Annotated in this window: 108 protein-coding genes and 2 pseudogenes (1 of these 110 cut by a window edge); 76 read left to right on the top strand and 34 right to left on the bottom strand. The window is 70.5% G+C overall.

Annotated features, from left to right (window positions below):
• Positions 1-882 carry the 3' portion of a MarP family serine protease gene (locus MYF83_RS21550; protein ID WP_248962389.1) on the top strand. It extends 309 nt beyond the left edge of the window, so the window shows 882 of its 1,191 coding nt (coding positions 310-1,191); its start codon lies off the left edge, out of view; its stop codon occupies positions 880-882.
• Between the two features lie 97 nt (positions 883-979).
• Here MYF83_RS21550 and MYF83_RS21545 read toward each other — a convergent pair whose 3' ends face one another.
• The 4 genes from MYF83_RS21545 to acs form a co-directional block, all read right to left on the bottom strand.
• Positions 980-1,531, bottom strand: coding sequence for a DUF309 domain-containing protein (locus MYF83_RS21545; RefSeq protein ID WP_248962388.1), 552 nt, complete (start codon positions 1,529-1,531; stop codon positions 980-982).
• 107 nt (positions 1,532-1,638) lie between these two features.
• Complete coding sequence (locus MYF83_RS21540; protein WP_248962387.1) at positions 1,639-2,565, bottom strand: alpha/beta fold hydrolase; 927 nt, start codon at positions 2,563-2,565, stop codon at positions 1,639-1,641.
• 8 nt (positions 2,566-2,573) lie between these two features.
• Positions 2,574-3,140: a phage holin family protein gene (locus MYF83_RS21535; RefSeq protein WP_248962386.1), complete on the bottom strand. Its 567-nt coding sequence runs from the start codon at positions 3,138-3,140 to the stop codon at positions 2,574-2,576.
• 458 nt (positions 3,141-3,598) lie between these two features.
• Positions 3,599-5,575: an acetate--CoA ligase gene (acs, locus tag MYF83_RS21530; protein ID WP_248962385.1), complete on the bottom strand. Its 1,977-nt coding sequence runs from the start codon at positions 5,573-5,575 to the stop codon at positions 3,599-3,601.
• A gap of 409 nt (positions 5,576-5,984) precedes the next feature.
• Here acs and MYF83_RS21525 point away from each other — a divergent pair, with 409 nt between their 5' ends.
• The 9 genes from MYF83_RS21525 (at position 5,985) to MYF83_RS21485 (ending at position 14,652) form a co-directional block, all read left to right on the top strand.
• Positions 5,985-6,971 (top strand): Fic family protein, encoded by a 987-nt coding sequence (locus tag MYF83_RS21525; protein WP_248962383.1) that lies wholly within the window; start codon positions 5,985-5,987, stop codon positions 6,969-6,971.
• Between the two features lie 1,148 nt (positions 6,972-8,119).
• Complete coding sequence (gene ssd, locus MYF83_RS21520; RefSeq protein ID WP_248962380.1) at positions 8,120-9,160, top strand: septum site-determining protein Ssd; 1,041 nt, start codon at positions 8,120-8,122, stop codon at positions 9,158-9,160.
• Positions 9,157-10,320 (top strand): TadA family conjugal transfer-associated ATPase, encoded by a 1,164-nt coding sequence (locus MYF83_RS21515; protein ID WP_248962378.1) that lies wholly within the window; start codon positions 9,157-9,159, stop codon positions 10,318-10,320. The genes ssd and MYF83_RS21515 overlap by 4 nt, the downstream gene beginning before the upstream one ends.
• Before the next feature lie 273 nt (positions 10,321-10,593).
• Entirely contained in the window at positions 10,594-11,676 is a 1,083-nt protein-coding gene (locus tag MYF83_RS21510) for a type II secretion system F family protein (RefSeq protein ID WP_248962377.1), read from the top strand.
• A gap of 25 nt (positions 11,677-11,701) precedes the next feature.
• Entirely contained in the window at positions 11,702-12,436 is a 735-nt protein-coding gene (locus MYF83_RS21505) for a type II secretion system F family protein (protein WP_248962375.1), read from the top strand.
• A gap of 309 nt (positions 12,437-12,745) precedes the next feature.
• Positions 12,746-12,940, top strand: coding sequence for a DUF4244 domain-containing protein (locus MYF83_RS21500; protein ID WP_248962370.1), 195 nt, complete (start codon positions 12,746-12,748; stop codon positions 12,938-12,940).
• A 338-nt stretch (positions 12,941-13,278) separates the two neighbouring features.
• Positions 13,279-13,659, top strand: coding sequence for a TadE family type IV pilus minor pilin (locus MYF83_RS21495; RefSeq protein ID WP_248962364.1), 381 nt, complete (start codon positions 13,279-13,281; stop codon positions 13,657-13,659).
• A gap of 108 nt (positions 13,660-13,767) precedes the next feature.
• Positions 13,768-14,187 (top strand): Rv3654c family TadE-like protein, encoded by a 420-nt coding sequence (locus tag MYF83_RS21490; RefSeq protein WP_308201483.1) that lies wholly within the window; start codon positions 13,768-13,770, stop codon positions 14,185-14,187.
• A gap of 141 nt (positions 14,188-14,328) precedes the next feature.
• Positions 14,329-14,652, top strand: coding sequence for a GNAT family N-acetyltransferase (locus MYF83_RS21485; protein WP_248962362.1), 324 nt, complete (start codon positions 14,329-14,331; stop codon positions 14,650-14,652).
• A gap of 63 nt (positions 14,653-14,715) precedes the next feature.
• Here MYF83_RS21485 and sftH read toward each other — a convergent pair whose 3' ends face one another.
• Positions 14,716-17,037 (bottom strand): DEAD/DEAH box helicase, encoded by a 2,322-nt coding sequence (gene sftH, locus MYF83_RS21480; protein ID WP_372500207.1) that lies wholly within the window; start codon positions 17,035-17,037, stop codon positions 14,716-14,718.
• A 155-nt stretch (positions 17,038-17,192) separates the two neighbouring features.
• On the opposite strand from sftH, the gene MYF83_RS21475 reads away from it, so the two are divergent.
• From MYF83_RS21475 to MYF83_RS21460, 4 genes are all read left to right on the top strand, one after another.
• The gene (locus MYF83_RS21475; protein WP_114029683.1) at positions 17,193-17,543 is read left to right on the top strand and encodes an STAS domain-containing protein; all 351 of its coding nucleotides are present in this window, start codon (positions 17,193-17,195) and stop codon (positions 17,541-17,543) included.
• A gap of 2 nt (positions 17,544-17,545) precedes the next feature.
• Entirely contained in the window at positions 17,546-18,016 is a 471-nt protein-coding gene (locus MYF83_RS21470; RefSeq protein WP_248962358.1) for an ATP-binding protein, read from the top strand.
• Positions 18,017-18,936: 920 nt separating this feature from the next.
• On the top strand, positions 18,937-21,273 hold the full coding sequence (locus MYF83_RS21465) for a sodium-translocating pyrophosphatase (protein WP_248962357.1): 2,337 nt from the start codon (positions 18,937-18,939) through the stop codon (positions 21,271-21,273).
• A 122-nt stretch (positions 21,274-21,395) separates the two neighbouring features.
• Positions 21,396-21,878 carry a SixA phosphatase family protein gene (locus MYF83_RS21460; protein WP_248962356.1) on the top strand — a complete coding sequence of 161 codons (483 nt, stop codon included), beginning with the start codon at positions 21,396-21,398 and terminating at the stop codon, positions 21,876-21,878.
• Here MYF83_RS21460 and serB read toward each other — a convergent pair whose 3' ends face one another.
• Entirely contained in the window at positions 21,879-23,117 is a 1,239-nt protein-coding gene (gene serB, locus MYF83_RS21455; RefSeq protein WP_248962355.1) for a phosphoserine phosphatase SerB, read from the bottom strand. It abuts the gene before it with no gap.
• 107 nt (positions 23,118-23,224) lie between these two features.
• Between serB and MYF83_RS21450 the strand changes: the two genes are divergently transcribed.
• Both MYF83_RS21450 and MYF83_RS21445 read left to right on the top strand, forming a co-directional pair.
• Complete coding sequence (locus MYF83_RS21450) at positions 23,225-24,028, top strand: GNAT family N-acetyltransferase (RefSeq protein WP_248962354.1); 804 nt, start codon at positions 23,225-23,227, stop codon at positions 24,026-24,028.
• On the top strand, positions 24,025-24,900 hold the full coding sequence (locus MYF83_RS21445) for a lysophospholipid acyltransferase family protein (RefSeq protein ID WP_248962353.1): 876 nt from the start codon (positions 24,025-24,027) through the stop codon (positions 24,898-24,900). Before MYF83_RS21450 ends, MYF83_RS21445 begins: the two co-directional genes overlap by 4 nt.
• 79 nt (positions 24,901-24,979) lie before the next feature.
• Here MYF83_RS21445 and MYF83_RS21440 read toward each other — a convergent pair whose 3' ends face one another.
• The 4 genes from MYF83_RS21440 to MYF83_RS21425 form a co-directional block, all read right to left on the bottom strand.
• A complete protein-coding gene (locus MYF83_RS21440; protein WP_248962352.1) occupies positions 24,980-25,558 on the bottom strand; it encodes a hypothetical protein in 579 nt (192 codons plus the stop codon).
• Between the two features lie 381 nt (positions 25,559-25,939).
• A complete protein-coding gene (locus tag MYF83_RS21435; RefSeq protein ID WP_248962351.1) occupies positions 25,940-26,503 on the bottom strand; it encodes a hypothetical protein in 564 nt (187 codons plus the stop codon).
• A 74-nt stretch (positions 26,504-26,577) separates the two neighbouring features.
• Positions 26,578-27,588: an S-adenosylmethionine:tRNA ribosyltransferase-isomerase gene (locus MYF83_RS21430; protein WP_248962350.1), complete on the bottom strand. Its 1,011-nt coding sequence runs from the start codon at positions 27,586-27,588 to the stop codon at positions 26,578-26,580.
• Positions 27,585-28,295, bottom strand: a complete 711-nt coding sequence (locus MYF83_RS21425) for an SDR family oxidoreductase (protein WP_248962349.1) — start codon at positions 28,293-28,295, stop codon at positions 27,585-27,587. The genes MYF83_RS21430 and MYF83_RS21425 overlap by 4 nt, the downstream gene beginning before the upstream one ends.
• A gap of 386 nt (positions 28,296-28,681) precedes the next feature.
• On the opposite strand from MYF83_RS21425, the gene MYF83_RS21420 reads away from it, so the two are divergent.
• Together MYF83_RS21420 and MYF83_RS21415 are read left to right on the top strand one after the other, a co-directional pair.
• Positions 28,682-29,902: a GAF domain-containing sensor histidine kinase gene (locus MYF83_RS21420; RefSeq protein ID WP_248962347.1), complete on the top strand. Its 1,221-nt coding sequence runs from the start codon at positions 28,682-28,684 to the stop codon at positions 29,900-29,902.
• A gap of 106 nt (positions 29,903-30,008) precedes the next feature.
• The gene (locus MYF83_RS21415; RefSeq protein ID WP_248962345.1) at positions 30,009-30,647 is read left to right on the top strand and encodes a response regulator; all 639 of its coding nucleotides are present in this window, start codon (positions 30,009-30,011) and stop codon (positions 30,645-30,647) included.
• Positions 30,648-30,777: 130 nt separating this feature from the next.
• On the opposite strand, the gene MYF83_RS21410 is transcribed toward MYF83_RS21415, so the two are convergent.
• The gene (locus tag MYF83_RS21410) at positions 30,778-31,524 is read right to left on the bottom strand and encodes an Rv1486c family protein (protein WP_248962343.1); all 747 of its coding nucleotides are present in this window, start codon (positions 31,522-31,524) and stop codon (positions 30,778-30,780) included.
• 133 nt (positions 31,525-31,657) lie between these two features.
• Here MYF83_RS21410 and MYF83_RS21405 point away from each other — a divergent pair, with 133 nt between their 5' ends.
• The 4 genes from MYF83_RS21405 to MYF83_RS21390 all read left to right on the top strand — a co-directional run bounded on the left by MYF83_RS21405 (position 31,658) and on the right by MYF83_RS21390 (position 34,756).
• Positions 31,658-32,452: an ABC transporter ATP-binding protein gene (locus tag MYF83_RS21405; protein WP_248962337.1), complete on the top strand. Its 795-nt coding sequence runs from the start codon at positions 31,658-31,660 to the stop codon at positions 32,450-32,452.
• 132 nt (positions 32,453-32,584) lie between these two features.
• Positions 32,585-33,640 carry an SPFH domain-containing protein gene (locus MYF83_RS21400; RefSeq protein WP_248962336.1) on the top strand — a complete coding sequence of 352 codons (1,056 nt, stop codon included), beginning with the start codon at positions 32,585-32,587 and terminating at the stop codon, positions 33,638-33,640.
• 102 nt (positions 33,641-33,742) lie between these two features.
• Entirely contained in the window at positions 33,743-34,498 is a 756-nt protein-coding gene (locus MYF83_RS21395; protein ID WP_248962335.1) for a sulfite exporter TauE/SafE family protein, read from the top strand.
• Positions 34,499-34,510: 12 nt separating this feature from the next.
• Positions 34,511-34,756 (top strand): DUF8836 family protein, encoded by a 246-nt coding sequence (locus MYF83_RS21390; protein ID WP_248962333.1) that lies wholly within the window; start codon positions 34,511-34,513, stop codon positions 34,754-34,756.
• Between the two features lie 13 nt (positions 34,757-34,769).
• Here the strand turns inward: MYF83_RS21390 and MYF83_RS21385 are convergent, their stop codons facing one another.
• The 4 genes from MYF83_RS21385 to MYF83_RS21370 form a co-directional block, all read right to left on the bottom strand.
• Positions 34,770-35,711 (bottom strand): Rieske (2Fe-2S) protein, encoded by a 942-nt coding sequence (locus MYF83_RS21385; protein WP_248962331.1) that lies wholly within the window; start codon positions 35,709-35,711, stop codon positions 34,770-34,772.
• A 63-nt stretch (positions 35,712-35,774) separates the two neighbouring features.
• Complete coding sequence (locus tag MYF83_RS21380; protein ID WP_248962310.1) at positions 35,775-36,386, bottom strand: HD domain-containing protein; 612 nt, start codon at positions 36,384-36,386, stop codon at positions 35,775-35,777.
• A 63-nt stretch (positions 36,387-36,449) separates the two neighbouring features.
• On the bottom strand, positions 36,450-38,654 hold the full coding sequence (locus MYF83_RS21375) for a molybdopterin-dependent oxidoreductase (protein WP_248962309.1): 2,205 nt from the start codon (positions 38,652-38,654) through the stop codon (positions 36,450-36,452).
• 114 nt (positions 38,655-38,768) lie between these two features.
• Positions 38,769-39,185 (bottom strand): Fur family transcriptional regulator, encoded by a 417-nt coding sequence (locus MYF83_RS21370; protein WP_308201482.1) that lies wholly within the window; start codon positions 39,183-39,185, stop codon positions 38,769-38,771.
• A 209-nt stretch (positions 39,186-39,394) separates the two neighbouring features.
• Here MYF83_RS21370 and MYF83_RS21365 point away from each other — a divergent pair, with 209 nt between their 5' ends.
• The 3 genes from MYF83_RS21365 (at position 39,395) to MYF83_RS21355 (ending at position 43,068) form a co-directional block, all read left to right on the top strand.
• Entirely contained in the window at positions 39,395-40,465 is a 1,071-nt protein-coding gene (locus MYF83_RS21365; protein WP_372500210.1) for a CapA family protein, read from the top strand.
• 74 nt (positions 40,466-40,539) lie between these two features.
• Complete coding sequence (locus tag MYF83_RS21360; protein ID WP_248962304.1) at positions 40,540-42,279, top strand: SDR family oxidoreductase; 1,740 nt, start codon at positions 40,540-40,542, stop codon at positions 42,277-42,279.
• 24 nt (positions 42,280-42,303) lie between these two features.
• The gene (locus MYF83_RS21355; RefSeq protein WP_248962300.1) at positions 42,304-43,068 is read left to right on the top strand and encodes a TetR/AcrR family transcriptional regulator; all 765 of its coding nucleotides are present in this window, start codon (positions 42,304-42,306) and stop codon (positions 43,066-43,068) included.
• A 70-nt stretch (positions 43,069-43,138) separates the two neighbouring features.
• Here MYF83_RS21355 and MYF83_RS21350 read toward each other — a convergent pair whose 3' ends face one another.
• Positions 43,139-43,525: a hypothetical protein gene (locus MYF83_RS21350; RefSeq protein ID WP_248962298.1), complete on the bottom strand. Its 387-nt coding sequence runs from the start codon at positions 43,523-43,525 to the stop codon at positions 43,139-43,141.
• A gap of 170 nt (positions 43,526-43,695) precedes the next feature.
• Here MYF83_RS21350 and MYF83_RS21345 point away from each other — a divergent pair, with 170 nt between their 5' ends.
• Positions 43,696-44,226, top strand: a complete 531-nt coding sequence (locus tag MYF83_RS21345) for a tetratricopeptide repeat protein (RefSeq protein WP_248962297.1) — start codon at positions 43,696-43,698, stop codon at positions 44,224-44,226.
• A gap of 163 nt (positions 44,227-44,389) precedes the next feature.
• Here the strand turns inward: MYF83_RS21345 and MYF83_RS21340 are convergent, their stop codons facing one another.
• The 8 genes and pseudogenes from MYF83_RS21340 to MYF83_RS21305 form a co-directional block, all read right to left on the bottom strand.
• A complete protein-coding gene (locus tag MYF83_RS21340; protein ID WP_248962296.1) occupies positions 44,390-45,043 on the bottom strand; it encodes a hypothetical protein in 654 nt (217 codons plus the stop codon).
• Between the two features lie 98 nt (positions 45,044-45,141).
• Complete coding sequence (gene clpB, locus MYF83_RS21335) at positions 45,142-47,721, bottom strand: ATP-dependent chaperone ClpB (protein WP_248962295.1); 2,580 nt, start codon at positions 47,719-47,721, stop codon at positions 45,142-45,144.
• A gap of 281 nt (positions 47,722-48,002) precedes the next feature.
• A pseudogene (locus tag MYF83_RS21330) lies at positions 48,003-48,255 on the bottom strand (heat shock protein transcriptional repressor HspR); the annotation flags it as partial.
• A gap of 21 nt (positions 48,256-48,276) precedes the next feature.
• Positions 48,277-49,458 (bottom strand): molecular chaperone DnaJ, encoded by a 1,182-nt coding sequence (gene dnaJ, locus MYF83_RS21325; protein ID WP_248962290.1) that lies wholly within the window; start codon positions 49,456-49,458, stop codon positions 48,277-48,279.
• Between the two features lie 35 nt (positions 49,459-49,493).
• Complete coding sequence (gene grpE / locus MYF83_RS21320; protein WP_248962289.1) at positions 49,494-50,147, bottom strand: nucleotide exchange factor GrpE; 654 nt, start codon at positions 50,145-50,147, stop codon at positions 49,494-49,496.
• Positions 50,144-52,018, bottom strand: a complete 1,875-nt coding sequence (gene dnaK / locus MYF83_RS21315) for a molecular chaperone DnaK (protein WP_248962287.1) — start codon at positions 52,016-52,018, stop codon at positions 50,144-50,146. The genes grpE and dnaK overlap by 4 nt, the downstream gene beginning before the upstream one ends.
• A 225-nt stretch (positions 52,019-52,243) precedes the next feature.
• Positions 52,244-52,702: a hypothetical protein gene (locus MYF83_RS21310; protein WP_248962285.1), complete on the bottom strand. Its 459-nt coding sequence runs from the start codon at positions 52,700-52,702 to the stop codon at positions 52,244-52,246.
• Positions 52,703-52,829: 127 nt separating this feature from the next.
• Positions 52,830-54,389 carry an alpha/beta hydrolase gene (locus MYF83_RS21305; protein WP_248962283.1) on the bottom strand — a complete coding sequence of 520 codons (1,560 nt, stop codon included), beginning with the start codon at positions 54,387-54,389 and terminating at the stop codon, positions 52,830-52,832.
• A 262-nt stretch (positions 54,390-54,651) separates the two neighbouring features.
• On the opposite strand from MYF83_RS21305, the gene MYF83_RS21300 reads away from it, so the two are divergent.
• Together MYF83_RS21300 and proC are read left to right on the top strand one after the other, a co-directional pair.
• On the top strand, positions 54,652-55,524 hold the full coding sequence (locus MYF83_RS21300) for a proline dehydrogenase family protein (protein ID WP_248962281.1): 873 nt from the start codon (positions 54,652-54,654) through the stop codon (positions 55,522-55,524).
• 134 nt (positions 55,525-55,658) lie between these two features.
• Entirely contained in the window at positions 55,659-56,453 is a 795-nt protein-coding gene (gene proC / locus MYF83_RS21295) for a pyrroline-5-carboxylate reductase (RefSeq protein ID WP_248962280.1), read from the top strand.
• A 64-nt stretch (positions 56,454-56,517) separates the two neighbouring features.
• Here proC and MYF83_RS21290 read toward each other — a convergent pair whose 3' ends face one another.
• Positions 56,518-56,739, bottom strand: a complete 222-nt coding sequence (locus MYF83_RS21290) for an EF-hand domain-containing protein (protein ID WP_248962277.1) — start codon at positions 56,737-56,739, stop codon at positions 56,518-56,520.
• A gap of 186 nt (positions 56,740-56,925) precedes the next feature.
• On the opposite strand from MYF83_RS21290, the gene MYF83_RS21285 reads away from it, so the two are divergent.
• The 10 genes from MYF83_RS21285 (at position 56,926) to MYF83_RS21240 (ending at position 67,152) form a co-directional block, all read left to right on the top strand.
• The gene (locus MYF83_RS21285) at positions 56,926-58,194 is read left to right on the top strand and encodes an MFS transporter (RefSeq protein ID WP_248962275.1); all 1,269 of its coding nucleotides are present in this window, start codon (positions 56,926-56,928) and stop codon (positions 58,192-58,194) included.
• Positions 58,195-58,247: 53 nt separating this feature from the next.
• The gene (locus tag MYF83_RS21280; protein ID WP_248962274.1) at positions 58,248-59,663 is read left to right on the top strand and encodes an efflux RND transporter periplasmic adaptor subunit; all 1,416 of its coding nucleotides are present in this window, start codon (positions 58,248-58,250) and stop codon (positions 59,661-59,663) included.
• A 155-nt stretch (positions 59,664-59,818) separates the two neighbouring features.
• On the top strand, positions 59,819-60,532 hold the full coding sequence (locus tag MYF83_RS21275) for an ABC transporter ATP-binding protein (RefSeq protein ID WP_248962269.1): 714 nt from the start codon (positions 59,819-59,821) through the stop codon (positions 60,530-60,532).
• The gene (locus MYF83_RS21270) at positions 60,529-61,713 is read left to right on the top strand and encodes an ABC transporter permease (RefSeq protein ID WP_248962268.1); all 1,185 of its coding nucleotides are present in this window, start codon (positions 60,529-60,531) and stop codon (positions 61,711-61,713) included. The genes MYF83_RS21275 and MYF83_RS21270 overlap by 4 nt, the downstream gene beginning before the upstream one ends.
• Positions 61,714-61,858: 145 nt before the next feature.
• On the top strand, positions 61,859-62,953 hold the full coding sequence (locus MYF83_RS21265) for an acetoin utilization protein AcuC (RefSeq protein ID WP_279339857.1): 1,095 nt from the start codon (positions 61,859-61,861) through the stop codon (positions 62,951-62,953).
• 278 nt (positions 62,954-63,231) lie between these two features.
• The gene (locus tag MYF83_RS21260) at positions 63,232-64,029 is read left to right on the top strand and encodes a phosphatase (RefSeq protein WP_248962265.1); all 798 of its coding nucleotides are present in this window, start codon (positions 63,232-63,234) and stop codon (positions 64,027-64,029) included.
• Between the two features lie 321 nt (positions 64,030-64,350).
• Positions 64,351-64,554 carry a helix-turn-helix domain-containing protein gene (locus MYF83_RS21255; RefSeq protein ID WP_030456159.1) on the top strand — a complete coding sequence of 68 codons (204 nt, stop codon included), beginning with the start codon at positions 64,351-64,353 and terminating at the stop codon, positions 64,552-64,554.
• A 403-nt stretch (positions 64,555-64,957) separates the two neighbouring features.
• A complete protein-coding gene (locus tag MYF83_RS21250) occupies positions 64,958-65,056 on the top strand; it encodes a 30S ribosomal protein bS22 (RefSeq protein WP_018654693.1) in 99 nt (32 codons plus the stop codon).
• Between the two features lie 105 nt (positions 65,057-65,161).
• Complete coding sequence (locus tag MYF83_RS21245) at positions 65,162-66,202, top strand: NAD-dependent epimerase/dehydratase family protein (protein ID WP_248962262.1); 1,041 nt, start codon at positions 65,162-65,164, stop codon at positions 66,200-66,202.
• An 11-nt stretch (positions 66,203-66,213) separates the two neighbouring features.
• Positions 66,214-67,152 carry a lysophospholipid acyltransferase family protein gene (locus tag MYF83_RS21240; RefSeq protein WP_248962261.1) on the top strand — a complete coding sequence of 313 codons (939 nt, stop codon included), beginning with the start codon at positions 66,214-66,216 and terminating at the stop codon, positions 67,150-67,152.
• A gap of 133 nt (positions 67,153-67,285) precedes the next feature.
• Here MYF83_RS21240 and MYF83_RS21235 read toward each other — a convergent pair whose 3' ends face one another.
• The 3 genes from MYF83_RS21235 to MYF83_RS21225 all read right to left on the bottom strand — a co-directional run bounded on the left by MYF83_RS21235 (position 67,286) and on the right by MYF83_RS21225 (position 69,709).
• Entirely contained in the window at positions 67,286-68,152 is an 867-nt protein-coding gene (locus tag MYF83_RS21235; RefSeq protein WP_248962260.1) for an HAD family hydrolase, read from the bottom strand.
• Between the two features lie 93 nt (positions 68,153-68,245).
• Positions 68,246-68,938, bottom strand: a complete 693-nt coding sequence (locus tag MYF83_RS21230) for a DUF5667 domain-containing protein (RefSeq protein WP_248962259.1) — start codon at positions 68,936-68,938, stop codon at positions 68,246-68,248.
• Between the two features lie 117 nt (positions 68,939-69,055).
• Positions 69,056-69,709 carry a sigma-70 family RNA polymerase sigma factor gene (locus MYF83_RS21225; protein WP_248962258.1) on the bottom strand — a complete coding sequence of 218 codons (654 nt, stop codon included), beginning with the start codon at positions 69,707-69,709 and terminating at the stop codon, positions 69,056-69,058.
• A 175-nt stretch (positions 69,710-69,884) separates the two neighbouring features.
• On the opposite strand from MYF83_RS21225, the gene MYF83_RS21220 reads away from it, so the two are divergent.
• On the top strand, positions 69,885-71,546 hold the full coding sequence (locus MYF83_RS21220; protein WP_248962257.1) for an antibiotic biosynthesis monooxygenase: 1,662 nt from the start codon (positions 69,885-69,887) through the stop codon (positions 71,544-71,546).
• A gap of 18 nt (positions 71,547-71,564) precedes the next feature.
• Here MYF83_RS21220 and MYF83_RS21215 read toward each other — a convergent pair whose 3' ends face one another.
• On the bottom strand, positions 71,565-71,813 hold the full coding sequence (locus tag MYF83_RS21215) for a glutaredoxin family protein (RefSeq protein ID WP_248962256.1): 249 nt from the start codon (positions 71,811-71,813) through the stop codon (positions 71,565-71,567).
• 312 nt (positions 71,814-72,125) lie between these two features.
• Here MYF83_RS21215 and MYF83_RS21210 point away from each other — a divergent pair, with 312 nt between their 5' ends.
• The 13 genes from MYF83_RS21210 (at position 72,126) to ccsB (ending at position 85,760) form a co-directional block, all read left to right on the top strand.
• On the top strand, positions 72,126-72,821 hold the full coding sequence (locus MYF83_RS21210; protein WP_248962255.1) for a redox-sensing transcriptional repressor Rex: 696 nt from the start codon (positions 72,126-72,128) through the stop codon (positions 72,819-72,821).
• Positions 72,818-74,173, top strand: a complete 1,356-nt coding sequence (locus MYF83_RS21205) for a glutamyl-tRNA reductase (RefSeq protein WP_248962254.1) — start codon at positions 72,818-72,820, stop codon at positions 74,171-74,173. Before MYF83_RS21210 ends, MYF83_RS21205 begins: the two co-directional genes overlap by 4 nt.
• Entirely contained in the window at positions 74,170-75,108 is a 939-nt protein-coding gene (gene hemC / locus MYF83_RS21200) for a hydroxymethylbilane synthase (RefSeq protein ID WP_248962253.1), read from the top strand. The genes MYF83_RS21205 and hemC overlap by 4 nt, the downstream gene beginning before the upstream one ends.
• A 164-nt stretch (positions 75,109-75,272) precedes the next feature.
• A complete protein-coding gene (locus MYF83_RS21195; protein ID WP_248962435.1) occupies positions 75,273-76,856 on the top strand; it encodes a bifunctional uroporphyrinogen-III C-methyltransferase/uroporphyrinogen-III synthase in 1,584 nt (527 codons plus the stop codon).
• Positions 76,857-76,928: 72 nt separating this feature from the next.
• The gene (hemB, locus tag MYF83_RS21190) at positions 76,929-77,921 is read left to right on the top strand and encodes a porphobilinogen synthase (protein WP_248962252.1); all 993 of its coding nucleotides are present in this window, start codon (positions 76,929-76,931) and stop codon (positions 77,919-77,921) included.
• 83 nt (positions 77,922-78,004) lie between these two features.
• A complete protein-coding gene (locus MYF83_RS21185; protein WP_248962251.1) occupies positions 78,005-78,658 on the top strand; it encodes a bifunctional DNA primase/polymerase in 654 nt (217 codons plus the stop codon).
• Between the two features lie 70 nt (positions 78,659-78,728).
• Positions 78,729-80,030, top strand: coding sequence for a glutamate-1-semialdehyde 2,1-aminomutase (gene hemL / locus MYF83_RS21180; protein ID WP_248962250.1), 1,302 nt, complete (start codon positions 78,729-78,731; stop codon positions 80,028-80,030).
• 105 nt (positions 80,031-80,135) lie between these two features.
• Complete coding sequence (locus MYF83_RS21175) at positions 80,136-81,029, top strand: LysR family transcriptional regulator (protein ID WP_248962249.1); 894 nt, start codon at positions 80,136-80,138, stop codon at positions 81,027-81,029.
• Positions 81,030-81,042: 13 nt separating this feature from the next.
• Positions 81,043-81,678 (top strand): histidine phosphatase family protein, encoded by a 636-nt coding sequence (locus tag MYF83_RS21170; protein ID WP_248962248.1) that lies wholly within the window; start codon positions 81,043-81,045, stop codon positions 81,676-81,678.
• A gap of 107 nt (positions 81,679-81,785) precedes the next feature.
• Positions 81,786-82,364, top strand: a complete 579-nt coding sequence (locus tag MYF83_RS21165) for a TlpA family protein disulfide reductase (protein ID WP_248962247.1) — start codon at positions 81,786-81,788, stop codon at positions 82,362-82,364.
• Positions 82,365-82,403: 39 nt separating this feature from the next.
• Positions 82,404-83,135 (top strand): cytochrome c biogenesis CcdA family protein, encoded by a 732-nt coding sequence (locus MYF83_RS21160; protein ID WP_248962246.1) that lies wholly within the window; start codon positions 82,404-82,406, stop codon positions 83,133-83,135.
• Positions 83,135-84,721 (top strand): cytochrome c biogenesis protein ResB, encoded by a 1,587-nt coding sequence (gene resB, locus MYF83_RS21155; protein ID WP_248962245.1) that lies wholly within the window; start codon positions 83,135-83,137, stop codon positions 84,719-84,721. Before MYF83_RS21160 ends, resB begins: the two co-directional genes overlap by 1 nt.
• Positions 84,711-85,760 carry a c-type cytochrome biogenesis protein CcsB gene (ccsB, locus tag MYF83_RS21150; protein WP_248962244.1) on the top strand — a complete coding sequence of 350 codons (1,050 nt, stop codon included), beginning with the start codon at positions 84,711-84,713 and terminating at the stop codon, positions 85,758-85,760. The genes resB and ccsB overlap by 11 nt, the downstream gene beginning before the upstream one ends.
• A gap of 201 nt (positions 85,761-85,961) precedes the next feature.
• On the opposite strand, the gene MYF83_RS21145 is transcribed toward ccsB, so the two are convergent.
• Positions 85,962-86,267, bottom strand: coding sequence for a PLDc N-terminal domain-containing protein (locus MYF83_RS21145; protein ID WP_248962243.1), 306 nt, complete (start codon positions 86,265-86,267; stop codon positions 85,962-85,964).
• Positions 86,268-86,457: 190 nt separating this feature from the next.
• Here MYF83_RS21145 and MYF83_RS21140 point away from each other — a divergent pair, with 190 nt between their 5' ends.
• Both MYF83_RS21140 and MYF83_RS21135 read left to right on the top strand, forming a co-directional pair.
• Positions 86,458-87,519, top strand: coding sequence for a hypothetical protein (locus MYF83_RS21140; protein ID WP_248962242.1), 1,062 nt, complete (start codon positions 86,458-86,460; stop codon positions 87,517-87,519).
• Between the two features lie 10 nt (positions 87,520-87,529).
• Complete coding sequence (locus tag MYF83_RS21135; protein ID WP_248962241.1) at positions 87,530-87,778, top strand: hypothetical protein; 249 nt, start codon at positions 87,530-87,532, stop codon at positions 87,776-87,778.
• A 170-nt stretch (positions 87,779-87,948) separates the two neighbouring features.
• Here MYF83_RS21135 and MYF83_RS21130 read toward each other — a convergent pair whose 3' ends face one another.
• Positions 87,949-88,188 carry a BldC family transcriptional regulator gene (locus MYF83_RS21130; protein ID WP_189165217.1) on the bottom strand — a complete coding sequence of 80 codons (240 nt, stop codon included), beginning with the start codon at positions 88,186-88,188 and terminating at the stop codon, positions 87,949-87,951.
• Positions 88,189-88,483: 295 nt separating this feature from the next.
• Here MYF83_RS21130 and MYF83_RS21125 point away from each other — a divergent pair, with 295 nt between their 5' ends.
• Positions 88,484-88,684, top strand: coding sequence for a DUF4229 domain-containing protein (locus tag MYF83_RS21125; protein WP_248962240.1), 201 nt, complete (start codon positions 88,484-88,486; stop codon positions 88,682-88,684).
• On the opposite strand, the gene MYF83_RS21120 is transcribed toward MYF83_RS21125, so the two are convergent.
• Entirely contained in the window at positions 88,681-89,961 is a 1,281-nt protein-coding gene (locus tag MYF83_RS21120; protein WP_248962239.1) for an NHL repeat-containing protein, read from the bottom strand. The two genes, MYF83_RS21125 and MYF83_RS21120, sit on opposite strands and share 4 nt — an antisense overlap.
• Before the next feature lie 78 nt (positions 89,962-90,039).
• On the opposite strand from MYF83_RS21120, the gene MYF83_RS21115 reads away from it, so the two are divergent.
• The 17 genes from MYF83_RS21115 (at position 90,040) to MYF83_RS21035 (ending at position 108,710) form a co-directional block, all read left to right on the top strand.
• Positions 90,040-90,774 carry a demethylmenaquinone methyltransferase gene (locus MYF83_RS21115; RefSeq protein ID WP_248962238.1) on the top strand — a complete coding sequence of 245 codons (735 nt, stop codon included), beginning with the start codon at positions 90,040-90,042 and terminating at the stop codon, positions 90,772-90,774.
• A 128-nt stretch (positions 90,775-90,902) separates the two neighbouring features.
• Positions 90,903-92,177 carry a geranylgeranyl reductase family protein gene (locus tag MYF83_RS21110; protein ID WP_248962237.1) on the top strand — a complete coding sequence of 425 codons (1,275 nt, stop codon included), beginning with the start codon at positions 90,903-90,905 and terminating at the stop codon, positions 92,175-92,177.
• Between the two features lie 92 nt (positions 92,178-92,269).
• On the top strand, positions 92,270-92,629 hold the full coding sequence (locus tag MYF83_RS21105) for an NADH-quinone oxidoreductase subunit A (RefSeq protein WP_036325316.1): 360 nt from the start codon (positions 92,270-92,272) through the stop codon (positions 92,627-92,629).
• Between the two features lie 39 nt (positions 92,630-92,668).
• Complete coding sequence (locus tag MYF83_RS21100) at positions 92,669-93,220, top strand: NuoB/complex I 20 kDa subunit family protein (protein ID WP_248962236.1); 552 nt, start codon at positions 92,669-92,671, stop codon at positions 93,218-93,220.
• The gene (locus MYF83_RS21095) at positions 93,217-93,894 is read left to right on the top strand and encodes an NADH-quinone oxidoreductase subunit C (RefSeq protein ID WP_248962235.1); all 678 of its coding nucleotides are present in this window, start codon (positions 93,217-93,219) and stop codon (positions 93,892-93,894) included. The genes MYF83_RS21100 and MYF83_RS21095 overlap by 4 nt, the downstream gene beginning before the upstream one ends.
• Complete coding sequence (locus MYF83_RS21090; RefSeq protein WP_248962234.1) at positions 93,891-95,243, top strand: NADH-quinone oxidoreductase subunit D; 1,353 nt, start codon at positions 93,891-93,893, stop codon at positions 95,241-95,243. Before MYF83_RS21095 ends, MYF83_RS21090 begins: the two co-directional genes overlap by 4 nt.
• The gene (nuoE, locus tag MYF83_RS21085; RefSeq protein WP_248962233.1) at positions 95,240-95,908 is read left to right on the top strand and encodes an NADH-quinone oxidoreductase subunit NuoE; all 669 of its coding nucleotides are present in this window, start codon (positions 95,240-95,242) and stop codon (positions 95,906-95,908) included. The genes MYF83_RS21090 and nuoE overlap by 4 nt, the downstream gene beginning before the upstream one ends.
• Positions 95,905-97,191, top strand: coding sequence for an NADH-quinone oxidoreductase subunit NuoF (nuoF, locus tag MYF83_RS21080; protein WP_248962232.1), 1,287 nt, complete (start codon positions 95,905-95,907; stop codon positions 97,189-97,191). Before nuoE ends, nuoF begins: the two co-directional genes overlap by 4 nt.
• Positions 97,188-99,617 (top strand): NADH-quinone oxidoreductase subunit G, encoded by a 2,430-nt coding sequence (locus MYF83_RS21075; RefSeq protein ID WP_248962231.1) that lies wholly within the window; start codon positions 97,188-97,190, stop codon positions 99,615-99,617. The genes nuoF and MYF83_RS21075 overlap by 4 nt, the downstream gene beginning before the upstream one ends.
• Positions 99,618-99,663: 46 nt before the next feature.
• Positions 99,664-101,022 (top strand): NADH-quinone oxidoreductase subunit NuoH, encoded by a 1,359-nt coding sequence (gene nuoH, locus MYF83_RS21070; protein ID WP_248962230.1) that lies wholly within the window; start codon positions 99,664-99,666, stop codon positions 101,020-101,022.
• Positions 101,009-101,524 (top strand): NADH-quinone oxidoreductase subunit NuoI, encoded by a 516-nt coding sequence (gene nuoI, locus MYF83_RS21065; protein WP_248962229.1) that lies wholly within the window; start codon positions 101,009-101,011, stop codon positions 101,522-101,524. The genes nuoH and nuoI overlap by 14 nt, the downstream gene beginning before the upstream one ends.
• Positions 101,517-102,407, top strand: coding sequence for an NADH-quinone oxidoreductase subunit J (locus MYF83_RS21060; RefSeq protein ID WP_248962228.1), 891 nt, complete (start codon positions 101,517-101,519; stop codon positions 102,405-102,407). The genes nuoI and MYF83_RS21060 overlap by 8 nt, the downstream gene beginning before the upstream one ends.
• Complete coding sequence (nuoK, locus tag MYF83_RS21055; RefSeq protein ID WP_189165194.1) at positions 102,404-102,700, top strand: NADH-quinone oxidoreductase subunit NuoK; 297 nt, start codon at positions 102,404-102,406, stop codon at positions 102,698-102,700. Before MYF83_RS21060 ends, nuoK begins: the two co-directional genes overlap by 4 nt.
• 9 nt (positions 102,701-102,709) lie before the next feature.
• On the top strand, positions 102,710-104,620 hold the full coding sequence (nuoL, locus tag MYF83_RS21050; protein WP_248962227.1) for an NADH-quinone oxidoreductase subunit L: 1,911 nt from the start codon (positions 102,710-102,712) through the stop codon (positions 104,618-104,620).
• Positions 104,620-106,149, top strand: a complete 1,530-nt coding sequence (locus tag MYF83_RS21045) for an NADH-quinone oxidoreductase subunit M (protein ID WP_248962226.1) — start codon at positions 104,620-104,622, stop codon at positions 106,147-106,149. The genes nuoL and MYF83_RS21045 overlap by 1 nt, the downstream gene beginning before the upstream one ends.
• Positions 106,146-107,702: an NADH-quinone oxidoreductase subunit NuoN gene (gene nuoN / locus MYF83_RS21040; protein ID WP_308201481.1), complete on the top strand. Its 1,557-nt coding sequence runs from the start codon at positions 106,146-106,148 to the stop codon at positions 107,700-107,702. Before MYF83_RS21045 ends, nuoN begins: the two co-directional genes overlap by 4 nt.
• Positions 107,703-107,714: 12 nt before the next feature.
• On the top strand, positions 107,715-108,710 hold the full coding sequence (locus MYF83_RS21035; RefSeq protein ID WP_248962225.1) for a polyprenyl synthetase family protein: 996 nt from the start codon (positions 107,715-107,717) through the stop codon (positions 108,708-108,710).
• Between the two features lie 80 nt (positions 108,711-108,790).
• On the opposite strand, the gene MYF83_RS21030 is transcribed toward MYF83_RS21035, so the two are convergent.
• Both MYF83_RS21030 and rarD read right to left on the bottom strand, forming a co-directional pair.
• A complete protein-coding gene (locus tag MYF83_RS21030; RefSeq protein WP_248962224.1) occupies positions 108,791-109,606 on the bottom strand; it encodes an LLM class flavin-dependent oxidoreductase in 816 nt (271 codons plus the stop codon).
• A gap of 126 nt (positions 109,607-109,732) precedes the next feature.
• On the bottom strand, positions 109,733-110,650 hold the full coding sequence (rarD, locus tag MYF83_RS21025; protein ID WP_248962223.1) for an EamA family transporter RarD: 918 nt from the start codon (positions 110,648-110,650) through the stop codon (positions 109,733-109,735).
• A gap of 138 nt (positions 110,651-110,788) precedes the next feature.
• Between rarD and msrA the strand changes: the two genes are divergently transcribed.
• From msrA to MYF83_RS21010, 4 genes and pseudogenes are all read left to right on the top strand, one after another.
• Positions 110,789-111,451 (top strand): peptide-methionine (S)-S-oxide reductase MsrA, encoded by a 663-nt coding sequence (gene msrA, locus MYF83_RS21020; protein WP_248962222.1) that lies wholly within the window; start codon positions 110,789-110,791, stop codon positions 111,449-111,451.
• Between the two features lie 250 nt (positions 111,452-111,701).
• A pseudogene (locus tag MYF83_RS44375) lies at positions 111,702-111,989 on the top strand (dihydrofolate reductase family protein); the annotation flags it as partial.
• A 154-nt stretch (positions 111,990-112,143) separates the two neighbouring features.
• On the top strand, positions 112,144-112,272 hold the full coding sequence (locus MYF83_RS42930) for a hypothetical protein (RefSeq protein WP_279339882.1): 129 nt from the start codon (positions 112,144-112,146) through the stop codon (positions 112,270-112,272).
• A gap of 249 nt (positions 112,273-112,521) precedes the next feature.
• Positions 112,522-112,729 (top strand): transposase (locus MYF83_RS21010; protein WP_248959841.1); only part of this gene is annotated, 208 nt, incomplete at its 3' end.

Here is a 112,729-nt window from a genome sequence, read left to right as displayed (position 1 = left end):
GGCACGTTCACCAGCGCACTGTCCGTCCTGGTCATCGCCTGGCTGATCGGCTCGCTGCTGTCCGTCGCCCCCTTTCCCTGGCTGCGCCAGCAGACCAACGGCTCGCTGCTGCTGCAGACCGTCGACGCGGCGATGCCCGACAAGGCCAAAGACTGGCGGCTCTCCTTCAAGAAGTTCGTGGACACCTCGGAGTTCCCGCAGGTGTTCAACGCCATCGGCGGCGGCCAGGTCGTCGAGGTGCCGCCGCCCGACGCCAGCGTGGTCACGGGTCCCCAGCTCCAGCGGGCCCGCCGGGCGATCGTCAAGGTCCAGGGCACCGCGCCCGCCTGCCGCAAGCGCATCGAGGGCACCGGCTTCGTCTTCGCCCCGCACCGCATCATGACCAACGCGCACGTGGTCGCCGGGGTCACCGAGGACCTGCGGGTGACCGACGAGAACCGCGTCGGGCATGACGCTCAGGTCGTGCTCTACAACCCCGACAGGGACATCGCGGTCCTGTACGTCCCCGACATGAACGTGACGCCGCTGAAGTTCGACTACACCGCCGAGGGCCGGGACGACGCGATCATCGCCGGGTTCCCCAAGGGCAAGGGCTTCACGACCAGGCCGGCCAGGATCCGCGTCAAGCAGAACGCCAAGGCGTCGGACATCTACTCCCGCAAGACGGTCACCCGCGAGGTGTACGCCATCCGGGGGCTCGTGCAGCCGGGCAACTCCGGCGGGCCGCTGCTCACCCCGACGGGCCAGGTGTTCGGCGTGATCTTCGCCGCGGCGACCGACCAGGCGGACACCGGGTTCGCGCTCACCGCCGCGGAGGTACGGCCCGACGCCGACGACGGCAGCGGCGCCCTCGCCCGCGTCGACACCCAGGACTGCGACTGACCCCGCCCCGCACCGTCCTGACCTGCTGCTGCTCGACATCCGCATGCCGGTCATGGACGGCATCGAGACGGCCCGCGTCGTGTGCGCGGACAGCGACTCAGCTCTGCTGTGAGGCCCTGAAGACGTCGGCCAGCCGCGTGATCGCGGCGGTGGCGTCGGCCGGCGGGTGCTCGGCGAGGTCGCGCGCCAGGCGCACCGCCTCCGCGAGATCGAGGGAACCCGCCCCGCTCACGGCGTGGCCGGCGGGACCTGGCCCGCTCGTCTCCAGGTCGGTGCTCGTGCCGCTTTCGTACCGGACGATCCGGTCCGCGCCGCGGTCCAGCAGCGTGGCCGCGCCCCGGGTGTTGCCGCGCTGGAGGTGGGTCAGCCCGACGCAGATCTGCGCGAGACCCTGCCAGAGCTCGCGTTCTTCCGGCGGGCCGGTCTTCCAGCGGGCCTCCAGGACCTCATGGGCGTGGAACGGGCGTTCCTCGGCGAGGTAGCCGATCGCGTCGGCGATCGCACACCGCGCGTCCGGCGCGTAGTCGTCCGGGACGCGTTCCACGCCGGGCGCGCCCTTCGGCAGGGGGCGGCCCAGCGCGTCGCGCGGCCGGGCGTTGCGCGGCCGTCCGGCCGGATCCCTGTCTCGGCTCGCCTGTTGCGCGTTCACTGTTCCTCCCGATGCCCGAGGTGTCAGCCGGTCCGGACTCGCCGCCTGCTCGATCGTCCGGTCTGCTCGTGCTTCCCGTCCATTGTCGCCGCCGGTCCGACCGGTGGTCACCGGTCGGGTTCGGGGTCGCCCAGCCAGCCGAGCAGTTCCGCGTCGAACTGCTCGGGACGCTCCTCGTGCGGGAAGTGCCCGACGCCCTCGATGAGCCGCCAGCGGTACGGCGCGGCGACGTACCTGCTGGACCCCTGGGCCGTACGCGGCAGCGTGCAGGTGTCGAGCGAACCGTGCAGCTGCAGCGTCGGCATCTCGATCTCGGTGCGCATGAGCCTGCGGTATCGCAGGCCGTCCGGACGGAGCTGCGAGCGCACGAACCAGCGGTCGTACTCCAGGGCGCAGTGGGCGACGGTGGGAATGCGGAAGACGTCGCGGTAGGTGGCGGACACGTCCTCCTCCGGCCAGCCGGGGCCGGACCACGCGTCCAGGAGCCTGCCGATCCGCGAGGCCCCGTCCTTGGTCAGGCTGCGCTCGGGCAGCAAGGGAAGCTGGAAGCCGAACAGATGCGCGCTGGCCTTGAGCTGCCCGAACGGCTCGGTCAGCATGGCCTGGCGGAGCCGCAGGGGATGCGGAGCCGACACGGTGACCAGGCGCTGCACGACCTTCGGGTCCGTCGCCCCCATGGTCCAGCCCACCAGGCCGCCCCAGTCGTGGCCGACCACGACCGCGCATGTCTCGCCGAGCGCGCGGATCAGCCCCGCCATGCTGCCCGCGAGCGCCGGCAGGTCGTACCCGCGTGGCGGCTTGTCGCTCGCCCCGTAGCCCCGCAGGTCCACCGCGACGGCGCGATAGCCGGCCTGCGCCAGCGACACGAGCTGGTGGCGCCACGTCCACCAGAACTGCGGGAAGCCGTGCAGCAGCAGCACCAAGGGCCCATCGCCGGCCTCCACAATGTGGAACATGCCGTTCCCCGCGTGGACGGAGCGGTGGGTCCAGGGCCCGGGAATCCGGGCCAGCGACTCGTCGGGACGGGCGCTCATGGCGCGGCTCACGGGTGCGGGCTCGTATGCCCGGGGTCGGGATCGCCTGCCGCCGTCCCCGCCGCCGACCCGGTCGATGACCCGGCGGCCATGGGCACGCGATGGTGGCCGACCTGCCCCGCCGTCGGGCCGCGGTACGGCTCCGGCGCGGAAAGGGAGGAGGCGGCGGCGAGCGCGGCGGCCTCGTCCTTGTCGTGCCCGGCGACGTCCTTGAGGTTCTTCAGGCTCCGGGTGGTCCGCTTCATCCCGGCGAGTCCCTTCAGCCGGCGGTAGCCGACCAGAGCCAGCAGCAGTGCCATGACGAAGTAGAAGGCCGTCACGATCGTGAAGGCGAGCCACGGCATCATTCCGAGCTGGACCAGGCCGTAGGCGATCGCGAACGAGGCGAGGATCAGGCACAGATGGAGCATGAAGGCGGCGACGCCGAAGAGCCCGGCGGCCGTGCCGACCCGTTTCGCGTCGAACTTCAGCTCGGCCTTCGCCAGCTCGATCTCCGAGCGGACCAGGGTTGAGATGTGGTGGCTCGCCTGGGCGACGAGCGCGCCGAGCGATTCCTCCTCGGGCGGAGCGGCCATGTCTGCTCTCCTATCGGCTATTCCGGACTCGTTCTCGTGCGTGGTGATGTTCATCGTCTCGTCTCGCCGCTCGGGCCGCAGGCCCGGACCCGCGAAAGGAGCGAAACGGCGGCCGGCTCCTCCGACAGTCTGGCCAGGCCGGGCCGTACGGACAACCACGCGCCGCCGAATATGCCCAGGAACTTCCCGATCAGGAGGCGACTATCCCGCATACCGGGTCCGGCTTGCCTGCATGCCCGGGTCCGGGCTGTGTTCCCCCTCGGCTCACCGTCATCCTGCCCCGCCCGCCCCGATGGTGCGGCAAGGCCACGGGCGCGGATCCGTCGCCGGATCCGCGCCCGCAGTGACCGATCTTGGTGCCTGTCGCCCGTCGGACGTGCCCGCAGGGTGAGCCCGTCAGATGAGCTCGCCGTCGGGATCGTCCGATTCGCGGAGTGTCCCCGCGCTCGCCGCCCCGGTCAGTCTTCGCTCGCGGTCGCGGGAAGCTTCTCGGAGATCAGGTTCATCACGGAGCTGTCGGCCAGAGTCGTGACGTCGCCGATGCTGCGGTTCTCGGCGACGTCGCGGAGCAGACGGCGCATGATCTTCCCGGAGCGGGTCTTGGGCAGCTCGGGAACGACCAGGATCTGGCGCGGCTTGGCGATCGGGCCGAGCGCCTTGGCCACGTGGTCGCGCAGTTCCTTGGCGATGTCCGTACCCTCCTCGGCGCTGCCGCGGAGGATGGCGAACGCCACGATGGCCTGGCCGGTGATCGGGTCGGTCGCGCCCACGACCGCGGCCTCGGCGACCTTGGGGTGCGACACCAGTGCCGACTCCACCTCGGTGGTCGAGATGTTGTGGCCGGACACGAGCATGACGTCGTCGACGCGGCCGAGCAGCCACAGGTCGCCGTCCTCGTCGCGCTTGGCGCCGTCCCCGGGGAAGTACATGCCGTCGAAGCGCGACCAGTAGGTGTCGGCGTAGCGCTTGTCGTCCCCCCAGATGCCGCGGAGCATCGACGGCCACGGCTCGCGGACCACGAGGAAGCCGCCGCCGCCGTTCGGCACCGACCGGCCCTGGTCGTCCACGACGTCGGCGACGATGCCGGGCAGCGGCCGCATCGCGGCGCCGGGCTTGCCGGAGGTCACTCCCGGCAGCGGGCTGATCATGATGGCGCCGGTCTCGGTCTGCCACCACGTGTCCACGACCGGGCAGCGGTCCCCGCCGATGTGCTCGCGGTACCAGACGTACGCCTCGGGGTTGATCGGCTCGCCGACGGATCCGAGAACGCGCAGCGAGGACATGTCGTACTTGGCGGGGATGTCGTCGCCCCACTTCATGAACGTGCGGATCGCGGTGGGCGCGGTGTACAGGAGCGTCACGGCGTACTTCTGCACGATCTCCCAGAAGCGTCCCTTGTGCGGGGTGTCGGGCGTGCCCTCGTAGATCACACTCGTCGCCCCGTTGGCCAGCGGGCCGTACACGATGTAGGAGTGCCCGGTCACCCAGCCGATGTCGGCGGTGCACCAGTAGATGTCCGACTCCGGCTTGAGGTCGAAGACCGCGTCATGGGTCCAGGCGACCTGGGTGAGGTAGCCGCCGGTCGTGTGCAGGATGCCCTTCGGCCGGCCCGTCGTGCCGCTGGTGTACAGGATGTAGAGGGGATCCTCGGCGTCGTGCTGAGCGGGCTCGTGCTCCTCGCTCTGCCGGTCCACGATGTCGTGCCACCAGATGTCCTTGTCGGTCGACTGGACGTCCTGGCCGGTCCTGCGGACCACGAGCACGTGCTCGATGCCGGGGCACTCGGCGACGGCCTCGTCCACGGTCGGCTTGAGCGCGCTCGGCGCCCCCCTGCGGTAGCCGCCGTCGGCCGTGATGACCAGCTTGGCGTCGGCGTCCTGGATGCGCCCGCTCAGCGCGGTCGCGGAGAACCCGCCGAAGACCACCGAGTGGATCGCGCCAAGGCGGGCGCACGCCAGCATGGCGATCGGCAGCTCGGGGATCATCGGCATGTAGATCGCGACCCGGTCGCCCTTGCCCACGCCCAGCTCGGTCAGGGCGTTGGTGGCCTTGTTGACCTCGCGCTGCAGGTCGGCATAGGTGAGCGTGCGGCTGTCGCCCTCGGGCTCGCCCTCCCAGTAGTACGCCACCTTGTCACCGCGTCCGGCCTCGACGTGCCGGTCGACGCAGTTGTAGGCGACGTTCAGCGTGCCGCCGAGGAACCACTTGGCGAAGGGCGGATTCCACTCAAGAGTCGTCTCCCAGCGCCGCCCCCAGCTCAGCCGGTCGGCCGCCCGCTCCCAGAAGCCGAGGCGATCGTCCGCCGCCTCGTCGTAGGCGCCGGCCGTGATGTTCGCGGCCGCCGCGAGGTCTGCCGGTGGCGCGAAGCGCCGGCTCTCGTGCAGCAGGTTCGACAGAGTCTCCTGGGTCTCGCGACCAGGGGTTTCCGGGGCCACAACGTACTCCTTCACATGGCCTGGCTCGATTGGGCTGTGTCCCACTTCACCAGGGTGGGGGCGGCGGGGACAAGGGGGACGGACCGGCGGCCTCGCCTGCCGGTCACGTTCAACTTCGTTCACAACAGGCTTAACAGCAAGTCACAAAAGCTGCGCATTCGTTGCCGGAATGATATCTAACAATAAAAGTGGCACACACACATGAGGCCCATTCAGGAGCCCTCGTTGAACGGCGCCAACCGCGCGCCGAACGGCGCCCCCATTCGCCGGACGGCACAGAGCGGACTCGCCTTTGAAGTCGGCCTGAACCGGCGCCGCCGTGCCTTGCCCTCCGTTGAAGATCCCTTGACCTGCCGTTGACCTCGGCCGCCGTGTGCCCGCATCCTACTCGCGGGTAAGGTCGGGAGGCGTGAGCGACCCACTGGCTGTCATCGCCGGGCTTCCCGGTGTACCCGACGCCGTCCAGAACGCCCGAGCGGCGGTCGACCGGCTTTACGGACATCGCGTGCTGCGCCGCCGGGGGCCCGAGGTGTCCGCCGAGTCCGCGCTACGCGGCGCGCGCGCCTCCGCCGCGCTCGAGGGCGCCGACGTCACGCTGGAGTCGCTACGCGCCGGTGAGGCCCACTCGCCGATCGCCGACGGGGCGCTGCGCGCGTCCTCGGAGGTGGGGCGCCTCCGCCAGACCTGGCGCACGGCCCCGAGGCAGGTCCTCGCCCGCCTCCACGCGCTGGCCGCCGCCGGGCTCGTCCCCGAAGACCTTCTCGGCCGCCCCCGCACCACCCTCGACCTGCCGCCGCTCGGCGGCGACCAGGTCCCCGAGACTCCCGGGGACCACCCGCAGGCCGGCGGCGGCTTCCTGGGCCGCCCGCATGGCGATGGCGCCGGTCTCGCCGGTCTCGTCGGCCAAGATGCTTCAGGGCGTCCGGACGCCGAGGGCGCCGGCTCGGTGGCCGAGGGGCCCATGCGGAGTGGTGGCGCTCGACCGGAAGCCTCCGACATCCTCGGTCTGGGGCCGGCACCCGACGCGGAGGCGGCCGCCGCGCGCATCGCCTCCCTCGTGACCCTGATCACGACCCCGTCGAAGGCCCCCGCGCTGGTGCTCGCGGCGATCGTGCACGCGGAACTGGCCGCGGTCCGCCCCTTCGGGACCGTCGACGGCCTGGTCGCCAGGGCCGCGGAACGGCTGACACTCGTCGAGTTCGGGCTGGACCCCAAGTCCCTGGTCGCCGTGGAGGTGGGCCACAGCGACCTCGGCGACGCGTACGCCGAGAGCCTGCGCGGCTACCTCAAGGGCACCGCCGAGGGCGTCGCCGGCTGGCTACTGCACTGCTCGGCGGCCGTCGAGCTCGGCGTCCGCGAGGCCACCGCCATCTGCGAAGCACTCCAACGAGGCTGACCCGCCCGCCAGCCCCGTCCGTCCTCCCGTGGTCGCCGGCCCTGTCCCGTGGTTTCCCGCCGGGTGTGGTGCCGGCCCATCGGGCGCCGCGACGGTGGGAAGAGGTGCGGCGGGGTCGGCGCCTTCGTAAGTCGTGCGACCTGACCGAAGGGCGGACGTGGCCGCACCAGGACGAACCCTGTGATGTGGGGCACTGAGACTGGAGAGTCAGCCGGCAATCACCTATGCGCAGGAAACTTTCTGTACCCGGATAGGCCGATGAGCCAGATTCTATGGTGCGGGCCGATGGGGCCCCTGCTTCAGACGCAAGCGAACGGCGTCCCTGGTATGGGACGCCGTCGCCAGTACGCCACGCCGGGTTACCAAGCGTGCACCTCAAATCGTCAGAGCGGGTCAAGCCCGTCTCGACGCGCCTCCCGCGGCTGGTCGCGCGTGGGTGCCCGGCGGTCGTACTCCGGACACTAGGTCCGTGCAACCTTTCTACGTCCGATCCCGCCTGATGGGAACCCCTTGGAGCAAGACCTTTACCGACTTCTGGACGGGCGCGAGCGGGAATCCGCGTCCTCCCAGGCCGAGCGCCGGGCCCCGTCGCGGCCGGCCTTGCCGTCGATCCTGACAGCGGATGTGAATCCGTTCCGATCACCGACGGTGATCGGTGCCCATGGGGCGTTTTTCGCATACTTCCAGTAGCCGATCCGCTACGGCAGAAAAAAACTAGCGGAAAACAGAGATTGCTCCTCGACGGAACTTGAGTTCATCGGGCACCATACGTTGGTGTCCACATGACTGTGGCGATCGTGCATGGGTAACGTTTTGCCAGTCCCTTGCCAGGCCGTGGTCAACGATGAAAGCTTTCTTCTGAAACGGGCCCGGCTCTACCCCCCCGGAGCCGGACCGGTTGGCGACCCCCGCTCTCCCCCCCCGGCGGGGGTCGCCCTTTCTCACTCACTGCGTGCATGCCGCCTCGGTCGCCGTACGACGCGAAGGCCGCCGCCGGACGTGGGACCGCGACCCGCAGACGTTCCTGGACACCTCATCCACAGTCGTCGGCGTCGTGCCGCCGGGTTATCCACAGAACACCGTTCGGGACGACGAGGGTGGCGGCAGGTTGTGGAAGGTGGGTCTCCCAACGACAGGGAGGCCACCACGTGCACCGCCCATTGGTGATCACCGAGGACCAGGACCTGCTCGACGATCTTCTACGGGTCGCGGCCGCCGCCGGTGTCGAGATCGATGTCGCCCATGCCGCCACCCATGCCCGGCCTTACTGGCAGCGTGCCCCGCTCGTCGTCGTGGGCGCTGACGCGGCCGACGCGCTGGCCGCGACCGGTCCGCCGCCCCGGCAGGGGGTGCTCCTCGTGACGAGGGCTCCAGATGATCCGGCGGTGTGGCAAAGGTGCGTGGCCGTCGGCGCGCAAGCCGTCCTTGAGCTTCCAGCGGCCGAAAGGCGGCTGGTCGACGAGTTCGCCGAGGCCTCTGAGCCCGTCACCAGGGCTGGAGACACGGTCTGTGTCATCGGAGGCAGCGGCGGAGCGGGCGCCAGCGTGCTCGCGGCCTCCCTCGCGCTAACGGGGTCTCGCCAGGGCCTGCGCACGCTGCTCGTGGACGCCGACCCGCTCGGCGGCGGCATCGACGTCATCCTCGGCCAGGAGCATGCCGTCGGGGCGCGATGGCCCGACATCGTGGAACGAGAGGGCCGGGTGAGTTTCACGGCCCTCCAGGCCGCTCTGCCGACGATGGGCGAGCTCACGGTGCTGTCGTGGCATCGCGGAGAGTCGCCGCCCATCCCCGCCGAGGCGATGCGGGCCGTTCTGGAAGCGGCCCACAGAGGGTGCGATCTCATCGTCGTCGATCTCCCGCGGCACGTCGGTCCCGCCGCGGCCGAGGCGCTCTCACGGGCCGCCTCCACATTGCTGCTCGTGCCCGCGGATGTGAGGGGTGTGCTCTCGGCGTCCCAGATGTCGATCGAGATCGGCCGGCACACCTCGGCCCTCGGGGTGGTGGTCCGCACAGGGGTGCTGCTTCCCGAGGTCATCGCGGGCTCGCTGGGCATGCCGTGTGTCGGGATCGTCGAAGACCAGCGCGGCCTCGCCGACGCCCTGAACCGGGGGGACGCGCCGCCGCTGGGCGACCGCACCCCTCTCGGCCGCTTCTGTGCCGGCTTCCTGAGCACGCTGGAGGCCCGATGAGCCGTCCGGCGGTGTCGCCCGACCTGGTCGAAGCCGTCCGGGTCCGTCTCGCTCGTACGGGCGCGGAGCCCTCGGCCGCCCAGGTGGCCGCCGCGCTCCGCGCCGAGCGGGCGGTCCTCGGAGACGCCGAGGTTCTCGCTGTCGCCCGTGCCCTGCGCGCCGACCTGATCGGCGCCGGTCCGCTGGAGCCGTTGCTCGCGGAGCCCGACGTCACCGATGTGCTCGTCAACGGCGCCCGTGACGTCTGGGTAGACGCCGGGGACGGCCTGCGACGCACTTCGGTCGTCTTCCCCGGTGACGACGACGTCCGGCGGCTCGCCCAGCGGCTCGCCGCGGCCGCGGGCAGACGACTCGACGACGCCTGCCCCTATGTCGACGCCCGGTTGCCTGGGGGTGTGCGGCTGCACGCGATCCTGCCGCCGGTCGCCTCTGAGGGCACATGCCTGTCGTTGAGGCTCCCCCCGCGTCGATCCTTCACTCTGGAGGAACTCGTTCCCGGTCAGGGCGCCGCGGCGATCCGCGCGATGATCGTCTCGAGGCTCGCCTTCCTGGTGACGGGGGGCACAGGCACGGGAAAGACAACGCTGTTGTCGGCGATGCTGTCCCTGGCCAGTCCGCGTGAGCGGCTGCTCCTCGTGGAGGACTCCTCCGAGCTCCGTCCGATCCATCCGCACGTCGTGCGCTTGGAGACCAGGCCGTCCAACCTCGAAGGCGCCGGTGGAGTAGGGTTGCGCGATCTCGTCCGGCAGGCGCTCCGCATGCGCCCGGACCGGCTGGTCGTGGGAGAGGTGCGCGGAGCCGAGGTAGTCGATCTGCTCGCCGCCTTGAACACCGGCCACGACGGTGGGTGCGGCACCCTGCACGCGAACAACCCCGCCGACGTGCCCGCCCGGCTGGAGGCGCTGGCCTGCGCCGCGGGGATGACCAGAGAAGCCGTGCACAGCCAGATCGCGGCGGCGCTCGACGCGGTGATCCACGTGGTCCGCGACCCTGGGGGTGGGCGACGCCGCGTCGCGGAGATATGCCTCCTGGAACGCGAGCCGTCCGGCCTCGTCCGGGTGGTCCCAGCGCTGACCTTCCCCGCCCAGGGCGCCCCCCACCCCGGCCCCGCTCTCGCAACCCTCATCACCCGAGCCCCGAACACCCCCCGACCCCCGTAATGATCAAGACCCCACTGCTCCACACTGACCCAGCGCACCCGCACACCTTCGACATGCCGGCATGGGTTCAGCGCACCGCATGGGTCGGCGTGCCCGCACGGGGTCGGCGTGCCCCCATGGTTCGGCGTGCTCGCATGGGTCGGCGTGCCCGCACGGGGTCGGCGTGCCCCCATGGTTCGGCGTGCTCGCATGGGTCGGCGTGCCCGCACGGGGTCGGCGTGCTCGCATGGTTCGGCGTGCTCGCATGGGTCGGCGTGCCCGCACGGGGTCGGCGTGCTCGCATGGTTCGGCGTGCTCGCATGGGTCGGCGTGCTCGCATGGTTCGGCGTGCTCGCATGGTTCGGCGTGCTCGCATGGGTCGGCGTGCTCGCATGGGTCGGCGTGCTCGCATGGTTCGGCGTGCTCGCATGGTTCGGCGTGCTCGCATGGGTCGGCGTGCCCGCATGGGTCGGCGTGCTCGCATGGGTCGGCGTGCCCCCATGGTTCGGCGTGCTCGCACGGGTTCGGCGTGCTCGCATGGGTTCGTGCCTGCGTGGGTCAGCGTGCCGGCATGGGTTCAGCGTGCCCACATGGGTCGACGTGCCGCATGGGTCCAGCGTTCGCTTTGGATTCAACGTGCCCGAATGGAGGTGTGTGGTGCTGGTGGTCGCTGTGCTGCTGGCCGTTACGGCGGTGTCGGCATGGATGAGTCCGGATGTCGCGACCGTGCGGCTACGGGCTCTGATGCGGTCTTCGGATGAGGCGCGGTGGCGGTTCGTCAGCCGTCTCTCGCGCTTCGCCCGCCGCCCGAGCAGCACACGCCAGGCCGCCGCCTGGCGCAAGGCCTCGATCGAACTGTGCCAGGCCGTCGTCGCCGAGCTGGCGACGGGCCGCACACCCGGGGACGCCCTGGCCCGCGCGGTCGCCTGCCTCGACCTCCCGGATCCCGGGCGGCTCGGCCCGGTCGTGGCCATCGCCCGCGACGGCGGAGATGTGGCCACGGCCCTCGAACGAGCCGCCCCCACTCACGGAGGGGAGGGCTTGTTACGGCTCGCCGCCTGCTGGCGGGTCGGCCTCGCCGCAGGCGGAGGTCTGACCGCGCTGGTGGAGCGGGTCGGCTGCTCTCTGAGGGAGGCGGAGGCACATCGTTGCGAGGTGGCGGCCCAACTGGCCGGCCCACGATCAACGGCCCGGTTGCTCGCGGGTCTGCCCGTGCTCGGAATCCTCCTCGCGGCCGGTCTCGGTCTACGCCCCTTGGCGTTCTTGCTCGGCAGCCCAGCGGGGTTCGCCTGCCTCTGTGCCGGTGTGCTTCTGGATCTGGTGGGTGTGTGGTGGACGAATCGGCTGGTGTCACGCGCCCAACAGGTCGGCACCTGACACCCCGGGCCCTGTTGGAGATTCGATGAGCGTCCTGCTCGCCGCGGGCTTCGCGGCACTCTCGGCCTGGCTCTGGCTGACCCCATGGGATCCCGGCGAACGCCTGGCCCGGCTGCGTGCGCGCCGCCTGCCCCCCGCTCAAGAAGCTCGCCGCCGGTCGCCTGCGGTCCGTGAGGCTCTTCCGGCCATGTTGACCGCGCTCGGCGGCCTTGTGCTCATCGGTGGACTGCCAGGTGTGATCTGCGGTGCGGGCATCGGCGTCGTGGTGCTGGTGATCGGGCGTCGCCGCGAGCCCGGTGAGGTACGTCGAAGGCAGGCGCGGATCACAGCCGACCTTCCTTTCGCGGTGGACCTCATGGTGGCCTGCCTACGAGCGGGCCGGCCCGTCAGCGCCGCGGTGCGGGCCGCCGCAGAGGCCATTGGAGGCCCTCTTGGTGAGCGCTTGGCGTGGGTGAACGGACAGCTGCGGCTCGGCGCGCGGCCTGAGGTCGCCTGGTCGGCGCTGGCGGACGACCGGCCGCTCGCCGCCTTGGCGCGTGGCATGACCCGCGCCGCTCTCGGCGGGGCGCCCGTCGCCGACGTGTTGTCGAGGCTCGCCGATGACGCTCGCCAGGACGTCCGGGTCGCGTCATCGGCGGCGGCACGTCGGGTGGGGGTGCAGGCGGTGGCGCCCTTGGGGCTCTGCTTCCTTCCGGCCTTCGTACTCCTGGGGATCATTCCCGTGGTCGCGGGCCTGGCCGGCCAGGTCTTCGGTGGCTGACGGGTCGAGGCGGCCTGCCGATGGATCGAGCGTTGTCCACAGGTTGGGTCGAACATTGTCCACAGGCTCGCGGCCGGGGCTCGAAACCATCCACAGAACGCCGTTCGGCTCGAGATCGGGCACCTCCTCTCAGCCAAGCTGATCTCGCCTGTCAGGGCCGGTGCGGGTCACCCACACGGCCACGATGACGACTCAAGGGGAGGTCCGATGCGCAGGTGGATCCGTCGGTGGGGCGGCCGCGCGCTTGTAGCGGTGCTCAGAGCAAGGGAGACGGTTCTGGGCCGCCGGCTAGGCCAGTGGCAACTACGCATGCGGGCTTCTGCCCGCAGGTTCGCCGGCGTGGCGCGCACGCGGTCGGAGGCGGGCATGTCCACCGCCGAGTACGCGGTGGGCACGATCGCCGCCTGCGCCTTCGCGGGTCTCCTCTTCAAGATCGTGAGTAGCCCTGAGGTACGGAAGATGCTTTCCGATCTGATCAGCAGGGCCCTCAAACTCGCCGGGTGATCTGACGGCTGATCCACCGGCGAGGTGGTTTCCACTGACCTACGGGGCCGAGGCGGGTTCCATTGATCCACGGACCTGTGGGTTCCATCGATCCATGGCGTGATCCACGGGTCGGTGGGTTCCATCGATCTATGGGGTGATCCACGGGTCGGTGGGTTCCACCGATCTATGGGTGATCCACAGGCCTGTGGGTTCCATCGATCCATGGGGCCGAGGTGGAGTCCCACGGGGCGTGAGGTTCGGTGCTCGGCGGCGAGGCTCAGAGGTACGGCGCTTCGCCGCCGCGCGTCCGGCAGGCGGTTCCTGGCGGAGATTGTTCGGATGCGTGTGGTTGAGACATGTGGTTGAGAAATAGGCGCGATCAGGCGCGATCAGATTCAGGCTCGGTCACGGCTGAGACGGCCGTCGCGCTTCCGTCGCTGGCATTGGTGCTGGGAGCCGCGCTGTGGGCCATCTCGGTGGCGGCCGCTCAGCTGGAATGCGTCGACGCCGCCCGGGCGGGGGCCAGAGCGGCCGCCCGAGGGGAGAGCTTGGAGGCGGTTCGGCAGGCAGCCGGTCGTGCCGCCCCGCTCGGTGCGGCCGTCTCGGTCACCAGGGATTCCAAGTTGAGCAGGGTGACGATCTCCGCCTCGATCCGGCCGAGCTGGGCGATCGCGATACCACCGATCCCGGTGGGGGCTTCGGCCACGTCCGCCACTGAGCTGGGCGTGGACGGCTAACGCAAGCTCCGGCGCGTCCCGCCAAGGCGCCCGAAGAGCTGCTGCCGCATTCGGAGCCATGCCATCTCGGCTTCCCCTGTCAGGACCCGAAGGAGGGGGATCGAGATCGTGGGACAGGCGTCGTGGGGAGCCGATCGTGGGCAGGCGTGGTTTGGGGGGCCGGGAGCGTGGGGCGGGCGTGGTTTGGGGGAGCGGGAGCGTGGGGCGGGCACGGTTTGGGTTGTGGCCGTGATGGCGCTGATCTGGTTCATGGCGGTGGCTCTGTTGCTGATGGGTACGGCGCGCATAGCCCGCCATCGTGCCGAGGCGGCCGCCGATCTCAGCGCTCTGGCGGGGGCCACCCAGGCGCTCGCCGCCCCGGAAACGGCATGCCGGCGAGCCCGCGACCTTGCCGCGGCCAACCATGCCTCGATGACGAGATGCGTGGTTCGGGAAGGAGTGGTGGACGTGCGGGTCAAAGTCCGGCTGGTGCTTCCCTGGCTCGGCGAGCGCTCCACCTTCGCCGACTCCCGCGCCGGACCCAGATAGCCGAACGTCTCTCCCCCGGCACCTCACGTCCAGGCGTGCGATGTTCCTTCCCCATCCCCCCGGCCCAGGCGGAGGTGGTGAGGGGAAGTCGGTGTCTTCGGCTCAGACTCGCGGGTCACCGCCGAGAGTTACTTCCAGGTCATGCGGGCCTGGCCCTACCAGGCAGAGCTGGACTGGCTGGTCGAGGCATCAGACGGCTCGCCGGCGGCGTTCTGCCTCGCCTGGCTGGATGAGCGCAACCGCGCCGTCGCGCTCGAGCCGGTGGGCACCGATCCTGGCCATCGCCGTCTCGGCCTGGCGAGCGCCGCGACGCTCGCCGCCCTGCACGCCGCGCGACGGCGTGGCGCCGAATCGGCGTGCGTCTGCGCTCGCGGTGACGACGGCCATCCCTCGGCCCGTGCGACCTACCAGGCTCTGGGGTTCGAGCCTTTCGCCCGCAGCGTGTCGTTCCTCCGCGACCGCTGAGATCGGCCGTACGCAGCAGGGGCGGCGGAGTGGTGTTCGGTGGCTTCTGGGAATGCCGGTGGGTCAAGGGGTGGGGAGGAGGGTGGCCAGGAGGTGGAGGGCTCCTTGTTTGTCCAGGGGTTCGTTGCCGTTGCCGCACTTGGGGGACTGGATGCACGAGGGGCAGCCTCGCTCGCACTCGCAGGAGGCGATGGCCTCGCGTGTGGCCGTGAGCCAGTCGGAGGCGCGGGCGTAGCCGCGTTCAGCGAACCCGGCTCCTCCCTCGTGCCCGTCGTACACGAAGACCGTGAGAAGGCCCGTGTCGGGATGCAGCTCAGTGGAGACGCCGCCGATGTCCCAGCGATCACAGGTGGCGAACAGCGGGAGCAGTCCGATGGAGGCGTGCTCGGCCGCGTGGGCCGCACCCCCGAGGTCGAGGCCTTGGGCGACGAGGGGCGCCACGGCGGCGGCGGGCAGGGTCCACCACACGGCGCGTGTGCGGAGCGTGCGAGGCGGCAGGTCCAGGGGCTCCTCGCCGAGCACCTCGCCCGTCTGCACGCGGCGCTTCAGGAAGGACACGACCTGCCGGGTGACCTCCACGGTCCCGAAGTGCAGCTCACCTGGTCCGAAGGGGTGGGAGCGCAGGGACTCGAGCACGGAGATGTCGGTGACGTCCCTGGCGAACGTGGAGTAGTCGGGCTCCTCGGCGCGGACGAGGGCGACTCCGGCCTCCAGATCGAGCTCCTCCACGAGGTAGGTGTCGCCTTGGTGGATGTGGACGGCGCCGGTGTGGACGGCGGTGTGCGCGGACGGTTCGTCGACGGTGCCGAGCAGCCTTCCGGTGGAGGACTCCACGACCTCGATGGGAGGCCCGCCGGAGCCTCTGATGTCGGCCAGGTTCGCGGCGCGCTCGCGGCGCGTCCAGAACCATCCCTGGGGACGGCGCCGGAGCATGCCCCGCTGGACGAGGTCGTCCAGCACCTCCTCGGAGGAAGGGCCGAAGATCGGCAGGTCGGCTTCGGTCAGCGGGATCTCGGCCGCGGCCGCGCACAGGTGGGGGCCGAGGACGTAGGGATTGTCCGGATCGAGCACGATGGCCTCCACCGGCTGCCCGAAGAGGGCCTGCGGATGGTGGACGAGGTAGGTGTCCAGGGGGTCATCGCGCGCGATCAGCACGGCGAGGGCGTCCTGGCCGTCTCGTCCGGCTCGCCCGGCCTGTTGCCACAGGGAGGCGCGGGTGCCGGGCCATCCCGCGATGAGCACGGAGTCCAGCCCGGACACGTCGATCCCGAGCTCCAGGGCGTTGGTCGTCGCCAGGCCGGTGATCTCGCCCGACCGCAGCGCCTTCTCCAGGGCGCGCCTGTCCTCGGCCAGGTAGCCGGCCCGGTAGGCGGCGACCCGGGCCGGAAGCTCGGGTGAGACCTCCTCCAGGTGGTTCCGGGCGATCAGCGAGATCGTCTCGGCGGCGCGTCGGGACCTGACGAAGACCAGGGTCCGGACGTCGTCGACGACCAGATCGGTCAGCAGGTCGGCGGCTTCGGCCGTCACGGTGCGCCGGACGGGCGCGCCGCCCTCGCCCCGCAGATCCGTCAGAGGCGGCTCCCACAGCGCGAACGTCGTAGAACCCCGGGGAGAGGCGTCCGTGGTCACCTCGGCCATCTCAAGGCCCGTCAGGCGCATCGCTGCGGTGGCGGGGTCGCTGACGGTGGCGGAGACCAGCATGAATACGGGATGAGAGCCGTACTTGGCGCATATCCGGCGAAGGCGCCGCAAGATCTGGGCCACGTGAGAGCCGAAGACCCCCCGGTACCCGTGGCACTCGTCCACGACCACCACCTTCAGCCGCCGCCAGAAGGACGACCACGACGCGTGGTGGGGCAGCATCGACCGGTGGAGCATGTCGGGGTTGGTCAGCACGTAGTTGGCGTGCCTGCGGACCCACTGGCGCTCCTCGGCGGGAGTGTCGCCGTCGTAGGTCGCGGGGCGCACCTGGGCGATCTTGAGGTCCCGCACCGAGCGCAACTGGTCGGCGGCGAGCGCCTTGGTCGGCGTGAGGTAGAGCACCGAGCCCCCGGACAGGATCTCGGAGACGGCCGGCACCAGGTAGGCCAAAGATTTTCCCGAGGCGGTGCCTGTGGCAATGATCACGTTTTGGCCACGATGTACCAGCTCAGCGGCCGTCGCCTGGTGCTCCCAGAGGCCTTCTACGCCCTGATTTCGCAGACGGCTGACAAGGAGCTCGTCGATCCAGGGGGGCCAGGCCGCCTTACCCGCCTGACGTGCGGGAACGTACTCTACGTGGGTGACACGCTCACGTCGCGCGGGCGCGCCGAGCAGGCGAGCGAGGATCGGGCCCGCCCGCCGTGAGGGTGATGTAGTCGGAGTCACTGGTTTCCAGTTTGGCATCTTGGGGGAGAGTCGCCCGGAGTCGTGATTTCGTATAGACACGAAGGCGGGGCGTGGTTGAATGCCGCGCGTCAGGGTATTGCGCGCTGGGACTTGGGGTCCCAGCATGTCAGACCCCTCGTCGTGGACTCGGCAGGCAAGGCGCTGGAGGATCTGTGGATCTGAAGTTGGACCACCACACTGAAGACCGACTCACCATCGTGGAAGTCGAGGGTGAGATCGATGTCTATACCGCGCCGAGGCTGCGTGAGCTGCTGATCGACCTGGTCAACAAGGGCAACTTCCACCTTCTCGTCAACATGGAGAAGGTGGACTTCCTGGATTCCACAGGACTCGGTGTCCTGGTCGGCGGGCTCAAGCGCGTTCGCGCGCACGACGGCTCCCTGGAGCTCGTGTGCACGCAGGAACGCATCCTGAAGATCTTCCGGATCACCGGCCTTACCAAGGTCTTCGGGATTTACGCCTCGGTCGAAGAGGCCAAGGAAGCTCACGGCCGAGACAAGTAGTCATGGCCACCGTCGAGCTTACGTTCACTGCACTTCCGGCTCACGTGCGTACGGCGCGGCTGGTCGCCACGGCCATCGCCCGCCGCACCGGGGTCGCGGAGGCGCTGCTGGACGAAGTACGGCTCGCTGTGGGTGAGGCCTGCTCGCGGGCAGTGGAGGCGCATCGCGTCCACTGCCCCGGCGAGCCGATCCGCATCGAGCTGTGCGACGACTCAGGGCGCTTCGAGGTCACTGTGACCGACTCGGCACCCAGCGACGACCTCGAACAGGCATACAAGGACGAGGACGAGTTGCCGGCCGCCGTCAACGGCACCGCGTTGGCCAGCTTGCTTCCCGCCGACACGCTGATGTCCGGGTTCGGCATCGCCGTCATCGCCGCACTGGCCGATGACGTCGAGGTGTATCCGAGTGCCAAGGGGTTGCGGATCAGGATGAGCTGGCCCGCCGCCACCACCGGTCTGGCCCCCGCCTGAGTCGTCCGTCCGAAGGGCTGCGCGCGGCGGGCACCGGTCACTGACATTCCCGGTCGCTCGCCGTAACGCGGTATCCGCGTACCCGCACTGCGGTCTCCGCGTACCCATGCCGCCGTAGCGCGGCCTCAGCGTTCCCGCACTGCGGTCTCCGCGTACCCGTGCCGCCGTAGCGCGGCCTCAGCGTTCCCGCACTGCGGTCTCCGCGTACCCGTGCCGCCGTAGCGCGGCCTCAGCGTTCCCGCACTGCGGTCTCCGCGTACCCGTGCCGCCGTAGCGCGGCCTCAGCGTTCCCGTACCGCGGTCCCCGCGTCCCTGCGTCGCCGTGTCCCGATGTCGTGCCGCGGTCCCGCGTCCGCTCGCCGTACCGTCGTATCGACGTGTCCGTAATTGCCGTACCGCTTGTCGCCGTCGCGACGCCGTGCGGCTTTTGTCGTTGTGCCGCAGGAACGCGCGGCCGTCATGCCGGCGCGGGGGAATGGACCGCGAAGGGGTGCTCCCGCGGCGAAGGCGGATAGGCCAGGGCGCGGGTTCCGGCCGGGACCGGCAGGTGCCAGAGGGTAGGTTCCGGCAGGCCCCCCGGGGTTTCGGACATAATAATTCGGCAAGGAATGCCCGTCCGTAATACGGACGTCCATCCGTCTGACCTCCGGAAAACCCTGTTGTTGCAGGGCAAAGCCACCCGGCTTACTGGACTCGTCCCTAATTGGCTGGCGGAAGAGGCTTCATATCTGGCCTGTGCCTGCGTAGACTCCCGGCACCGGCCAAGGTTTTGTCCCCGCAGATCGACGTCGCCCTGCGGGAAGGTCTGCGGACGCTACCGGAAGCGGCACTGCCAATCCAGCTCGGATGCGCGCCGCCCCCCGACTGACTTTCGCAGCGCGGTCTGGGCATGGACCTACCCGTCTGGCCGAGGAGGACGGATGTCTAGGCTCTATCTAGCCGCTGACGACGCCGCAGCGGTATCCCTTAGTGGTTCCCATCTCACCATCGTGATCGTGGTGGCCGCGGTGGCGTTGCTCGCGCTCGCCGTCGCAGGTGGACTCGTAAGAGAAGTGCTCGCCGCCGGTCAAGGAACCGAGCGGATGCAGAACATCGCGCGAGCCGTACAGGAAGGCGCTGCCGCGTATCTGACGCGGCAGTTCAGAACGCTCGCCCTCTTTGTCGTGCTCATCCCCTTCCTGCTGTTCCTGCTTCCCGCCGCGTCGACCGGTGTGGCCATCGGCCGCTCGGTCTTCTTCGTGGTGGGTGCGGCATTCTCCGCATTGACCGGATTCATGGGCATGTGGCTGGCCGTGCGGGGCAATGTCCGCGTGGCCGCCGCCGCCCGCGAGTCGGGTGAGAAGCCCGCGATGCGCATCGCATTCCGTACAGGCGGCGTGGCGGGCATGTTCACCGTCGGGCTCGGCCTGCTGGGCGCCGCGATCGTGGTGTTCATCTACAAGGGCGACGCTCCGAGCGTCCTTGAAGGCTTCGGCTTCGGTGCCGCGCTCCTCGCGATGTTCATGCGAGTCGGCGGCGGCATCTTCACCAAGGCGGCCGACGTGGGCGCCGACCTGGTCGGCAAGGTCGAGCAGGGCATCCCCGAGGACGACCCGCGCAACGCCGCCACCATCGCCGACAACGTGGGCGACAACGTCGGCGACTGCGCCGGCATGGCGGCCGACCTGTTCGAGTCGTACGCGGTCATGCTGGTCGCGAGCCTCATCCTGGGCAAGGTCGCCTTCGGCACCGAGGGCCTGGTCTTCCCGCTGATCGTTCCCATGATCGGTGTGCTCACCGCGATCATCGGCATCTTCACCACCGCGCCCCGCGCCGGCGACCGCAACGGCATGGCGGCGATCAACCGCGGGTTCTTCATCTCGGCCGCGATCTCGGCCGTCCTGGTCGCGGTGGCGGCGTTCCTCTACCTGCCCAGCTCCTTCTCCCAGCTCACCGGCGTCAGCGGCGAGATCGCCGGGCTCGGGTCCGACCCGCGGCTGATCGCCATCGGCGCGGTGCTCATCGGCCTGGTCCTGGCCAGCGCGATCCAGGTGCTCACCGGCTACTTCACCGAGACCAACCGGCGCCCGGTCAAGGACATCGTCGAGAGCTCGCTGACCGGTCCCGCCACCGTCATCCTGTCCGGTATCGCCGTCGGCCTGGAGTCGGCGGTGTACTCTGCGCTGCTCATCGGCGGTGCGGTGTACGGGGCGTTCCTGCTGGGCTTCGGCAACGTCACCGTGGCGCTGTTCGCGGTGGCCCTGGCCGGCACCGGCCTCCTCACGACGGTCGGCGTGATCGTGTCCATGGACACCTTCGGCCCGGTCTCCGACAACGCCCAGGGCATCGCGGAGATGTCCGGCGACGTCGAGGGCGAGGGAGCTCGCATCCTGACCTCCCTGGACGCCGTGGGCAACACCACCAAGGCGATCACCAAGGGCATCGCGATCGCGACGGCCGTGCTCGCGGCCACCGCGCTGTTCGGCGCGTTCCGCACGGCGGTCGAAAGCGAGCTGGTCAAGGCGAGCGCCGGGGTGAAGGACGTGCTCGGCTCGTTCAGTTCGTTCAGCCTGAGCGTCGACGCACCGAACGTGCTCGTCGGCCTGATCATCGGCGCCGCGGTCGTGTTCCTGTTCTCCGGGCTCGCGATCAGTGCGGTGGGCCGTGCGGCGGGCCGGGTGGTGTTCGAGGTGCGCGAGCAGTTCCGCACCAAGCCCGGCATCATGGCGGGCACCGAGCTGCCCGACTACGGCCGCGTCGTCGACATCTGCACCCGCGACTCGCTGCGGGAGCTGGCCACGCCGGGTCTGCTCGCCGTCATGACGCCGATCGCGGTCGGCTTCGCCCTCGGGTACGCGCCCCTCGGCGCCTACCTCGCGGGCGCGATCGCGTGCGGCACGCTGATGGCGGTGTTCCTGGCCAACTCCGGTGGCGCCTGGGACAACGCCAAGAAGCTCGTCGAGGACGGCCACCACGGTGGCAAGGGTTCGCCCGCCCACGAGGCGACCATCATCGGTGACACGGTCGGTGACCCGTTCAAGGACACCGCCGGTCCCGCGATCAACCCGCTGATCAAGGTCATGAACCTCGTGGCCCTGCTCATCGCTCCGGCCGTCGTGACCTACGCCGACAACGCCGCTCTGCGCGTCGGCGTCACGGTGGTCGCGGTCGCGATCGTCGTCGGCGCGATCATCGTCTCCAAGCGGCGCTCGACGAGCATCGCTCCGGCGGGCGGCGAGACGGCCGAGAAGGTCGAGACCGAGAAGGTGTCGAGCTGAGCCACCGGCTGAGCCGGTAACGGCAGAACGGCGGCAGAGGTCACAGGAGCCTTTGCCAAGAATGTACGGCTACCGCCCTCGTGGGGCGGTAGCCGTACGCGCGTAATGGGATAGTTGGCGGAGTGAACACGCTCATCGTCCTGAGACATGCCAAGGCGGCGCACGTGCCCGGGCTGGCCGACAGGGAACGCCCTCTCACCGATCGCGGGGAGCGGGACGCCGAGCGGGCCGGAGAGACGCTCAAACGGCTCGGGCTGTCCCCGGAGCTGGTGCTCTGCTCGCCCTCCGCCAGGACCAGGCGGACCGCCGAACTCGCCCTCGCCGGCCTCTCCTCGGAGGCGCCCATCCACTTCGAGAGCGAGATCTACGAGGCGTATCCGGATGAGCTGCTCGAACTCGTCGGCCGGACCGATGGCGAGGTGTCGACGCTGCTGCTGGTGGGGCACAACCCCGGCGTGCACGAGCTGGTCTTGAACCTCACGCTGTCGCACGACGACGACGGCTTCCCGCCGGGCGCGTTCGCGGTGCTCGAGACGGGCCCGTGGGCCGAGCTGGGCCCTGGTGACGGGCGCATCGTCAGCCGCTGGACCCCCAAGCACGGCTGATCACTGCGGCGGCGGGCCGAGGGGGCGTGGCGCCAGGCCGTCCTCAGCGTCCGCGGCCTCCACCTCGTAGCGCGAGATGCCGAGCAGGTAGAGGATCGCGTCCAGATAGGGAACGTTCACGGCCGCGTCGGCCGCCTGCCGCAGGACGGGCTTGGCGTTGAAGGCGATGCCGAGACCCGCGGCCGTGATCATGTCGAGGTCGTTGGCGCCGTCGCCGATGGCCACGGTCTGGCTGATCGGGATGCCGGCCTGCTGGGCGAACCGCTCCAGGGCGCGTGCCTTGCCGGGACGGTCGACGATCTCGCCGAGCACGCGGCCGGTCAGCTTGCCGTCCACCACCTCGAGGGTGTTGGCGGCGGAGTAGTCGATGCCCAGCTCGGAGACCAGCGAGTCGGTGATCTGGGTGAAGCCGCCGCTGACGATGGCGAAGCGGTAGTCGAGCCGCTTGAGGGTGCGCACGAGGGTGCGGGCTCCCGGGGTGAGGACGACCTCCTCGCGGACCCGCTCGAACACCTCCTCCGGGAGCCCTTCGAGCAGGGCGACGCGTTCGCGCAGGGAGGCGGCGAAGTCGAGCTCGCCGCGCATGGCCGCCGTGGTGATCTTCTCGACCTCGTCCACGCAGCCGGCGTGGGCGGCCAGCAGCTCGATCACCTCACCCTGGATGAGGGTGGAGTCGACGTCCATGACGATCAGCCGCTTGGCCCGGCGGTGCAGGCCGGAGCGCTGCACCGCGACGTCGACCTGCTGGAGCACGGCCTCGGCGGTCAGCGCGGTGCGCAGAGCGTCCGGGTCGGCCCCGGAGATGGCGAGCTCGATGCAGGTGATGGGCAGGTGCGCGAGCCGTTCCATGCGGTCGATGTTGGCCCCCGCCGCGGCGATGCGGCCGGCGATGCCGGCCAGGGCGGCCGGCTGGAGGGGGTTGCCGAGCACGGTGACGTGGAGGCGCCCCCGGCGGCGCTTCTCCTTCAGGTCGGTGCCGGTGGTCAGCTCGACCTCCATGCCGAGGTCGTCCGCGACGCGCTCCACGGCGGCCCACATGGCGCCGAGAGTGCCGCCGGTGCCGGTCGGCGGGCCGCCCGCGTAGGCGACGAGGACGCCGAGGATGAGGCGGCCGCGGATGACGACCTGTTCGACATCGGCGACGGTCACGGGAAAGGAGGCCAGCACCGTGAACAACCGGGACGTCACCCCAGGTCGGTCGGGGCCGGTGAGCGTGATCAAAAGCGTGCGCTGCTTCATCGCGCACAACGCTACCGACCGCTCAGAGTGCGCGTGCAAGCGGTTCACCATACGGACGGCGGATGGCCATCTCCCCATGTCTTCATGGGGGTGCCAGATGAGGAGGCATGCCCATGACCCAGGCCATCGCCGATCAGGTCCCTGATGGGAGCGTCGAGAATCCCCTCGCCCGCCCCCGTCCCGGTGCCGAGCAAGGCGTCCTGACCGACGCCCGCGGCCGTTACACCGTGGAACTCGCCAGGACGGCCGCCGACATGCGGGCGGCCCAGCGGCTCCGCTATGAGGTGTTCGCCGAGGAGATGGGCGCCCGCCTGGACTCCCCGATCTCCGGACTGGACGTGGACCGGCTGGACGCCTACTGCGACCACCTGCTGGTGCGCTCCGGCGACACGGTGGTCGGCACGTACCGAATGCTCGCGCCGGGGCGGGCCGACCGGCTCTACTCCGACGGCGAGTTCGACATGTCCGCGCTGGCCGGCGTCCGCGGCGGCATGGTCGAGGTGGGGCGCACGTGCGTCCACCCCGACCACCGTGGCGGCGCGGTGATCGGGCTCATGTGGGCGGGCATCGCGCGGTACATGGTCGCAGGCGGGTACACCTGGCTCGGCGGGTGCTGCTCGATCCCCCTGGACGACGGAGGGATGGCGGCCGCGGGCGTTCTGGACGGGATCGGGCTCGGCCCCGAGCGGTACCGCGTCACGCCGCACACCCCCTGGACCGGCGAGGGCGTGGAGCGTCCCGACAGGTTCGTGATCCCGTCTCTGCTCCGCGGCTACCTGCGGCTGGGGGCGTGGATCTGCGGGCCGCCCGCCCACGATCCGCTGTTCGGCACGGCGGACTTCTTCGTCCTGCTCTCGCTGGCGAACGTCGACACCCGCTACCTCCGGCACTTTCTCGGGGTGACGCAATGAGCGGCTGGCTGCCCGTCGCGCCGTGTACGACCCGCGCGTGCGTCTCCGGTCCCTCCGAGTCCGCCGGGCTACCGCGGCGCGTCTCGCGCCTGCTGGGGGCCGTCGCGGTGGTGCTGGCGGGTCTGCCGTGGGCCCTGGTCGCGCGCAGGCTCGGCGGAGCGCATGGGACCGTCCTGGCGACGGTGTGGTCTCGCGCCTTCCTGCGGGCCCTCGGTGTACGCGTGGAGGTCCGGCAGGGGTTCACCGTGCTGGGCGGCTCGGCGGTGTCGCCGGCGGCGCCGCAGGAGCCGGGCGGCGCGGGCGTGCTGCTGGTCGCCAACCACGTGTCGTGGCTGGATCCGCTCGTGGTGGCGGCGGCGATGCCGTGCCGGGCTCTGGCGAAGAGCGAGATCGCCAGGTGGCCGGTGATCCGCTCCCTGGTGGTGGGATCCGGCGCGATCTTCATCGACAGGGAGCGGCTCTCGACGCTGCCCGGGACCGTGCGCGCGGTCGCGGACGCGCTGCGCGCCGGTCATTCGGTCGTGGCGTTCCCGGAGGGCACCACCTGGTGCGGCCGGGGCGGCGGGCCGTTCCGCCCCGCGGTGTTCCAGGCGGCGATCGACGCGCGTGCCGCGGTCAGGCCGATCGCGCTGCGGTTCCGTGACCGGAACGGGCGTCTCGCGACCGGCCCGTCGTTCGTCGGCGACGACACTCTGCTCGCCTCCCTGGCCAGGGTGGTCTCGGCCAGGGGGCTCGTCGTCGAGGTGACGGTGTTCCCCGTCCTCGCCCACCCGCGGGCGGGCGAGGTGACCCGGCGCGCGCTCGCGGACATCGCGCGGGCCACGGTGTCGGGGGAGCGTCCGCGGCGCAACCACGTCCCCGCCGCCGCGTGAGGCCGACCTGATCCGGTAGCCGATCTGATCTGACGACCGATCTGATCGACCGGCGGTCACGATCGATCAGAGGATCCGATCAGCCGGCGATCTTGGTCTTGACCTTCTTGGTGTAGTACCAGCTGTTGATCCCCAGCCTCTTCAGCTCGTCCCTGCTGAGGTCCTCAGAGCCGGTCGGCCAGTCCCAGCTGTTCACGCCCAGCTTGGCGGTGACGCTGCCCTTGACGCTCTTCTTGAGCTTGACCTGGATGGTGAGCCAGCTGTCCTCGCCCTTCTCCAGGACGTAGGGCGGCCAGCACCAGAAGCCGTCGGGGAAGAAGTCGCACTTGACGCCCTTCGGGCCGTCGTAATAGACGGTGCCGCTCACGCCCTTGGGCAGGACGCCGCCGAGGTAGAAGTCGTCGGCCGTCCACGGACCCTTGTTGAGCCCCTTGATGTGGTAGGTGATCGTCCCGCCACGCTTGATCTTCTTGGTGCCGGTCACGGTGACCGAGAAGGAGGAGTACGGGTCGTCGGTGGTCTTGACGCTGGTCACCGAGTTGGTGACCGCGCCGGAGGCCGGGGCCGCGGCGGACGCCGGAGTGGCGGCGAACAGCAGAGCGGCCGCGAGGGGGGCGGTCACGACGGTGGTCGCGATCTTGCCATAGGGGTGGCGCATGCACGTCTCCGAAGGGGATCGGGGAAAGGAGAGAACGCGCGGTTCCGAATGGGGACACGCGGTTCGCGGGTGGAGCACCCGGACTTTCCCTGTCCGGGAACAGGGAGGCCAAGTCCACAGGTGAACCGCAGCGTTTCTATCATGATCCACTACTTCGCACCCGCTTATATCCCTCTTATCGCGACATTGTTACTAAAAGTGTGTTTGTGGCAAGAGGGGGCGGATATCCGATGCGCGAATGTCCCCGGAAACGACGAAGCGGCCACCGCTCGCGCGATGACCGCTCCCGGCCGGCCGGCCCGCCGCCGCACCCCGAGCCGCCCCGAGGCTCGGGACGGGAGGCGGGGCCCATCCGGCGAAGGTGAGTGCTCACTCACCTCATCAGCGGACGATCCTGGTCTTGAACGTCTTCCACAGCACTTCGTTCTGCAGGTCGAGCCGCTCCAGCTCGTCCTCGTTCGTGATGTCGACGCCGGGCGGGACGTCGATCGAGTAGCTGCCGATCCGCGCGGAGGCGGTGCCATGGGTGCTCCGCTTCAGCCACACCCGGATCTTCAGAGTGGTCGAGCGGCCCGGGTTCAGCGTGTCGAAGATGCAGAACAGGTCGCGGCCCGAGACCTCGCAGAGCGTCGAGGACGCCTTGCCGACCACGCGGATCTTGCTGGCGCCCTTGGGGAGCCGGGCGAAGATGCCGGCGAGGTCGGTCGCGAACTCGCCCTTGTTGGTGCTCTTCAGCGAGTACGTGATCGTGCCGCCGCGGCGCACGAGCCGGTTCCACCGGATGGAGGTGGACAGCGGCGACTGCGGGGCGGCGGCGACGTGGGTGACGCTCGCGGGCGCGGCCGTGGCGGCCGTGGCGTCCGCCGTCGCGGGAACGGCGAGAGAGGCGCCCGCCAGGGACCCGGCCAGGGTGAGGGCGGCAAGTGCGGAGAGGTGCCGGCGCATGGGTGAACTCCCGTGGAAGTGACTCGAATGACGGGATCCAGCATCGAGCAGTCGACTTGGAACGTCCTTGTATGTCACTTTACGTGGATTTGATCCGGCATGATCATGTGAAGGTCGCCGAACTCGTGCCACAGATAGCCCTCGCGCAGCGCCTCCTCGTAGGACCGGGAGAGCAGGTCCTCACCCGCGATCGCGGACAGCATCATCAGGTGGCTGGAACGGGGCTCGTGCAGGCCGGTGATCAGCCCATCGACGGCGCGCACGCCTCCCGTCGGGGTGACGATGTGCGAGGTCCATCCTTCCGCGGCCCGCACCGTGCCCTCGTGGTCGGCCGCCGTCTCCAGCGCCCGCACGACCGTCGTGCCCACCGCGATGACGCGGCCCTCGGCCTGGTTCACCAGGCGGGCCGTCAGGCCGGGGACGGCGAAACGCTCCGGGTAGGGCGGCTCGTCCTTCTCCGGGGAGGCGACACCGGTGTGCAAGGTGATCGGGGCGATGACGATGCCCCGGCTGACCAGCGCGGTGACCAGGGCATGGCTGAACGGCCGCCCGGCGCTCGGCATCTCCGCGCTCCCGGGCCGCACGGCGAAGACGGTCTGGTAGTCCGACAGCGGCCACTCGCGCTCGACGTAGGAGTAGCGGATCGGCGTCCCGTACTCCCGCAGGTAGCCCGGGACGTCGCGGTCGAGGGTCGCCCGCCACAGCCGGGGCGTCTCGCGCTCCAGCAGGCGCAGGGTGGCGCCTCCGGGAAGCGGCAGCCACTCGCCGGGCTCGCCTCCCGCGTACGGCCCCGTCCTGCCCGGCCCGCGGCGGCGCAACTCCACCAGCCACGAGCCGTCGTCGCGCTCGGTGGAGAAGTGGACGGCGAGCCGGTCCAGGGACACGGCCGCGGGCAGCGTCGCCGAGTCGTTGACCACCAGCACGTCGCCCGGAAGCAGGAGGCCCGGCAGGTCGGTGAAGGTGTGGTGGGTGACCGAGCCCGAATCCTTGCCGCTCACCATGAGGCGTACGGCGTCGCGTGCCAGGCCACGTGCCTCGGGTGGTTCGTGCGCCTCGCGCACGCGGGGGAGGTCGAAGGTGATCACCGGATCACCCGGCCGCTGCCGGGGCGCCGCTTCACCAGGTCGACCAGGAACGGTGCCACGGTGGCCGGATCGGCCGCGGCGGCGGCGCCCTCCTCGCCGACGGCGTCCGCCAGCATGCGGGTGCGCATCTCACCGGGATCCACCCACCAGACGGCGATGTCCGGCTCTTCGACCGCGAGCACGCTGGAGAGCTGGTCGAGCGCCGCCTTGGTCAGGCCGTAGCCGCCCCAGCCCTCGTAGGCGCCGACCGCCGCGTCCGACGAGACGTTGATCACGGCGCCCCTGCGCTCGCGCAGCCCGCGCAGCGTGGCCTGGATCAGCGCCAGCGGCGCGACCACGTTGCTCGCCAGGGCGTCCGAGAGCGCGTCCAGCGGGTAGGCCGCGAGCGGCGGGAGCGGGACGGCCCCGAGCGTGCTGGCGTTGTTGACCAGCAGGTCGAGGCCGCCCAGCTCGTGCGCGGCCTCGGCCAGCCGCGCGCGGTGCTCCGGGTCGCGGATGTCGCCGGCCAGCGCCGTGGCGCCCGTCTCCCGCGCGGCCGCCGCGAGGTCGGCGGCGCCCCGGGCGGTGATGATCAGGCGCCAGCCCTCGGCGGCGAGGGCCCGGGCCAGCGCGAGCCCGAGGCCCCGCGACGCTCCGGTGATGAGGGCCGCAGGTGCGGATCCCGGGTCCGTCCGCGGGTGTGTCGTGGATCCCGTGTCTTCTGTCATGGCCCCGACGCTAGGAGCGCGGCCCGGGCCGGGCATCGGGCCTCGGACCGGTCTCCGTACGGGCTCATGGGCCTAGGACCATCGGCCGAACCGCGCCGGTCGCCGGCGCGCTTCCCCAAGATCCGCAGAAAGCCCTGTCGCCCTTCAGAGCGGGTCCCCGAAGGGGGTGGCCCGCCGAAGGCGGGACAGACCACGCGCGAGGCGCGTAAGCTTTTGGTGTCCGAAAGGATCTACCGCCGGGCTGGCGGGATGTGATGCCTGTGGAGACCTTGTAAGACCGGGTGAGGCAACTCCGATCCCGGCAGTCGTCCGCGAAGCAGGAAGGTCCTTGCCGCCAGGTGGGGAATCTCCGGCCTTCAGGCCGGAGAGGAGGTCAAAGTGTGGGCGTGACGACCGAACAGGTCCCCCAGGACGATGCCGCAGGTGGCGGCGGGCGGCGAGCGGCGGGCGGCGCCGTCGCAGGGGGCGGCCGGAGTCATGTGGACCCGGCCATCGACCGCGACGCCGTGCTGCACGCGGTCAGCTCGGCCGTGCTCGCCGTCACCCGGCACCTCTCGGTCCGCGAGGTGCTCCAGGTGATCGTGCGCTCGGCCCGGACGCTGCTCGACGCCCGCTACGCCGCGCTCGGCGTGCCCGACGACGACGGCTCGTTCGCCGAGTTCGTCGCCGAGGGGGTCAGCGACAAGCAGTGGGAGGCCATCGGCCCGCTCCCGCGCCAGCACGGCATGCTGGCCGCGATGCTCAAGGACGCCTCCCCGGTGCGCCTGCCGGACATCCGCGAGGACCCGCGGTTCGAGTGGTGGCCGAGCGCCCATCCGGTGCTCAAGGACTTCATCGGGGTGCCGATCCGTGACCCCGACCAGGTGCTCGGCATCATCTTCCTGTCCAACAAGCGCTCACCGGGCGGGTTCACCGAGCAGGACCAGGAGTTGCTCACGCTCTTCGCCGCGCACGCGGCGATCGCGATCACCAACGCCCGGCTGTACGAGCGGAGTCGCGAGCTGACGCTCGTCGAGGAGCGCAACCGCATGGCACACGAGCTGCACGACGCCGTGACCCAGAAGCTCTTCTCGCTGCGGCTCACGGCCCAGGCGGCGTCCTCCTTGGTCGCGACCGATCCGGGACGGGCCATGGCCGAGATGGACCGGGTCCAGCGGCTGGCGGGGGAGGCGCTCTCCGAGCTCAGGGCCGTGATCGTCGAGCTGCGCCCGGCGGAGCTCGAGCGGCACGGGCTGGCCGAGACGCTCCGCAAGCACGTGGCCGTGCTGGACCGCCTGTACCCGGTGGCGATCTCGTTCGCGTCGTCCCCGCTCTGCGATCTGCGGCCCGAGGTCGAGGTCACCGTGCTGCGCGTGGCCCAGGAGGCCATCCACAACGCGCTCAGGCACGCAAAAGCCTCATCCGTTCAGGTAAGGGTGGAAATCGCTGGATCATGCCTCACGTTGGACGTCAGGGACGACGGGCAGGGTTTCCAGGTCGAGGCGCCCTCCCCCCGCGGGCTGGGGCTGCTCTCGATGAGAGAGCGCGCCGAGGCGGCCGGCGGGTCACTGCTGCTGCGATCCGCACCCGGCGCCGGGACGACCGTCCGGCTGGAGGTCCCGGTATGAGCCGCACGGCGAACGGGTGCGCCGCGCGGGGACCCAAGATGACCCGACCCGCAGTGAGACGGCCGCTGAGGCGTACGGTGACCCGGGCCGTCGCGGGAGGACCGGCATGATCCGGGTGCTGATCGCCGACGATCACCCCATCGTGCGGCAGGGCCTGCGCACCTTCCTCGACCTGCAAGGCGACCTGGAGGTCGTGGGGGAGGCGGCGGACGGCGCCGAGGCCGTGGCCCTGGTCGGGGCACTCTCCCCCGACGTGCTGCTGCTCGATCTGAAGATGCCGGTGCTCGACGGGCTCGGAGCCCTGCGCGAGCTGTCCGGGCAGGGCCTGCGGATGCGGGTGATCGTGCTCACCTCGGTGAGCGATCGGGACGACGTGGCGCCCGCGATGCGGGCGGGGGCGTCCGGCTTCCTCTACAAGGACGTGGACCCCGCCGCGCTCGTACAGGCCGTCCGCTCGGTGCACGGCGGCCAGATCCTGCTGGCGCCCGAGGCGGCCGAGGCCATGCTGTCCGGGCCGTCGTCCTCCGACCAGGCGGCGGTGCCCGCGCCGTTCGCCGTGCTGACCGACCGCGAACGGGAGGTGCTCGCGCTGATCGCCTCGGGAAGGTCCAACAGGGAGATCGCCAGGCACCTCGTCGTGGCGGAGAAGACCGTCAAGACGCACGTCTCCAACGTGCTCATGAAGCTCGGCGTCCAGGATCGCACCCAGGCGGCGCTGTACGCCGTACGCCACGGCCTCGCCTAGGACCGTCCGCCGGGCCGCCCGCCGCATGCCGGCGCCGGCATCGCCGTACCAACTTCTCGCCGCCGCGGCGCCTGTGCCGGGCACCACACGGGGCGGGGTGCGGGGCCGTTCGGTGGGGGGGGTGTCGGTGTCAGGGTCTGGCTTGGGCGTCTCGGGTGTGGTGGGCCTCGACGATCGCGTTGTGGGCCGCCACGCGGGCGCGCCGTACCGCGCGGTCGAGGTCGCGCAGGGCCTGGTTGCGCACGGAGACCTGACCGGAGGTGAGCCCTCGCTCGTCGGCGACGCGCAGCACCGAGGCGAGCCGCGCCGTGAGGGCGGCCACCCGGTGGGCGCGGGCGGGGTAGCCGGGGGCCAGGCCGTCGTCGGCCGTCCTGATCGAGGGCTGTCCCGTGCCGGGGCCCTCGACCGTCAGCAGCGCGTCGGTGGCCGAGCGCATGGCCGTGGTGAGCGCGTGTTCGGCGTCGGCGAGGCCGGGGACGTCCGGCGGCGTGGCGTCGGCCTCCATCACGGTCCAGCGGATGCCGGAATAGGACGATCCGCGGCGGTCGGGCGACGGCACGAGGCCGAGGCACCTGCCAGGGAAGACCGCGGTGGCGGCCTGCCCGGCGTCGACGGCCGCCATGGTGAACGGGGGAGGCCCGGTCAGGCCGAGCGGATCGCCGGCCGCCGGCAGGGAAAGGCGCAGGGCGCTGATGCCCTCGACGCGCAGGTCGGCGAGGAATCCGCGCAGGGGAACCTCGGTCACCTCGCTCGAGACGACCTGTGGTCCCGCCACGCGCTCCAGCCGGTCGACAGCCTCATCTAGGCCGACATGTCCGGCAAGCCAAGCGTTGCCCCATGCGACCAAGGTGGCGGAGATCGGTGAATCGGGGTGCACCGAACCACGATATGCGCTGATGCTGCAATAGGTTTGGTCCGGAGGAACACTGGGCGAGGTGACTTGCCGGGTGAAGCCGGGGCGGTTCCGACGAACGGGGCGATCCGGACGATCATGTCAGGAGGGATTCGGGATGGGTGGTCAGGTGCTTCGGCTCCAGGACGTCGCCGTCCGCAGAGATGGCGCGGCCCTGCTGCGGGGCATCGACTGGACCGTGGAAGAGGACGAGCGCTGGGTCGTCATCGGCCCCAACGGCGCGGGGAAGACGACGTTGCTGCAGGTGGCGGCGGCTCTTCTGTATCCGAGCGAGGGCTCTGTGGAGATCCTCGGCGAGCGGCTCGGCCAGACCGACGTCTTCGACCTGCGTCCACGCATCGGCTTGGCCAGCGCGGCGCTCGCCGAGCGGGTGCCGCCGGAGGAGAAGGTCATCGACCTTGTGCTCACCGCGTCCTACGCCATACTCGGCCGGTGGAACGAGGAGTACGACTCCGGTGACGTGACCCGCGCGGTGGAGCTCATCGACCAGCTCGGCTGCGCTCACTTGATCAGGCGGAAGTTCGGCACGCTCTCGGAGGGCGAGCGCAAGCGCGTGCAGATCGCGCGGGCGCTCATGCCGGACCCCGAGCTCCTGCTGCTGGACGAGCCCGCCGCCGGCCTCGACCTCGGCGGCAGGGAAGACCTGGTGCGCCGCCTGTCGGCGCTGGCGTACGACGCGACGGCCCCGACCATGGTGCTGGTCACCCACCACGTCGAGGAGGTGCCGAGCGGGTTCACCCACGTGCTGCTGCTCCGGCACGGCTCGGTGGTGGCCCAGGGCCCGATCGAGTACGTCATGACCGCGGACAACCTCTCCCGCACGTTCGGCGTTCCGCTGAGCCTGGAGCGCAGCGCGGACGGCCGCTGGTACGCCCGCGCGCTCCCCGGATGATCGTGAATTGGGCGACGCCACGGGCGATTTGTGATTGATACCGATCGCCCGCGTGGTTAACGAACGCGTAAAGCGAAAACCAAATATCATTCCGGCCGGGGCTCATCGGTTTCGTCGGGTCGGAGTTGACTCATGACACAGCTTGTCGTCGCCATGATCGTGGTGGCCATCGCTGGTTTCGCGTTATACCGGACCATTCGCATCGTGCCGCAGGCCCAGGCCTTCATCATCGAGCGGCTTGGGCGCTACCACCGCACCCTGACCCCCGGGCTGAACATCGTCGTGCCGTTCATCGACGGGGTGAAGACGATGGTCGACCTGCGGGAACAGGTCGTCTCCTTCCCTCCGCAGCCGGTGATCACATCCGACAACCTCGTCGTGTCGATCGACACGGTGATCTACTTCCAGGTGACCGACCCCAAGGCCGCGACCTACGAGATCGCCAACTTCCTCACCGGCGTCGAGCAGCTGACCGTCACCACCCTGCGCAACGTCGTAGGCGGCATGGATCTCGAGCGCACGCTGACCTCCCGCGAGGAGATCAACTCCGAGCTTCGCGGGGTGCTCGACGAGGCCACCGGCAAGTGGGGAATCCGGGTCAACCGCGTCGAGCTGAAGGCCATCGACCCGCCCGCCTCCATCCAGGACTCGATGGAAAAGCAGATGCGCGCCGACCGCGACAAGCGCGCCTCCATCCTGTCGGCCGAGGGGCAGAAGCAGTCCGCGATCCTGACGGCGGAGGGCGAGCGCCAGGCCGCCGTCCTGAAGGCCCGCGGTGAGGCGGAGGCCGCCGTGCTGCGCGCCCAGGCCGACGCGGAGGCCCAGGCCATGCGGGCCAAAGGCCAGGCGGACGCGATCTTGATGGTGTTCCGCGCCATCCACGAGGGCAACCCCGACCAGCGGCTGCTCGCCTACCAGTACCTCCAGACGCTTCCCGAGATCGCCAAGGGCGACGCCAACAAGCTCTGGATCGTGCCGTCCGAGATGGGCAGGGCGCTGGAGAGCCTGGGCGGCCTGTTCACCCAGGCCAAGGACGCCCCGCCCGCCCAGGCCGCGCCCCAGCCTGCCCAGGTGCCGGCCCCACCGGTCCAGACGGCGACCCCACCCGCCGAACCGCACCGGCCCGCGGAACCGCACCGGCCCCCTGAGCCGTACCGGCCGGCCGAGCCGACGCAGCCGACGTACTGAGCCCACCGGCGCACACCCCCGGGGGGCGGGCGATGAGCCCCTTGCGCCCGGTGGGTACGGTGGCCGCCTAACATCGGGCGGAGCCGTACGAAAGGTTGGGTCTTGACACCGTGGGAGGCGGTCGCGGTCCTCGCGGCCGGGGTGGCCGCAGGAGGCATCAACGCCGTCGTCGGCTCGGGTTCGCTGATCACCTTTCCGACGTTGCTGGCACTGGGATACCCGCCGATCGTCGCGAACGTGTCCAACAACGTCGGGCTGGTCGCGGGCGGCGTGGCCGGCGTGCTGGGTTACCGCGCCGAGCTCAGCGGCCAGCGCGCGCGGTTGATGCGGCTCGGCATCGGTTCGGTGCTCGGCTCCCTCGTGGGCGGCCTGCTGCTGCTCTGGCTGCCCGCCGAGGCCTTCCAGGTGATCGTCCCCGTGCTGATCGCGCTCGCCTGCGTGATGGTCGTCGCCCAGCCCAAGGTGAACGCCTGGCTGTCCGCGCGGCAGAGCGTTCCGCACCCGCACGGCGGACCGTGGCTGTGGCTGGGCGTGTGCGCCGCCGGGGTCTATGGCGGCTACTTCGGCGCCGCGCAGGGCGTGGTGCTGATCGGGCTGCTCGGCATCTTTTTCGACGACCACCTGCAGCGGATCAACGCGGCGAAGAACATGCTGTCGCTCCTGGTCAACTCCACGGCGGCCGTCCTGTTCGCGCTGATCGCGCCGGTCGACTGGTGGGTCGTGCTGCTGATCTCGGTGGGCTCCATGGCGGGCGGCTTCCTCGGCGCGCGGGTCGGCCGCCGGCTGCCGGCCCGGGTGCTGCGCGGCCTGGTCGTATGCGTCGGAATCGTGGCGATTATCAAACTGGTGTACGGGTAATCGCCTGGATAAGTGGGTATTTACCAGGGCATGAAGGGTGACCGGGTCGAGATCGTCATAGACGCAGGCGGCACTCCCCGCACGTACGAGGTCGTGGCGACGAAGGCCGGCCGCCGCGTCGACGTCGCGACCCGCAGAGGGCTCGTCGAGGTCAGCGAGGTGACCAGGACCGGCACCCCGGTGCGCACCGCGCGTTTCATGGCGAGCCGCATCCTGGCCCTCGTGGAGTACCCGGCCGCCGACCAGGCGGAGGACTGACCTCTCGCCGGCGTCAGGCCTGGCGCGGCCGCACCTGGACGACCCCGTCGCCGCGGACGTTGACCTCGAACGCGGGCTGCGGCGCGGTCGCCGGGCCGTGGACCACCGCCCCGTCGTCCAGGCGGAACGTGCTGCCGTGCCAGGGGCACACGACGCAGGCCTCGTCGTCCTCCAGGACGAGCCGTCCCTGGTGCAGCGGCCCGGCCAGGTGCGAGCAGCGGTCGGCGAGGACCTTCACGTGCGTCCCGTGGCGCAGGACGAACAGGTGGATGTAGCCGAGGCGGCGGGACACCGGACGGCCGTCGGGCAGGTCCCACAGCCGGCACAGGTCGTGCCAGCCGAGCGGCACCAGGTGGGTGGTCGGCTCGGCGTGCGTCGGCCCGGCAGCCATGCGGTAGGCGAGATGCCCGCCGAGGTACCCGCCCACGCTCGCCGCGCCCAGGCCGGCGAACGCGAGCGCCCGCCCGGCGCGGTGCCTGCCGGACAGCCGGAGCATGAGGGAGCCGGAGTACAGCCCGAGCGCCGTCAGGTTGACCAGCGCGTGGACGAACCCGACGCGCTGCTGCTCAAGGTGCAGCACCGACCAGTCGGTCATCCCGGCGGCGGCGGTCGGGATGGCCATGGCGATGCCGGTGGCGAGCACGGCCTGCGAGGCGCGGGGGTCGACGTCGATGGCGTCCAGCACCGCCGTGGCCGTCCAGCAGCCGAGGCTCACGGTCGCCAGCGGGGGATGGAGAGGATGGCCGGTCGGCACGCCGTGCAGCAGGTCCCTGAGCGGGCTGCCGAGCGGCAGCCTGCGGCGGATGGTCTTCGCCAGCGGGAGGACGACGCGGTCGATGGTCCGTATGTGCTCGATGCGATCGGTGAGCCCCACCGGCAGCGACATGCGTCCAAGGCCCAGGGACTGCCGGAGCGTGCGACGTCGCGAGTTGATGGACTTCGAAGTTTCCTCCACTTTCGCCCCCTCTCGCCCTAAGGGACCTACCCCCCAGAGCCATGGAGAACACCGCGAAGGCGGCTACGCGCGGCTCCGAGCCAGGTGGCCGCGGGCCACCGACAGCTCGATGATCTCGGTGGCATAGTCGCCCAGAGCCGGCGAACCCTCCCGGATGATCTCGACTTTCTCCATCACCTGATCGGCCGTGACCCCGTGGCGCACCCAGCTGCCGCCCTCGTTGTGGTGGTTGGCCATCATGGGGGCGAGCCGGTCGAGCGCCTTGGCGAACCTGGCCTCGGGCGTCTTGCGCGCCTCGAACTCCTCCCACAGGGCGCGCAGGGCGAGGGTCTGGTCCTCGGGGAGCAGCCCGAAGATGCGGTCGGCCGCGGCCCGCTCGGCCTTCTCCTGCACCTCGACCGCCGTCAGGTCGTAGATGAAGGTGTCGCCCGCGTCGATCTCGACGATGTCGTGCACGAGGAGCATGGCCGTGACACGGTCGAGGTCGGTGCCGGGCGGCGCGTGCTCGCCGAGGACCATGGCCAGCATGCCGAGGTACCACGAATGCTCGGCGTCGTTCTCCCTGCGAGAGCCGTCCATCAACATGTTGCGGCGGAGTACCCGCTTCAATTTGTCGATTTCCACGGCGAAACCGACCTGGGCCAGCAGACGTTCCTTATCGGGCACGGTGGTCACGCCGCACAGCCTATTACCACGAGCGCCCCGATTCCGCCCAGGCCCGTGCGGCGCGGCGTCCGCTCAGGCGGGGGACAACGTGACGGGCACGCCGTTGAACACCGCGTTCCCCGAGAGCGGGTCGATGATCGACTCGTCGGTCAGCGTGTTGGCGCTCACCCCGGGATGCTTGGCCGCGACGAGTTGCGAGGTGCCCGCGTGACCCCAGCCGTGCGGCAGGCTCACCACCCCCCGCATGATCGTGTCGGTCGGTTCGAGCCGTACGGTCAGCTCGCCCGCCGCCGACCGGACCACCGCCTGCTCGGCGAGCCCCAGTTCGGCGGCGTCCTCGGGGTTGATCTGGAGGGTGCAGCGGTTGCTGCCACCGACCAGGGGGGCCACGTTGTGCATCCAGCTGTTGTTGGAACGCAGGTGGCGCCGCCCGATGAGCACGAAACCCTCCGCCTGCCTGCCGAGCGCCTCGCGGAGCCGCGCGACGTCGGTGACGATCGCCTCGGGGGCCAGTTCGACGGCGCCGGAGGCCGTGGCGAGGTTGCCGGGGAGGCGGGGCCGGAGCGGGCCGAGGTCGATGCCGTGCGGGCTCCGCAGCAGCCGTGCCAGCGACAGGCCGTCCCCGCCTTCCCCGCCGTTCTCGTAGGGCTCACGCCCGCCCCAGTCGCCGTACGGGCCGAGGCGCAGCATCGCGTCCAGCCGCAGCTCGGCTCCGTTGCCTCCGGTGAGCATCGCGCGCAGCTCGGCCGGGTCGCGTCCCTCGACCGGCGAGCCGGGGGTGTCGGCGGCCTTGCGGAGCATCTGGTCGAGGATCATCTCGTCCAGCAGCGCCGGATCGGCGCCCGCGCCCTGGCCCGAGGCGATCATGGTGAGCCTGGCGAGGATCTCCGCCTCCAAGGGCCGTCCCGGCTCCAGGGGAAGCACCGGCGGGGAGTACCGCGTGTAGTCGCGCACCGCGAGGCCGAGAAGCGCGAAGTCGTAGTGCCCCGCCTGCATGACCCGGGGCGGCGGCAGGATGACGTGCGCGTGCCGCGTCGTCTCGTTGAGGTAGGGATCGACGCAGACCATGAAGTCCAGGGCGGCGAAGGCCCGGTCGAGCCGCGCGCCGTTGGGCGCGGACAGCACGGGGTTGCCCGCGACGGTGACCAGCGCCCTGATCGCGCCCTCGCCGGGCGTCTCGATCTCGTCGGCCAGCGTCGCCACCGGCAGCTCGCCGTTCGCCTCGGGAAGCTCGCGCACGCGGCTGTGCCAGCGCCCGGTGGCGTACGGCTTGCGCCGGCGCGGGCCCTCGGTCGCGGGGTGGGGGAACATCGCGCCCCCGGGCCGGTCGAGGTTGCCGGTCAGCACGTTGGCCACGTCGACCAGCCACTGGGCGAGCGTGCCGAACTCGACCGTGCAGGTGCCGATGCGCCCGTACACGGCGGCGGCGGGGGCGGCGGCCAGCTCGCGCGCCAGCCGGACGATCAGCTCGGACGGCACGCCGCACGCCGCGGCGCACGCCTCGGGGGTGAAGTCGGCGAGCGCAGCCTCCACCTCGGCGAGCCCGCGCACCGGGACACGGACGTCGGTGAGCTTCTCGGCGAACAGCGTGTGGACGATGCCCGCCAGCAGGAAGGCGTCGGTGCCCGGGCGGACGAAGACGTGCTCGTCGGCCAGCGCGGCGGTGCGCGTGCGGCGCGGGTCGACGACCACGAGCTTGCCGCCGCGCCGGCGCAGCGCCTTCAGCCGCCCGGGGAAGTCGGGCGCTGTGCACAGCGAGCCGTTGGACTCCAGCGGGTTGGCGCCGAGCATGAGCAGGTAGCCGGTGCGATCGAGATCGGGCACCGGGATCGTCAGCGGATGGCCGAACATCAGGCCGGCCGCCACGTGCTTGGGCATCTGGTCGGCGGTGCTCGCCGAGTAGACCTGCCGCGTGCCCATGGCGCGGATCAGCGGAGCCGCGTACAGCGCTCCCGCCATCGTGTGCGCGCTCGGGTTGCCCAGGTAGACGGCGCGCGCCGGGCCGGGCACGGCGGCCAGGCCGCGCTCGACGGCCTCGAACGCCTCCTGCCAGCTCGCCTCGCGCCACTCGCCGCCCTCGCGGATCAGCGGCCGGGTGAGCCGGTCGGGGTCCTCGTCGAGCCGGCCGAGGCTCGCGCCCTTCGGGCAGATGAAGCCCTTGCTGAACGGGTCGGCGTCGTCACCCCGGACTCCCGCCACCCGGCCGTCCTCGTCCAGTGTGATCGTGAGACCGCACACGGCCTCGCACAAGGGACAGGTTCGATGCGCCGTACGCACGTTGAGCCTCCTGAGTTCGGGGGACGAACTCATCTTTACCGCTCGCCGGCGTCACAGGGAAGGGATGGGACGAAACGGCCGTTGTTGACTCCCTATGACTGCTGGGTACGGGGGTCAGGCGCTCAGGGAGAGGCAATCGGGGCAGGTGCCCCAATAGATCACGTCGGCCTCGTCGACATGGAAGCCGGCGGCGTTCACGGGATCGAGGCATGGAGCCTCTCCGGTGGCGCAGTCGACGTCGGTGACGGCGCCGCACTTGCGGCAGACGAGGTGGTGATGGTTGTCGCCCACTCTCGCCTCGTAGCGCGCGGGGCTGCCCATGGGCTCGATCTTGTGGAGGATCCCGGCCCCGTACAGCGCGTGAAGTCCGTCGTAGATCGCCTGTAGGGACACGTGGCCGACTCGCTCTCGCACACCCTTGTGGATGGCGTCCACATCAAGGTGGTCGCCCTCCCGCACGGTGTGCAAGATCGCGATCCGGGCCGCGGTCACGCGAAGCCCGGCATCATGAAGCCGCTCGACATCCCCCACGACCTGCACATTAGGCGGTAAACCTGAATCATTCAAGTAAAGGAACCTCCCTGGTCTGGCGATTTTCGATCGTCCGGTGGTGGCAGTGTCCATATCTGGGTGGAAGATGGCATGCTCTTGGAGCGATGAGAACCCAGTCCGTTACCCCCGTCCTGCCCGGATTGCCGGAGATCTCCCCTGCCATTGCCCGCGCCCGGCGCGCCGCCGTGATGCTCCTCACAGCGTCGATCGCGGCCGTGCCGGTGATGGCGTGCTCGGCGGCGGAGTCGTCCTCCCCGGCAGGGAAGGGCGCCGGATCCGCCTCCGCCAAGCCCGACCAGGCGCCGGGCGAGGAGAACTCCGCATCCCAGCGCAAGCCGTTCACGATCTCCTTCGGCGGTGACGTGCACTTCGAAGGCGTGCTCAGGAACCGCCTCGCCACGCCGCTCACCGCCCTTGGCCCGATCTCCTCGGTGCTGCGGCGCGCCGACCTGTCGATGGTCAACCTCGAGACCGCCATCACCCAGGGCGGCACCCCCGCGCCCGGCAAGCAGTTCACCTTCCGGGCGCCCGCGACCGCGCTCACCGCCCTCAAGGCGGCGGGAGTGGACGTGGCGTCCATGGCCAACAACCACGGCATGGACTACATGGAGAGCGGGCTCCGCGACTCCCTGGCGGCGATCCGCCGGTCGAAGTTCCCCGTGGTCGGCATCGGGAAGAACGCCGCCGAGGCCTACAAGCCGTTCCGCAAGACCGTCAACGGCAACCGGGTGGCCATCATCGGCGCGACCCAGGTGCTGGACGAGCAGTTCATCCAGGCGTGGACGGCCACCGCCACCAAGGGCGGCCTCGCCTCGGCCAAGAACGAGCAGCGGCTCATCCAGGCCGTCCGCCAGGCGCGCAAGACGTCCGACACCGTCATCGTCCATCTCCACTGGGGCACCGAGCTGCAGAAGTGCCCGAATCCGGCGCAGCTGTCCCTGGCTCCGAAGCTGATCGCGGCCGGTGCCGACGTGATCGTGGGCGGCCACGCGCACATCCTGCTCGGCAGCGGATATCTGCGCGGGCGCTACGTCAACTACGGCATGGGCAACTTCGTCTTCTACAACTCCGGCCCGCAGACCGGCGCCACCGGCGTGCTCACGCTGACCATCAACGGCCGCAAGGTGCTGAAGGACCAGTGGACTCCGGCGCGCATCAACGGGGGCGTCCCGATCCCGCTCACCGGCGCCGCGAGGACGCAGGCGGTGGCGAGCTGGAAGTCCCTGCGGAGCTGCGCGGGGCTGCGCGCCCAGCCGTGACCTTCCTCCCGGCTCCCGGCCGCCCTATATTTGGACAGATTGTCCAATAGCCTTCCAGGGTATGGAGTGGGCGTATGCGGTTCATCGACGCGGGCGAGGCACGGCTGGCGCTGTACGAGCAGGGCGACGCGGCGAAGCCCGCGCTGGTGCTGCTCCACGGATACCCCGACACCCACCGCGTCTGGGACGAGGTCGCCGGCCTGCTGGAGCCCGGCTTCCGCGTGATCCGGTACGACACGAGGGGGGCGGGGCTCTCGTCGGCCCCGCGCGGCGTCCAGGCCTACGCTCTGGACCGCCTGGTGGACGACCTCCTGGCCGTGCTGGACGCCATCGGCGCGGACCAGGTGCACCTCGCCGGGCATGACTGGGGCTCCATCGTCGGCTGGGAGGCCGTGCGGCGGCACCCCGGGAGGTTCGCCTCCTTCACCTCCCTCGGCGGCCCCGGCCTCGACCAGTGGGTCCACTTCGTCAGGAACGCCGGCAGGCGAGAGGTCGCCGGGCAGGCGCTGCGCTCCTGGTACATGGCCGCGTTCCAGGCGCCGGCGCTGCCGGAGCTGGCCTGGCGCACGGTGATGCCGCGCATGCTCGCCCGCGCCATGCGCCTGTCGGAGGGCATCGAGCCGCGGGACGGACACCCGGCCGGCACGCTGTCCCAGGACGGGGTCAACGGCGTCAACCTCTACCGGGCCAACATGTTCACCGCGCGCGACGTCGCGCATGAGCCGTACGTCCAGGTGCCGGTGCAGCTCATCGAGGCCACGAAGGACGTGTTCGTCTCCGCGCACCTGCTCGCGTCCCTGCACCGGTGGGCGCCGCGCATGTGGCACCGGACGATCCCCGCCGGCCACTGGGCGCAGCGCGGGCGTCCCGGCACGGTCGCCCGCATGATCGGCGAGTTCGCCCGCCACATCGGGGACGGCGCCGCCCCCTCCCGCGAGCTCCGGCGCGCGCGGGTGGCCGGGGAGCCGCAGGACGGCGGGCCGGCCGGGGGCAAGGCGTACGCGGAGCACCTGGTGGTGGTGACCGGCGCGGGAAGCGGCATCGGCCGCGCCACCGCCCGGGCCTTCGCCGCCCACGGCGCCGAGGTGATCTGCGCGGACATCGACCTCGACGCCGCCCGCCGCACCGCCGAGGAGATCGCCGGGCACGGCCGTACCGCGCACGCCCGCCGGGTCGACGTCTCCGACGCGGAGGAGATGGAGCGGTTCGCCTCGGCCGTACGGGATGAGCACGGCACCCCGGACATCGTGGTCAACAACGCGGGCATCGCCGTCACCGGGCCCTTCCTCGACCACGAGGTGGCCGACTGGCAGCGCACCATCGACGTCAACCTGTGGGGCGTCATCCACGGGTGCAGGCTGTTCGGCCGGCAGATGGTCGAGCGCGGCGAGGGCGGGCACATCGTCAACATCGCCTCGCTCGCCGCCTTCGCCCCGTCCCGGCTGCTACCGGCCTACTCGACGTCCAAGGCGGCGGTGAAGATGCTCAGCGACTGCCTGCGGGCCGAGCTCGCAGGGGAGGGCATCGGCGTGAGCGCGATCTGCCCCGGGTTCGTCTCCACGGCGATCGCGAGCAACGCGACCTACCGAGGGGGAGACCGGGCGCTCAGCGAGCGGGCGCTGCGGCGGCGCGGATACCCGCCGGAGCGCGTCGCCGCCCACATCCTGCGCGCCGTCCACCACAAGACCGCCGTCGTCCCGGTGAACGCCGAAGGCAAGATCGGGTACGCGCTGTCGCGCATCTCGCCGGGATTGCTGCGGGGAATCGCCCGTTTTACAAATTCCGATATGGAACGTCTGGCCGGGAAGGAGTGACCGCCGGGCAAAGAAAAGGGCAAGATGAATCGTGTGCCCGGCCTGCCCACTGACCATTACCCCGACGACGACCAGATACCGCTGCGCCGCAAACCGTCGCAACGCCGCAGTGCCCGCCGCGTCGAGCGCATGCTCGACGCCTGCGCCGAACTGCTCGACGAAATCGGCTACGAGGCGCTGTCGACCACCCGCATCGCGGAACGGGCCGATGTCGCCATCGGCTCGGTCTACCAGTTCTTCCCCGACAAGAGGGCGATCACCCAGGCGCTGACCCAGCGCAATGTGGAGCTGTTCATCGCCCGGGTCGGCAGGCGGTTCATGACCGAGGACTACTCCGGCTGGTGGCACGCGGTCGACGCCATCATCGACGAGTACGTCGACATGCACAGGACCGTTCCAGGGTTCCGGTCGCTGCGATTCGGCGACGCGGTCGACCTCAACCTGCTCGACTCGGTGTCGGAGAACAACACGGTGATCGCCGGTCGGCTCCGCGGCCTCCTGCTGGAGGAGTTCGGCATGGCCGACAGCGAGGAGCTCGACCTCAGCCTCACCGTCGCCGTCGAGGCCGGGGGCGCGGTGCTCGCGCTGGCCTTCCGGCGCGACCCCATGGGCTGGCCGCCGCTGGTCGACGAGGCCAAGCGGCTGATCCGCGAGTACCTCTCCAGCCAGCTGCGGTCCCAGGGGGCCGACCTGCTCCGGTCGCGCGAAGGCGCCCGTCCCGGGCTCGCCGGCTCCCCGGAGGGGCCGGAGGGGCCGGAGGGGCCGGAGGCCGACGGGTCGACCGCCTGACGCCGATGGGTCGACGGCCTGACGGCTCGCGGGCGCGGCCACTCCCCGGCGGGCGGGCTTTGGGAGGGGGTTACTCCTCCGCGGGCGGGATCTCGAGAGCCGGCTCCTGCTCAGGAAGCGTGCCGCCGATCTCAGATGGCTCCGACCCGGCCTGGGGAGGCAGTGGCCGCACCATCATGTCGGGCGAGGCGGGAACGGAACGGTCGCCGGACGAGCCTGAGGAGCCGGACGAGGAGGTGCCTGAGCCGGTGCCACCCCCCTCGGCCTCGCACTGGGTGGAGACCCGCCGCACCGTCTTGCGAGCCGCCTGGACCTCCGCGCGCAATCGGATCAGTTCCAGGCGTTGCTGGTCGGCCGTCTCGAGCCGGGCGGTGGCGTAGCCGAGCGTCCCGGGGACGACGGCGGCGAGCACTGCCGCGCAGACGAGGGTGAAGGTGGTCTGCCAGGACATGTCCATCGCAGCTCCTTCGAAGGACGTGGGTGACCTTCCAGGCGATGCGAATATGCCCTCTCGTCTCGGGAGACACACGGAGTGTAGTCAAACATGTGCAAATTAGGACCGAAGTAATGCCTGCCGTTGTCCGCACACGGTCGAGCGGTGCTCGGTAACCTCGTCTTGTGGCACATGTGACACGTGAGCAGCTTGATCGACTACTCGAACAGGTACTCCTCAATGACGATCACGGGGCTCTCGCGGGGAGGCTCGACGATCTGGCACGCGGTTACGCGTCCGGAGAGGTGTCCCGTGCCGCGATCCTCGTGCTCGCCGCGGAGGAGTGGCGGCAGGCCGGGCAGCCGGCGCGAGCCCTCGAATGCTTCCAGCGGGCGCTGGACGACGGCGGCGAGGTGAGCGTCGACCCGCGGGCCGGCATCGCCGACACCCTCTTCGAACTCGACCGTCCCGCCGAGGCCCGAGAGCTCGTCGACTGCATCAAGGCCGACGGGGGGGTGGACCCCAGCACGGCGCTGCACGTCGCCGAGACCCTGCTGGCGTACGGCGATCTCGGCGCGGCCCACGAATGGGCGACCGAAGGCATCCGCGCGGGGGAGGGCGGCGGCGGCATCCGCGACGCGCTGCTGCGCACGCGCTACCGCATCCGCGTCGACCTCGGCCTCCCGGAGGACGATCTCGACGCGCTCCTCGACGTCTCCTGCTGACCCGAGGGGTGCGCCGGCCGACGTGAAAGACCGCGCGGGCCGTGACCCCCAAGCGTCACGACCCGCGCGGTGCCGGTGGCCGCCCTCACGGGCGGACGGTGTCCTCGGCCGGCGTCGAGGCCGCCGGCCTTTCAGTGGGCCGTCCGGCCGGTGAGCGGTCTGCTCAGCGGACGTGGAGACCGGTGAGGGCCGTGTCGACCGAGGGCAGCTTCGCCAGCTCGGCGCCCGCGGCGTCCGTGCCGGGATCCTGAACGGGGGCGCCGACGGCCGGCGGCACGACGGGCAGGACCGGAAGGCCCGTGCCCGCCCCCACCGCCGGCGCGCCCGGGTCGCCCGAGACGGCGGTGCCGGATGTGGCAGGGGCGTCGGGTACATCGGAGGAGCCGATGGCGCGCCGCTGCGCGGGACGCCCCTCGTACTGCAGGACACCCGGGACGGAGTGCCCGCGGGCGACCCGGTAGAGGAGCTCGCCCTTCAGCAGGTGCGGAAGGCCCGTGCTGCGCACGATGGCCGGAAGGTCGGTCAGGCCGATCACGGCGGCGGTGCCGGAGAGCAGCCCCGAGGAGCGCCCGATGTGCTCGAAGCCGATGAGCAGGTCGCCCCTGCCGTTGCCGGCGCCGCGGTTCGCCACGTGCGGCACGGTGAGGCCGCCCAGCCCGTCACAGGCCTCGGGCGCAGTGCCGGGCGCCTGGAGCGCGGTCAGGGGGCCCTCCCCGCAGGGCACCGCGGCGGAGGCGCTTCCCGCCCCCAGCCAGCTCGCGCCCGCCGCGACGACGGCCACCGCGAGGATCCCCCGGATATTGAGTGAACTACGCATGAAGACTCCCTGACTACCTTTCGTGCTTGGACGAGCACTGAAGGTAGCCAGGGAGCCGTCCCCCGCAGCGGGTCGTTGACCCAAAGCTGGCGAAGTCCTTACCGGCCCGCCTCGACGGTCAGGGTGTCTCCGGCGGCGTCCAGATCGACGACGACCTCGTCGCCGTCGTGGATCTCGCCCCCCAGCAGGCTCTTGGCCAGCTTGTCGCCGATCGCCGACTGGACGAGCCGGCGCAGCGGCCGGGCGCCGTACAGCGGGTCGTACCCGGTCAGCGCCAGCCAGTCGCGCGCCGCCGGCGTCACGGTCAGCGTCAGCATCCGGTCGGACAGGCGCTGTGCCAGCCTCGCGACCTGCAGGTCCACGATCTGCGACAGCTCCTCGGAGCCGAGCGCGTCGAACAGGATCACATCGTCGAGCCGGTTCAGGAACTCCGGCTTGAACGAGCTCCGGACCGCCTGCATGACCTTGTCCCGCTTGGCGGTGCCGTCCAGCGCCGGGTCCACCAGGTACTGCGAGCCGATATTGGAGGTCAGGATCAGGATCGTGTTGCGGAAGTCGACCGTGCGGCCCTGCCCGTCGGTGAGGCGGCCGTCGTCGAGCACCTGGAGCAGGATGTCGAAGACCTCGGGGTGGGCCTTCTCGATCTCGTCCAGCAGCACCACGGTGTACGGCCGGCGCCGCACCGCCTCGGTGAGCTGCCCGCCCTCCTCGTAGCCGACGTAACCGGGAGGAGCGCCGACCAGGCGGGCGACGCTGTGCTTCTCGCCGTACTCGCTCATGTCGATGCGGGTCATGGCGCGCTCGTCGTCGAAGAGGAACTCCGCGAGCGCCTTGGCCAGCTCGGTCTTGCCGACCCCCGTCGGGCCGAGGAACAGGAACGAGCCGGTCGGCCGGTCGGGATCGGCCACTCCGGCGCGGGCCCGCCGCACCGCGTCCGACACCGCCTGCACGGCCTCGCGCTGCCCGACGAGCCTGCGCCCGAGCTCGTCCTCCATGCGCAGCAGCTTGGCGGTCTCGCCCTCGAGCAGGCGCCCGGCGGGGATGCCGGTCCACGAGGAGATCACCTGGGCGATGTCGTCGGCGCCGACCTCCTCCTTGACCATCGGGTCCTCGGGCTGCGCCTGGGCGCTGGCCTCCTCGACCTCCTTCTCAAGGCGCGGCACGTCGCCGTACATCAGCCGGGACGCCGCCTCGAAGTCGCCGTCGCGCTGGGCGCGCTCGGCCGCCGAGCGGGCCTCGTCGAGCTGCTTCTTCAGCTCGCCGACCCGGTTGAGCCCGGCCTTCTCCTTCTGCCAGCGCACGACCAGGGCGTCCAGCTCCTCCTGGCGGTCGCCCAGCTCCTTGTGCAGCTTGTCCAGACGCTGGATGCTCGCCTCGTCGGTCTCCTTGGCGAGGGCCAGCTCCTCCATCTTGAGGCGGTCGACGGCCCGCTGCAGCTCGTCGATCTCCACCGGGCGCGAGTCGATCTCCATACGGAGCCGGCTGGCGGCCTCGTCGACCAGGTCGATCGCCTTGTCGGGCAGGAACCGCGCGGTGATGTACCGGTCGGAGAGAGTGGCCGCGGCGACCAGGGCGCTGTCGGAGATCTGCACCTTGTGGTGGGCCTCGTAGCGGCCCTTGAGGCCGCGCAGGATCGCGATGGTGTCCTCGACCGAGGGCTCGCCCACGAAGATCTGCTGGAACCGCCGCTCCAGCGCCGGGTCCTTCTCGATGCGCTCGCGGTACTCGTCAAGGGTGGTCGCGCCGATCATGCGCAGCTCGCCCCTGGCCAGCATGGGCTTGAGCATGTTCCCGGCGTCCATCGCGCCCTCGGCCGCGCCCGCGCCGACCATCGTGTGCAGCTCGTCGATGAACGTGACGACCTGGCCGTCGCTCTCCTTGATCTCGGTGAGCACGGCCTTCAGCCGCTCCTCGAACTCGCCGCGGAACTTGGCTCCCGCCACCATCGCGCCAAGGTCGAGCGAGACCAGGCGCTTGCCGCGCAGGCTCTCGGGGACGTCGCCGGCCACGATGCGCTGCGCCAGCCCGTCCACCACGGCGGTCTTGCCGACGCCGGGCTCGCCGATCAGCACCGGGTTGTTCTTGGTACGGCGGCTGAGCACCTGCACCACGCGGCGGATCTCGTTGTCACGGCCGATCACCGGGTCGAGCTTGCCGGCGCGGGCCAGCTCGGTGAGGTCGACGCCGTACTTCTCCAGGGCGCGGTAGGTGTCCTCGGGGCTCTCGCTGGTGACCCGGGCGTGGCCGCGGACCTTCTCGAACGCCTCCAGCAGGGCGTTCGGGGTGGCGCCCTGCGACTTGAGCAGCTCCGCGACGCGGCCGCCGTCGGCCGCCAGGCCCACCAGCAGGTGCTCGGTGGAGACGTACTCGTCCTCCAGCTGCTTGGCGCGGGCCGCCGCCGTGTTCATGACGACCAGCAGCTGGCGGGAGGACGACGGCGCGCTGACCGTCGCGCCCTGCGCCTTCGGCAGCTGTTCGAGCTGCTGCTCGGCCTCGGCGCGCAGCCGCTTCCAGTCGGCTCCGACCGCCTCCAGCAGGTGGACGGCCGTGCCGTCCGTCTGGGAGAGCAGGCTGGTGAACAGGTGGGCCGGGGCGACCTCCGGGTGGCCTTCGGCCGCGGCACGCCGGATGGCGGCCGACAGGGCGTCCTGGCTCTTTCGCGTGAGCTTGTAGTCCATGCCTACCTTGCCTTTCTCGCATGGCGGATCGCCAGACGCTCGCCAGGCCGGCGGTGCCGCGTCGCTCCGCTATATGTGCGCCCCGGCCCCCGGCGCGGTCGGCGCCCGGGGCGCGGCGTGTTCTTCTGGCCACGGGACCCGGCGGGATGCTCGCCGCGGGCCGCGGCGGTGGATGCGCGCCCCCGCTCAGGCAGGAGGCAGCTGGTACTGGATCAGCGCTCGGATCATCGCCATCTCGCTCCTGAGACGGTTGATCTCCTCGCGCATGCGGAGGTTCTCGGTCTCCAGGGCGAGGATTCGCTTGATGCCCGCGAGGTTGATGCCCTCCTCCTGGGAGAGCCGCTGCACCTCGCGGAGCATCACGATGTCGCGGGTCGAGTACAGGCGGCCCCGGCCGGCCGTACGGCCCGGGCTGACCAGGCCGAGACGGTCGTACTGCCGGAGCGTCTGCGGGTGGAGCCCGGAAAGCTGAGCGGCCACCGAGATGACGTACACCGGGGTGTCGTCGGACAGGTCGAAGTAGTTGGCGTCCATCGGCGTCGCCTCCTTCCGGGGCTACTCGCTTCTCGCCTGTCTGAGCAGTTCGGCGCGGGGGTCCGCGTCCTCGGAGACCGCCCTGTACTCCTCCAGCGCGGTCCTTTCCTTGTCGGCGAGGTGCTGGGGCACCACGACCTCAACGGTGACCAGCAGATCACCCTTGGTGCCGTCCTTGCGGGTGACACCCCGGCCGCGCACGCGGAACGTGCGGCCGTTCGGGGTGCCCTCGGGGATCCGCAGGGTCACCGGCATGCCCTGGAGGATCGGCACCTTGATCTCGGCGCCCAGAGCCGCCTCCGCGAACGTCACGGGCACCGTGATGGTCAGGTTGTCGCCGGAACGGCCGAAGATGGCATGCGGTTTCACGTGAATCTGGACATACAGGTCGCCGGCCGGGCCGCCGTTCTCGCCGGGCGCGCCCTTGCCCTTGAGCCGGATGCGCTGGCCGTCGGCCACCCCGGCGGGGATGCGCGCCTGGATGGTGCGAGTGCTCTTGCCGCGCCCGCTGCCCTCGCACACCGGGCAGGGGTCGTCGACGAGCAGCCCACGGCCCTTGCAGTCGCGGCACGGCTCGGAGAAGGCGAAGTTGCCAAGGTTGCGGCTCGCCGCGCCGGTGCCCTCACAGGTGGGGCAGACCCGCGGGGTCGTGCCCGCCTTGGCTCCGGTGCCGCTGCAGGCCGTACACGCCGAGGAGCTGGTCAGACGGAGGGCCACCGTCGTGCCGTCCACGGCCTCCATGAACGACAGGGTGACCTCGGACTCGATGTCCTGGCCCCGGCGGGGACGGGACGTGGTGGTGGAGGTGCGCCCGCCACGGTTGAACAGGCCGCCGAACAGATCGCCGATGCGCTCGCCCGTGCCGCCGCCCTGCGCGGTGCCTCCGAAGAGGTCGCCGAACTCGAACGGGAATCCGCCGCCGCCACCGCGGGGGGCGCCGCCCCCCGCGTATCCGCCGAGACCGGATCCGAACAGCGCGCGCGCCTCGTCGTACTCCTTGCGGCGCTTGGTGTCCGACAGGACGTCGTAGGCCTCCGAGACCTGCTTGAACTTGGCCTCGGTCTCCGTGTTGCCCTGGTTGGCGTCCGGGTGGTACTTCCTGGCCAGTCTCCGGTACGCCTTCTTGATCTCTTCGGCGGTGGCGGTCTTCGACACACCAAGGACCGCGTAATAGTCCTTCTCCAGGTAGTCCTTGGTGCTCATCTATCGCTTCCTTCGTGGGACAAAGGGGTAGTCGCTCAATTGTCCTCGGGCTCGGCCGCCGCCTCGCCCGTCTCGCCCGCCGCGGAGGTGGAGCCCTCCGAGGCCGGCGACGGCTCCTCCGGCTCGGCGACGGCGACCCGCGCCGGGCGCAGGATCCGGTCGCCGATCTGGTAGCCCGGCTGGAGGATCTCCACGCAGGTGGGCTCGGTGACGTCGGCCGAGTAGCTGTGCATCAGCGCCTCGTGCACCGTCGGGTCGAACGGGTCGCCCTTGGTGCCGTAGGTCGTGAGGCCGAGCTTGCCGACCGCGCTCTCGAGCGCCTCGCTGACCTTGGCGAACCCGCCGGTGAGCTCGCCGTGGTCGCGGGCCCTTCCGATGTCGTCCAGCATCGGCAGGAGCTCGGTCAGCACGTTGGCGACCGCCTGCTCCCTGACCAGCACCCGGTCACGCTCGACGCGCTTGCGGTAGTTGGAGTACTCGGCCTGGAGCCGCTGGAGGTCGGCCGTGCGCTCGGCGAGCTGCGCGGCCACGCCGTCGTCGGGCCTCGCCGCCTCGCCCGGGGAGGCGGGGGGCGACACGCCGGCCGCCTTCCCCGCCCCCTCGCGCACCTCGCCGGTCTCGGGGTCGATGCGCCGGTTGTCGCGGATCACCAGGCCTTCGTGCTCGCTCCCAGAATTCGGGGACGTCACGCGGCACCGCCCTCCCGCTTCGGCTCCTCGTCGACGATCTCGGCCTCGACGACGTCCTCGTCGGCCTTGGCTCCGGCACCGGGAGCGCCGGTGGCGCCGTCGCCGCCTTCGGCGCCGGCGGCCTGGGACTGGGCGTAGATCGCCGAGCCCATCTTCTGGCTGACGGTGGCGAGCTTCTCGGCGGCGGCGCGGATGGCGGCCGAGTCGGTGCCCTCCAGGGTCTTCTTCAGCTCGCTCAGCGCGCCCTCGACCTCGGTCTTGACGTCGGCCGGGACCTTCTCCTCGTTCTCATGGAGGAACTTCTCGGTCTGGTAGGCCAGAGCGTCGGCGTTGTTGCGCGTCTCGGCGTCCTCGCGGCGCTGCTTGTCCTCCTCGGCGTAGGACTCGGCCTCGCGCATCATGCGCTCGATGTCGTCCTTCGGCAGCGCGGAGCCGCCGGTGATGGTCATCGACTGCTCCTTGCCGGTGCCGAGGTCCTTGGCGCCGACGTTGACGATGCCGTTCGCGTCGATGTCGAAGGTGACCTCGATCTGCGGGATGCCGCGCGGCGCCGGGGCGATGCCGGTCAGCTCGAAGGTGGCCAGCTTCTTGTTGTAGGCCGCGATCTCGCGCTCGCCCTGGAAGACCTGGATCTGCACCGACGGCTGGTTGTCCTCGGCGGTGGTGAAGACCTCCGACCGCTTGGTCGGGATCGTCGTGTTCCGCTCGATGATCTTGGTGAAGATGCCGCCCTTGGTCTCGATGCCCAGGCTCAGCGGCGTGACGTCGAGGAGCAGGACGTCCTTGACCTCACCCTTGAGCACGCCGGCCTGGAGCGCGGCGCCGATGGCGACGACCTCGTCGGGGTTGACGCCCTTGTTGGGCTCCTTGCCGCCGGTCAGCTCCTTCACCAGCTCGCTGACGGCCGGCATGCGGGTGGACCCGCCGACGAGCACCACGTGGGCGATGTCGGCGACCTTGATGCCGGCGTCCTTGATGACCTGGTGGAACGGGCCCTTGCAGCGCTCGAGCAGGTCGGCGGTGATGCGCTGGAACTCCGACCGGGTGAGCTTCTCCTCCAGGTGGAGGGGGCCCTCGGCGGAGGCGGTGATGTAGGGCAGGTTGACCGAGGTCTCGGTCTGCGCCGACAGCTCGATCTTCGCCTTCTCCGCGGCCTCGCGCAGGCGCTGGAGCGCCATCTTGTCCTTGGACAGGTCGACGCCGTGGGCGTTCTTGAAGCGGGTCACCAGCTCGTCGACGACGCGCTGGTCCCAGTCGTCGCCGCCCAGGTGGTTGTCACCGCTGGTGGCCTTGACCTCGACGAACCCGTGCCCGTCCTCCTGGCCGACGTCGAGCAGGGACACGTCGAAGGTGCCGCCGCCGAGGTCGAAGACCAGGATGGTCTGGTCCTTGTCCTTGTCGAGCCCGTACGCCAGAGCGGCGGAGGTGGGCTCGTTGATGATGCGCAGGACGTTGAGGCCCGCGATCGTGCCGGCCTCCTTGGTGGCCTGCCGCTGGGAGTCGTTGAAGTACGCCGGGACGGTGATCACCGCGTCGGTGATCTTCTCGCCGAGGTAGGCTTCCGCGTCCGTCTTGAGCTTCTGCAGGACGAAGGCGCTGATCTGCTGGGGAGAGAACTTCTTGCCGTCGATCTCGACGGTCCAGTTGGAGCCCATCTCCCGCTTCACTGAGCGGATGGTCCGGTCGACGTTGGTGACGGCCTGGCGCTTGGCCACCTCGCCGACGAGGACCTCGCCGTTCTTCGCGAAGGCGACCACGGACGGGGTGGTCCGCGAGCCCTGCGCGTTGGCGATGACCGTGGGCTCACCGCCCTCGAGGATCGAGACGACGGAGTTGGTCGTCCCAAGGTCGATACCTACCGCACGTGCCATGAGTACGTCCTTGTAGTCAAAGTTGAGTCTGTATGACTCAATGCTGATCCTCGCTCGTCGGTTTGTCAAGCGAGTTGAGTCTAACCGGCTCAACCCTACGCGCCGCAGGCCTATTCCGCGTGGTGGGGTACCAAGAAAACCCGTTCGCCCTACGGCGCCGGGGACTTCGGTCCGCGCGTGATCCCGCGCTCGGTACCGTCGATCAGGACTTCGGGGCTCGATCGCTCAGCTCTTGGCGCCGTCGACGATCTTCCGGTGGCCGAGCGGCTTCTTGAGCTTGACCGTCGTCGACTTCAGCACGGCGATCTCGATGCACGCGACGTTCCGCGCATTGGGCGCCTGCCCCTCGTACAGGGTCACGGTCACGCGCCTGGAGGTCTCCCGCACCTTCACCCGGTCCAGGACGTTGCAGGGCTCGACCCCCGACCACCAGGTGATGGTGAGCCTGCGCCCGTCGCGCGAGGGCCGCGCCTTCTCCCACCGCACCTTGCGCGGGTCGACCGTGTGGCCCTTCGGCCTGGTGGGTGAGGGGGCCACGACCGGGGCACCAGGGCTCGTGACGCTCGTCGAGCTCACGTCCGCGGTCACCGGGTCGTCGGGAGAGGTGCTCGTGGTGCCGGCGCCCGGAGCGTTGCCGCACGCCAGAGCGAAGAACAGGGATCCGGTCGCCAGTGTCGCCGTCATCGTCCGCATAACCCTTCGACGTATCTGATCTCGCCCGGGTTCGGAATGCCGTCCCCGCACGCGAAAGAGCCCCCGGCCTGGATGGTCAGGGGCTCTTCCGTTGGGGGGCTCTAAACGGCCCGGTGGCTCAGCGCTCGCCGGGCACCCAGTCGTCGTCGGAGGTGGGCGCGGAGCGCAGGGTCGCCGCCGGCGGCACCGGGTCGGGGAACGGCGCGCAGTGGACGTCCGGACCCGGCAGGCTCGCGGGCAGCGAGCCGTCGGTCAGGTACGCCTTCCAGATGTCGTCGATGCAGGCGTTGCCCCGGCCGGTGAGGCCGTGGTTGCCGCCGCCGTCCATGACCACCAGGCGGGAGGACGGGAAGCGCTTGTGCATCTCGACGCCACCCGGGTACGGAGTGGCCGCGTCCTTGGTGTCCTGGAAGAACAGGGCGTTCTTGATCGCCTTGCCGTCGATGCGCGGGGGGTTGTGCCCGCGGACCGGCCAGGACTGGCACTGCGCGTTGTACCAGGCGTTGCCCCAGGTCAGGAACGGAGCGGTGCGGTAGGACTGCCACCAGTCGCGGTGCCAGGTCGCCCAGTCGCGCGGCCAGAGGGCGTCGCTGCACTCCACGGCGGAGTAGACGGCGAAGCCGTTGTCGTTGCCGCTGCTGTCGCCGTAGGTGCCGTACGCGGCCACCAGGGGAGCGGTGTTGCCCGCCACGTACTTCGACAGGGCGTTGGCCAGGAGCGGCCAGCGGCTCTTGAGGTAGCCGCCCGCCAGGTAGGTGTCGTCCAGCTCGTCCGGGCCGACCCTGCCCTCGGCCGGCGTGGCCTTGAGCTTGGCGCGGGTCGCGTAGTACGCCTTCTCCACGTCGGCGCCGGCGGTGCCGAGGTGGTAGGTGGCGTCGTACTGCGCGATCCAGGCGAAGAAGTCCTTGGCGCGGACCTCGAACGCGTGGTTCTGGTCGATGTTGGCGTCGTACCAGACACGCTCGGGGTTGACGATGCTGTCCAGGACCAGGCGGCGCACCTTGGAGGGGAACAGGGTGGCGTACGTGGCGCCCAGGTAGGTGCCGTAGGAGTAGCCGACGTAGCTGATCTGCTGCTGGCCGAGGGCCTTGCGGATCTGGTCCATGTCCTTGGCGGCGTCCACCGTGGTCATGTTCTTCAGCAGCTCGCCGTGGGCGGCGTCACAGGCCTTGGAGTAGCCCTGCATCTTCTTCAGCCAGGCCGACTCCTCGGCCCAGGTGGACGGCAGGTAGTCCGGGCGCACCGGGTCGAAGAAGTGCGGGTCGCAGCTGAGCGCGGGCTCGCTGGAGCCGACGCCGCGCGGGTCGAAGCCGATGAGGTCGTACTGCGCGGCCAGGGTCGCGCCGAGACGGTTCTGCATCACCGCCGGGTATGCGAGACCGCTGCCGCCGGGACCGCCGGGGTTGAACAGGATCGCGCCCTGGTAGTTGGCCGTGTCGGTCGCCTTCTTGCGCGATACGGCGATCTTGATCGTCTTGCCCCACGGGCGCGAGTAGTCGAGCGGGACCGCGACCGACGCGCACTCGATGCCGGCGGGCAGATCCGCGCACTGCGCCCACTGAGGAGCGGGAGGCGTGTGGCCGGGGGCCTGCTGAGTGCCGGCCGACGCGGGTGACGCGACCAGCGCTCCGCTCAGACCCAGGCCGGCTGTGGCCAGCGCTATCAGGATCTTCTTCACATGTACCCCTTCGACGCCGGCGGCTCCGTCGTTGGAACCGACTTATGGCACCTTCGGGTAGATCATGCGTATAAAGAGGTCATAAGACGACACCTGTATTCACTTGGTTGTCAAACCGCAACATGAATGGCTTCCAGTGATCGACGCCTGAAGCGCCGTAGGCTGGGGAGGTCTCTCCCCACTAGCCGTCCAGTCGTCGTGCCGGGAAGGGTTGCCGATGGTGTTGCGTCAGGTTCTGCTCGCTGCTTCGAGCAGTGACCGCTTGGAGAGCGTCATCAGGAACGCCGGGGTGACCCGCGCGTTGACGAGCCGCTATGTCGCGGGAGAGAGCCCGGAGGACGCCGCCTCGGTGGCGAGCGGTCTGGTCGCCGACGGCCTGCTGGTGACGCTCGACCATCTGGGCGAGGAGCCGCGGAACGCCGATCAGGCCGCCCGTACGGTGAAGGAGTCCCTCACGCTGCTCGACGGCCTCGCCCGGCGCGGCATCGCCAAAGGCACGGACTTCTCGCTGCGGCTCACCTCCCTCGGGCTCCGCCTCGGCGAGAAGCTCGCGCAGGAGAACGCCGCGCGGATCTGCCAGGCCGCCGGGGACGTGGGCGCCACGGTGACCGTCGAGGCGGAGGACGCGGCGACCGCCGAGGCCGCCCTCCGCGTGCACGCGGCCCTGCTGGAACAGCACCCCGCCACCGGCGTCACCGTGCTGTCCTGCCTGCGCCGCGCCGAGGACCACTGCCGCGCCCTGGCCTCGGGCCGCGTACGGCTACGACGCGGCCACGCGGGCATGGCCCCCGACCCGGCTGCCTACCGCGACTCCGGCGCCGTCGACCGCTCGTTCGTCCGCTGCCTCAAGGCGCTCATGGCCGGCCAGGGGTACCCCGTGGTCGCCACCCACGACCGGCGGCTGGTCGAGGTCGCCTCGGCGCTCGCCGTGCTCGACGAGCGCGAGCGCGGCGGGTTCGAGTACGAGATGTCCTACGGCGTGCGGCCCTCCGAGCAGGTCCGCCTCGCGGGCCTCGGCGCCCGGGTCCGGGTACGCGTCCCCTACGGACCCGACTGGTACGCCCACCTGACCCGCGACCTGGCCGCCCGCCCATCGGCCCTCGCCCTCCTCACCCGCTCCCTCCTAAGCCGCTAGCCCCGTTTCGGCACACGACCCGACTCGACCTGTGGTGATCACTCAAGATCCTTGGCGAGAAGGGGGACGGCTTGGACCAGCGGGGAGTCGGTAGGCTGCGATGGTTCCCCGACTCCTACGCGAGGTGCCTTCTGATGTTCGCGATTCTCGGAACCGGCAAGATGGGCGAGGCCCTGCTGTCCGGGCTGCTGCGTGCCGGCATCAAGCCGGACGAGATCGTGGTGACCGCGCGGCGCGAGGAGCGGGCACGGGCGCTGCGCGAACGCCACGGCGTGCGGGTCGTGAGCAACAGCGAGGCGGCCAAGACCGCGGAGACCCTGATCCTGGCGGTCAAACCGCAGGACATGGCGGCCCTCCTCACCGAGATCGCCCCCCACGTCCCAGCGGGCAAGCTGGTGATCTCGGTGGCGGCCGGCATCACGACGTCCTTCGTCGAGGCCAGGCTGGGTGACGAGGTGCCGGTCGTGCGGGTCATGTCCAACACCCCGGTGGTGGTCGACGAGGCGATGAGCGTCATCTCGGCCGGCGCCCACGCCTCCGAGGTGCATCTCAGGCACACCGAAGACCTGCTGTCGCCGGTCGGCAAGGTGCTGCGCATCCCCGAGTCCCAGCAGGACGCCGCGACCGCGCTCTCCGGCAGCGGCCCGGCCTACTTCTTCTACCTGGTCGAGGCGATGGTCGACGCGGGCATCCTGCTGGGCATGCCCCGCGCGGCGGCGCTGGACATGGTCACCCAGTCGATCGTCGGAGCGGCGATCATGCTGCGAGACTCCGGCGAGCACCCCGTCATCCTTCGCGAGGCCGTCACCTCACCCGGTGGCACGACGATCTCCGCGATCGCCGAGCTGGAGCGTCACAGCGTCCGGGCCGCCTTCCTCGCCGCCATCGAGGCCGCCCGCGACCGGAGCAGCCAGCTCGCCTCCGGCTGACCCCTCACGGGCCGCGACGGGCACCAGGCCGGTCGTCCGTGGCGGTCAGGGGAGCGGCGCAGGGTCAGTCGTCCGTGGCGGTTAGGCGGATGAACTCCTCGAAGGAGAGCCGGCCGTCGCCGTCGGCGTCGGCCTCCCGGTCCAGCGCCGCGAGCGCCTCGGCGGGGAGGCCGGGGAAGTGCTCGCTGAACTCGGCGTCGGTGATGTAACCGTCACCGTCGCCGTCCATCGACTCGAACTGCTTCTTGAGCTGCGCCCATCGCGGATCCGCGGGTCCTGCCGACAAGGAGATCTGCCTCCGACGCGAGTAGTCATCTCGTACGGCGAACACCATAGTTCGGACATTCCACCAATACGACCGCGGGTGGCCGTCATCTCGGATCCGCGGGTGGGGCGGGGTGGGAGTAAAGGTAAGGAAGGTTTTCTATTAGAGTCAGTCGTGGCCGGTGGAGGGGGCGGCGGGCATGGGGGCATGGTGACGGCGGCTGCGGAGACGACAGAGCAGTCGGCGGAGCCCGGGGTCTGGACACGGGACTTCCGGCTGTTCTTCACGGCCCGCTCGGTGTCGATGCTGGGCACGGCCATGGTGCCGGTCGCGATGTCGCTGGGCGTCCTGCAGGCCGGGTACGGGGCCAGCGGCGTCGGCTTCACCCTCGCGTCCTCGACGGTGCCGATGGCCGCCCTGGTGCTGTTCGGCGGTGTCTTCGCCGACCGGTTCACGCCGCGCCGCATGATGGTCGGCGCCGACCTGGTGCGCCTGGTGTCGCAGTCGGTCACGGCGGTGCTGTTCCTCGCGGGCACGCCCGCCCTGTGGCAGCTCATGGCCATCTCGGCCGTCAACGGCACCGCCGCGGCGATGTTCCAGCCCGGGCTGGCCAGCCTCATCCCTCGCATCGCCAGGGACGTGCAGCGGGCCGTCGCCACCCAGCGCACCTCCGAGTCGCTCATGCTCCTGGTCGGGCCCTCGATCGCGGGGATGCTGGTGGCGTTCGCCGACGTCGGCGTGGTGTTCCTGATCGACGCCGCGGGCTTCGGCGTGAGCGCGCTGTGCCTCGCGCTCCTGCGGCTGAAGGACATCCCCCGCGCGGCCGGCGAAGGGTCCATATGGGCCAACCTCAAGGAGGGGTGGCAGGAGTTCAGCTCGCGCACCTGGATGTGGGGCGTGATCGTGATCTGGGCGGCGATGGGGATCGTGGTCTTCGGACCCGTGCTACCACTGGGCGCCACCCTGATCAACGACGCCTACCACGCCACGGGGTACGGGTTCGTCACCTCGGCCTACGGGGCGGGGACCATCCTCGGCGGCGTCATCGCCATGAGGATCGAGCCGTCCCGGCCGCTGGCCGCCGGCGCCACGGCGATGTTCCTGTTCGCGCTGCAACCGCTGTCGATCACGCTCGGTCTCCCGCTGCCGGTGATGGCGGCGTGCCATCTCCTGGCCGGCATGGGGTCGGCGTTCTGGGGCGTCATGTGGATGACCAGCGTGCAGACCCAGGTGGCGCCGGAGGTGCTGAACCGCGTGCACGCCTACGAGGTCGCCGGTTCGATCATGGCCATGCCGATCGGGCAGGCCCTGGGCGGGCCCGTCGCCTCGTTGCTCGGCGCGCGTGAGGTGCTCGCGGTCTCGTCGGTGGTGGCGGTCGCCGGTTGCGCCGTCCTGCTGTCGGTGCCCGCGATCCGCCGCCTCGGCCGGGCCTCCGCCACCCCTGCCACCTCTGCCACGGATCCGGTTATTTCCTGATCCAGGGGCGGGAGTCCAGCGGGGATGAAGGTGATCCTCCTACGATGGGCCGGGTGACGATTCGTCGCGGTATCCCCCCGCTTCTCATCGGTCTCACCGTGCTCGTCTCGGCCTGCTCCTCCGACGAGACGCCCAAGGTGCAGATCGGCGAGGTCAGACGCGCCCCGGTCAGCGAGGTGGTCGAAGCCCCCGCCACGGTCGGCGCGCGGGCCACGGCCACGCTCCGTTCCCCGGCGGCCGGCACGGTCGCCAAGTTGTACGTCCACGACGGCGAGACGGTGGACAAGGGAGAGATCCTCGCCCGGATCAGCTCCCCGCAGGCGCAGGACCAGCTCGAGCAGGCACGCAAGGCCGAGCGGCAGGCCGCGAAGCCCGTCCGGCTCGGCGGCGGGGTCCCCGCGCCCAGCATCCGGCTCGCCGGGCTGAACCTCACCTCGTCCCTGGACCGGAAGGTGGCCCGCGGCTTCGCCAAGGCGCGCGCCGCCGCCAGGAAGATCAAGGACGCGCGGGTGAGAGCGCAGCTCCTCGCCGCGATCGACGCCGCCGAGACCCAGCACCGCGCCCAGCGTGCGGCGCTGGACCAGATCACCCAGAACCTGACCCGGTCGGTCAACCAGACGCTCTCCCAGGTCAGCGGACAGATCGGGGCGGGCCTCGGCGGGCTGGCGGCGTCCATGTCCTCCCTGCAGGCCGCCTCGAAGACCCAGGCGAAGGCCGCGGTGAAGGTCGCGAGTACGACCGTCAAGGGCCTGGTGATCAAGGCTCCCTTCGACGGGGTCGTCACGCTGGGCGGCCCGTCCGGTGGCGGAGCCCCGGATCTGGGGTCCCTGCTCGGCCAGCTGCCCGCCGGCCTCGGCGGGCAGGCCGGGGCGGCCGCGGGGTCCTCCGGTGGCGGTGCGGCGACCGGCACCTCCGGAGGCACGGTCGCCACCGGCGTGCCGGTCGCGGCCGGCGACGCCATCGTGACCGTGACCGACGTGTCGGAGCTGACGCTGTCCGCCGACGTGGACGAGACCGACGTGCTGCTGGTCGCCCGCGGTATCAGGGCCGAGGTCGAGCTGGACGCGGTCACGGGGGCTACCTACCGGGCCAAGGTCGCCGGTGTCGGCGTGACCCCCAAGGAGGGCACCACCGGCGGGGTCAGCTATCCCGTACGGCTGACGCTGGGCGAGGGCGCGTACGACGACGGAGGCGAGGCGCCCGTCCCGAAACCCGGCATGAGCGCGGTCGTCCGGCTGACCGTGCGGGAGTCGCCGGACGCGGTGGCGGTGCCGGCGGCGAGCATCGTGACCAGCGGCAGGGAGACCGTGGTGTGGGTGGTCCGCGGCGACGGCACGGCGGAGCGCAGAGTGGTCAAGCTGGGCGCCCAGGGCGACGCCGCGGTGGAGGTGGCCCGTGGCCTGTCACCCGGCGAGCGGGTCGTCGTCAAGGGCGCCGACACCGTACGGCCGGGCCAGAAGCTCACGTGATGACCACGGACGGGCCGGAAGCCCGCGACACGGCGGGCGGACCGGAGGCACATCGGACGGCGGGCGGGACCGAGACTCCCGGGACGGCGGGCGGACCGGAGGCACATCGGACCGCGGACGGGGCGCAGGCGAGCGAGACAGAGGCTTCCGGGTCGGTGGGTGAGACCGCGGGCGCGCGCGTTGCGGCGTTCGAGGCCGTCGATCTCACCCGCTCGTACCGGCTGGAGGGCGTGTCGGTGGACGCGTTGCGCGGCGTGAGCCTGCGCATCGACCAGGGCGAGTTCGTGGCGATCCTCGGGCCGTCCGGGTCGGGGAAGTCGACGCTCATGCACCTTCTGGGCTGCCTGGACCGGCCGACCTCCGGCACGCTGCGGGTCAACGGGACCGACGTGGCCACCCTCGACGACGCCGGGCTCGCCGAGCTGCGCAACCAGGCGGTCGGGTTCGTGTTCCAGTCGTTCCACCTGCTCGGCCGCACGTCGGCCCTGGAGAACGTGGCGCTGCCGCTGGTGTACCGGGGCGTCGGCAGGTCCGAGCGCAGGGAGCGTGCCAGGCGGGCGCTTTCGGCCGTGGGGCTGGCCCACCGGCTGGACCACCGGCCGTCCCAGATGTCCGGCGGCGAGCAGCAGCGGGTGGCGATCGCGCGGGCGCTGGTGGGCGACCCCAAGGTGGTGCTGGCGGACGAGCCGACCGGCAACCTCGACTCCCGCAACGGCCAGGAGGTGATGGGCATCCTGGCCGAGCTCAACGCGGTGCGCGGGGTGGCGGTGGTCCTGGTCACCCACGAGCGGGAGGTCGCCGACCTGGCCCGGCGGCGGATCCACGTCCGGGACGGCCTGGTCGAGCTCGACGAGCGGAGCGGGCCGTGAGGACCGCCGAGGCGCTGCGGATGGCCCTGGAGGCGCTGCGGGTCAACCGGCTGCGCAGCGCGCTGACGATGTTCGGCGTCGTCATCGGGGTGTCGGCCGTGGTGATCCTGGTGGCGATCGGGACCGGTGCCAAGGAGGCGGTCGAGAAGGAGATCGCCGGGCTGGGGAGCAACATCATCCTCGTGGTCCCCGGCCAGGTGGGGCTCGGCGCCGCGCCCACGCAGAGCCGCCTCGACCTCACGGACGTCGCGTTCGTCCGCCGCGTGGTCGGCGACCCCGCCAAGGTCACCGTCGCGGTCAACTCCGGCGAGTCCGTACGGGTGGGCCGTACCGAGGTGTTCGCGACCGTCACCGGGACCGACGAGAACCTGCCGAACATCTTCGAACGGCCGCTGCGCCGTGGCCGGTATCTCAGCGGGACCGACGTGGACACGCGGCGGCGGGTCGCGGTCCTCGGCTCGGAGGTCGGGGCCAAGCTGTTCGGGGACGTCGACCCGATCGGCCGGCAGGTCACGATCTCGGGGGTGCGCTTCCGCGTGATCGGGCTGTACGAGCCGGTGGGCGCGACGTTCGGCGTGGCGCGGGACCAGGAGGTCCACGTCCCGGTCACGACGGCCCAGCGACTGATCGGCCTGCCGCGGATCAACGGCATCGCGGTCGGGGCGTCGGGGCCGGACGAGATCGAGCCGCTGCGCCTGCGGGTCGTCCAGGGTTTGAGCGAGCGTTACCCCGGTGAGCGGTTCAGCGCCGTGACGCAGACCCAGCTCCTCGGGACGATCGGGAGCGTGCTCGGCATGCTCACCGGGGTGCTGGCCGCCATCGCCGGCATCTCGCTGCTCGTGGGCGGCGTCGGGGTCTCGAACATCATGCTGGTCAGCGTGCGGGAGCGAACCCGCGAGATCGGGCTGCGCAAGGCTCTCGGCGCCCGGCAGCGCGACGTGCTAGGGCAGTTCCTCATCGAGGCCGTGCTGCTCACCACGATCGGCGGTGTGATCGGCATCCTGATCGGCGTGGGCGGGTCCTTGCTGATCCAGGCGGTCTCGCCGGTGCCGGCGGCGATCACCTGGTGGTCGATCGCCCTGGCCTTCGGCGTCTCCGCCGGTGTCGGGGTCTTCTTCGGCGTGGCGCCGGCCCGCAGGGCGGCCAGGCTGGACCCGGTGATCGCTCTGCGCGCCGAGTGACCGGGACCGCACAGGCCGGGGCCCGGACGGGTGCGGTACCGTCGTTTCATGTCTAGCGCGGTGAGCTGGTGACGGCGTGAGCCGGTCCGTGCAGGTCGTCTGGGACGACAAGCTGATCTCCTACGACTTCGGTCCGGGCCACCCCATGGCGCCTGTGCGCGTCGAGCTGACGATGGCCCTGGCCCGTGAGCTCGGAGTGCTCGACAAGGTGGAGCTGGTGGGCTGTGCCCCGGCGACCGACGACGAGCTGGCCCTGGTGCACAAGCGCGACTACATCGAGGCGGTGAAGCGCGTCTCGGCCAACGGGCTTCCCGACCTGTCGTGCGGCCTCGGCACGCAGGACAATCCCGCCTTCGCCGGCGTGCACGAGGCCTCCGCGCTGATCGCCGGAGCCTCGCTCGCCGCCGCGCGGGCGGTGTGGACGGGAGAGGCCGAGCACGCCCTGAACATCGCCGGCGGGCTGCACCACGCCATGCCCGGCGTGGCCAGCGGCTTCTGCGTGTACAACGACCCGGCGGTCGGCATCGCGTGGATGCTCGCGCAGGGCGCGCAGCGCGTGGCCTACGTCGACGTCGACGTCCACCACGGCGACGGCGTCCAGGCGATCTTCTACGACGATCCGCGGGTCCTCACGATCAGCCTGCACGAGAGCCCGCGCACGCTGTTCCCTGGCACCGGCTTCCCCGGCGAGACCGGGGTGGAGGGGACGGCCGTCAACGTCGCGCTCCCCGCGGGCTGCGGGGACAGCGGCTGGCTGCGAGCCTTCCACGCGGTGGTCCCGCCGCTGCTGCGGGAGTTCCAGCCCGAGGTGCTGGTCAGCCAGCAGGGCTGCGACAGCCACGCCCTGGACCCGCTGGCCAATCTCATGCTGAGCCTGGACGGCCAGCGCCAGGCGTACGCGGCGCTGCACGCGCTCGCGCACGAGACGGCGGGCGGCAGGTGGGTGGCGACGGGCGGCGGTGGCTACGAGCTGGTCCAGGTGGTCCCGCGCGCGTGGACCCATCTGATCGCCGAGGCCGCCGGGGCGCCGGTCGACCCGGGCACGCTGACGCCGGAGAGCTGGCGCGAGATCGTCACGCTGCGGACGGGGGAGGTCCCGCCGCTGCACATGACCGACGGCCGCAGCCCTGAGTACCGGGACTTCTCCGGCGGTTACGACCCCGGGGACGCGATCGACCGCGCCATCATGGCGACGCGCAAGGCGGTCTTCCCCTTCCACGGCCTCGACCCGCTGCCCTGATCACGCCGGCCCGCAAGCTCCCCGCCTGGTCACGGCGGCGGGCGGGGTCGCAGACTGGTCGGAGAGGCCTTGTCCTCCAGCACGCCCCATAGGAGTCTGGAATTTCGTGATTTATGGGAAGGTTACGATCCTGTGGGACCTGTCGATCGAGCGCTCATGGCGACGCGTGTGGTGATCCACCGTTCCACGGGGTGATCCAGCGCCGTGGTCCTGCCTGGTGGAGCCGCCGGCGTGGTGCCGTGAACGCCGGGCCAGCCGTTGAGCGCACGGAGAGAATCATGGAGACCGCGAGCGTTCCCTCGAGGAGCGAGCTGAAAAAGCACCTGGTGGATACGAAGATCGCTGGAGAAATCGCCACCAGCCGGGAGAACAACCTCGACCACTACCGTTCGCTCGCCCTCGGCGACCCGTACTACATGTTCGGCCTGAGCTTCGAGAACGACTGGACCTACCGCGACGTGCTGGCGCTCATGGCCAAGTCCGCAGGGGTCATCGACGACCCCGAGCACCGGGCGGGACAGGACACGATCGACCCCGAGCGGACCATCGGCGCCGTCGAGGCGTTGGCGGAGCGGGTCGCCGCCGCGCTCAAGAGGCCCGATCCGCGGATCATGTTCGCCACCGGCCACCCCACCGGGATCCTGACCATCCACCTGGCGCTGGCACGGTTCGCCGCCAGGCACGGCGCGACGCTGCTCACCCCGGCGGAGGGGACGATGATCTCCAGCGGCGGGCTGGGCCGCAAGCGCCGCATCATGTACTTCGACAACGTGGGGCTGCTCGCCGACGGAGGCGCGCTCGTCCACACCCACGACCCCGCCCCGATGCAGTACGCGCTCGCCCGGCTCGGACCGGAGAGACCGGACCTGGTGATCGCCGACCACGGGTGGGCGGGGGCGGCCGGCGAGGCCGGGGTCGAGACGGTCGGGTTCGCCGACAGCAACGACCCCGGGCTGTTCGTGGGGGAGGCGGAGGGCAAGATCGCCGTGACCGTCCCCCTGGATGACAATGTGCTGCCCCGTCATTACAATCCGTTGACCTCTTACCTGATCTCGAGAGTCGAGAGTGGCCTGTGAGGCGGTCGGCACCTGATCCGGTCCGTCCCTAATGGGCGTTTCGCGTGCGCATTCGCCGTGGGACGTCGACCGTTTGCCAACTTTTTTATGATCCCAAGCGACTCTAATGGGACACGGTTGGACCGAGTAGAAGATCGAGAGCAGGGCTCGGCCTGGCTGCTGGCCAGCGTTTTTCTTCGTTCTGGTGGCAGGGGTCTCCGCTGACTGATGGAATAGGGGGTTTGCGCGATCGGAGACGCGTTCTACGCTGACAGCAGTACACGTGCGTGAGCAATGGCACCAGTGGGGATAACCCGGAAACACGTGCGGAAGAGGCGTCCGATGGGTGCAGGCGAAAGACCTCTCAGCGAGGTGAAGTTCCTGACGGTGGCAGAGGTCGCCACCGTCATGCGGGTGTCCAAGATGACGGTGTACCGGCTGGTCCACTCTGGTGAGTTACCGGCCATCCGGGTCGGGCGATCCTTCAGGGTGCCTGAGCAAGCGGTGCACGACTACTTGAGGGATGCGTTCATCGAAGCGGGTTGAATGGATCAGTAGCGACATCACCGGTCGTTCGCTGGACTCGCTGATGATGAGCTCATGGTGCGCGGGGATGCGAACGGTTCGCGGGAACGCGACCTGACCGGGACGGGGTGGGCGGCCGGCCGTCCGCGTCGTCGCCGGTCGTGACCCCTCGGCGACGCCGCCGTGCCGGGTGGCGGAGGCCCTGGAGTCGCCGGTCGTGACCCTCGCGGGCCACGCGGGTTGCCCCCAGGGAGCGATCGACCGCGAATCGCCGGTAGGCTGTTGGCTCGGTGTGCGCCTTGGCGAGGCGCCGGTTCGAGGTCCAGGTGTGCCGTGGCAACGGCGCGCCCAGGCAACGGGCGGCGCGAGACTCGCCGGTTCGCACACATCGATGTTGACAAACCTACCTTCACCTGGGGGTCCCGTGGGCTCTGTGATCAAGAAGCGTCGTAAGCGCATGGCAAAGAAGAAGCACCGCAAGCTTCTCAAGAAGACCCGCATCCAGCGGCGTAACAAGAAGTAGTAGCGCGGACCGACAACGCAGAGCGGCGGGCCGGGTGCGAGTGTTCATCAGCCCGGTGAGCACCTGAGCAAGCGCGACCACAACACGTGATTCTGCGAGGCGCCGATGACCCACACTGTGCTCGTCACCGGGGTCTCCCGGCACGTCGGTGCTCGGGTGGCGAGCGTTCTCGCAACGGACCCGGACATCGACCGGGTCATCGGAGTGGACACCGTGCCGCCGTCCTCGCTCGCGCGAGGCGGCGGCGGCGTCGCACTGGGCCGCACCGAGTTCGTCCGGGTTGATCTGCGCAGCCCGGACATCGCGCGCGTCATCGCGGCCGCCGACATCGACACCGTCGTGCACATGAGCCTGGTGAGCGCCCCCTCCAAGGGCGCGGGCAGGTCGTCGATGAAGGAACACAACGTCATCGGCACCATGCAACTGCTGGCCGCGTGCCAGCGGTCGGCCACGGTGCGCAGGGTGGTGGTCCGCTCCACCACGGCCGTCTACGGCTCCTCGCCGCACGATCCGGCGGTCTTCACCGAGGACGCCGAGCCGGTCGAGGTCCAGCACTCCGGGTACGCCAAGGACGCCAGCGAGGTCGAGTCCTACGTCCGCGGCTTCGCCCGGCGGCGGCCCGACGTGACCGTCTCGACGCTGCGCTTCGCGAACTTCATGGGTCCCGGCGTCGACTCGCCGCTGACCCGCTATTTCGCCCTGCCGGTCGTCCCGACCGTGCTCGGCTTCGACCCCCGGCTTCAGTTCGTCCACGAGGACGACGGGGTCGAGGTGCTCCGGCGCATGGCCCTTGAGGACCACCCCGGCACCTACAACGTCACGGGCGACGGCATCATGCTCCTGTCGCAGTGCGTGCGAAGGAGCGGCCGGCCGACGCTCCCCGTGCCCTCCCCCGCCTTCCGCGCCCTCGGCGACCTCGCCCGCAGCGCCGGACAGGTCGACTACTCCCCCGAGCAGCTCGGCCTGATGAGCTATGGGCGCGCCGTCGAGCCCGACCGGCTCGCCGCCGAGCTGGACTGGCGGCCCAAGTTCACCACCGCGTCGGCGTTCGATGATTTCCTCCACTCGCGTGGCATGTTTGGCGGTATGCCACTCGCTGTGATCGACTGGCTGTCGACAGTGCTCGGTGGGGGTGTGCGACGGTGAAGAAGACAGACATGCCGCATGACTATCGTGACGAGGAGCCCGGGTCCGCCCAGGTCATCCCCATCACGGCCGCGCGGAGCCGTACCGCCGGGGACGGGCGGGGCGGGGTCGAGGACCGCGTGGCGGACTTCCTGGGCTTCCTGCGCCGTCGCTTCGCCGGGGAGTACGAGGTCGACGAGTTCGGTTTCGACCCGGAGCTCAACGACAAGGTGCTCCTGGAGCTGATCCGCCCGCTCTACCGCCACTGGTTCCGCGTCGAGACCCTCGGTCTGGACAACGTGCCCGCCGAGGCGGGGGCGCTCGTGGTCGCCAACCACTCCGGCACCGTTCCGGTCGACGCGCTGATGCTCCAGGTGGCGTTGCACGACGAGCACCCCGCGCACCGCCCGCTCCGGCTGCTCGGCGCCGACCTCGTCTACCAGCTTCCCGTGCTCGGCCACCTGTCCCGCAAGTCCGGCCACACGCTGGCCTGCCCGGAGGACGCCGACCGGCTCATGCGCAAGGGCGAGCTCGTCGGTGTGTTCCCCGAGGGCTTCAAGGGCGTCGGCAAGCCCTTCTCCGAGCGCTACAAGCTCCAGCGCTTCGGCCGCGGCGGCTTCGTGGCCTCGGCCATCCGCGCCCAGGTGCCGATCATCCCGTGCTCGATCGTTGGGGCGGAGGAGATCTATCCCAAGATCGGCGACCTGCGCTTGCTCGCCCGCCTGCTCGGCCTGCCCTACATCCCGATCACGCCGCTGTTTCCCTGGCTCGGGCCGCTCGGCCTGCTCCCGCTGCCGTCCAAGTGGATGATCCAGTTCGGCGAGCCGGTGCGCACGGACGAGTACGACCCGGAGGAGGCCGACGACCCGATGCTGGTCTTCAACCTCACCGACCAGGTTCGCGAGCTCATCCAGCAACAGCTCAACCGCCTACGCCTCCAACGCGGCCACGCCTTCCCGCCCTTCTTCTAGGGCGACCACAGGCTCGCTCCGCGATAAGGGCCTCGCTTTGGTCCGGTAGAACGTCTTGTAGCCACGCGCCAGCACCTCCCGGACATCACGGTCCGCGGGGTGCAGGGGGCCGATCTCCATCATGGTCCGCGGGTCAGGCGGAGCGGTAGTGCTTTCTGAGGGCGATGGCGGCGGCGACGCCGCCCGCGACGGCGCCGGCGCCGGCGGCGATGGGGAGGCCGATCATGGTGGCCTTGCGGCCGGTGCGGAAGTCCCTGACCGCCCAGTCGTGCTTCCTGGCGAACTCCAGCAGGTCGCTGTCGGGGTTGATGGCGCAGGCGTGGCCGACGAGCTGGAGGAGGGGGAGGTCGTTGGCCGAGTCGCTGTAGGCGGTGCAGCGCGACAGGTCCAGGCCCTCACGCCGCGCCAGCGCCTTCACCGCCTCGGACTTGGCCGGGCCGTGCAGCAGGTCGCCCACCAGCCGGCCGGTGTAGACGCCGTTCTCGGTCTCTGCGACCGTGCCGAGCGCGCCGGTCAGGCCGAGACGCTGGGCGATCACGCGGGACAGTTCGACGGGAGTGGCGGTCACCAGCCACACGCGCTGGCCGGCGTCCAGGTGGTTCTGGGCGAGGGCGCGGGTGCCGGCCCAGATGCGGTCGGCCATCACCTCGTCGTAGATCTCCTCGCCGAGCCGCACGACGTCGTCGACCTTAAGCCCGACGACGAACGCGAGCGCGGTCTCCTTCGCCTGGGCGATGTGCTCGGGGTTCTCGTTGCCGCGCACGCGGAACAGCGCCTGGCCGAGCGCGAACTTCACCAGGTCCTTGGTGGTGAACAGGCCCCGGGAGGCGAGGCCGCGGGCGAAGTGGTAGATGGAGGCGCCGCGCATCATCGTGTTGTCGACGTCGAAGAAGGCCGCCGCGGTGGGGTCGGGGGTGGCGACCGGCGCGGCCACCGCTGCCGCGGCCGCGACCTCGCCGGCCATCTCCGCCTCGGTATGCCGTCGCAGTAACCGCCTCATAGCACCTCAGCTTAACGGCGAGGAGGGGGTGGAGTCGGTGTACGTGGCGTTAGCGTGGCGTGACGTCCGCCGCACGTCTAGGGGTCGGCGCGGTCAGGGAGTGAGGTCGTCGATCATGTCGAGGTAGGCGCTGGCCTTCATGCGGTCGTCGCCGCCGAGTTGGGGGATCATCGGCTCCACCACGTCGCGCTGCTCCTTGGTGAAGCGCTTGAGCGCCGGCGTGTGCGTGCCCTGGCGCTTCACGTGACCGAGCTCGGACAGGGCCGACCGGGTGGTGGAGGTCATCTCGTCCAGGGTGGGCCCGATGAGCCGCTCGCGGCGGGAGTCGGGGTAGCCGAGCAGCGCGGCGGCCTCGGTGGCGCGGGAGTGGGCGGCGGTCAGCTCCCGCTGGGCGCGTTCGACGTCGTCGGTGCTCAGGCTCAGCATGGTGGCCTCGGCCGCGCGCTTGATCGGGTAGAGGTGGTCGCCGGGCACCGAGGCGTAGGTCTGCACCCCGGAGAACACCATCAGGCCGGCCATGGCGACGATGAGCGCGCCCGGGCGCATCCGCACCAGAAAGGGGGAGTGCCGCCGGTGCCGTCCCGTCTCGGGGCCGGGGTCGGCGGCGGCCGTCGCGTGGGCGGCCAGGAGTTCCTCGCGGAGCCGGGTGCGGAAGTCGGGGCGGGGGCCATGGGCGGGCTCGGCTCCGATCTCGTGCAGCCGGGCGACGAAATGGGGTTGGGGGTGCCGTCGCGTGACGGAATCCCAACGCCTGAGCAGCCACCGCGTAGGCACCCACATGCCCATGAAAGCTCCCTGCCGCGCCCACTACGATGATCCATAGGTGCTACTTGCCCAACGATGCGGGGAGCCAACAGGTTACGGCCGCCCGGCGCCCCTGGAGCGTCACGAGGTCACACTAGATCAACCGAGATCATCCGGAAGTGCCCTGGCGAGCGCGCGCACCGCGCGGAACTGCAGGGCCTTGATCGCGTTGCTCTTCTTTCCCATGATCAGCGCCGTCTCGGCGAGGGACATCCCGTGCAGGAAGCGCAGCACCACGCACTCCTGCTGCTCGGGGTTGAGGTCGCTCACGGCCCGCAGGACGCGCTCGCTGACCATGGTGGCCACGACGGCGTTCTCGGGGATGTGCAGCCCGTCCAGGGGCGTGTCCAGCACCTCCGCGGTGGACACCTCCATGCGGTAGCGGCCGGACTTGTAGTGGTCGGCCACGAGGTTCCTCGCGATCGTCACCAGCCATGCGCCGAAGTCCCTGCCCTGCCAGGTGAAGTCGGCGATACGCCGCAGGGCTCGTAGGAACGTTTCACTGGTGAGATCCTCCGCGAGCGCGTGGCTGCCGACCCGGAAGTACACGTAGCGGTAGACGAGATCGACATACCGGTCGTAGAGCGCGGCGAAGGCGTCCGCGTCGCCGGTCTTGGCGCGGAGGACCACCCTCCGGAGTTCGTCGATGTCCGGGATGGGGCGCTCTCGCTGCTCAGCGGCGGCGCGAGTGGGGTTCACTATGTCGGCCGATCCTGGAGGGGAAAGCCCGGCGACCGAATATGAGTTCGACATCCGGTATCCCTGGGGAGCAAAGGGAAGGGCGCGTGCGTGCTCGAACACTCTAGAAATCATCGGGAAATTACACAATCTACTTTGCCCCAGTAACATCCACCCGTAACAGGAGCCATGCGGCACTTCGGGCATCGGCTACCGGTTTGGAGGTAATGTCCGGCAGAGTTGGGCCATCATGGAAGTCGTCGTTGCCGTCACCGCCTTCGCCGGTGCGCTGTTCGCCGCCATCACCACCGGCATCCTGGTCGGACGCCTGAGGGATGAGCGGAGCGGCTGGCTCATCTCCTGGACCGTCACCACCGCGGCCCTCTGCCTGGCCCTCGGTGCCGTCGCCATCGGGCATCTGATGAAGTTCGGGCCCGTGACCTTCAGGGTCTACCAGATCACCGGAGCGTTCCTGGCGCCCTTCTGGCTTGCCATCGGCATGATCCAGATGCTGGCCGAGAAGGCGGCGGGGAAGTTCGCCGCCTGGCTTCTCGGCATCGCCTTCACGCTGATCACCACGGTGATCCTGATCCTGGACCCGGTCAGCGCCTCCGAGAAGTTCGGCTACGCCCTGCCGCTCGGGGACACCCACTGGACGATCATCCCGACGGCCCTGCTGAACGCCGCCCACGCCCTCACCTACCTGATCCTCATCGGCTGCCTGATCCTGGCGGTGCTGCGCTGGCGCGGCGGCGATGACCTCGACGCCGACAACATGCACGCCGGCGTGGTGCTGGCGCCCACAGGGCTCGCCCTGGTCGGCGCCGTGCGTTTCGCCATCCCCGGCGTGTTCGCGGCGCTCGTGATCATCCTCATGGTCGGCGCCATCTGGTACGCCGTCGCCCGCCCGCTCGCGCCGTACGACGAGGAGCGGGACGGCGCCGAGGACGACTGGGACGACGAGAGCCCGCCACCGCGCCGCCGGGCTCCCGAGCCCGAGGCCGCCTTCGAGGCCGGCCCTCTGCCGGCCACCCCGGCGATGCCGCCGCCGCGCCGCTCCGGGCTCGGCGACCTCGTGGCGGAGTACCGGGCGACCGACCAGGGAGAGGTCGACTACGCCGCCCGCATGCAGCCGTCCGGCGGGTTCAACGCCTTCGGCGGCCCGATGACCGGCGAGGTCTTCGGACCGGACGGCCCCGGCGGGCTGCCCGGGCAGGGTGTGCCCGGCGGGCCGCCTGGACAGGGTGCGCCCGGCCTCGCCGGGCAGTACGGCTCCAACATGCCGGGTGTGCCGGGCCCGTACGACCAGCAGCCCGGCCGTGGCCAGCACGCGCAGGGCCCGATGCCGGGGCTGCCCGGGGACAGCGGCCAGCACGGGCGGCCCGGGCCGCTCGACCCGAACCTCGCAGCCGGGCAGAACGGCTCCCATCGTGCGCCGGGCCCGCAGGACTTCTCCATGCCGGCGACCGGCGTGATGTTCCCGGGCAACGAGATCAAGCAGCCCTTCGGCCGCCCGGACACGCAGGTGGCCGGGGGACGCCGTGCGGAGGCGCCGCTGGGGGCGGGCTCGGCGAGACCCTCGCCCAGCATCTACGGCCTGCTCACCGTCTTCACGCTCATGGACGGGGCGGGCGAGGCGTTCGACCGCCTGGCCGAGGAGACCGTCGAGGCCGTACGGCGGAGCGAGCCCGACACGTTGGTCTTCATCTGCCACGCGGTCAAGTCGGCGCCGCTCCAGCGCATCGTCTACGAGCTGTACCGGGACGAGGTGGCGTTCAGCGAGCACCAGCGCCAGGCGCACATGGAGCGCTTCGCCCGCGAGCGGGTGGCGCACGTGCTCGCGGCGAACGTCATAGAGCTGAACGTCAACGCGGCCAAGGTGGTTCCGTTGCCGACCGCGTTCCACGTCTGACGCTGGTGGGAGGACCTGCTAGGCGGAGAGCGCGGCGCGCAGGCGGGTCTCGTCGACGCGCCAGAAGTCGTGCTGGACGCCGTCGATCAGCGTGACGGGGATCATCTCCCAGTAGGCGTCCTGGTCCTCCCGGGAGGCGGTGATGTCGCGCTCCTCCCAGGAGACGCCGAGCTCCGCGGCCACCCGCCGGATGACGGCCCGTGCGTCGTCGCAGAGGTGGCAGCCGGGCTTGCCGAGCAAGGTGATCGTGTGGTCTCGCGGAGCCATTCGCCTAGCCTAACGGCCAGTCCTGGGCGGGCATGCGCCCAGCCTGACGGCCTGTCCCGTGAAGCCGTGCGCCCGGCTCGCGGGCCCTGCGCGAGTGTGATGGGTCACAGTCGGACAGGGTCGGATCCGGGACCGCCACCCCTACCTGGGAAGGTGGGGACCCGAGAGTGCGCGGCCGCACTTTGTGCATAGCTTCACAAAGGTACTAACCTGGATGCCTGCGCCCTCTCCTCGACAACCGTCGCAACCGCGAGCGCGGCCGGGGCGCACCGGCCGCCCGTACCCTGGAGCCCCGGCCAAGTGATTCGCCGCATGTCCCAAGCGCGTGAACGTGGCATCCCCGATGCGACGGTCGCGCGGCTGCCGCTCTACCTGCGTGCGCTGAACGGGCTCGCGGAGCGGGGCACCGCCACCGTCAGCTCCGAGGACCTGGCCGTCGCGGCGGGGGTCAACTCGGCGAAGCTGCGCAAGGACCTGTCGCACCTCGGCTCGTACGGGACCCGCGGCGTCGGCTACGACGTGGAGTACCTGATCTACCAGATCTCCCGGGAGCTGGGCCTCACCCAAGACTGGGCGGTCGCCATCGTCGGGGTGGGCAACCTCGGCCGGGCGCTCGCGAACTACGGCGGGTTCGTCTCCCGGGGGTTCCGGGTGGCGGCGCTGTTCGACGCCGACTCGGCCGTGGTCGGCGAGCAGCTCGTCGGGATGGCCGTCGACCACATCGACGAGCTGGAAAGCGTGATCGACAAGCGGGGGGTCTCGATCGTCGTGATCGCGACGCCCGCGGCGGCGGCCCAGCAGGTGGCCGACCGGGTCATCGCCGCCGGGATCACCAGTATCTTGAACTTCGCCCCCGTGGTGCTGACGGTGCCTGACGGAGTCGATGTCCGCAAGGTCGACCTCTCGACCGAACTGCAAATCCTTGCGTTCCATGAGCAGCGCAAAGCGGATCGTGAAACAGGGAGTCCCATAATGGCCGAGGACTGGGCCGAGGCGATGGACGCATGAGCCTTCTCGCGGTAGGTCTCAGCCACAGGACGGCGCCGGTGGCGCTGCTCGAACGCGTGGCGGTGACCGGAGACGCCCTGGTCAAGCTGCTGCACGACATCGCCAGGGACGCGCACGTCTCCGAGGTGATGATCGTCTCCACGTGCAACCGGGTCGAGGTGTACGCCGAGGTCGACCGGTTCCACGGTGGTGTCACCGCGGTGACCGAGCTGCTGAGCGCGCACTCCGGTGTCTCCCAGGATCGGCTCACCGGCCATCTCTACGTCCACTACGAGGACAGGGTGGTCGAGCACCTGTTCACGGTGGCCTGCGGCCTCGACTCCATGGTCGTGGGCGAGGGCCAGATCCTCGGCCAGGTCCGCCAGTCGCTGCGGCTCGCCCAGGAGCAGGGCACGGCGGGGACGATACTCAACGAGCTGGCCCAGCAGGCGCTGCGCGTCGGCAAGCGCGCCCACACCGAGACCGGCATCGACCGGGCGGGAGCCTCCCTGGTCGGGGTGGGGCTCGGCCTGGCCGAGCGGCTCCTCGGCCCGATCCAGGGCAAGCGGGCGCTCGTGGTCGGCGCCGGGTCGATGAGCGGCCTGTCCACCGCGACGCTCAGCCGTGCGGGCGTGACCGACATCGTGGTCGCCAACCGCACCTTCGAGCGCGCCGCCCGGCTGGCGCAGAGCGTCGGCGGGCGGGCGGTCGAGCTGGCGGACGTCGAACACGAGCTCGCCGCCGCTGACCTGGTCATTTCATGCACCGGAGCAGGTAGCGTGGTCATCGACACCGAAATGGTGGCGCGAGCCGTACGACGCGAGAAGCCGCTGTTCCTGCTCGACCTGGCGCTCCCGCACGACGTCGATCCCGGCGTCCGCACCCTTCCCGGCGTCACGCTGGTCGACCTGGAGTCCATGCAGGAGGCCGGGCTGGGCGACCAGGGGGAGGACGGCCGCGAGGGCGTCGCGGAGGGCATCGCCGCGGTCCGGTCCATCGTGGCGGCCGAGGTGTGCGAATACCTCCGGGCGGAGCGCGCGGCCAAGGTCACGCCGACCGTGGTGGCCCTGCGGGCCATGGCGGCCGACGTCGTCGAGGCCGAACTGGGGCGTCTGGTCACCCGGGTGCCCGAGATCGACGGACGGGTTCGCGGCGAGATCGCGCAGACCGTGCGCCGGGTCGTGGACAAGCTGCTCCACGAGCCGACCGTGCGTGTCAAGCGGTTGGCGGCGTCTCCGGCGGGCGATCATTATGCTGAGGCGCTGCGCGAGCTGTTCGACCTGAACCCGAAGGTGCCCGAGGCAGTGACGAGAGCCGACGTGGCCGAGGTGGAGACCGATGTGACCGGTCGCGCCGGCGAGGAGGAGGCATGAGCGAGGGCCTGGTGCTCGACGCGGGGCGGAGCGTCCTCCGGCTGGGCACGCGCCGCAGCCTGATGGCGACGACCCAGTCGCGGCAGGTCGCCGACAGGCTGACCGGGCTGACCGGGCGCCCGGTGGAGCTCGTCGGGGTGACGACCTTCGGGGACGTCACCAAGACCCACCTCGCGCAGCTCGGCGGCACCGGAGTCTTCGTCAGCGCCCTTCGCGACAAGCTCATCGAGGGCGAGATCGACTTCGCGGTCCACTCGCTGAAGGACCTGCCGACCGCGCCCGATCCGCGCGTCGTCATCGCGGCGATCCCGCCCAGGGACGACCCGAGGGACGCGCTCGTCGGATCCCTGAAGCTCGCCGACCTGCCCTCTGGCGCCCTGGTGGGCACCGGCTCCCCGCGCCGCGTGGCACAGCTCCGCGCCCTGCGGCCCGACCTTTCCTACGTCCCGATCCGCGGCAACGCCGACACCCGCATCGGCAAGGTGGCCTCCGGCGAGTTGCGCGCCGTGGTGCTGGCCGCCGCCGGGCTCGGGCGCCTCGGCCGCGACGCCGAGATCTCCCAGCTCTTCGATGTCACCGAGATGCTTCCCGCGCCGGGCCAGGGGGCCCTCGCCGTGGAGTGCCGCGCCGGTGACACCGCCCTGATCGATCTGCTCGCCGTCCTGGACGACCCGCGCACCCGCGCGGCGGTGACCGCGGAGCGCGCCGTGCTGGCCACCCTCGAGGCCGGTTGCAGCGCGCCCGTAGGTGCGTACGCGGCCGATGACGGGCACATTCTCAACCTGACCGCCACCGTGGTCGCCATCGATGGCACGCGGTCGGTGCGCAAGTCCACCGCCGGTGAACCCTGGGCAGCCATGGAGCTCGGTCGCGACCTCGCGACCGCCATGATCGCCGAGGGAGCCGGCACGTTGATGGGGGAGCGGACCCATTGAGCTCCGGAAGCCAGACCAGCAAGACCGCCGAGACGGGCAAGACGGCCGCGCCCAAGGCGGTTGAGACCAAGGCGGCCGGGACCAAGGCTGCCGGGAGCGGCGAGGCCGTGAAGCCCGCCGGGACCGGCGCGGCTTCGGCGACGACCACGAAGGGGACGAGGGACGTGACCGGCGAGGGCGGCGGCCCGCAGGCCCGCACGGGGTTCGTGGCGTTCGTGGGAGCGGGGCCGGGTGACGAGAACCTCCTCACCCTGCGCGGCGCCGACCTGCTGTCACGGGCCGACGTTGTCGTCCTGGACAGGGAGCTCTACGGCGGCCTGCTGCGCCACTGCTCCGCCGACGTCAAGGTCGTCGACGTCGAGGGCGACACCGGCGCGGTGTCGCTGAAGGCCGTGCAGGAGGCCAAGGCGGGGTGCCGCGTCGTCCGCCTGTGCGCGGGCGATCCGGGCCTGTTCTCCTCGGTGACCGAGGAGGTGGCGGCCTGCTCCAAGGCCGAGGTCGACTTCGAGATCGTGCCCGGCGTGCCGCCGGCGACGGCGGTGCTCACCTACGCGGGCATCGCGCCCGCCGTGTCGGTGCCGGAGTTCCGCATCGTGGACGCCACCCAGGTGGACGACTGGTCGATCCACGCGGGCTCCACGGGCACGGTGGTGATCTACAACGGCATCGCCGACGCGGTCGCGATCGGCAAGGCCCTCGTGGCCGCCGGCAAGCCCGACACCACCCCGGTCGCCGTGACCCAGAGCGGCACGACGACCGAGCAGTACACCGTGGTCTCCTCGCTCGGCAGGCTCGCCGCCGACCTCAAGCACGCCGGTTTCGCCGAGCCCGCGCTGATCGTCGTCGGCGAGGCGGTCGGCACCCGCGACCGGCTGTCGTGGTTCGAGAACAAGCCGCTGTTCGGGTGGCGGGTCCTGGTGCCCCGCACCAAGGAGCAGGCCGCCGGACTGTCGGAGCAGCTCCGGTCGTACGGCGCGGTGCCCGAGGAGGTGCCGACGATCTCCGTGGAGCCGCCGCGCACCCCCCAGCAGATGGACCGCGCCATCAAGGGCCTGGTGACCGGCCGCTACGAGTGGGTGGCCTTCACCTCCGCCAACGCCGTCAAGGCGATCAGGGAGAAGTTCGAGGAGTACGGCCTGGACGCGCGGGCGTTCGCCGGGCTGAAGGTCGCGGCCGTCGGGGACGCGACGACCAAGGCGCTGGTGGAGTTCGGCGTCAAGCCCGACCTCGTGCCGGTCGGCGAGCACTCCTCGGAGGGCCTGCTGGCCGAGTGGCCGCCGTACGACTCGATGCTCGACCCGATCAACCGGGTCCTGCTGCCGCGCGCCGACATCGCGACCGAGACGCTCATCGCGGGGCTGACCGAGCTGGGCTGGGAGTGCGACGACGTCACCGCCTACCGCACCGTCCGGGCCGCCCCGCCGCCCGCGCCGATCCGTGAGGCGATCAAGGGCGGCGGCTTCGACGCGGTGCTGTTCACCTCGTCCAGCACCGTGCGCAACCTCGTCGGCATCGCCGGCAAGCCGCACAACGTCACGGTGATCGCGGTCATCGGGCCGCAGACCGCCAAGACCGCGGAGGAGTTCGGGCTGCGGGTCGACATCATGGCCGACAATCCGTCGGCTTCGGCACTGGCGTCCGCTCTCGCGGAGTACGGTGCCAAGCAGCGCCAGGCGGCCCTCGCCGTCGGTGACGTTCCTCGGCGGCCCTCGCAGACCCGCAGGGGCGCCCGACGCCGAGCCAAGTGACCCGGCGTGGTCGCGGCGACGTAGACCCCTGTCGCGCGTACGCGATCCACAGACCGGGCCTGGGAGGGGAAAATGATGAGCGACGCGGAGTTCCCCGTGGCGCGGCCCCGGAGGCTGCGCCGCACCGCGGCGATCCGGCGCATGGTGGCGGGCACCCGGCTGCATCCGGCCGAGCTGGTGCTGCCGATGTTCGTCAAGGAGGGCGTGACCGACCCTCAGCCGGTGAGCTCTATGCCCGGGGTGTTCCAGCACACGCGCGACTCGCTCCGCAAGGCCGCCCACGAGGCCGCCGAGGCGGGGGTGGGCGCCCTGATCGTGTTCGGCATCCCGGCGGTCAAGGACGCCAGGGGCTCGGCGGGCGACGACCCCGACGGCATCGTCCAGAAGGCTCTCGCCGACCTGCGCGCCGACCTCGGCGACTCGATCGTGATCATGAGTGACACCTGCCTGGACGAGTTCACCGACCACGGGCACTGCGGCGTCCTCACGCCCGAGGGCGAGGTCGACAACGACGCGACGCTGGAGCGCTACGCCTCCGTGGCCGTCGCCCAGGCCGCCGCGGGCTCCGAGGTGGTCGCGCCGAGCGGCATGATGGACGGCCAGGTGGCCGCCATCCGCGCCGCGCTCGACGCCAACGGCTTCTCGCACATCCCGATCCTCGCGTACTCCGCGAAGTACGCCTCGGGGTTCTACGGGCCGTTCAGGGAGGCCGCGGAGTGCGCTCCGCAGTTCGGCGACCGCAACGCCTACCAGCAGGACCCCGCGGGGCCCGTGGGGGAGGCGCTGCGCGAGGTGCGCCTGGACGTGGCGGAGGGCGCGGACGCCGTCATGGTCAAGCCCGCGCTGGCCTACCTGGACATCCTGCGGCAGGTGCGCGACACCGTCGAGGTGCCGGTCGCGGCCTACCAGGTGAGCGGCGAGTACGCCATGGTCGAGGCGGCGGCGGCCAACGGCTGGATCGACCGCGATCGCATCATCATGGAGTCGCTGATAGCCATCCGGCGCGCCGGTGCGGACATGATCCTCACCTATTGGGCTACGGAAGTGGCCAGGAGACTATCCTGACGGGCCATTTTCCGGGGGTCGGGTCACCTTGGCCGGCCGCCATCAGGCATCATCGGTGAAAGGCAGGGTGGGGGAGGAACACAATGGTGGGGGTACCGCTGGCGGCTCGCCGGGCGAAAAGGCGAGCACGATCCCATGAGAAGGCGCACGCGATCACCTCGGTGCTTGAGTACGCCGAGATCGGGTGGGCCAGCGTTCTGGGCGCCCACCCGCTGCGCGAGGGCAGGCGAGCCTGTTCGTGTGACCGCGTCGGCTGTCCGGACCCGGGAGCCCACCCGCTGTCGCCGGCCTGGCAGATGATGGCCACGACGGACACCGTGCTGCTGACGCGCTGGTGGGAGCAGAACCCCGACGCCAACGTGATCCTTCCCACGGGCCGGGTGTTCGACGTGTTCGACGTACCCGCGACGGCGGGCCAGTCGGCACTCGCCGCCATGGACGCCGCGAACTTCTCCACGGGCCCGGTCGCCGCCAACGGCGACCGGGTCCTTTTTTACATCGCCACGCGCGGCGCTCCGGAGGACGAGGACGAGTGGTGGTCGTGCCACCTCGACTACGCCCCCGAGACGATCGAGGCGACCCCGGGCCTGCGCTGGCACTGCCGCGACAGCTATGTCCTGGCCCCGCCGTCGTCGCTGCCGGACGGCAGCCAGGCCCGCTGGCTGCGCCCCCCGGACGGGCGCCCGCTGCCCGACCCGCTGCACGTCCTCGACTGGCTGGCGGACGCCTGCGAGTGACCCCGCGGCCCGTGCCGGGCATGCTCGGGTGGCCGACGGGCCCGGCGGTCCCGGGGACTAACCTGGACGCGTGAGCCGTACGAAGATCTCAGAGGACCTGTTCGAGCGTGCCCGCGCCGTCGTGCCCGGAGGCGTCAACTCGCCGGTGCGCGCCTTCGGCGCCGTCGGAGGCACCCCGCGGTTCATGGAGTCCGGCCAGGGGCCGTACATCGTGGACGCCGACGGCAACCGCTACGTCGACCTGGTCTGCTCCTGGGGCCCGATGATCCTCGGCCACCGGCACCCCTCCGTGGTGGAGGCGCTCACCGAGGCCCTGTCGCGCGGCACCTCCTTCGGCACCGCGACCCGGGGTGAGGTGGAGCTCGCCGAGGAGATCGTGGCGCGGGTCGGCCCGGTCGAGAAGGTCCGCCTGGTCAGCTCCGGCACCGAGGCGACCATGTCGGCGGTGCGGCTCGCGCGCGGCTTCACCGGGCGTTCCCGCGTCGTCAAGTTCGCCGGCTGTTACCACGGGCACGTCGACGCCCTGCTCGCCGCGGCGGGCTCGGGCGTGGTGACCTTCGGGCTGCCCGACACCCCGGGCGTCACCGGATCCTCGGCGGCCGACACGATCGTCCTGCCCTACAACTCGCCCGAGGCGGTCACCGAGGCGTTCGCCGCGTACGGCGACGACATCGCCTGCGTGATCACCGAGGCGTGCCCGGCCAACATGGGCGTGGTGCCGCCGGCCCCGGGGTTCAACGCGCTGCTGCGCGAGCTGTGCACGGCGAACGGCGCCCTGCTGATCATCGACGAGGTGCTCACGGGCTTCCGGGTCTCCTCCTCCGGGTGGTACGGCCTGGAGCCGGTGGACGCCGACCTGATGACCTTCGGCAAGGTCATGGGCGGTGGCCTGCCGGCCGCCGCGTTCGGCGGGCGGGCCGAGGTCATGGGCCGGCTCGCGCCCGAGGGCCCGGTCTACCAGGCGGGCACCCTCTCGGGGAACCCCCTGGCCTGCGCCGCCGGCCTCGCCACGCTCCTGGCCTGCGATGACGACGTGTACGACCGGGTGGACGCGGCGGCTCTGATCATCGGCCGCGCCGCGTCGGACGCCCTGGCGGCGGCGGGGGTGCCCCACCGGCTCCAGACCGCGGGCAACCTGTTCTCGATCTTCTTCACCGCCGACCCGGTCACCGACTTCTCCGGGGCGCGCGGCCAGGACACCGGGGCCTACCGCGCGTTCTTCCACTCCATGCTCGACCAGGGCGTCTACCTGCCGCCTTCGGCGTACGAGGCGTGGTTCCTGTCGGCGGCCCACGACGAGGAGGCCCTGGCCCGCGTCGCCGAGGCCCTCCCCGCCGCCGCGAAGGCCGCCGCGGCGGCCTCCTCCGGCTGACCACGGAACATCCGCCGGGTCGCTCCGGCCGCGGCCACGGCTCAGCCATACGCGATATTTCAGTGGGTGAATGAATTCCAGCGATCGATGATTTAGCATCTCTGTATGCTCGATCTCCATCGCCTGAAGGCGCTGCACGCCGTGTCGGTGTACGGCTCGGTCGGCGCCGCGGCCGAGGCGCTCATGGTGACCCCCTCGGCCATCTCCCAGCAGATCGCCAAGCTCGAGCGCGAGACGGGGTCCAGGCTCATCGAGCGCAGCGGGCGCGGAGTGCGGCTCACCGACGCCGCCGGGCTGCTCGCCGAGCACGCGGAGCGCATCCTGGCGCTGGTGGAGACGGCCGAGGCCGACTTCGAGGCGCTGCGCGGCACGGTGGTCGGGCGCCTGACGATGGCCGCGTTCCCGACGGCCGCCCGGGGCCTGCTCCCCGGCGCGCTCACCGAGCTGAAGCGGTGCCATCCCGAGCTCGACCTGGTGCTGTACGAGCGCGATCCCGAGCGGCAGGTCCGCGAGGTGGCCCGGGGCGAGCTCGATCTGGCCCTGGTGCAGGACTGGCTGAACCGCCCGATGGCCATCCCGGAGGGCCTGTCGCGGGCCGCGCTCATGGACGATGTGGTCGACGTGGTGCTGCCCGCCACGCACCCGCTGGCGGACCGGCGGGAGCTCGAACTGGCCGAGTTGCACGGCGAGCGGTGGATCAGCTCCTCGCCCGGCACCATCTGCCATGACTGGCTCGTCTTCACGCTGAGGACGGCGTCGCTGGAGCCGGAGGTCTCCTGCGTGGCCGACGAGTACCCGACGCAGATCGCGCTGGTCGGAGCCGGGCACGGCTGCGCCCTGGTGCCTCGCCTCGGCCGTGGCCACGTGCCGGCGGACGTCAAGGTGGTGCCGATCCGCCCCCGGCCGACGCGGCGCATCTACGCCCTGTGGCGCACGGACGCGGCCCGCCGCCCGGCGATCCGCGCAGCCGTCGAGGTGCTCCGGCAGACGGCCCAGTAGGCTGGTGCCCGTCATGACTGAAAGCACCGTTGTCCACCTGCTCCGGCATGGAGAGGTGCACAATCCACAGGGCCTGCTCTACGGCAGGCTGCCCGGATACCATCTGTCGGAGAACGGCCGGTCCATGGCCGAGCTGGTGGCCAAGGCGCTCGCGGGCCGCGACATCGTCGCGCTGTACAGCTCCCCGCTGGAACGCGCCCAGGAGACGGCCGCCCCGATCGCGCAGACGCTCGATCTTCCCGTTCAGACCGACGACCGGCTGATCGAGGCCGGCAACGTCTTCCAGGGCCTGGTCATCGGGGGCATGTTCCGTGCTCCCCGCAACCTGCGCCACATGTGGAACCCCACTCGCCCGTCCTGGGGCGAGCCGTACGTCGACATCGTCAGGCGGATGCGGGCGATCGTCGACGTCGCCCGCGCGGAGGCCCGGGGGCACGAGGCGGTGCTGGTCAGCCACCAGCTCCCGATCTGGATCATTCGCCAGGCGGCGGAGGGCCGCAGGCTGTGGCACGACCCGCGCCGGCGCCAGTGCGCGCTCGCGAGCCTGACCAGCCTCACCTTCGAGGGCGGCCGGCTGGCGAGCGTAGGCTACAGCGAGCCGGCGGGTGCGTTGGTGAAGCCCTCTAAGCTCCTCAAACCGACCAAATAGCGATAGTCCCCGATACCTGCACAGGTAGTGCCCCGATTTCGAGGGTGTGCGGTGCGCTGGGTAGGGTTTGAAGCTCTACCGGTTGTAGTACAAGGAGACCTTGCTCCGTGTCCTCGAAGTCACGTGTCCTCGTCGCCGTTGTGCTGGCCATGACGGCTCTCGCGGGATGCGCCGGAAGCCAGGGAACGCAGCCGCAGTCCGGCGACACGCGCTTCGTCGCGGGCGACGGCAGCATGCGCGTGGTGCCCGCCGCGGAGCGGCAGGCGGCTCCGGCGATCGAGGGGCAGACGCTGGAGGGCACCGCCACCAGCCTCGCCGCCCACAAGGGCAAGGTCGTCGTGCTCAACTTCTGGGCGTCCTGGTGCGGCCCCTGCCGGGGCGAGGCGCCGGTGCTCAAGGACATCGCCGCCAAGACCAAGGACCGCGGGGTCCAGTTCCTCGGCGTGGACGCCAAGGACGACAAGGCGCAGGCCCTGGCCTTCCAGCGCACCCAGCAGCCCGGATACCCGAGCCTGTTCGACCAGCCCGGCAAGGTCGCGCTGGCCTTCCGCGGCATGGTCAACCCCGCGGCGATCCCCTCCACGCTCGTGCTCGACAGGCAGGGCCGGGTCGCCGCCCGCGCCCTCGGAGAGGTACGCCACTCCGACCTCCTCGGCGTGGTGACCAAGGTCAGCGATGAGAAGTAGCCCTCGCCTCCACGGGCGCCCCGGCGGGCGGGGTGGGCCGTGAGCGACGTCGCGAGCACGGTCGCCGCGGGCTCGCTGATCGTCGCGCTGCCCGTGGCGGTGGTCGCGGGCCTGGTGTCGTTCCTCTCGCCGTGCGTGCTGCCCCTGGTGCCCGGCTACCTGTCCTACGTGACCGGCATGAGCGGTGACCCCCGGCGCGGGCGAATGGTCGCGGGCAGCGCCCTGTTCGTGCTGGGCTTCTCGCTGGTGTTCGTGCTGGGCGGAGCGCTGTTCGGCGGCCTCGGCGCGCTGCTGCTCGGCAACGCCGAGGTGATCACCCGCGTGCTCGGCGCGCTGACGATCGTGCTCGGCCTGGCCTTCCTGGGCCTGATCCCCGGGCTGCAGCGCGACGTGCGCATCCACCGCTTCCCCGCCGCCGGCATCGCGGGCGCGCCCCTGCTCGGCATCGTCTTCGGCCTCGGCTGGACGCCCTGCATCGGCCCCACGCTGTCCGCAGTGCTCACGCTCTCCCTCGACCAGGCAAGCGCGGTGCGGGGAGCCGTGCTCGCCTTCGCCTACGCCCTCGGCCTGGGTGTCCCGTTCGTCCTCGCCGCGCTCGCCTACCGCAAGGCGATCAGCACGTTCAAGGCGGTGCGCCGCCACTCGCAGCTCATCACCCGCATCGGCGGGGCCATGCTGGTCGTCGTCGGCGTGCTCCTGGTGACCGGCCTCTGGGGGCAGTTCATCGCGAGCATTCAGGGCTGGGTGGGCGGATTCGAGCCGGTGATCTGATGACGACGACCGAAGAGATCCAGACCGACCTGGGGCGCCCGGCCGGTCTCGGGCCGCTGGGCTGGCTGCGCTGGGCCTGGCGCCTGCTCACCTCGATGCGCACGGCGCTGATCCTGCTGTTCCTGTTCGCGCTCGCCTCGGTGCCCGGGTCCATCTACCCGCAGCGGTCGATCAGCCCCGACCGGGTGGCGAAGTACTTCAAGGACAGCCCCGGCCTGGCCGCCTGGCTCGACCGGTTGTGGCTGTTCGACGTGTTCACCTCGCCTTGGTTCGCGGCGACCTACCTGCTGCTGTTCATCTCGCTCGCGGGTTGCGTCATCCCCCGGGCCGCGGCTCACCTGCGCGAGCTGCGGCGCAAGCCCCCGGCGGCGCCGCGCAACCTGTCCCGGCTGCCCCAGCACGCCTCCTTCGCCTCCTCCGAAGCGACGGTGGAGTCGCTCGCCGCGCTGCTCAGGAAGAAGCGCTTCCGCACGGTCACCGGGCCAGGGTGGGTGGCCGCCGAGAAGGGCTATCTCCGCGAGACCGGCAACCTGCTGTTCCACGTCGCCCTGCTCGCCCTCCTGCTCGCGGTCGGGGCCGGCGGCCTGTACGGCTATCGGGGCAACGTGCTGCTCGTCGAGGGCAACGGCTTCGCCAACACCGTCGCCGCCTACGACAGGTACATCCCGGGCCAGCGGGTGTCGTCGGACTCGCTGGAACCCTTCTCCTTCACGCTCTCGGACTTCCAGGCCACCTACGTCGCCTCGGGCGACCGGCGCGGCCAGCCGCTCGACTTCTCGGCGCGGCTGCGGGTCACCGACCGGCCCGGTGCGCGCGAGCGCCCGTACGACCTGCGGGTGAACGAGCCGTTGGAGGTCAACGGCACCCAGACCTACCTGCTCGGGCACGGGTACGCGCCGACGTTCAAGATCCTCGACGGGAAGGGCCAGGTGGCCTTCGAGGGCCCGGTGCCGTGCCTGACGGCCGACCAGACGACCTACATGTCCGAGTGCGTGATCAAGGTGCCGGACGCGCAGCCCGACCAGCTCGGCTTCCTCGTGCGCTTCCTGCCGACGACCGTGCCGGCCCAGGACGGCTCCTACGTCTCGATCTTCCCGGGCGCCGCCAACCCGACGGCGCAGGTGTTCGCCTTCTCCGGCGACCTCGGCATGAACTCCGGCGAGCCGCAGTCGGTGTACCAGCTCGACACCAAGAAGCTCAAGCCGCTGGTGATGGGCTTCAAGACCAAGCCGCTCGCCGTCGGAGAGACCCTGCCACTGCCGGGCGGCGCCGGGTCGATCCAGCTCACCGGCGTGCGTGAGTGGATCAGCCTCCAGATCGCCTACGATCCCGGCCGCGTCCCGGCCCTCGTCGCGGCGGCCCTCGCCGTGCTGGGGCTGGTGCTGTCGCTCACGGTCCGCCGCCGCCGCGTCTGGGTGCGGGTGACCGACGGCGACGGCGAGGCCCGCACGGTCGATGTGGGCGGGCTGACGCGCACTGAGGGCGGCGCCGGTTTCGCCGAGGAGTTCTCCCAGATCGTCACGGCCCTCCAGGGGCCGGAGGCCGGCAGGCCCGCCTCGCCGCAAGGAGTCAAGGATGCCCACTGACGTCAACTCGGGCCTCGCCACGCTCAGCGATCAGCTGATCCTGGCGACCGTCCTGTTGTACGTGTTCGCCATGATCGCGTACGCGCTCGACCTCGGCTTCGGCCGGGCCCGCAAGGTCACCGCGGCCGGGGAGCCGGTCGCCGTCGGCGCCGCCACGGCTGCGGTCACCGCCAAGGCGGGCGCCGTCCAGACGCTCGACCGCCCCGGCGGCGCGCCCGGCACCGGCGAGGACGCCGGATCCGAGCGGGCGGGGGACGGGACGCTGCCGGGTGAGGGAGCCAGGGACGCCGGTCCGGCCGCCGCGGCGCCGCCCGCGTGGGCCGCCCGTGCCGGCACCGTGGCGGTCGCGTTGAGCTGGCTCGGCTGGGCCGCGAACCTCGGCGCCATCATCACCCGGGGCGCCGCCGTGGGCCGCTGGCCCTGGGGCAACATGTACGAGTTCGTGGTGGCGATCTGCTTCGCCGCCATGACCGCGTTCCTGGTGATGCAGGCACGCCAGCCGGTGCGGTTCCTCGGCGCCTTCGTGTCGGTCGCGGCGGCGCTCGGGCTCGGCTTCGCGGTCCGCTACCTGCACGTGCAGGCCGGGCCGGTCGTGCCCGCCCTGAACTCCTACTGGATCGCCATCCACGTCACCGCCGCGATCTGCGCGAGCGGCCTGTTCATCGTCGCGGGCGTCTCGGGGGTGCTGTTCCTCTCGCGCGGAGACGGCCCGTCACGGCTGCCCGGGCGGGCCGAGCTCGAGCAGGTCGCCCACCGCGCCATCGTGATCGCCTTTCCGATCTGGACGTTCGCGGTGATCGCCGGCGCTCTCTGGGCCGACAAGGCGTGGGGACGCTACTGGGGCTGGGACCCCAAGGAGGTCTGGTCGTTCATCGCCTGGATCGCCTACGCGGCCTACCTGCACGCGAGGGCGACCGCCGGGTGGCGGGGCAGGGCGGCGATGATCGTCCAGCTGGTCGCCTTCGGCTGCCTGCTGTTCAACCTCGTCGGCGTGAACATCTTCCTGTCGGGCCTGCACTCCTACGCGCAGGTGCCCTGACCCGCGGCCGTTCGGCCGGGGTGCGAGGAACCGGGACCGGGAGTGCGCCGGGGGCGGGGCCGGCCCCGTGCTTCCGCGCGGGGCCGGCCCCTGATGGTCCCCTGACCGTGCCGCTCGTCCCCTAAGGACGGCCTTCCCGTGCCGGCCGGCACGCCGGCACGGGGGTCGTGGAGGGCCTGTCGGGGCGGCCGCCGCAGGAGGTCAGTCGTCCTCCCTACGGAGGCGACGGTCGAGGTCGCGGAGGAAGTCGGGGTCGTCGTCGGGTCCGCGGGGCACGGAGGGGCGGGGGCCGGAGCGGCCGAGGCGCTGCCGTTGTACGGTCTGCTCGCTGAGAGGACGGCCGAGGAGCAGCCACAACAGGCCGCCGAGGTCGACCAGGAGGATGACGATGAGAACCCACAAGAACTTGGGCAGGTTCCTTACGTCTTCCTCCGGTGTGGTGATCAGGTCGAACAGGCAATAGAGCCAGAAGGCTAACAGCGCCAGGCCGAGAAGCACGCTAGGCATGTCCGCAGCGTAAGCCATTCGACGGTAGATCGTGTTTCCGGGGCGTCACGGGCCCTCTCTGAACCATCCCCATAGGACATTCCAGATGACTCCTGGGCGGCCTCGTCGTACGGTGGACCGTGACCACGCTTCGCGTATGGGAGAGGTGTGTGCCGATGGTCGCGTTCGCCCGGGCCCCCAGGCCGCGGCTTTGACGGCGTTCTCCGGCGACAAGGGGCGCCATCGCAGAGGGCCGCGCTGGCGGCAGCGGGGGCCGTACGCCTTCCCCTCCCGCGGCGAGGTGCCCCGCGAGGGGGCCGCCGAGCCCTCTGACGGCACGCGCCCGGAGGGCGTGGCCGACCGCCGCGGTGACTCCCCGCGCGACGGCTCCCCGCTCGATGGCCGCGCCGGTGCCACGCGCGAGGGCCGCGCCGAGTCCGCGAGGGCCGCCTCCTCCAGGGAGGGCCGCGCCGACTTCCGTGACGGCGGGCGCAGGGCGAACCGCCGCGAGAGCAAGGCCGACTCGTTCCGGGCGGGCGACCGGCCCCGAGTCGAGGGGGCGCGGGCCGTCACCGCTCCGGTGGTCGACCGGCCGCAGTACATCTGGCGTGATTTCGAGCTGGACGACGAGCCGCCTCTGGCCCAGCCGAATTCCCCGGACACGCCCGATATGCGCGATGGGCTCAGGCACTGCGGGCCGCTGGAGCAGATCCTGTACCGCCAGTGGGACTCCGCCGAAGGCCCTCCCTCGGCGGACGCCGTCCGTGCCGTCGACAGCCTGGCCCGGCTGCCGGAGCGGCTGAAGGCGCTCCTGGCGGTCGGACTCGACGGCATCTACGTCGGGGCCGGCGGTGTGCCCGATCTGGACGACATGGGCTATCTGCGGGGCGCGCCGCTGCCCTCGGGCAAGGCGACCTGGGACGTGTGCGCCGGCGCGTACGGCGACCGCAAGATCGTGGTGGGCGACCGGCCGTCGCCGACCCCGGACGTGATGATGCACGAGACGGGGCACGCCCTGGACGACATCGACTCCGCGCTGGGCGAGTGGGTGTCCGACTCGCCGGAGTTCGTCGCCCTCTACGAGCAGTGCGCGCCCCTGTTCGCCTCGGCGTTCCACAAGCAGCCGGGCGGTCTCGGCCGCAAGGAGTTCTTCGCCGACGCCTTCGCGGCGATCGCGTCCCGGCAGCGTCCGGCGCTGGTCGACATGCTGAACGGAGACACGCGTGCGGCGCTCAATGTCATGTTGTTCTTCAACCGGCGCTACGGAATCTAGGTGATCCGTCATGTACGTCATCCGGCTCGCGGACGGGACGTTGCGGATACCGCAGACCCTGACCAGTGACGACGGGCGCCTCATCGGGAACGCCTACGTGGAGCTCGCGCCGACCGATCCCGAGTACGAACGCTGGCTGCCCGAGTCGATCACCGAAGAGCAGGAGGCCGAGCGGCGCAGGCGCTGGCAGGAGGAGAACGACGACCTGGAGCGGGAGTTCCTGGCGTTCAAGGAGTCACAGGCCGGCTCCGACCGCTGAGCAGGCCGGCGGATAGAGCGCGTCCGTAATTGCTTTAAAGGCATGCATAGAAAAAAGAACAGTGACCCTGCGGCTTCCGGGGGGCACGCAGGATCACCGGTGGTGCATGGTGGGCTCGAGATCACCGCACCTCACGCAGGCGCCAGGCTCGGTGGGCTCTCACCTGTACATCAGACACGCGGTGAGTCGCCGCTCGGCCGTTCGGCCGTGAGGACTTCCTCGCCACGCAGGAGAGCGTGCACCTCCGACTCGCGGAAACGCCGATGCCCTCCGGGAGTGCGGATGCTGCTGATGCGGCCTGCGGCCGCCCAGCGTGTCACCGTTTTTGGATCGACCCGGAAGAGGGCGGCAACCTCTCCGGGGGTCAGCAGGCGTTCGCTGCTACTCTCCACAATCTCTCCCCCTCGCATCCCGCATCCTGAAGCGGGCGGACAGGTATCCAGTTTGCCGAGCGAAAACTGATATATCCGTGATTTACATCCAACGATCACGGGTTGTTATCAGCTGACTGCCCGTTTGTTATATGATAGAGCCTCTTTGGGGCGCTCGTGGGTGTTTCTTTACATAAGCGCCGCGATGTGAACACTAGCAGTGCTCGCTCCCGATGCGAAGCGAGGACTGTAAAGCTCCGAGGCCGAAATCGGCTGCCCTCCAGGGCGGTGGTCGCAGACCGCTCCAGCGGACGGGTGACGTAGCCTCGACGTTGTGCGATCGTTTCTCGTTTACACAGCGTCACGGCTGGGTCTGTTCGCCGTCACCCTGGGCGTGCTCTACCTGATCGGCCTTCACAACGTCTTCTGGCTCCTAGTGATCAGTTTCGTGATCAGCGGCATAGCCAGTTACGTGCTGCTGTCCAAGCAGCGAGACGTGATGAGTGAGCAGATCAACAAGAACCGCAGGGGCTAGGGAAGCGGGAACATGCCGACCCGGGCATGGTACTCGTGTCCGAGGTGCGTGGTGTCGCTTCCGACGAGAAGGCCGCCTTTGTGTGCGAGGAACGCTTTGACACCGATGCCCCGGTCGCGAGTGGGGTTCCATGCGAGCGCCTTGCCGGTCGTGGGGTGAATCGCCCCGATGCCCGGCCGCGCCACCGCGCCCGGCCCCGCCGAGTCCGAGCCCCGGGGGTTGTTCAACCAGCGCTGATGGCCACCGACGTACACCGCGGATCCGGTGACCGCCACCGAGTACAACGAGTCGCCCCCGGTGTGGTTCACCCACGTGGGCCGTACGGCGTCTCCGCGAGAATAGGTCTCGAAGCGGGCCGCGGAATCGCAGAGCTTGCGGGCGCCCTTGGCGCCTCCTGTCGTCACGATGACGAAGTAGTGCCCGTCAGGTGAGAAATCCAGCCCGCGTACGTAAGTGGGGAACACCTCTTTACACGCGGCGGCGTACGCCTCGGTGTGCCAGTCGGTCACCGATGGCCGCGCGGCGGCGATGTCGATCAGGCCCACCTGTGGCCGCCGGTGGCCGTCCAGGGTGGTGAAGGAGCCGTCCACCGCGAGCCGGTCACGGGTTGCGGCCATCGCGTAGATCTTCAGCTCACCGCCGCGCCCGGCGCCCGGGGTCACGGTGAACGCCGGGTCCACCGCCCCGGTGCCGGCGTCGACCCGGGCCAGGGCCGTGCGCATCGTGCGGCCGATGCCGGTGAAGTCGCCGCCGACGTACAGCCTGCCGCCGTGCAGCACGAGGCTGGAGACGTCGCCCCCGTTGACCGGCGCGGAGAAGCCGGCGACCGGCGAGCCGTCGGGGAGCCTGAGCCGGGCCAGCCCCCGGCCGGGCGCGCCACCGGCGGAGACGAACGCTCCGCCGACGTAGACCGAGCCGTCCGGCCCGGCCGCCAGCGCGTACACCGGGCCGTCCAGGCGCGGGGCGAAGCGGCGGTCCACTTTGCCGGTGGCGAGGTCGAAGGCGAACAGGTTGCTCCTCGGCAGCCGCGTGGAGGCCCCGGCGTCGCGCACCTCGCTGAACGAGCCGCCCACGACCACGGTGCCACCGATGAGGGCGAAGGCGTTGACGATGCCGTCGAGCACGTGGGGAGTGGTGGCGACCGGATCGGCGGAGACCACGCGCGGGTGGGCGACGTCGCCGGCGGAGGCGGGGGAGCAGGGGAGCAGCGCGAGGGCCGCCGCGAGCAGGGGGAGGGTGATGAGGGCCGGCTTCCGGGCCGGCTTTCCGACGAACATCCACCAAGTGGTAGCAGACGCAGGGTAGTGGGGCGGCTACTTTGGGTGGATCAACGCGTGCGCACTAAGCTTGTCGCCATGACGCGTGCATCCCTGGACAAACAGCCGCACGAGGTCGCGGCGATGTTCGACCGCACGGCCCGGCGCTACGACTTGGTCAACGACGTGCTTTCCCTCGGTCAAGATCGGCTATGGCGCAGGGCCACCGCCGCCGCGGTGGACGCCGGTCCCGGGGAGCTCGTCCTCGACCTCGCCGCCGGCACGGGCACCTCGACCGACGCCTTCACCGGTCTCGGGGCGCGGGCGATCGCGTGCGACTTCTCCCTCGGCATGCTGCGCACGGGCGCCTCCCGGCGAGGCGGTTCGGGCCTTTCCGGCGGAGGGGTGCGTGGCGTCACCTTCGTCGGAGGCGACGCCCTGAAACTTCCATTCGCCGACGGCACCTTCGACGCCGTGACGATCTCGTTCGGATTGCGCAACGTGAAGGACACGGTCGGGGCGCTGGGGGAGATGCTCCGGGTGACCAGGCCCGGCGGGCGCCTTGTGGTGTGCGAGTTCTCCAGGCCGACGATCAAGCCGTTCGAGCTGGTGTACACGCAATATCTGATGAGGCTGTTGCCGCCCGTCGCGCGGGTCGTGAGCTCCAATCCCGACTCCTACGAGTATCTCGCCGAGTCGATCCGCGCCTGGCCCGACCAGGCGGCGCTGGCCCGGCTCGTCCAGGAGGCCGGGTGGGAAAGGGTCCAGTGGCGCAATCTCTCGCTGGGCATCGTGGCCTTGCATCGAGCTGTTAAACCAACCATGGACGAGTAGGTAAGCTCCATCTGACATCGGGCAGGGAAAAAGGGTTAGACTTCCGCCGACAAGTTTGTGAAGTAGTTCACAAAGGAACGAAGGCCCCCAACCCCGAGGCCCTCGACACCCAGGACAGGACAGGTCCCGTGAGCGAGTCAGCCCCCGCGGCGGACGCCGACGTCATCGTCGTCGGTGCCGGACCCGCGGGTTCGACCACGGCCTTCTATCTCGCACAGGCCGGCTTCGACGTGCTGCTGCTGGAGAAGACCCGATTTCCGCGCGAGAAGGTGTGCGGAGACGGGCTGACGCCGCGCGCCGTCAAGGAACTGATCGCCATGGGCGTCGACGTCGACGCCCCCGGCTGGGTCAGGAACAAGGGCCTCCGCGTCGTCGGCGGCGGCCTGCGCTTCGAGCTTCCCTGGCCCGAGCTTTCGAGCTTCCCCGACTTCGGCCTGGTGCGCACGCGCCTGGACTTCGATGAGATCCTGGCCGCCAACTCCGAGCGGGGCGGCGCCACCGTGCTGCAGGGCGTCAACGTCACCGGGCCCATCCTCGACGAGCGCAGCGGCCACGTCACCGGCGTGACGGCCCGCAAGGACGGCGAGCAGGTCACCTACCGCTCGCGCCTGGTCGTCGCCGCCGACGGCAACTCCACGCGGATGTCCCTGGCGATGGGCCTGCACAGGCGCGACGACCGGCCGCTGGGCGTCGCCGTGCGCACGTACTACGCCAGCCCCCGGCACGATGACGACTGGCTGGAGTCGTGGCTGGAGCTGTGGGACACCGACGATGACGGCAACTCCCGGCTCCTGCCCGGATACGGCTGGGTGTTCCCCGTCGGCGACGGCACCAGCAACGTCGGGCTCGGCCTGCTCAACACCAGCGAGGCGTTCCAGAACCTCGACTACCGCGACCTGCTGCGCCGCTGGGTCAAGAACATGCCCGCCGAGTGGGGGTTCTCCGAGGAGAACATGACCGGGCCGATCCGCGGCGCGGCGCTGCCGATGGCCTTCAACCGGCAACCGCACTACTCGCGGGGCATGGTCCTCGTCGGCGACGCCGGCGGCATGATCAACCCGTTCAACGGCGAGGGCATCGCCTACGCCATGGAGACGGGCCGCATCGCCGCCGACACGATCGTCACGGCCCTGTCGAGCATCACTTCCGCGCAGCGCGAACGCGTGCTGCGCGCCTATCCCAAGACGCTGAAGGACGCCTACGGCGGCTATTTCACGCTCGGGAGACTGTTCGTGGAGGCCATCGGCAAGCCGGGTGTGATGGGGTTCATCACGCGGCACGCCCTGCCACATCCCACTCTGATGCGGTTCGCTCTGAAACTCCTTGCTAATCTCACGGACCGGCAGGGCGATGCGTCAGACCGGATCATCAACGCCCTGTCCAAGGTCACGCCGCCGGCATGACACAGCACCCGGAACGAAGATCGATGATCGCTCTGCCTAGACTCATCAACCGATTGACGACTGCTTCAGCGCTCAGAGGGGACGCATAAGCGATGGAACTGTACGTGCCGATCCTGGTGCTCGCGGTTCTCGCGGCGGGCTTCGCCGTCTTCTCCGTGGGAATCGCGCCCTTCACCGGCCCCAAGCGCTGGAACCGCGCCAAGCTCGACGCCTACGAGTGTGGCATCGAGCCCACACCGCAGCCCGTCGGCGGCGGCCGGTTCCCCCTGAAGTACATGATCACCGCGATGCTCTTCATCGTGTTCGACATCGAGATCATCTTCCTTTATCCGTGGGCGGTCGCATTCGACAAGCTCGGGGTCTTCGGGCTGGTCGAGATGGTGCTGTTCATCGTCACCGTGCTGGTCGCGTACGCCTACGTATGGCGCCGTCGCGGCCTGGACTGGGACTGAGAGGCAGCGTGCCGGAGGCGCGCGAGAGGAAGCACTGAGATGGGTCTCGAAGAGAAACTGCCCAGCGGGTTCGTCCTGTCCACCGTGGAGCAGGCGGCCGGGTGGGCGCGGAAGAACTCCGTCTGGCCGGCCACGTTCGGCCTGGCCTGCTGCGCCATCGAGCTGATGGCCACCGGCGGCCCCAACCACGACCTGGCCAGGTTCGGCATGGAGCGCGCGTCCGCGTCCCCCCGCCAGGCCGACCTGATGATCGTGGCCGGTCGCCTGTCGCAGAAGATGGCGCCGGTGCTGCGCCAGATCTACGACCAGATGGCCGAGCCCAAGTGGGTCATCGCGATGGGCGTCTGCGCGTCCAGCGGTGGCATGTTCAACAACTACGCGATCGTGCAGGGCGTCGACCACGTCGTGCCGGTGGACATCTACCTGCCCGGCTGCCCGCCGCGTCCCGAGATGCTCATCGACGCGATCGTCAAGCTGCACGACAAGATCCAGAACATGAAGTTCGGCGCGCACCGCGCCAAGCAGATCGACGAGCTGGAACTGCGGGCTCTGCGGTCGCTTCCGCTCATCGATCAGGGGACCTCGAAATGAGCACTGAAAATCTCCCCGGGGTGCCGGAGGAGCCGATCGCCCGCCGCGGCATGTTCGGCGCCGCCGACTCCGGTGACACATCCGGATACGGCGGTCTCGTCGTACGCCGCCCGCCGAAGCTGTCGAGCGCCAAGCCGTACGGCGGCTACTTCGACGAGGTGGCCGACGCGCTCGAGCGGGTCGCGGGAGACGCCTACGCCGGCATGGTCGAGCGCGTGGTCGTCGACCGGGGCGAACTGACGATCCACGTTGCGCGCGAGCGCCTGGTGGAGGTCATGCGCCACCTGCGCGACGACCTCGCCCTGCGGTTCGAGCTGTCGCTCGGTGTCTCGGGGGTGCACTACCCCGAGGAGACCGGCGCCGAGCTGCGCGCGGTCTACCACCTGTGCTCGATCACCCACAACCGTCGCATCCGGGTCGAGGCCTCCTGTCCTGCCGCGGATCCGCACATTCCGTCCACGGTGTCGGTCTACCCGACGCACGACTGGCATGAACGCGAGACCTACGACTTCTTCGGGATCGTCTTCGACGGCCACCCGGCGCTCACCCGCATCGAGATGCCCGATGACTGGGAAGGCCACCCGCAGCGCAAGGACTATCCGCTCGGCGGCATCCCGGTGCAGTACCGCGGCGCCACCATCCCCGCGCCGGACCAGAGGAGGTCGTACGCATGACCGCCATCCACGACGGTGAGACCGCCCGGAGCGAGCAGGACGTCACCGAGGGCAAGGTCTACAGCGTCAACGGCCAGGACTGGGACGAGGTCGTCAGCGCGGTCGCCGAGTCGTCGGAGGAGCGCCTGGTCATCAACATGGGCCCGCAGCACCCCTCGACCCACGGCGTGCTCCGGCTCGTGCTGACCCTCGACGGCGAGACCGTCACCGAGGCGCGCACGGTGATCGGCTACCTCCACACCGGCATCGAGAAGAACATGGAGTTCCGGACGTGGACCCAGGGGGTCACGTTCGTCACTCGCATGGACTACCTGTCGCCGATCTTCAACGAGGCCGCGTACTGCATGGCGGTGGAGAAGCTCCTCGGCATCACCGACCGGGTGCCGCTGCGGGCGCAGACCATCCGGGTCATGATGATGGAGCTCAACCGGATCTCCTCGCACCTGGTGGCCATCGCGACGTTCGGCCTGGAGCTCGGCGCGACGACGCCGATGCTGTTCGGGTTCCGCGAGCGCGAGCTGGTGCTCGACCTGTTCGAGTACATCACCGGCCTGCGGATGAACATGGCCTACGTCCGGCCGGGCGGGGTGTCGGTCGACCTGCCCGCGGGGGCCGTCGACAAGATCGGCGAGTTCCTCAAGATCATGCCTGGGCGGATCAAGGAGATGCGCAAGCTCCTCGACGAGAACCCCGCCTACACCCGGCGCACCAAGGACGTGGCCTACCTCGACCTCACCGGCTGCATGGCCCTCGGCATCACCGGGCCCATGCTGCGGGCGGCGGGCCTGCCGTGGGACCTGCGCAAGTCGCAGCCCTACAGCGGTTACGAGACCTACGACTTCGACGTGCCGACCGAGAACTCCTGCGACGTCTACGGCCGCTACCTGGTGCGCGTGGCCGAGATGGAGGAGTCCCTCAAGATCATCGGCCAGTGCCTGGACCGGCTCTCCGGCTCCGAGCTCAAGGGCAAACCGGTCATGATCGAGGACAAGAAGATCGGCTGGCCGTCGCAGCTCGCGCTCGGTCCCGACGGGCTCGGCAACTCGCCCGACCACATCGCCCACATCATGAGCAGCTCCATGGAGGCGCTCATCCACCACTTCAAGCTGGTGACCGAGGGCTACCGGGTGCCGGCCGGGCAGGCGTACGTGCCGGTCGAGTCGCCGCGCGGCGAACTGGGCGCGCACGTCGTGAGCGACGGGGGAACCCGCCCCTATCGCGTACACTTCCGCGACCCCTCGTTCACGAACCTGCAGGCCGTGCCCGCTACCTGCGAAGGCGGCATGATTGCCGACGTCATCGCCGCGGTCGCGTCGATCGACCCGGTCATGGGAGGTGTGGACCGGTGACGACCTATTCGCCGGAAGTCCGCGAGCGTCTCGAACGCGACGCGAAAGAGATCATCGGGCGTTACCCGAAGAGCCGCTCGGCGCTGCTGCCGCTGCTCCACCTGGTGCAGGCCGAAGAAGGCTTCGTCTCCGACGCGGGCCAGGAGTTCTGCGCAGAGATGCTCGGCCTCACCAAGGCCGAGGTCGTGGGCGTCTCGACGTTCTACACGATGTACAAGCGCAAGCCCGCGGGCGAGTTTCACGTCGGCGTGTGCATCAACTCGCTGTGCGCCATCATGGGCGGCGACCAGATCTGGGAGGAACTGGCGGAGCACGTCGGCGTCGGCAACGGCGATACGACCTCCGACGGCAAGGTCTCGCTTGAGCGGATCGAATGCAACGCCGCCTGCGACTTCGCGCCGGTCATGATGGTCAACTGGGAGTTCTTCGACAACCAGACCCCCGACTCCGCCAAGCGGCTGGTCGACGACCTGCGCGCCGGCAAGGAGGTCGCGCCGACCCGCGGCCCGGGCCGCCTGTGCTCGTTCAAGGAGGCCTCGCGCGTGCTCGCCGGCCTGCCCGACGGCCAGGCCGGTGACGGCCCCTCGGCCGCCGGCCCCTCGCTCGAGGGCCTCAAGATCGCCAAGGCGAACGGATGGACGGCACCGAAGGGGGCCTCGGAATGACGACTCTGACTCCGGTCCTCACCGCGAACTGGGATCGGGCGGACTCGTTCACCCTCCAGGGATACGGCGAGTACGAGGCCGCCAAGAAGGCGCTCGGGATGGAACCCGACGCCATCATCAAGGCGGTCAAGGACTCCGGCCTGCGCGGCCGAGGCGGCGCGGGCTTCCCGACCGGCATGAAGTGGGGCTTCATCCCCCAGGGCGACGGCAAGGCGCACTACCTCGTCGTCAACGCCGACGAGTCGGAGCCGGGCACCTGCAAGGACATCCCGCTCATGATGGCCAACCCCCACGCGCTGGTCGAGGGCATCATCATCACGGCCTACGCCATCCGCGCCAACCAGGCCTTCATCTACATCCGCGGCGAGGTGCTCCACGTCATCCGCCGTGTGCAGGCGGCCGTCCGCGAGGCGTACGAGAAGGGCTACCTCGGCACGGACATCCTCGGGTCGGGCTACGACCTGGAACTGGTCGTGCACAGCGGCGCCGGCGCGTACATCTGCGGCGAGGAGACGGCGCTGCTCGACTCGCTGGAGGGATACAGGGGCCAACCTCGCCTCAAGCCTCCCTTCCCCGCCGTCGCGGGTCTTTACGCGTGTCCCACTGTCATCAATAACGTCGAATCGGTCGCAAGCGTTCCCAGCATCATCGGCAACGGCGCCGACTGGTTCGCCTCGATGGGCACCGAGAAGTCCAAGGGCTTCGGCATCTTCTCCCTGAGCGGCCACGTCACCCGCCCCGGGCAGTACGAGGCGCCACTCGGCATCACCCTGCGCGAGCTGCTCGACATGGCGGGCGGCATCAGGGCGGGCCACCGGCTCAAGTTCTGGACGCCGGGCGGGTCCTCCACGCCGATCTTCACCGACGAGCACCTCGACGTGCCCCTCGACTTCGAGTCGGTCGGCGCCAAGGGCTCGATGCTCGGCACCCGGGCGCTGCAGATCTTCGACGAGACGACCTGCGTCGTGCGCGCCGTGCTGCGCTGGACCGAGTTCTACGCCCACGAGTCCTGCGGCAAGTGCACCCCCTGCCGGGAGGGCACGTACTGGCTCAAGCAGGTCCTGCGCCGGCTCGAGAAGGGCCAGGGCACCGAAGAGGACCTCACCACGATCACCGACATCGCGGACAACATCCTCGGCCGCTCGTTCTGCGCCCTCGGCGACGGCGCGACCAGCCCGATCCACTCGTCGGTGAAGCACTTCCGCGACGAATACCTCAAGCACTTCGAGATCGGCGGCTGTCCGTTCGATCCTGCCGCGTCAACTGTGTGGGGTAAGGCATGACAGTACAGACATCCTCGGCGGGGCCGGTCGAGCAGCCGGTGGACATGGTGACCCTCACCATCGACGGCTTCCAGGTCAGCGTCCCGAAGGGAACCCTGATCATCCGGGCGGCCGAGCTGCTGGGCATCCAGATCCCGAGGTTCTGTGACCACCCGCTGCTCGAGCCGGCGGCCAACTGCCGCCAGTGCCTGATCGAGATCACCGACGCGGGCAACGGCCGCGGCTTCCCCAAGCCGCAGCCGTCCTGCGCGATCGAGGTCGCCGAGGGCATGGTCGTGCAGACGCAGCTCACCTCGCCGGTCGCCGAGAAGACCCAGCGCGGCGTGATGGAGATGCTGCTCATCAACCACCCGCTCGACTGCCCGGTCTGCGACAAGGGCGGCGAGTGCCCCCTGCAGAACCAGGCCATGTCGAACGGCCAGGGCGAGTCCCGGTTCGAAGAGACCAAGCGCACCTTCGAAAAGCCGATCCCGCTCTCCACCGAGGTGCTGCTCGACCGCGAGCGCTGCATCCAGTGCGCCCGCTGCATCCGCTTCTCCGACGAGATCGCCGGCGACCCGCTGATCGAGTTCTTCGACCGCGGCGCCGCCGAGCAGGTGGGCGTCGCCAACGGCGAGCCGTTCCAGTCGTACTTCTCCGGCAACACCGTCCAGATCTGCCCGGTGGGGGCGCTCACCGGCGCCGCGTACCGCTTCCGCGCCCGGCCGTTCGACCTGGTGTCCACCCCGAGCGCCTGCGAGCACTGCGCGAGCGGCTGCGAGCTGCGCACCGACCACCGGCGCGGCAGGGTCACCCGCCGCCTGGCCATGGACGACCCGCAGGTCAACGAAGAGTGGAACTGCGACAAGGGCCGCTGGGCCTTCTCCTACACCACCCAGCCCGACCGCCTGTCGACCCCGCTCGTCCGGGACGAGGAGGGCTACCTGCAGCCCGCGTCCTGGCCGGAGGCCCTGGCGGCCGCCGCCGAAGGGCTCGCCCGGGCCCGTGGCAAGGCCGGCGTGCTGGTCGGCGGCCGGGTGACCGTCGAGGACGCCTACGCCTACGCCAAGTTCGCCCGGGTCGCGCTCGGCACCAACGACGTCGACTTCCGCTCCCGTCCGCTGTCGGAGGAGGAGGCCGCCTTCCTCGCCCACGCGGTGGCGGGCAAGGGCATCGAGGTCTCCTACACCGACCTGGAGAAGGCCCCGGCCGTGCTGCTCGCGGGCTTCGAGCCCGAGGAGGAGTCGCCGATCGTCTTCCTGCGGCTCCGCAAGGCGTTCCGCAAGCGCGGCCTGAAGGTCTTCTCGCTCGCGCCGTTCGCCACCGCGGGCCTGGCCAAGATGGGCGGCACCCTGATCCGCACGCTGCCCGGCGCCGAGGCCGAGGGCCTGGGCGAGCTCATCTCCGGCGCCTCGGCCGCGGCCGAGGCGCTCAAGCAGCCCGGCACGATCATCCTGGTCGGTGAGCGGCTCGCCACCTCCCGCGGCGCCCTCTCGGCCGTCGCGCGGCTCGGCGCCACCTCCGGCGCCCGGCTCGCCTGGGTGCCCCGCCGCGCCGGCGAGCGCGGCGCGATCGAGGCGGGCGCGCTGCCGAACCTGCTGCCCATCGGCCGTCCCGCCGCCGACGAGACCGCCCGCGCCGAGGTCGCCCGCGCCTGGAACGTCGCCGGGCTGCCCGAGGCGCCCGGCCGCGACACCGGGGCCATCCTCGCCGCCGCGCTGGCCGGTGACCTGGACGCCCTCGTCATCGGCGGCGTCGACCCCTACGACCTGGCCGACCCGCAGGCCGCCCTGGCCGCCCTGGAGAACACGCCGTTCATCGTCTCGCTGGAGATGCGCGCCAGCGCGGTCACCGACCGCGCCGACGTGGTGCTGCCCATCGCGGCGGTCAGCGAGAAGAGCGGCACGTTCGTCGACTGGGAGGGCAGGGGCCGCTCGTTCGAGCGGGCCATCGAGGTCCCGGGCCTGCTGAGCGACCTGCAGGCCATCGCCGCGGTCAGCGACCACATGGACGTCCACCTGGGCCTGCCCGACGCCGCCGCGGCCCGCCGCGAGCTCGCGGCCATCGGCGCCTGGCGCGGCTCCCGGGCCAACGGCCCGAGCGTGACCGGTGGCACCCAGGCCGACCCGCAGGCCGGCGAGGCCGTCCTCGCGACCTGGCACCTCCTGCTGGACTCCGGCCGCATGCAGGACGGCGAGCCGTACCTGGCCGGGACCGGCCGGGCCGTCGAGGCGCTGCTGTCGGAGGCCACGGCTGCCGAGGTCGGCGCGCTCGACAGCGGTAAGGTCACGATCACCACGGAGGGCGGCACGGTCACGCTGCCCGCGCGAGTGGCCGACCTGCCCGACCGTGTCGTGTGGGTGCCGGCCAACTCGGCCGGCTGCTCGGTCACACGTGACCTGCACGCCGTGGCCGGCGACGTCGTCAAGATCGGGAGTGCGTCATGAGCGCGAGCGAACCCGGCGCAGCGAATGAGGAGTTGGTGAGCGACCGATGACAGGGCCTCTGCTCGTCGCCGATCCGGCCGGGCCCACCCTGGCCGACTTCGGCAAGGATCCTTTGTGGATCTCCATCATCAAGGCCGTCTTCATCTTCGTCTTCTTGATGATGGGCGTGCTGTTCGGCGTGTGGACCGAGCGCAAGCTGATCTCGCGCATGCAGCACCGCTACGGCCCGAACCGCGCAGGCAAGTTCGGCCTGCTGCAGTCGGTGGCCGACGGCCTGAAGATGGGGCTGAAGGAGGACATCCTCCCCAGAACCGTCGACAAGCTGGTCTACATCCTCGCGCCGATCATCATCGCGGTGCCGGCCTTCCTGTCGTACTCGATCATCCCGTTCGGCCCGATGGTGTCGATGTTCGGCGTGCGGACGCCGCTCCAGCTCACCGACCTGCCGGTCGCGGTGCTGGTGGTCCTCGCGATGGCCTCGATCGGCGTCTACGGCATCGTGCTCGCCGGCTGGGGCTCGCGCTCGCCGTACGCCGTGCTGGGTGGTCTGCGCTCGACGGCCCAGGTCATCTCCTACGAGATCGCGATGGGTCTGTCGTTCGTGGCGGTGTTCCTGTTCGCGGGCACGCTGTCCACCTCCGAGATCGTGGCCAAGCAGGCGTCCGGCGGCAGCTGGTCGCTCGGCGGGCTCGACATCCCGCTGCCGTCCTGGTACGCGATCCTGCTGGTCCCGTCGTTCCTGATCTACGTGATCACGATGCTCGGTGAGACCAACCGCGTGCCGTTCGACCTGCCCGAGGGCGAGGGCGAGCTGGTCGGCGGGTTCCACACCGAGTACTCCAGCTCGCTGAAGTTCGCGATGTTCATGCTGGCGGAGTACGCCAACGTGTTCACGGTGTCGGGCCTGTGCATCACGCTGTTCCTCGGCGGCTGGCGTGCCCCGTGGCCGATCTCCCTGTGGGACGGCGCGAACGTGGGCTGGTGGCCGATGCTCTGGTTCTTCATCAAGCTCGCGCTGGTGTTCGCGTTCTTCATCTGGGTGCGCGCCTCGCTGCCCCGCATCCGGTACGACCAGCTGATGGCCTTCGGCTGGAAGGTGCTCATCCCGCTCAACCTCGCGTGGATCCTGCTGGTCGCCACCGTCCGGGCCACCCGGATCGCCGGGGACCAGCGGACCCTGGTGCTGGTGATCGCGGCGATCGTCGTGGTCGGATGCCTCGCGATCTACTTCCGCTTCGACACGGTCAACCAGCGCCGCCGGGAGGCCAGGGCCGCGGAGGTCGAGTCCGAGTTCGAGCAGCTGCGCGCCGAGCCGACCGCCGGCGGGTTCCCCGTCCCGGCCCTGGACCTGCCGCACTACCACGGCGTCAACGGACGCAAGGAGGTCCCCAGTGGGACTAACTGATTTCCTGAACCCCGTGAAGGGGTTCGGCGTCACCTTCCACCACATGTTCAAAAAGCCGGTGACGGTCAACTACCCCGAGGTGAAGAAGCCCACCGCGCCTCGGTTCCACGGCCGCCACCAGCTGAACCGCTGGCCGGACGGTCTGGAGAAGTGCGTCGGGTGCGAGCTCTGCGCCTGGGCCTGTCCCGCCGACGCGATCTTCGTGGAAGGTGCCGACAACACCGACGAGGAGCGTTACTCGCCGGGCGAGCGGTACGGCAGGACGTACCAGATCAACTATCTCCGTTGCATCCTGTGCGGCCTGTGCATCGAGGCGTGCCCGACACGCGCGCTGACGATGACCAACGAGTACGAGCTCGCCGACTCCAGCCGTGAGAGCCTCATCTACACCAAGGAGATGCTGCTCGCGCCGCTGGGTCCTGGCATGGAGATCCCGCCGCACCCCATGCGCCTCGGCGAGACCGAAGAGGACTACTACCGGTTGGGCCGTAGCAATGGGTGAAACCATCACGTTCTGGGTGCTGGCGGTCGTGTCCGTGGCCGCGGCGCTCGGACTCGTCTTCAGCCGCAAGGCGGTGTACTCCGCGCTCATGCTGGGCGTGGTGATGCTCTCGCTGGCGGTGCTCTACGCCGTGCAGGACGCTCCGTTCCTCGCCGTGGTGCAGATCATCGTCTACACCGGCGCGGTCATGATGCTCTTCCTGTTCGTGCTGATGCTGGTCGGCGTCGACTCCTCCGACTCCCTGGTGGAGACGATCAAGGGGCAGCGTTTCTGGGCCGTCGTCGCCGGCCTCGGCTTCGCCGTGCTCCTGGCCGCCGGCATCGGCAACGCGGTGATCGGCGCCCCGACCGGGCTGAGCGGGGCGGTCAGCGCCGACGGCGGCAACGTCCCGGCGCTCGCCAGGCTGATCTTCACGCGCTACGTGTTCGCGTTCGAGGTCACCTCCGCGCTGCTCATCACCGCCGCGCTCGGCGCGATGGTGCTGGCGCACCGCGAGCGCAGCGAGCCCAAGCCGACCCAGAAGGACCTGTCGCGCGCCCGGTTCCTCAGCGGCCACCCGTCGCCGCTCCCCGGGCCGGGCACCTACGCCCGGCACAACGCGATCGACATGCCCGCGCTGCTGCCGGACGGCACGGTCTCCGAGCTCTCCGTCAACCGGGTCATCGCCCGCCACGACGTCGCGGACGGCCACCTTCCCGACAACCCCAGGCTCGCCCAGGCCATCAGGAAGGTCGCCGAAGGCGCCGTCCGGACCGAGCAGCCGAAGGTCGTCCAGGCGGTTGCCGAGGCGCCGGAGGTCCCCGCCACCGCACAGGAGAAGCCCAAGGCCGCGCAGGCCGCAGGCACGAGGGCGGACGGCCCCGTCGAGGAGGAAGGCAAGTGACCACCCACTACCTGGTGCTCTCCGCGCTGCTGTTCGCCATCGGCGGCGTCGGCGTGCTGGTACGCCGCAACGCCATCGTCGTGTTCATGTGCGTGGAGCTGATGCTCAACGCCTGCAACCTGGCTTTCGTCACCTTCGCCCGGCAGCACGGCAACCTGGAAGGCCAGATCATCGCGTTCTTCGTGATGATCGTGGCCGCCGCCGAGGTCGTCGTGGGTCTCGCGATCATCGTGACGATCTTCCGAACCCGCAGGTCCGCGTCGGTGGACGACGCCAACCTGCTGAAGTACTAAGAGGTCGCCGTGGAAACCGCTGCTGAGATCGTCCAGCACTCCGGTGGAGTGATAGGCGTCTCCTGGCTGACGATCGTCCTGCCCCTGCTGGGGGCCGCGATCCTGCTGCTGGGCGGCCGCCGCACCGACCGCTGGGGGCACCTCCTCGGCGTCGCCATGTCACTGGCGTCGTTCGTGGTCGCCGTGCTCGTCTTCGTCGAACTGCTCGGGTTCGGACCCGACCAGCGCCGCCGCGTGGTGGAGCTGTACGACTTCCTGCCCGGCGGCACGATCGACGTCAAGATGGGCCTGCTGCTGGACCCGCTGTCGATCTCGTTCGCCCTGTTGATCACCGGTGTCGGATCGCTGATCCACATCTACTCGATCGGCTACATGGCGCACGACCCGAACCGGCGGCGGTTCTTCGCCTACCTGAACCTCTTCATCGCGGCGATGCTGCTGCTGGTGCTGGCCGACAACTACCTCGGCCTGTACGTCGGCTGGGAGGGCGTGGGCCTGGCGTCCTACCTGCTGATCGGCTTCTGGCAGCACAAGCCCTCGGCGGCCGCCGCGGCCAAGAAGGCCTTCATCGTCAACCGCGTCGGTGACATGGGCCTCGCCCTCGGCATCTTCGTCATCTTCACGACGTTCGGCACCGTGGCCTTCGGCCCCGTCATGTCCGGCGTCCCGCAGGCGTCGCAGGGCACGCTGACCCTCATCGGCCTCGCCCTCCTGCTCGGCGCGTGCGGCAAGTCGGCGCAGCTCCCGCTGCAGTCCTGGCTCCTCGACGCGATGGAGGGCCCGACCCCGGTCTCGGCCCTCATCCACGCCGCCACCATGGTCACCGCCGGCGTCTACCTCGTGGTCCGCTCCGGCCCGATCTACGTCGGGGCCCCGACCGCGGCGCTCGTCGTGACCATCGTAGGCGTGGCGACGCTGCTCGCCGGTGCGATCATCGGTACCGCCAAGGACGACATCAAGAAGGCCCTCGCCGGGTCGACGATGTCGCAGATCGGCTACATGATGCTCGCCGCCGGCCTCGGCCCGGTGGGCTACGCGTTCGCCATCGCCCACCTGATCGCGCACGGCTTCTTCAAGGCCTCCATGTTCCTCGGTGCCGGCTCGGTCATGCACGCGATGAACGACGAGGTCGACATGCGCAAGTTCGGCGGCCTCGCCTCGAAGATGAAGATCACCTGGATCACCTTCGGGCTCGGCTACCTGGCGATCATCGGCTTCCCGCTGCTGTCCGGTTACTGGACCAAGGACGGCATCATCGAGACCGCGATGGAGCACAACCCGATCCTCGGCTGGCTCGCCGTGATCGGCGCGGGCATCACCGGCTTCTACATGTCGCGCCTGTTCTTCATGACCTTCCACGGCAAGCCGCGCTGGGAGAAGGACGTCCACCCGCACGAGTCGCCCGCCGTGATGACCTGGCCGCTGATCATCCTGTCGATCGGATCGGTCTTCGGAGGCGGCTTCCTCATCGCGGGCAACCGCTTCATGGAGTTCCTCGCCCCGGCCGTCGGACGCCCCGAGGAGATGCCGTCCTTCCACCCGTTCAGCGTCACCGGCCTGGCGACCCTCGCGCTGGTCGCGGTCGGCGTCGCCTACGCGTGGATGCGCTACGGCAGGGCCGAGGTCCCGGCGGTCGCGCCGCGCGGGTCGTTCCTCACCGTCTTCGCCCGCCGTGACCTGTACGGCGACGCGATCAACGAGGCGCTGTTCATGCGTCCCGGCCAGTGGCTGACCCGGCTCGCGGTGTACTTCGACAACCGCGGCGTCGACGGTCTGGTCAACGGGCTGGCGGCGCTCATCGGCGGCACGTCCGGCCGCCTGCGCCGCGTCCAGACCGGCTTCGTCCGGTCGTACGCCTTGTCGATTTTCTTCGGTGCCGCCCTCCTGGTCGGCGCATGGTTCGTCGTAGGGAACCTGTGATGCCCTGGCTCTCAATCCTGATGGGCGTGCCCGTGGTGGGCGCGCTGGCGGTGGCGGCGGTGCCCAAGGGCAACGACAAGCTCGCCAAGCAGCTCACGCTCGCGGTCTCGCTCGTCGTGCTGGCGCTCACGCTCGCCATGGCGACCCAGTTCGACCCGTCCGGGGCTCGTGACCAGTTCAGCGAGGTCTACTCCTGGATCCCGTCGTTCGGCGTGCACTACGCGGTCGCCGTCGACGGCATCGCCCTGGTGCTGATCGCGCTGGCCGTGGTGCTGGTCCCGATCGTGGTGCTGGCCTCCTGGCACGACGCCGACCGGCCCGAGGCCAAGCGGTCGGTCAAGACGTACTTCGCGCTCATCCTGGTGCTCGAGGCGATGATGATCGGCGTCTTCGCGGCGACCGACATCTTCCTGTTCTACGTCTTCTTCGAGGCCATGCTGATCCCGATGTACTTCATGATCGGATCGTACGGCGGAGCCCAGCGGTCCTACGCGGCCGTCAAGTTCCTGCTGTACTCGCTGTTCGGCGGCCTGCTCATGCTGGTGGCCGTGATCGCGCTCTACGTCGTGGCCGACAAGGGCACGTTCCTGCAGCCCGAGCTCATCGGGGTCATCAAGGACCCCGCCACGCAGAAGTGGCTGTTCCTCGGCTTCTTCATCGCCTTCGCCGTCAAGGCGCCGCTCTGGCCGTTCCACACCTGGCTGCCCGACGCCGCCGCCCAGGCGCCCGCCGGCGCGGCCGTCCTGCTGGTCGGCGTCCTGGACAAGGTCGGCACCTACGGCATGCTGCGCTTCTGCCTGGAGCTCTTCCCGGACGCGGCGAAGTTCTTCACGCCGCTGGTGATCGCGCTCAGCGTCATCGGCATCGTGTACGGCGCCATCGTGGCCATCGGGCAGACCGACATGAAGCGGCTCATCGCCTACACGTCGATCTCGCACTTCGGCTTCATCACGATGGGCGTCTTCGCCATGACCGCCGACGCCGGCTCCGGCGCCACGCTGTACATGGTCAACCACGGGTTCTCCACCGGCGCGCTGTTCCTGCTCGCGGGCTTCCTGATCAACCGGCGGGGCTCGCAGTACATCGCGGACTACGGAGGCGTGCAGAAGGTCGCCCCGGTGCTGGCGGGCACCTTCCTGGTCGCCGGCCTGTCGTCCCTGTCGCTACCCGGCCTGTCGACCTTCGTCAGCGAGTTCCTCGTGCTGATCGGAACCTACGAGCGGTACATCGTCCCGAGCATCATCGCCCTGTCGGGCATGGTCCTCGCGGCCGTCTACATCCTGTGGATGTACCAGCGGATGATGACCGGCCCGACCGCCGAGAAGGTCAAGGCGTTCCCCGACCTGAACCTCCGCGAGAAGGTCGTCGTGGTCCCGCTCCTCGCGCTGCTCATCGGCTTCGGGTTCTTCCCCAAGCCGCTGCTCGACGTGATCAACCCAGCGGTCCAGCAGACCCTCACGAGCGTGCACGTGCAGCCGTTCACCCCCGCCATACCCGTCACCGCTGAGAAGAAGGGGGCAGGCCAGTGAGCACGCTCGCCGCCGCCATTGACGCGCCGACGATCGAATACGCGGAGCTCTCACCGATGCTCCTGGTCTTCGGCGCGGCGATGATCGGTGTCCTGGTCGAGGCGTTCACGCCGCGCTACCTGCGCAAGTCGATCCAGATGCCGCTCACGGTGCTGTCGATGCTCGGCGCGTTCGCGCTGACCGTCTGGCAGGGCATCCAGGGCGTGCGCCACGCCGCCGCCATGGGCGCGGTCGCCGTGGACGGGCCGTCCCTGTTCATCTGGGGCGCGATCCTGCTGCTCGCCATCGTCAGCGTCCTGCTGATCAACGACGACGACCACTTCGTCGCGCAGGCCGCGGCCGTGCCGGGCAGCGCCGAGGAGGACCGGGCGATCTCCGAGGGCGGCGCCCACACCGAGATCTACCCGCTGGTGCTCTTCGCCGTCGGCGGCATGATGCTCTTCCCCGCCGCCAACGACCTGCTGATCATGTTCGTGGCCCTCGAGGTCATGTCGCTGCCGCTGTACCTGCTCTGCGGCCTGGCCCGCCGTCGCCGCCTGCTCTCGCAGGAGGCGGCGATGAAGTACTTCCTGCTCGGCGCCTTCTCCTCGGCGTTCTTCCTGTACGGCACGGCGCTGCTGTACGGCTACGCCGGATCGGTCGACCTGTCGGCCATCGAGAAGTCCCTCAGCACCGTCGGCGGCCAGGACAGCCTGCTGTTCATGGGCGCGGCGATGCTCGGCGTCGGACTGCTGTTCAAGATCGGTGCCGCGCCGTTCCAGGCGTGGAAGCCCGACGTGTACCAGGGCTCGCCCACGCCCATCACCGCGTTGATGGCCTCGGGCACCCTGATCGCCGCGTTCGGCGCGCTGCTGCGGGTCTTCTGGGTCGCGCTCGGCAACCTCGACGCCGAGTGGACCCCGGTGCTGTGGGCCGTCGCCATCCTCACGATGGTGGTCGGTGCGATCCTCGCGATCACCCAGACCGACATCAAGCGCATGCTCGCCTACTCCTCGATCGCCCACACCGGCTTCCTGCTCACGGCCGTGGTGGCCACCGGCAAGGAGGCGCAGAACGCGAACGCCCTGTCGGGCATCCTGTTCTACCTGGTGGCCTACGGCTTCGCCACGGTCGGCGCCTTCGCGGTCGTCACCATGGTGCGCGACCCCGGCGGCGAGGCGGGCCACCTGTCCCGCTGGGCGGGCCTGGGCAAGCGGTCGCCCATCCTCGCGGGCATCTTCGCGCTTTTCCTACTCGCCTTCGCCGGAATCCCGCTCACATCGGGGTTCTTCGGGAAGTACGCAGTGTTCGCCGCAGCGGTCTCCGGTGGTGCGGTTCAGCTGGTCATCGTGGGTGTGGTGACGTCCGCGATGGCGGCGTTCTTCTACGTGCGCGTGATCGTCCTGATGTTCTTCAGCGATCCGGCGCCCGAAGGCCCCACCATCGCCGTCCCCAGCATAGGCACCGCGGCTGTGGTCACACTGGCGGCAGCGGCTACCGTAGTCCTCGGGGTCTTCCCGCAGCCGGTGCTCGACCTCGCGCACACGGCCGCGCAGTCGCTGTTCGTCCGTTAGGAGTAATGCTTGATGCCCGCGCCGCCCGTAGTCGACCTGCCTCACATCGACGAGGGGCTGGCAGCGGACATCGCCAGTGGCCTCGAGGCCGTGGAGAAGCTGCTCCGCACGTCCGCCGACAGCGAGGACGCCTTCGTCGCGGAGGCGTCCAAGCACCTCATCGAGGCAGGCGGCAAGCGGTTCCGCGCGATGATCGTGCTGCTGGCGTCGCACTTCGGTGACTCCAGCGCCCCCGGCGTGGTGCCGGGGGCGGTGGTCATCGAGCTGACCCACCTCGCCACCCTCTACCACGACGACGTCATGGACGAGGCGCGGGTGCGGCGGGGAACCCCGTCGGCCAACGCCCGCTGGGACAACACGGTCGCCATCCTCACCGGCGACTACCTCTTCGCCCAGGCGTCGGAGATCCTCGCCGACCTCGGACCCGAGCTGGTCCGCATTCAGGCGCAGACGTTCTCCCGGCTCGTGCGCGGCCAGATCCGCGAGACCATCGGACCGCGTCCCGGCGTCGACGCCGTCAGCCACTACATCGAAGTGCTCGCCGACAAGACCGGCTCCCTGATCGCCACCTCCGGCCGCTTCGGCGGCATGCTCGCCGGCGCGCCCGCCGAGATCGTCGAGCGCCTCACCAGCGCCTGCGAGGCCATCGGGGTCGCCTGGCAGCTCGGCGACGACCTGCTCGACGTCGCCTCCTCGGCCGGCGAGAGCGGGAAGACCCCCGGCACCGACCTGCGCGAGGGCATCCGCACGCTCCCCGTGCTGTACGCGCTGGAGTCCTCGGCTCCGCAGGACGCCCGGCTGCGCGAGCTGCTCGCCGGGCCGGTCGCCGAGCAGGACGTGCAGGAGGCCGTGGAACTGCTCCGGGGCAACGAGGCCATGGTGCGGGCGCGGGCGGAGCTGATGTCCTGGATCGACCGGGCCCGCGCGGACCTGCTGGCCCTGCCCGACATCCCGGCCCGCGCGGCCCTGCTCGCCCTCTGCGACTACGTGGCCGACCGCTCGGGCTGAACCCCGATGGCTGCCGGCTGCGGTGGCGTGGCCGGCGGCCCGGCCCGACGAGCGCCGAGCCGACGGGACCCGGGCACGGCTCAGGTGCCGGCGAGCAGGTCGACCACCGGAGCCAGCCGGTCGGCGAACATCGCGTTCACCGTGATGTAGGAGATGTGGTGAGCGTCCCTGCGGCGGAGCAGCCGGTCGGCCATCTGCCGCGGCGTCCCGTTCAGTATCGCGATCGAGTCCGCGGGGACGTCCGGGCCCAGTTGCCCGGCCAGCCACGGCGGGATCTCGTCCCCGACCACGTGGATCCCGGCGCTGAGCTCCAGCCTGCCGAAGTCGTCACTGGCCTGCTCGATCAGCCGTACGTGCTCGGCGAGGCCGTCCTCCGGGGTGGAGGCCGGCAGCCCCAGTGCGACGGTGTCGGCGTTCCTGGCGGCGAAGCCGAGCATCCGGGCCCCGCCGCCGGCGATCAGCAGGCGAGGGGCCGGTCCGCCGGTCCCCGGCCATTTCCGCACCTGGCGGATCACCTCTTCCAGCCGCCTGATGCGCTGGTCGGCCGTGCCGTAGGGCATTCCCAGCCTGGCCGCGTCCTGCTCGGCGTCCGGCCGCCCGGCGCCCAGGCCCAGTTCGAACCGGCCGCCGGACAGGAAGTTCAGCCCGTCGACCTCCCAGGCGAGCTGCTCGGGGCGCCGGTACGGGGCCGCGAGGACGAAGGTGCCGAGCCCGATCGAGGTGGTCGCCGCCGCCGCCGCGCTCAGCGCGAGTAGTGGCGGGAGGGTGTTGAGCGTGTCCGGCGTCAGGAACGTCGCGTACCCCAGGTTCTCGGCCCGGCGGGCGAGCGCGGTCCACTGACCGGCGTCCCCGGCCGTGGCCGCGACGACTCCGAAGCGAAAAAGGCGATCTGCCATCGGTACCCCCTCGGTTCCCGTCGATGCTCTCGCCCGGGAGGGGGCACCGTCGTCAGCCGGGCGGCGGCGGCCGTCGTACCGCCGAGGGGGTAGCCCCGGCGCGGCGGATACGTCCGGCGGCGTAGGTCAGACGGCCTCCAGGGCGGGAGCCCGGCTCGCCGCGCGCCGGACCGCGTGGGCGTTGTGCAAACCCTCCCAGCTGAAGACGGCCAGGGCGAGCCAGATGATCGCGAAACCGGCCCAGCGGCTAGGCGGCATGGTCTCGTGGGCCACCAGCACACCACACAAGAACTGCAGAATGGGCGCGATGTACTGCAGAAGCCCGATCACCGTGAGCGGGACGCGGATCGCCGCGGCGGTGAAGGCCATCAGCGGGATCGCGGTCACCACGCCGGCACCCGCGAGCAGCGCGGCGTGGCCGACCCCTTCGGTACCGAAGGTCGCCGTTCCCTGGACCTGCAGGAACACCAGATACGCCATAGCGGGGACCAGAAGGACCAGCGTCTCCACCGCCAGGCTCTCGGCAGCGCCCACGTTCGCGGACTTCTTGATCAGACCGTAGGTGCCGAAGCTCACCGCGAGCACGAGAGCGATCCACGGCGGGCGTCCGTAGTCCACCGTGAGCACGACGACGGCGAGCGCGCCGAACCCCACGGCCACCCATTGCCACGTGCGCAGCCGTTCCCGGAAGACCAGCACACCGAACAGCACGCTCACGAGGGGATTGATGAAGTACCCGAGTGCACTTTCGACCACATGCCCGGCGTTCACGGCGTAGATGTAGACGCCCCAGTTCACCGACACCACCACGGCGGCCAGGGTCAGCAGGAGGAGCTTCCTCGGCTGCCGGGCGAGCTCGCGGAACCACGACCAGTGACGCCGCACGGCCAGCACCGCGATCACGGCGACCAGCGACCAGACCATGCGGTGCGCCAGGATCTCGACCGCGCCCGAGGGCTTGAGCAGAGGCCAGTAGAGGGGGAACAGGCCCCACATGGTGTAGGCGGCGATGCCATACAGGACGCCACGGCGTGAATCAGGCATGAAGCCTATCTTCGCTGCTGACAGCCTTTACCACAATTAAGTAGGTCTTCGCGATCTATTAAGTGATGCTTACCACAGGAACAACGGAGACCTCTCGGTGGTTGGTCACACTGCAACGGCGTCAGACGGAGGTGCGCGATGGGTTGGCTCTTCGGCAAGAACAAGACTTCGATGGTGACCCCACAGGAGGCGCTCCCCGGCCACGCGGAGTCCATACCGGTGCCCGCCCGGCACGCGGTCCTCGACGCGCCCCTCGCCCCGCCGTACCCCGACGGGACTGAGATCGCCGACTTCGGGCTCGGCTGCTTCTGGGGCGCCGAGCGGAAGTTCTGGCAGACTCCCGGCGTCGTCTCCACCGCGGTCGGGTACCAGGGCGGCTACACCCCGCACCCGACATACGAGGAAGTCTGCACCGGCCTCACCGGCCACGCCGAGGTCGTCCGCGTCGTCTTCGATCCTCGCCAGGTGTCCTACGAGGAACTCCTCAAGGTCTTCTGGGAGGCCCACGACCCCACCCAGGGCATGCGCCAGGGCAACGACGTGGGAACGCAGTACCGCTCGGCCATCTACACCCACGGCGCCGCCCAGGAGAAGTCCGCCCTGGCCTCCCGCGACGCCTACCAGCAGGTCCTCACCACCGCCGGCTACGACCCCATAACCACCGAAGTCACCCCAGCCCCGGACTTCTACTTCGCTGAGGACTATCACCAGCAGTACCTTTTTAAGGTGCCAAATGGGTATTGCGGCATCGGCGGCACAGGGGTCTCCTGCCCTGTGGGCTTGACCACCGGCGAGGCCTGACCTGCGGTAACTGACTGATCCTGGCCCTTGGTCGCCCGGCTAGCCCCAATGCCGTTCAGTTAACGATCGGCGGGGATTGTCAAGAGCAGCGGAGCTCCTGCTAGAACAGTGGTCGACCAAGATCACGGACCAGCAGGAGCCCCGTTGGACGTCCAGTCTGTCATGCCCGGAGAGGCCGTCGTGGCCTCCGGCGCCTTCGCTCCTGGCCACCTGGGAGAACTCACCCAGCTGATCCCGTTCGAGATGGTCGATGAAGCGCTGCGGCACACGCGCAGGCTCGGCGCACACCAACGAGGTTGTCGAGAGCTGGTTCCGGGAGGCCGACGCCTTCCTCTTCGGCCGCGCGAGCTTCAATCTGCTCGGTGGGTATTGGCCGAAGGTCACCGAACCGGACGATCTGATCGCCACCAAGCTCAACACGCTGCCGAAGTATGTCGTCAGCTCGACGCTGACCGACGAGGAAGCCGACTGGAGCCCGACGACCGTCCTGCGCGGTGAACTGGTCGACGAGGTACGCCGGCTCAAGGAGCTTCCCGGGAGGGAACTCCAGGTTCACGGAAGCTGGAAGCTGGTGCAGACGCTGCATCAGGCAGGGACTTGTCGACCTCTACCGGCTGCTCCAGTACCCAGTCGTCGTCGGGACGGGGAAGCGCCTGTTCCCGGACGGATCGACGCCCGCGACGTTCACGAGCGTGGACGAGTATTCCCGCGTACTGCCCGGCGGCGTCGTCTCGCTGACCCTCACCCCTGCGAGTCTCGGCGCGATCTCCGCGGGTGCGTACACCGTGAACGAGGGGCGCTCGGCGACGGTCCTCGGCTGACACTGGTGTCCGACCGGCTTTGGGATGTTGATCGCCGGCCAGAGCGAAGGGGCCCCGCCGTACACTCAACTCCGTATAGGCCCTACTGCCTGAAGCGGATGACTACCACCTTTCACGGTGCCAAATGGGTACTGCGCCCCCGGCGGCATCGGCGTGAGCTGCCCCGTCGGCCTGACCGCCGACTGAGCCGCCCCGAGCCTTCCGGACAGTGCCCCCACTAAGATTGGGGTCGTCTGGAAAGGAAGATGGTTGTCGCGGAATCGTAGGAACTTCTCGCCTGAGTTCAAGGAAGAGGCCGTGAAGCTGGTGATCGAGACATCTCGTCCGGTTGCTCAGGTCGCGAAGGAACTCGGGGTACACGAGGCGACCCTTGGCAATTGGGTCAATGCTTATCGGCGCGAGCACGCGACCGACGAGCCGCCGTTGAGCGTCAGCGAGCGCGCCCGGCTCCGCGAGC

It is taken from the genome of Sphaerisporangium perillae, assembly GCF_023276435.1.
GTDB lineage: Bacteria > Actinomycetota > Actinomycetes > Streptosporangiales > Streptosporangiaceae > Sphaerisporangium > Sphaerisporangium perillae.
Note: the sequence above shows the minus strand (reverse complement) of the source record. Positions and strands in the feature narration are given on the sequence as shown.

What these genes read in the sequence shown, in the direction of transcription:
- MYF83_RS21540 (WP_248962387.1), bottom strand. Translation starts at nt 2,565, where the DNA reads ATGAGCGCCCGTCCCGACGAGTCGCTGGCCCGGATTCCCGGGCCCTGG.
- MYF83_RS21535 (WP_248962386.1), bottom strand. Translation starts at nt 3,140, where the DNA reads ATGGCCGCTCCGCCCGAGGAGGAATCGCTCGGCGCGCTCGTCGCCCAG.
- MYF83_RS21515 (WP_248962378.1), top strand. Translation starts at nt 9,157, where the DNA reads ATGAGCCGTCCGGCGGTGTCGCCCGACCTGGTCGAAGCCGTCCGGGTC.
- MYF83_RS21505 (WP_248962375.1), top strand. Translation starts at nt 11,702, where the DNA reads ATGAGCGTCCTGCTCGCCGCGGGCTTCGCGGCACTCTCGGCCTGGCTC.
- MYF83_RS21500 (WP_248962370.1), top strand. Translation starts at nt 12,746, where the DNA reads ATGCGGGCTTCTGCCCGCAGGTTCGCCGGCGTGGCGCGCACGCGGTCG.
- MYF83_RS21495 (WP_248962364.1), top strand. Translation starts at nt 13,279, where the DNA reads ATGTGGTTGAGAAATAGGCGCGATCAGGCGCGATCAGATTCAGGCTCG.
- MYF83_RS21485 (WP_248962362.1), top strand. Translation starts at nt 14,329, where the DNA reads ATGCGGGCCTGGCCCTACCAGGCAGAGCTGGACTGGCTGGTCGAGGCA.
- sftH (WP_372500207.1), bottom strand. Translation starts at nt 17,037, where the DNA reads ATGCCAAACTGGAAACCAGTGACTCCGACTACATCACCCTCACGGCGG.
- MYF83_RS21470 (WP_248962358.1), top strand. Translation starts at nt 17,546, where the DNA reads ATGGCCACCGTCGAGCTTACGTTCACTGCACTTCCGGCTCACGTGCGT.
- MYF83_RS21465 (WP_248962357.1), top strand. Translation starts at nt 18,937, where the DNA reads ATGTCTAGGCTCTATCTAGCCGCTGACGACGCCGCAGCGGTATCCCTT.
- serB (WP_248962355.1), bottom strand. Translation starts at nt 23,117, where the DNA reads ATGAAGCAGCGCACGCTTTTGATCACGCTCACCGGCCCCGACCGACCT.
- MYF83_RS21450 (WP_248962354.1), top strand. Translation starts at nt 23,225, where the DNA reads ATGCCCATGACCCAGGCCATCGCCGATCAGGTCCCTGATGGGAGCGTC.
- MYF83_RS21445 (WP_248962353.1), top strand. Translation starts at nt 24,025, where the DNA reads ATGAGCGGCTGGCTGCCCGTCGCGCCGTGTACGACCCGCGCGTGCGTC.
- MYF83_RS21440 (WP_248962352.1), bottom strand. Translation starts at nt 25,558, where the DNA reads ATGCGCCACCCCTATGGCAAGATCGCGACCACCGTCGTGACCGCCCCC.
- MYF83_RS21435 (WP_248962351.1), bottom strand. Translation starts at nt 26,503, where the DNA reads ATGCGCCGGCACCTCTCCGCACTTGCCGCCCTCACCCTGGCCGGGTCC.
- MYF83_RS21425 (WP_248962349.1), bottom strand. Translation starts at nt 28,295, where the DNA reads ATGACAGAAGACACGGGATCCACGACACACCCGCGGACGGACCCGGGA.
- MYF83_RS21415 (WP_248962345.1), top strand. Translation starts at nt 30,009, where the DNA reads ATGATCCGGGTGCTGATCGCCGACGATCACCCCATCGTGCGGCAGGGC.
- MYF83_RS21405 (WP_248962337.1), top strand. Translation starts at nt 31,658, where the DNA reads ATGGGTGGTCAGGTGCTTCGGCTCCAGGACGTCGCCGTCCGCAGAGAT.
- MYF83_RS21400 (WP_248962336.1), top strand. Translation starts at nt 32,585, where the DNA reads ATGACACAGCTTGTCGTCGCCATGATCGTGGTGGCCATCGCTGGTTTC.
- MYF83_RS21365 (WP_372500210.1), top strand. Translation starts at nt 39,395, where the DNA reads ATGCTCCTCACAGCGTCGATCGCGGCCGTGCCGGTGATGGCGTGCTCG.
- MYF83_RS21360 (WP_248962304.1), top strand. Translation starts at nt 40,540, where the DNA reads ATGCGGTTCATCGACGCGGGCGAGGCACGGCTGGCGCTGTACGAGCAG.
- MYF83_RS21355 (WP_248962300.1), top strand. Translation starts at nt 42,304, where the DNA reads ATGAATCGTGTGCCCGGCCTGCCCACTGACCATTACCCCGACGACGAC.
- MYF83_RS21350 (WP_248962298.1), bottom strand. Translation starts at nt 43,525, where the DNA reads ATGGACATGTCCTGGCAGACCACCTTCACCCTCGTCTGCGCGGCAGTG.
- MYF83_RS21340 (WP_248962296.1), bottom strand. Translation starts at nt 45,043, where the DNA reads ATGCGTAGTTCACTCAATATCCGGGGGATCCTCGCGGTGGCCGTCGTC.
- clpB (WP_248962295.1), bottom strand. Translation starts at nt 47,721, where the DNA reads ATGGACTACAAGCTCACGCGAAAGAGCCAGGACGCCCTGTCGGCCGCC.
- dnaJ (WP_248962290.1), bottom strand. Translation starts at nt 49,458, where the DNA reads ATGAGCACCAAGGACTACCTGGAGAAGGACTATTACGCGGTCCTTGGT.
- dnaK (WP_248962287.1), bottom strand. Translation starts at nt 52,018, where the DNA reads ATGGCACGTGCGGTAGGTATCGACCTTGGGACGACCAACTCCGTCGTC.
- MYF83_RS21310 (WP_248962285.1), bottom strand. Translation starts at nt 52,702, where the DNA reads ATGACGGCGACACTGGCGACCGGATCCCTGTTCTTCGCTCTGGCGTGC.
- proC (WP_248962280.1), top strand. Translation starts at nt 55,659, where the DNA reads ATGTTCGCGATTCTCGGAACCGGCAAGATGGGCGAGGCCCTGCTGTCC.
- MYF83_RS21285 (WP_248962275.1), top strand. Translation starts at nt 56,926, where the DNA reads ATGGTGACGGCGGCTGCGGAGACGACAGAGCAGTCGGCGGAGCCCGGG.
- MYF83_RS21265 (WP_279339857.1), top strand. Translation starts at nt 61,859, where the DNA reads ATGGCGCCTGTGCGCGTCGAGCTGACGATGGCCCTGGCCCGTGAGCTC.
- MYF83_RS21260 (WP_248962265.1), top strand. Translation starts at nt 63,232, where the DNA reads ATGGAGACCGCGAGCGTTCCCTCGAGGAGCGAGCTGAAAAAGCACCTG.
- MYF83_RS21255 (WP_030456159.1), top strand. Translation starts at nt 64,351, where the DNA reads ATGGGTGCAGGCGAAAGACCTCTCAGCGAGGTGAAGTTCCTGACGGTG.
- MYF83_RS21245 (WP_248962262.1), top strand. Translation starts at nt 65,162, where the DNA reads ATGACCCACACTGTGCTCGTCACCGGGGTCTCCCGGCACGTCGGTGCT.
- MYF83_RS21240 (WP_248962261.1), top strand. Translation starts at nt 66,214, where the DNA reads ATGCCGCATGACTATCGTGACGAGGAGCCCGGGTCCGCCCAGGTCATC.
- MYF83_RS21235 (WP_248962260.1), bottom strand. Translation starts at nt 68,152, where the DNA reads ATGAGGCGGTTACTGCGACGGCATACCGAGGCGGAGATGGCCGGCGAG.
- MYF83_RS21230 (WP_248962259.1), bottom strand. Translation starts at nt 68,938, where the DNA reads ATGGGCATGTGGGTGCCTACGCGGTGGCTGCTCAGGCGTTGGGATTCC.
- MYF83_RS21225 (WP_248962258.1), bottom strand. Translation starts at nt 69,709, where the DNA reads ATGTCGAACTCATATTCGGTCGCCGGGCTTTCCCCTCCAGGATCGGCC.
- MYF83_RS21220 (WP_248962257.1), top strand. Translation starts at nt 69,885, where the DNA reads ATGGAAGTCGTCGTTGCCGTCACCGCCTTCGCCGGTGCGCTGTTCGCC.
- MYF83_RS21215 (WP_248962256.1), bottom strand. Translation starts at nt 71,813, where the DNA reads ATGGCTCCGCGAGACCACACGATCACCTTGCTCGGCAAGCCCGGCTGC.
- MYF83_RS21210 (WP_248962255.1), top strand. Translation starts at nt 72,126, where the DNA reads ATGTCCCAAGCGCGTGAACGTGGCATCCCCGATGCGACGGTCGCGCGG.
- MYF83_RS21205 (WP_248962254.1), top strand. Translation starts at nt 72,818, where the DNA reads ATGAGCCTTCTCGCGGTAGGTCTCAGCCACAGGACGGCGCCGGTGGCG.
- hemC (WP_248962253.1), top strand. Translation starts at nt 74,170, where the DNA reads ATGAGCGAGGGCCTGGTGCTCGACGCGGGGCGGAGCGTCCTCCGGCTG.
- hemB (WP_248962252.1), top strand. Translation starts at nt 76,929, where the DNA reads ATGATGAGCGACGCGGAGTTCCCCGTGGCGCGGCCCCGGAGGCTGCGC.
- MYF83_RS21185 (WP_248962251.1), top strand. Translation starts at nt 78,005, where the DNA reads ATGGTGGGGGTACCGCTGGCGGCTCGCCGGGCGAAAAGGCGAGCACGA.
- MYF83_RS21175 (WP_248962249.1), top strand. Translation starts at nt 80,136, where the DNA reads ATGCTCGATCTCCATCGCCTGAAGGCGCTGCACGCCGTGTCGGTGTAC.
- MYF83_RS21170 (WP_248962248.1), top strand. Translation starts at nt 81,043, where the DNA reads ATGACTGAAAGCACCGTTGTCCACCTGCTCCGGCATGGAGAGGTGCAC.
- resB (WP_248962245.1), top strand. Translation starts at nt 83,135, where the DNA reads ATGACGACGACCGAAGAGATCCAGACCGACCTGGGGCGCCCGGCCGGT.
- ccsB (WP_248962244.1), top strand. Translation starts at nt 84,711, where the DNA reads ATGCCCACTGACGTCAACTCGGGCCTCGCCACGCTCAGCGATCAGCTG.
- MYF83_RS21145 (WP_248962243.1), bottom strand. Translation starts at nt 86,267, where the DNA reads ATGCCTAGCGTGCTTCTCGGCCTGGCGCTGTTAGCCTTCTGGCTCTAT.
- MYF83_RS21135 (WP_248962241.1), top strand. Translation starts at nt 87,530, where the DNA reads ATGTACGTCATCCGGCTCGCGGACGGGACGTTGCGGATACCGCAGACC.
- MYF83_RS21130 (WP_189165217.1), bottom strand. Translation starts at nt 88,188, where the DNA reads ATGCGAGGGGGAGAGATTGTGGAGAGTAGCAGCGAACGCCTGCTGACC.
- MYF83_RS21120 (WP_248962239.1), bottom strand. Translation starts at nt 89,961, where the DNA reads ATGTTCGTCGGAAAGCCGGCCCGGAAGCCGGCCCTCATCACCCTCCCC.
- MYF83_RS21115 (WP_248962238.1), top strand. Translation starts at nt 90,040, where the DNA reads ATGACGCGTGCATCCCTGGACAAACAGCCGCACGAGGTCGCGGCGATG.
- MYF83_RS21105 (WP_036325316.1), top strand. Translation starts at nt 92,270, where the DNA reads ATGGAACTGTACGTGCCGATCCTGGTGCTCGCGGTTCTCGCGGCGGGC.
- MYF83_RS21100 (WP_248962236.1), top strand. Translation starts at nt 92,669, where the DNA reads ATGGGTCTCGAAGAGAAACTGCCCAGCGGGTTCGTCCTGTCCACCGTG.
- MYF83_RS21095 (WP_248962235.1), top strand. Translation starts at nt 93,217, where the DNA reads ATGAGCACTGAAAATCTCCCCGGGGTGCCGGAGGAGCCGATCGCCCGC.
- MYF83_RS21090 (WP_248962234.1), top strand. Translation starts at nt 93,891, where the DNA reads ATGACCGCCATCCACGACGGTGAGACCGCCCGGAGCGAGCAGGACGTC.
- nuoF (WP_248962232.1), top strand. Translation starts at nt 95,905, where the DNA reads ATGACGACTCTGACTCCGGTCCTCACCGCGAACTGGGATCGGGCGGAC.
- MYF83_RS21075 (WP_248962231.1), top strand. Translation starts at nt 97,188, where the DNA reads ATGACAGTACAGACATCCTCGGCGGGGCCGGTCGAGCAGCCGGTGGAC.
- nuoH (WP_248962230.1), top strand. Translation starts at nt 99,664, where the DNA reads ATGACAGGGCCTCTGCTCGTCGCCGATCCGGCCGGGCCCACCCTGGCC.
- MYF83_RS21060 (WP_248962228.1), top strand. Translation starts at nt 101,517, where the DNA reads ATGGGTGAAACCATCACGTTCTGGGTGCTGGCGGTCGTGTCCGTGGCC.
- MYF83_RS21045 (WP_248962226.1), top strand. Translation starts at nt 104,620, where the DNA reads ATGCCCTGGCTCTCAATCCTGATGGGCGTGCCCGTGGTGGGCGCGCTG.
- MYF83_RS21035 (WP_248962225.1), top strand. Translation starts at nt 107,715, where the DNA reads ATGCCCGCGCCGCCCGTAGTCGACCTGCCTCACATCGACGAGGGGCTG.
- MYF83_RS21030 (WP_248962224.1), bottom strand. Translation starts at nt 109,606, where the DNA reads ATGGCAGATCGCCTTTTTCGCTTCGGAGTCGTCGCGGCCACGGCCGGG.
- rarD (WP_248962223.1), bottom strand. Translation starts at nt 110,650, where the DNA reads ATGCCTGATTCACGCCGTGGCGTCCTGTATGGCATCGCCGCCTACACC.
- msrA (WP_248962222.1), top strand. Translation starts at nt 110,789, where the DNA reads ATGGGTTGGCTCTTCGGCAAGAACAAGACTTCGATGGTGACCCCACAG.